Genomic DNA, 114,799 nt, shown 5'->3' with positions numbered 1-114,799 from the left:
GCACCTGCAGTAATCTTTTAGCTTCGGAGTTCGAAATATCAGGCAAAGTGACCGGCATAAAGAGTAGTGAGCCTTCATCTAAGGGCGGCATAAACTCACGGCCGAGGTTCATAATTAAAGGGATGCTGATGAGAAGGGCAAGAATATTAATGCCAAGCGTTGTTTTTTTCCATTTCATGCACCAGCGGATGACAGGTTCGTATATCCGCTCAAGCCCTCTGTTTACCGGGTTTTTATTGTCATCCTTAAACTTTCCTTTCATGAAAAAAGAGATAAGCACCGGCGCAAGGGTAAGTACCAGGATCGCATCAACGATCAGGATAAAAGTTTTGGTGTACGCTAACGGGTGAAAAAGTTTACCTTCCTGACCTGTCAACATAAATACGGGGAGAAAGGAAACCACGATAATCACCGTAGAGAAAAAGACCCCTCTGGATACCTGTAAGGATGATTTTTCGATAATCTTCATCCGAATATCTTCGGGAATTTTAACGTAACTGTCTTTCTCCTTATCTTTCTTTCTGAATATATTTTTTAACCAGTTGGTTTTCATTGTTAGGGGGTTTTATTTTGTTGATGGTTCTGCCAATCGGAGAGATTTTTATACGCATTTTCAGACATGATAATTCCGTTATCTACAATCACCCCGATTGCCAGTGCAATTCCGGTAAGCGACATGATATTGGATGAAAGTCCAAACGCATTTAGCAGAATAAAGCTGATGGCAATGGTGACCGGAATCTGAATAATGATACTGAATGCACTTCGCCAGTGAAAGAGGAACAGAATAACAATGATGGCGACCACGATAATCTCTTCGATCAGCTTGGTTTTGATATTGTCTATTGCCCCTTCAATAAGAGTACTGCGGTCGTACGATGTCTTGAAGGTGACGCCTTCAGGGAGACCTTTTTCCACGTCCTTCATTTTCTCTTTCACATCGTTGATGACCTTATCTGCATTTTCGCCATACCGTGCCACTACGATACCGCCCACAACTTCGCCTTCACCGTCTGCATCAAAAATACCCAGACGCAGATCGCCACCCATCTGCACAGAGCCAATATCTTTGACCCGCACGGGAATACCGTTGTAATTTCCCAAAGCAATTTCTTCGATATCGGCTACGTTCTTGATGTAACCCAGACCGCGAATGATATAGGCCATATCAGCCATCTCAAATTTACGTCCGCCCACATCATTATTGTTGGCTTTCACTTTGTTCATGACATCCATCAGAGGGACGTTATAGTACTGGAGTTTTACAGGATCTACAATGAGTTGGTACTGTTTTTCGAAGCCGCCAAAGGAGGCTACTTCCGCCACACCGGGAACCGTCTGAAGCGCAAACTTTACATACCAGTCCTGAAGGGCACGCTGGTCTCCCAAATCCATTTTGGGTGCATCGAAATGATACCAGAAGACGTGACCTACACCGGTGCCATCCGGTCCGAGAGTAGGGGTAACATCCTGCGGGAGTAAGCGCTGCGCATAATTGAGCCGTTCCATTACCCTGGTTCTGGCCCAATATATGTCCACATTATCTTCGAAAATAACATACACGAAGCTCATCCCAAACATGGAAGAGGCGCGGATGTTCTTAATTTTCGGAATTCCCTGAAGGTTGCTGACCAGAGGGAAAGTCACCTGATCTTCAATAATCTGGGGACTTCTGCCCATCCACTCCGTAAAAACGATGACCTGGTTCTCACTCAGATCCGGAATGGCATCGATGGGATTGTCCCTTACCGCAAAAATACCCCAGATAAAAAGGCCGATTGCTATCAGCAAAACGAAATACCTGTTGCGGAGGGACAGTTTGATTAAATTTTGAATCATGGTTCTGTACGGTTTTACTTAATTTCTTCCTGAACCTCGCCACATGAAAGCATTTCTTTGCCGTAATAAGGATTCTTCACCTCACGTGAATCGCTAAGCCAAAAAGCGCCTTTGTTATCGTTATACATTGGACAAAATACTTTGTATACCGGTTTTGGAGTTCCGAAATCTTTCAGCAGGTCGTAAAAATCGGCGCTCATTAAATCCAGATGTTCGCGCTGATGATCAATCTTTCCGGCGTTATCTGCAATGTGCTCGGCGTGTTCACTGATGCTTGATTCGAGGTCAGCAAATTCTTTTTTCTGTTCAGCAGAAAAACCGTTTATGTCTATTTTAGGAAAGGACGCCAGGATTCCTTTTGCTGCACTTACCGCTTCCTTATCATCATCACCGGACAACGCGAATGTAAGGTGGGTGTAATGAGAATAGAGCTCCGTAAGGTCAGCGGTAGTTTTTTTTGCTTCGGTAACGGTCACCTTTGCATCCATTGCCATATCGCCCATCGCTGCACTGTCGGACATTGTGCTCATGTCATGCTGCATGGATGTTTCAGTGGTGCTTTTCTGTTCTTTATTTTCTTTACAAGAAGTGAATGCAAATGTGCCGATGGCCAAAAGGCTGAATATTACTGTTTTCATTTTTTTATAAGTTTAAAGGTGATTTATTTTTTATTGAAAAAGGCTTCGTAGTTTGCTTTATTTTCGAAGTACACGACGTTATCATTCTTATCGGAGATTGCAATAATAGCGGTTGCTTTATCGATGAGTTGATGAGATATAGGATCGTAGGACATGCGTGCGTTTTCTTCCTGCGGGATTCTGAGCTTGCAGTTTTCGCAGCAGCCGTAATACGTCTTACCATTATGTTTTACTTCGAGCTGTTTTTTGCCCATGTAGGCATTGTTTACCATACAAACCTGGTCGTGGGGAACAATGTCGCCCGTCTTAAACTGTGCATTGGTAATTTGGGTATTTTCTGCTTTTGTATTTGTGCAGGAAACGAGGAATACTGCTATAAAAGCGAGTATTCCCAAAAGAATATTCTTCATTGAATTTTAGATTATAGGTTAATTTTTGAGCCTCGGTGGTTAGAAACTGCTTACGAACATCCTAATCTTCAAGGTGTCCTTGCTCAAAAAAGAAAATTCTTTTGTGAAATTTACTTTTAAAGGAGAAGTGGAAGTTCGAAGGGAAATACAGCGCCGTTAAATAATCACGGATAAAGTGCCAAAGCACTTCACGACCGGACATAATACGGGATGTAAAAGAAGGTATTACCCTATTTTGGGCGGTTCCCAAATGGTATGGAATCCACCTGAGTACAGGGGATTCTGATAATAGAAATTAGAATTTTTCTCATAGTAACCGGACATCCCATTTTTAGAATCCTCTAAAAATTTATTGTCCGCAAAAACAGTGTACTGAGCAGAACTGCAAAGGTTGCCGCTGCAGTTTCCTGAGCATCCTTCCGTTTGACAATTGTGAGATTGGGGGTGACAGCACTCATCTTTGCAATCGCCGCTGTCGCAAGACGGATGAAATTTCGCGAATGACTGTTTAATGAAAGTTTCGGCATGAGCCTCTGATTTCAAAATCTGCTTGTTCTTTTTACTGCAGGCTAAGGAAATCCCCGGCGCCAGAAATAACGCGAGTGTGAGGGAAAGCAATAAAGTTTTTAAAGTTCCTTGCATTATAAAGTAAAACAGTACAAATATAGGAAATTATTTTTAACTTAATTGAAGATTGTGATGAAAAAGCGGACCGCAGCCCGCTAAATTTAATTTCATCTTCTGAATCCTTACTGCATTGCAAAAATTTTCGCGGTGATAAGTTAGAAAAAGTATTTTGGTAAGCCATTATTTATTATTAATCATGTGCTTCGCGAAAGACGTTCTTGTAGTGTTATTCCACAGAGAGACCTCACAGATCACATAATTAGCTACCGGAAACAAAATCAGATTAAATCAGATTACAGCATATTAAACTTTGCCATCGCATTTATTTTAGTTTGATCTGCAATATCAATATAGGGCTTCATTGCAGAATAATTACTGTGACCTGTCCACTTCATCACGACCTGCGGTGGAATTCCTAAAGCCAAAGCGTTGCAGATAAAAGTTCGTCTCCCGGCGTGAGAGCTCATAAGCGCGTATTTTGGGGAAACTTCATCGAATTTCTGATTACCTTTATAGTAGGTTTCGCGAATCGGTTCATCAATTTCTGCCAATTCCGTTAGTTCCCGTAAATATTCATTCATTTTTTGATTGCTAATCACTGGCAAAGCTTTAGATTTTTCATATACTTCATCTTTATATTTTTCAAGTATTGCTCTGCTGTGATCATTAAGTTCAATAATTAAACTATCAGAAGTTTTAACTGTTATTATTTCGATGGAATTATCTTTAATGTCACTTCGTTTAAAATTTCTACATCCGAATATCTCAAACCGGTAAAACATTGGAACATAAAAACATCTCTCGAGGAACTCAATAAATTATTTAATTATAAAATCAGCACACTCACCAATCTTCATTTCATCTATATTTTAAGAAAATGTCAACAGTACAGAAAAAAATCTATATTAGGAGCGTTCTGGAGATTGGTTTTGCGTCATCATCAGATTAAATATGGTTTCCAGATTTATCCTGAAACGCAGATTGGTGAAGGTTTTTATCTGGGACATTGGGGCGCCTTGGTCATTAATCCAAAAACCAAAATCGGCAGAAACTGCAACATTGCGCAGGGCGTAACGATCGCTCAGACGAACCGTGGAAAAACTGAGGGTGTTCCGGAAATTGGTGATGAAGTTTGGATCGGACCGAACGCTGTAATCGTAGGAAATATCACAATCGGTAATAATGTACTGATTGCTCCCAACGCTTATGTAAACTGCGATGTTCCTGAAAATTCAGTCGTAATCGGAAATCCCGCCCAAATCACCCCCAACGGAAATGCCACTCATGGCTATATTAATCACAAAATTTAATATTAAATTTTTGTTAAATACTGGTTTTTTTAAATCTGAACATCTATTTTTGCATTATTGATTTAGTCTATTGAATTAGAAAACAACTTATGCGAAATAATATAATTAAACCCTGAAACAGTTATTTATGAAAAGATCGTACGAGGTTATTTTCGAGAACAATAAAAAATGGGTTGAGTCAAAACTCACTGAGGACAAAGACTTTTTCACGACCCTCTCTGCATCACAAACTCCTGATTACCTTTATATTGGATATTCAGACAGCCGTGTTTCGGCAGAGGAAATGATGGGTTTAAAACCTGGAGAAGTTTTTGTAACCCGAAACGTTGCAAACGTTGTGAACACATTGGACATGAGCGCTACAGCTGTGATTCAGTACGCAGTAGAGCACCTAAAAGTAAAACACATCATCGTTTGCGGACACTACGGATGTGGCGGTGTAAAAGCTGCAATGACGCCTCAGGATCTTGGTCTTATGAATCCGTGGCTCAGGAATATACGCGATGTTTACAGGCTGCATCAGGCTGAATTGGATGCAATTGAAGACGGTCAGAAACGTTACGACCGCCTTGTAGAACTCAATGTTCAGGAACAGTGCATCAACGTTATTAAAATGGCTGTAGTTCAGGAACAGTATCTGGTCGATGAATATCCAATTGTTCACGGCTGGGTTTTCGATCTGAAAACAGGAAAGATCATCGATCTGGAAATTGATTTCGAGAGTATTCTGAAAGATATTCAGAAAATTTACAATCTAACCAACTCAGAATGGGTAATGAGCAGGAAAAAAAATAAAAACCTCATCTGATTAATATGAAACTTTGGAGCATCATAACATTGACGGTCTTTTTGAATTTCATGGCATTACCAACTATTGCCACGTTTTTCAATTGGGATTTGCCGGCGACTAATATGATTATTTCCGAAGAAGAAACCCAACACTCACCGCTGGTAATCAACGAAAAAACGGTCCCTGAAACACTTAGTGTTCATGACTTTCTGAAGTTTTTCGAAAGAGATTTCTCAGCAAATTCATTTATCTGTGCAGATGATTCTGTACACCTTTCCCCTTTTCTTACCATATTTTCCCCGCCTCCCGAAGTTTAATTTTTATTGCTTTTAATGAACATTCCACACTTTTTTAAGTGCTGGCAAACAGTTCTGTATCAAAAATTACATTTCAACCGCTGTAGTCACAAACTGTGTCCGGATATTTCCTGTACGAAATTCCAAACGGCCAGCTGTGGCTAAAGGCAGCACAATTTTTCAAAAAAAATGAAAAAAACACTTTCTATATACGGAGGGATTAAAGAAAATTTCCCTTCAGGACTCGTCGTATTTTTAGTAGCACTCCCACTGTGTCTTGGGATTGCATTAGCCTCCGGCGCACCACCACTTTCCGGTATTATTGCAGGAATTATCGGCGGTTTGGTTGTCGGTTACCTCAGCAATTCGAATATCTCGGTCAGCGGACCCGCAGCGGGATTAACCGCTATTGTACTTACTGCTATTACCGATTTAGGCGCATTCGAACTTTTCCTTTGCGCAGGAATTATTGCCGGGATTCTTCAGCTGATTTTAGGATTTATCAGAGCTGGAAGTATTTCAAATTATTTCCCCACCAACGTTATTGAAGGAATGCTGGCCGGAATTGGGATCATCATCATCTTAACGCAGATCCCTCATGCATTGGGTTTTGATAAGGATTTTGAAGGGAACCGGACGCTTTTCGCCAATGGTTTTAACCCCAATTATTTTACCGAATTAGCTGCGGGAATTCATCCCGGTGCAGTAATCGTTACCTTAGTCTCCATCACGATTCTTTTGGCCTGGGATAAATTTCCAGCGCTGAAAAAACTCAAAATGATTCCCGGAGCTTTGGTAGCAGTAGGTGCAGGGATTCTGCTGAATTATATCTTCATCCTTTCCGGTAGTTCACTTGCGATTGGTTCAGACCATTTGGTTTCCCTTCCTGTTCCGCAAAGTGCGGCAGATTTTAAAAACATGCTTGTTTTCCCTGATCTGCAGGGATTCCTTAATCCAAAAGTTTGGATTGTGGGCGCAACCATCGCTATTGTAGCGTCCATTGAAACGTTGCTTTGTATTGAAGCTTCTGACCGATTGGATACGCGTAGAAGAATTACAGATACCAATCTGGAACTCCGCGCGCAGGGAATCGGAAATCTGCTTTCTTCGGCGATTGGCGGTTTGCCCATGACATCAGTGGTGGTAAGAAGTTCTGCCAATGCGAATGCGGGAGCAACTTCTAAACTATCTACCGTTATTCATGGTGGGCTATTGCTGATTTGTGTTCTTACCATTCCGTTTATTCTGAATATGATTCCACTCGCTACTTTGGCCGCAGTTTTACTCCTTGTAGGTTACAAACTGGCAAAACCGGCAACGGTGATGCATTTCTGGCACAAAGGAAAATACCAGTTTATCCCTTTCATCGCGACAGTAGTCGCAGTAGTTTCGCTTGATTTACTGAAGGGTGTGGGAATTGGATTATTGATTTCGGTTTTCTATATCCTTCAGGGAAACATGAAACGGGCATACTATCTGAGTCGCGAAGAGCTTGACGATGCTGATGAAATCAACATAAAACTTGCGGAAGAGGTTTCTTTTCTAAACAAAGCGCCCATTAAAAAAACGCTGAAAAATATCAAACCAAACTCACAGGTTTGTATTGATGCGAGATCAACATCCTACATCGCGACCGACATTCTTGACATGATTCAGGAATTTGCCAATATCCGTGCAAAAGAAGAGGATATTGAAGTGAGGCTAGTTGGTTTCAAAACCTCTTATCAGGAATACGCTGACGACGAAGATTCACACATCATCATTGCCCACAGAAGAGCCATGTAACTTAAAAAAATCAACATCAACTTTAAAATAAATAAATGAAAGCACATACCTTAGAAACACAATCTACAACAACACCAGAAAAAGCGCTTAATTTTCTAAAAGAAGGAAACCAACGCTTTGTACAGAACCTAAAAATGAACCGCAATCTGCTCGAGCAGGTAAACGATACGCGCGCCGGGCAGTGGCCTTTTGCAGTAATACTTAGCTGTATCGACAGCCGTACGTCGGCAGAACTAATTTTTGATCAGGGCTTAGGCGATATTTTCAGTGTAAGAATTGCCGGAAACTTTGTGAATAAAGATATTCTTGGTTCCATGGAATTTGGCTGTAATGTCGCCGGTTCCAAATTGGTAGTTGTCCTCGGGCATACGAAATGTGGCGCATTGAAAGGCGGTTTGGACGCACAAAGCATTGAAGGAATGGGCATGGAAAACCTTAACCATCTTGTTGGTCATTTTCAGGGCTGTATTGACGGTTTGATTAAAGAAGGCGAAGAACGTTCGTCGTCAAACAGCGATCTTCTGGAAAGACTTAACGTTTGCAATATCCGGAAAACCATGGAGGATATCCGTCAGCAGAGTACTACGCTGAATCAACTGGAGAAAGACGGAAAAATTAAAATTGTGGGTGCCAACTATTGCGTCGAAAGCGGTATTGTAACATGGCTAGACGAAAATATGGACGCGGAATTGGAAACGCAGACCGTCGAAATGGCTATTTCCCGTTAAAAGCAGTCATCGTATTCTGAATTCCCGCGAAAACGAATGACAGACATGCTTTGGAAAACTTCTCGATTCTTTCGGGAAGTTTTTCTTTTTCCTCACCTTCCCATTTTCCAAGAACATAATCTACCTGCTTCCCTTCGGAGAAATCTGCAGAAATCCCAAAACGTAATCGTGGATAATTCTGAGTCTGAAGCTGTTCCTGAATGCTTTTCAAACCGTTGTGTCCGGCGTCGGAACCTTTCATTTTCATTCTTAAAGTTCCGAAAGGCAAAGCAAGATCATCCGTGACAATCATTAAATTCTCCAAAGGAATATTCTCTTTCTGAAGCCAGAATTTCACCGCATTTCCTGAAAGATTTATGTAAATATCAGGCTTAAGAATAAAGACTTTTCTGCCTTTATATTTTCCTTCAGCCAAAAGTCCAAAATTGGAAGATTTAAACGGAGCTTCAATAGTTTCGGCGATTTTTTCAGCAACTTTAAACCCGACATTATGCCGGGTTTCAGTATATTCATCTCCTTTGTTGCCGAGACCGACGATAAGGTATTTCATTGATTTTTATTGATATTCGAAGGTAAATGTACCCGCTGTGGAGACGGCTTTGGTCGGGTAACCAGCACTGTCGTACGTATATGCATACGTTCCGCCATCGTTGCCCGCTGAAGATGTAACCGATACGGTTTTGTAATTATTCATTGATAATCCTGTGAACGCGTTGGTGCCTGTCATAAAATGACAGCCTGCAATGGTAAATTCAACAGGAAGCGTCGCCCAAGGGTTTTTATTGCTGTCGTAATTACTTAATTTAATGTCAAAAACAATCGGCGGAATCACAATTGGCGGTGGGGCAATCGTGGTCATCGTCATATTCCATTGAGACAGGTTGTTTCCGGTAAACAACAGGTCGCTCACCATTTTGGTTGCAGGCTTGTATGTTCCCGGATTATCCAGATCTTCCATAAGCATTACGGTGTCCACTTTTATTAGTTTACCGGTTGAATGATAAAGAAAATTGGTCTCATTTCTCATGAGTTCCTGTCCGTCACCCGTCATATTTCCGGAGGCCATTGCAACCTTACCGCCATTGTACGTTAAATTGAGTGTCGTAGTAAGTTCAGTACTGCCGTCGTCTTGAAGAATAGTTAATTTAGAAAGTAAATTATTCTCGTAGGATAAGGTGTAATCTGTCTTTTCACCGTCACCTTCAAAATGTGCAGTAGTAAGTTTACCGGCCGTATAATTATACGTAAATACAGATGAAATCCCCTCGCTGTCTACAATGGTCACTTTCTTTAAAACTTTGTCTGTGCTTGATAAAAGGAGCAATTCTGACTCATATTCTTAACGCTAGATTAATCGCCTTTTCGCCTTATCTATCAATTTATTATGAAAGAGAAGAACCAACCTTGAATGAGTTTATAGAAAATTCTCCAAAATTAAAAGAAACAATGAATCTGATTCGACAAAATAAAAAGGATCTTCCAGATTCTGGACAGATTATTTATTCCGAATTGGCAGTAGCGCAATTTCCAAAATTGAAAGAATACCTCATTAAGGAGGTGAATTATAAACCAGAAGAAATAGGAATTATAACTGGAGCAACAAGCAAGAAGCAACGAATTTCCATTCAAGATGATTTTAACGCTGGAAAAATTAAAATTGTTATCGGTAGCGAAGCCATTCAAGAAGGAATGAATCTCCAAGAAAATACAACCGACGTCTATTTACTTACTTTACCATACAACTTCACTTCACTTCGACAGATTGAAGGTCGCGCCTGGAGACAAGGAAACAGAAATGAAAACGTCCGTATCAACTTTATGTTAACCAACGACAGCATCGATGTTTTTATGTTGCAAAAATTGCAGGCAAAACAGGCGAGATATTTAGAAGCAATGAAAAAAGGAGCAGATGTTTTAGACATTTCGGATATCAGTACACAGGAACTTAAAACTTCAATCATCACCAATCCCGAAACAAGAGCGAAAATTGAAATAGAAATGCTGAAAAAAAAATTAGAAAGTGAAAAGAATAAATTTCTTGCAGATAGTGCTTTTGTTTTAAGAAAATATGAAGATTTTACAAAGGTACAGTCCGAAGTTCATAAGGCGGAAAATGCTTATTACAGAATTTTAGAGTATTCCGAAAGTAGTGAAGATGTAAACGCAAATTACTGGAAAACCCAATTGGTGTCCTACCAGAAAAGCATAGATTTAGCCAAAGCGGAAGTGCATAATACGATTTTAAAGTTATCTGAGAAAGGCGTGAACGTAACGGAGATCGAAATGCAATCTCACGCAACCGCAAAGAATATATCCAAGATAGATGAGAAATTAGACGCATTGCCACTTACGGAAACTGCTTTAATTGAGCAATATGAAGAAGAACAAAAAGTGCGACTGAGTTTGAATGAGGATATAGATTATATGAAAGAAAGAGAAATTGAAAATAACAGACTTTTTAAAAGTGACATTTCTGATAAATCAAATTCTATTATAAGTGTTAATACGAATGATGGAATAAACAACAATTTCATCCATATTGAAAATCATTCGCGAAATTCGGTTAAAAGGTAAAAAATCAGGAACGTTAGTCCCTGATTTAGTCCCTAATAATCGTAAAGTACTGATTAACAGTAGTTGTTTGTAGACCCACAGGGATTCGAACCCCAGATGACTGAACCAAAATCAGTAGTGTTACCGCTACACCATGGGTCTGTATATTTAAGTGGTGCAAATTTAAAGAATTTTTACACATTTGCAAAAGTTTTGTTTAAAAAAGTATAATTTTAAGACGTGTAAAACAGGGAGTTCATGAAAATAGATTTTAAGTCATTCGATATTAATCAGTTATTGCCAAAAACAAAATTTGAGCAAATGACAATTTCATTTGTGAAAGAGTGGTTTTCCAGGTCAAATGAAGTAGAAGTTCAGACTTCCGGATCCACTGGGGTTCCTAAAGTTCTAAAAGTGAACAAAGAAAAGATGCTAAATTCTGCAAAAATGACTTGTGACTTTTTAGATCTGGAGCGTGGGGATACGGCTCTTTTGTGCCTTCCGCTTGAGTACATTTCAGGAAAGATGATGGTGGTGCGAAGTCTAGAAAGAGGACTTACTCTTTCTATAGCTGATCCTTCCCTTCGTCCCTTGGAGAGCCTTAAGGAAAGAATTGGCTTTTGTGCGATGACTCCTTTGCAGGTAGAAAACAGTTTGCATGCTATTTGTAAGGTACAAAAGTTGATTATTGGAGGAGCTGGCGTATCCGAATCCCTTAAGAAGAAGCTACATGAGGTTTTAGCCTCTGAATCAAATACGGCGGAAGAAGGCTCTACGGTTATATACGAAACGTACGGCATGTCAGAGACGCTTTCCCATATTGCTCTTAAGCAGCTATATCCTGTGGAGCAGGACTATTTCACTCTCTTTGAAGGAATCGAAGTGAAGCTTGATTCTAAAGGAGCTCTTCTTATTAAAGCCCCAAAGGTAAGTGATGAGCTCATTCAGACGAATGATTTAGTTGAATTGATTGGAAAGGATAAGTTTCGTTTTTTGGGACGAACCGACAATGTGATCAATTCAGGAGGTGCGAAAATTAGGCCGGAGGAGTTGGAGTCTTTGGTCAAAAGACAGATTCCGAGAGAGGCTGTTTTTGTAGGATTAAAAGATGAAGTCCTTGGGGAAAAGTTAATCCTAGTGATTGAAGGAGAGGAATCGAGCGAGATTCTCTCAATGGTGGAGCAAATCTCCTTTGAGAAGAATTTTTTTCGTCCCAAAGCAGTTTTGTTTGTAAAGGAAATTCCACGCACGCCAAATGGGAAGATTAGTCGTCCTTTGTTAAAAAAATGGCTCGAAGAGCAAACTAAGTAAAATGGATTTAAAGTCAGAATTATCCTATCGAACCCAGAGAAGCAGCGGGGCGGGAGGACAAAATGTAAATAAGGTAGAAACCAGTGTGACGGTCCTTTGGTCGGTCAAAGATACCCTGCTTCTAAATGAAGAGCAGATTGAGAGGGTGAGTGATAAACTTCGCACACGCATTAATTCATTAGGTGTACTCTCTGTGACTGTAAGTGAAGAGAGGTCTCAACTAAGGAATAAGGAAATTGCGACTCGTCGCATCACTGAGCTCGTGGAGCAAGCCCTAATCGTCCCTAAAAAGAGACTAAAGAGTAAGCCGTCAAAATCCCAAATTGCGAAAAGACTCGACCAAAAATCCAAATTGTCACAGAAGAAACAAGATCGGCGATATCGGTTCTAATTGCATTTTAGCTGATTTGCCTGAGCGTTATATTATTCGTATCTTTGTGTATTGTTCAAATAACTGTAAATAAGATGGTTGCGATTTCTAAGATTGCTGGTTTTACATATTGTGTAGGGATTCTCTTTGCATTGTCTTATCTTTTTACAGATGCATTTCTAAAAAGTTCTAAAGACTTCATGGGCTAATCCCTGTCAGATCTGGGACAGGGCTCTATTCAAACAAATTAGTTTTAGCACCGTCGATCCGTACAAGGATTGCACGCGCCGGATTGGTGCGAAATATTCTATTCAAGTTTAAATTAAAAGTACAAGACATGGACAATCCAATCGTATTAACCACAGGAATTTACGACGCAATTAAGGAGCATTTAAGAAGAAGACGAGTGACGCAAGAAGAGGAAAATAGACTGACTTCTGAGCTAAGACATGCAAAGCAAGTTCTAAGACGTGAACTTCCTGAAGATGTTGTGACCGTAAATAAAAAAGTAACCATTAAGGACCACACAGAAAATAGAGAAAATGACTACATTCTAGTGTCTTCTGATAAGGCCAAACCTAAAAAAAACAAGCATTCCATTCTCTCGGATATTGCTCTTGCAGCCGTAGGGTATAAAGTAGGCGATGTAATTGAGTGGCCTTTTAGAGAGGGAAATCGAAAGATTGAAATTCTAAAAGTAGAAGACTGGGTGGAAACCTTTCACTAAAAAATTAGACTAAAAAAATGGCGCAAAGATTTGCGTCATTTTTTTATTCAAAAAATCCTTAGGGTTTTGTTTTCACCCGGTCTGCAGTTTTATGTTAACGAACGGCATAGGGTTATATTAGGCAAAATCTTATCTTTGCCAAAACATTACAATAATGAGTAAACCCATTACAGAATTTCTTGAGAAATACTACCTCCATTTTAACTCTGCAGCCCTTGTGGATGCCTCTAAAGGTTATGTAGCTCACCTTAAAGACGGCGGTAAAATGATGATTACCCTTGCAGGTGCGATGTCTACTGCAGAAATTGGTAAAATCTTGGCCGATATGATTCGTCAGGACAAAGTTCAGATTATTTCTTGTACAGGTGCTAACCTAGAGGAGGATTTAATGAACCTAGTTGCCCACTCGCATTATAAAAGAGTACCTAACTACAGAGACCTTACACCTCAAGAGGAATGGGATTTACTTGAAAAAGGACTTAACCGTGTTACAGACACTTGCATTCCAGAAGAAGAAGCGTTCCGCAGACTTCAACAGCATATCGTTGAGATTTGGAAAGATGCAGAAAGCAAAGGCGAGAGATATTTCCCACACGAATACATGTACAAAATGCTTCTTTCTGGAGTGTTAGAACAGTATTATGAGATTCCGAAAGAAAATTCTTGGATGCTTGCCGCAGCAGAGAAAAATTTACCTATCGTCGTACCCGGATGGGAAGATTCCACCATGGGAAATATTTTCAGTAGCTATTGTATCAAAGGAGAGCTTAAGCCTTCAACCATGAAGTCAGGGATTGAGTATATGATGTTCCTTGCGGATTGGTATCCTAAGAATTCAGGAGGAAAAGGAATTGGGTTCTTCCAAGTTGGAGGAGGAATCGCCGGAGATTTTCCTATATGTGTAGTTCCGATGCTTTACCAAGATTTAGAAATGACCGACACTCCATTCTGGTCTTATTTCTGTCAAATCTCAGATTCAACCACTTCTTACGGTTCTTACTCAGGAGCGGTTCCGAACGAGAAGATTACATGGGGGAAACTAGACATTCATACGCCTAAATACATTGTGGAAAGTGATGCGACCATCTGTGCGCCTCTTATGTTCCAATACATTCTAGAAAACTCCTAGAGTTAAACAAATTTGAAAACAGAAAACCAGTGGGGTTTGATTCCACTGGTTTTTTTATGCCTTGTAAGCTTCTTTCTGTCACTCTTTTGCTAACTTTGGAAGATGGATCCCCTTTTTAACACTCAAGTGTACGAGATAATTGAACTCATCCCGAAGGGACGAGTTACTTCCTACGGTGCTATTGCTCGCGCAGTGGGCTATCCAAACCATGCGCGCCATGTGGGGAATGCTCTACGGGATTACCCCTCTAGTTTTCCAGCACATAGGGTATGTAACAGCACCGGTCACATAGCTGCGAGCTGTCTCGATCGTTTTACGAAAGCTTTAGAAAAAGAAGGCGTGAAAGTCCATGGAACCAAGATCGTGGAGTTTAAAACTCGCTTCTGGGATCCACTCAACAATCTATAACGAAAGGGGATTGTTTAGAAGGGACTTTTTTTGCTTTCTGCTTATTTTTTAGGATAGTGAATGGCTTTGTCTAATTCGATCGGGTTGTTTTCCCTTCGAATATTTTCCTGTGCGTCCCTTTCGTGCTTCTTTAATTGGTCTTTTGCGGTGATCTGCGTTCCACGATAGAAGAATTTCGTGTTGGGCTGTTCATCGAATTGCAGTCTAAAATCCTTTAGGGGATCTTCGTAGTACTCTAGTTTCTTCTGCTTAAGGGTCTTCTCGCTGATTTCAATAGGTTTGCCACCCGCGTAATTTTCGATAATGCCGCTTGTATCAAAGGTCTCCTTTAGATTCAAAGATTCAATCATCGAATAGGCAAATGAGTTCTTGGTATCGTGAATTTCAAAGATGAGTCCCGGAAGGCCTCTGAATTTGTAAGGTCCTTCATTGTAAGGAATTTCTTGAGCAAACCAAGCAATCCAAGACCGACCTCCAAAGTCTGTAGTTGCTTTCTGTAAGGTATAGGTTCCTGCTTTCCTAGTGTCCTTGCTTAGTTTCCATTGGAGGGGATCGCTTGTGGTATACACAAAAACATTGTCCGTATTCTCATAGTTTTTATTTTCGAAAGAGTTCCGTTTTCTAGTCACAAGGTTCTGGTAGCCCCAGACCTGGTACCCGCTGTTTTGGTTGGCCTTGTTTATGGAATCCATTTCCAAAAAATCGTGTTCGTAAAATTTCACGGAATCTGGGTTGATGTCTAATACCATTTGAGTGGACATAAGCTCCGTGCTTGTAGAATCCAATTTGAATTTTAGTTCGTAAATAAAACGATGCGTTTGTGCAGAGATAACGGCCGTTACAAACAGAAGGCTTAGGAGCAGTGATTTTTTCATAGTCTTAAGGAAAACAAAATGGGTGGGTATAAAGGTAGAAAAATTATCGACTTGTAAGGATGTGCTACAATCAAAAAAGCCCTCTAATCCTTGGTAGAATAGAGGGCTTATTGTATTTAGTCTAAAAAAAGTTATTTTTTAGAGAATAGCATTTCTTTTACTTGTGCTTCTAAATCTTCTGCTAGTTCAGGATTGTCTTTAAGAACTTCCTTGACAGAGTCTCGTCCCTGACCTAGTTTGGTTTCCTCATAGCTAAACCATGAACCGCTTTTTTTCACAATGCCTAAATCCACAGCTGCATCTAAGATTTCTCCTGTTTTCGAAATCCCTTCTCCGTACATGATGTCAAATTCTGCTTGTTTAAAAGGAGGTGCTACTTTGTTTTTTACAATTTTCACTTTCGCGCGACTTCCTACTGCGTCGTCCCCTTGTTTGATTGGAGCACCTGCTTTACGAATGTCAATTCGAACGGAAGAGTAAAATTTAAGAGCATTTCCACCGGTCGTGGTTTCTGGATTTCCGAACATGACCCCGATTTTTTCTCTTAACTGGTTAATGAAAATCACAGTACATTTTGTTCTTGAAATCGAAGCTGTTAGTTTTCTTAAGGCTTGAGACATCAAACGGGCATGAAGACCCATTTTGGATTCTCCCATTTCTCCTTCAATCTCTGCTTTAGGCGTAAGGGCTGCTACCGAGTCAATCACTACGATGTCAACCGCACCGGAACGAATCAAATTGTCAGCAATTTCAAGGGCTTGTTCTCCGTTGTCCGGTTGAGATATAATTAAGTCGTCTAATTTAATTCCTAGTTTGGAAGCGTAATGGCGGTCGAATGCATGCTCTGCATCAATGAAGGCTGCGATGCCTCCTAATTTTTGAGCCTCTGCAATGGCATGAAGAGTCAGAGTGGTTTTCCCTGAGGACTCAGGTCCGTAGATCTCGATCACTCTTCCTTTTGGATATCCACCCACCCCAAGGGCAATGTCAAGTCCAAGAGATCCGGTGGGGATCACCTCGATGGAAGTGTCTACCGAATTGTCTCCAAGGGTCATCACAGTCCCTTTTCCATAGGTTTTATCTAGTTTTTCTAGCACTAGGGCTAGCGCTTTCTTTTTATCGTCTGCTGCGCTCATAAGTCAAATTATTTCGTCAAAAATACGCAATTAATCGCGCAATTCACTTAGAGCGTTGCTAATTTTTGTAGCAATTTTCAGATCTCTGAAACAGCCAGTGAAAAGGCAATGGAAATTCCTCAGCTATGGGTTCGGTAGTCCGTAAGAACTTGACGCTGCGCGCGGTCCCCTAGCTTTACAAGTCTTGTTGCGCTATTGGCGCTGGACGAGTGAAGGAGCTTTTGTGCCACTTGGTTTAATCCCCAATTTAATTTTGGAAAGAGTCCAAGAGAATCGGTTTTTGGGATGGCTAGTCGCTGCAAGATTGCAGGATCTAGAAAAAACGTAGACATGCTTTGGTGAAGTTTCAATAGCAGTTTTCGTTGAAACTGATAAGGCTGAATGGTGCTCTCTAGGTTCTCTCGCAAAAGTGCTTGTGCAAGTTCTTTTGAGTCCGCATCCGCTTTGTCTTGAAGAGTAGACCACTGATAAAAGAGCTCGACGGCCTGTTTTTTCGTGTCGGGTAAATGCTCCGTGGGAATCCCTAATAGAGTTCCGACGTATTTCCAGAGATGAAAAACGCCTAGTTCTTCGCGAGTTGAGATTTTCACGCCTAGTTGAGAGAGTCCGTGCAGAAAGACAAGGGAGAATCCTAGATAGGTAGCAATCATGTCAAAATGATTGATAGGCTCCCCCCAGAGCTCTGTGTTCCAATCCTCCGCATTTTCCAAAATGGAAAGTCTCGCGTAGGAATGCATTAAGCGCGTTTTTAGAATAAGTTCAAAGGCTTCTGAGCCGGGTGTAATTGCGTTTTCGCGCGTGACGAGCACCCAAAATTCTAACGTATCCTTAAGTCTTTTGACTGCTCCTTTCTTTAATTGGCCCGTATAGATAAGAGGTTTGGCTAGGTAGGCAAATTCATACCCGCCCATTAGGCTGTAGTCTCGTAAGACCATTAGGGAGTTAACTCCGCCTCGCATGCAAAGTCTTGCCCCTACATTGGCTAGCTCGGGGTTATACCAATCGGGACGCGCCCTCATCTGTGTTAAAAGCTTCTCTAAACTTTCCACCTTTGGCTCGCTGGCAGTATCCTCTTTTCTCATATACTTGGAAATAAGGCTACTTGCCTTTAGGTAAGGCATCGCTTTGTACGTATCGCTAACCACCTGGTCGGCCAAAGAGTCAATTTGATAGTAAAGGGGGGAGAGTTTCTCAAACCCTTCAAGCGAAGGGTGGGCTCCCGACCAATCTAAGAGCCTTTTGCCCATGCCCTTAGTCCAGAATTCGTTAAAGTGAGGACTTTCGTGGAACCGAGGCTCCGCTATTTTGGTCATTTTTCTAATCTTTAAATGGAGCCTAGAGTACTGCAAATTCTTTGCCGCCCTATAGCAAAAAAGCCAAACCGCTCGAAGGGGAGGGGTTTGGCTTTTGATGATTTATAGTGTACTTCCTATAGAGAAGCAGAATGAACTAATAGATCTGTTAATTTGTTAGAGTAACCGGTTTCGTTATCGTACCAAGATACCACTTTCACAAAGGTAGGAGAAAGCATAATTCCCGCTCCTTTGTCGAAGATAGAAGTTCTTTTGTCTCCAATAAAGTCTTGAGAAACGACAGGATCTTCGGTGTACCCTAGGATGCCTTTAAGTTCGCCTTCAGAAGCACTTTTCATCACAGCAGAAATTTCATCGTAAGAAGTAGGTTTTTCTAGTCTTACCGTTAAATCTACTGCAGAAACGTCTGCTGTAGGTACACGGAATGACATTCCCGTTAGTTTTCCATTCAATTCTGGAATTACTTTTCCTACGGCTTTCGCAGCTCCTGTGGAAGAAGGGATAATGTTTAGAAGAGCGGAACGTCCTCCTCTCCAGTCTTTCATGGAAGGTCCATCCACGGTTCTTTGAGTCGCCGTAGTCGCATGGACTGTGGTCATAAGTCCTTCAAGGATACCGTAGTTGTCGTGAAGTACTTTTGCAAGGGGAGCTAAACAGTTTGTTGTACAAGAAGCGTTTGAAAAAATCGCAACGTCATTTGTTAGTTCTTTATGGTTTACTCCCATAACGAACATCGGGGTGTCGTCTTTTGAAGGAGCGGAAAGGATTACTTTTTTTGCTCCTGCATTTAAATGGGCTCCTGCTAGGTCTTTAGAAAGGAAAAGTCCAGTCGATTCCACGATGTAATCTGCACCCACTTCGTTCCATTTCAAATTGTTTGGATCTCTTTCTGCCGTCACACGGATTCTTTTTCCATTGACTACAAGGTCATTTCCTTCCACTGTGATTTCGCCATCGAAACGTCCGTGCACGGAATCGTATTTCATCATGTACGCCATGTATTCTGCGTTGATCAGGTCATTGATACCTACGATTTCGATGTTGTCGCGCTCTAGCATAGCACTGAATACCAAACCACCAATTCTTCCGAATCCGTTGATACCTACTTTAATTGTTGACATAATAAATTGATTTTGATTGATTAATTATAGGGCCAGAATTTCTGAGATTTGCAGAAGGTCCTGGTTGATTTCATTGTGTTTTCTAATGGCATCCTCTATTGGAGTATAAACCAGTTGGTTCGCTTGAAGTCCGGCCATCACGTTGGATTCTCCGTTCATCAGTCCAAGGACCGCGCCGTAGCCTAAACGAGAAGCGAGTACTCGATCGGCGCAGCTCGGGGAGCCGCCTCGTTGAATATGGCCTAAGATGGTCACTCGAATGTCCGCATCCGGAAACTCTTCGCCTGTTTTTTGTGCAAGTTCGTAAGTGGAACCTAGGGTTTCTCCTTCTGCAACGACCACGATACTTGAGGTTTTTCCTCTTTTGTGCGCTTTTTTAAACGTCGTAAGAAGCTCCTCCATGCTGTCGTTTTGCTCTGGAATTAAAATGTCCAAAGCTCCGGTTGCAATTCCACTATTTAAAGCGATAAAGCCTGCATCTCTTCCCATTACTTCAATAAAGAAGATTCGAGAGTGAGAGGTGGCCGTGTCTCTAATTTTATCGATAGCTTCCATCGCCGTATTTAAGGCAGTGTCGTATCCAATGGTATTGTCGGTTCCAAAGATATCGTTGTCAATGGTCCCCGGAACTCCGATGACCTTGATTCCGGTTTCTTCGCTAAACACCTGGGCGCCGGTAAACGTACCGTCTCCGCCGATGCAAACTAAGGCTTCAATGCCTTCTGCCTTGCAGTTCTCAAAGGCCTTTTGTCTTCCCTCTGCGGTTCGGAATTCTTTGGATCGGGCCGATTTTAAAATGGTCCCTCCCAAATTAATGATGTTGCTCACGGAGCGAGGCCCCATTTTGGTGTAATTCCCTTCGATCAGACCGTTGTATCCACCTCGGATTCCAACGACTTGCAAATCATGATAGATGGCCGTTCTTACTACGGCTCTAATTGCCGCATTCATTCCGGGTGCATCGCCTCCAGAAGTTAAGACTCCAATCTTTTTCACCATGGATTTCTTTGTCATTTGCTATAGGGTTTCTAATGAGACACAAATTTACTAAATTCTAGTCAATTTTTCAGACTTGCTTAGGGGCATTGTTAAGAAAGAATTTATTAATTTAGCAGAATGCGGAAAACTCAAAAATTACAACCGGTTTTATCCACTGCGCTCTGCGCGGTGTATGTACTGGTCATGGTGTTTTCCACACTTTTTCACCACCACTCACACTCCCGTACGAGTACCGAGTTTTTGGTCACGAGTGGAGATTCGTTACAGAAAGTTACGACTCTTCACGGGGCAAGCGACTGTCAAGCTTGTCATTTTTTATCGCACCAAATTAGCTTTGAGTCTCCCAAAATTTGGAGTCCGGAGGTGAAACACGAAAAGAAAACCCCTCTTTTGTTTTCTTTTGAAGTCCGCAATTTAAGCACAGAGATTTTTCATATCTCGAGTAGGGGACCTCCCATGGGGAGAATTTAACTCTCTATTCTATTCAAAAGCAGCTCCAAAAAGGAGTTATGCTCTCTATTTAAGTGCTTAAATCAATCTATGAAGCCATTATTAAAGCTCATGGCATTCTTTTTAGGAATGCTCATGGTGAGCGCACAAACTTCCTTTGTACTCAAAGGAAATGTGGAGGATTTCCACAACAAAACCAAATTAGAAAATGCAACGATTCAATTGGGCAATCGCACGACAAAAAGCGATGCGAGTGGACGTTTCGAATTTAAGGACCTTCCCAAAGGTCACTATCATATCAAAGTAACACATCCAGAATGTGAGCCCTATGAAATGGGGCTGAATTTGGAGAGTTCCACTCGAATTACCATTCGAATGGAGCACCATCTTCACGACATTCAGGCCGTCGTTGTGCAGGGAGCAGGAGCCAAACAAAAATCGGGTCATTCCGTGCAAACTCTTTCCTCAACGGATTTGCAAAGACTTAGTTCTGAAACCCTAGGAAGTGCCCTAAGCACTCTAAGTGGAGTAGGTACTTTAAGTACAGGGAGTCGGATTTCCAAACCCATCATTCATGGACTTTACGGAACTCGAGTGGCGATCTTAAACGACGGCGTTCGATTAAATGAACAGGAATGGGGCGTAGAGCATGCCCCAAGCGTAGATCCCTCGATGTTTCAACGGGTTCGCGTAGTGAAAGGAGCCGGCGTCCTCAAATACGGAGGGGATACGGCAGGAGGACTTGTGCTTTTAGAACCCAAAACTCTGCCTCGCAAAGACACCCTCATGGGAAAGTTTACAGCTTCTGGAATTTCGAGTGGCCGTGGCCTTAAGCTAGGAGTCGATCTAGGGAAAGCCTGGGAGAACGACTGGTTTGTCACGACAGGCGGATCCTACCAAAAACTAGGAGACGTGCAGATTCCTCACCATACCCTTCAAAACACAGGCGCAGAGCAAAGCTCCTTTCGCTTTGCGGTAGGAAAACGTAGCTTTAAAAATGGTTTTGAAGCTTCCTATTCTGGAGTGAATCAGATGTTTGGAATCTACAGAGGCTCGCATTTGGGAGGTCCAGAAGATTTCTACGATGCCATTGCAAGCAGCCGTCCGCTTTATCTCGATGACTTTAGTTACCAAATTTCAAATCCGAGACAGGAAGTAGCTCACCATGTAGTGAAATTAGAGGCCTATCATCGATTTGCCAATTTCGGAAAGCTAAGTGCGCAGTACGATTTTCAAAGCAACCAACGAAAGGAGTTCGATTTGAGAAGGGGCGAATTAAGCTCTCTTCCTTCGATGGATTTAGAGCTTCTTACCCACCGCCTGCAAGTGGATCATTTGATTGAACGGGAAAGTTGGGATTTGGAAACGGGTGTTTTTGGAGCGATTGAGGATAATTATCCCGATCCCTCCACCAAAGCCAGAAGACTTATCCCAGACTATTATCGCTATAATTTAGGACTCTATTCGACTTTAAATTATCGCCTGAGCCCCCAAATTCATTTGGGAGCGGGAGCTCGCTATGAATTTAATCGCTACGATGCGTACAAATACTACGATCAAAGCGATTGGGAATCCCGATTTGAATCTAGGTTTTCTCAGTTTGAAGTCTCTCGCGAAGGGAGTCGTGTGCTCACTCGCCCAATTTTAGATTACCACAATCTCTCGCTCAGTGCTTTTGCAAACTACCATGTAGGAAGCAATTTTAGTTTAGACTTTGGGTATTCCAGGTCTTCGAGAACGCCGAGTGCGGCGGAGCTATTTGCAGACGGACTGCATCATTCTGCCTCCACGATTGAACTAGGAACCCTAGAGATTGAGTCGGAACAGATTGACCATTTTAGTTTGACGGCGAAGGTAAAGAGACCGTGGTTAGAGGGGTTCTCTCTAGAGGTTTCCCCTTACTTTATGCACTCTTCAAATTACATTAGCCAGATTCCAACGGGGGTTCAGAATTCCAATCGCGGCGTGTTTTTGATTTGGTCTTTTCAACAGACTAAGGCAAGACTCTACGGCGTGGACGTGGATTTAAATTGGAACCTTACCAAGGCTTTAAAATGGACTTCTCAGGCCAGCGGCCTAAGAGGTCAGGATTTAAGTCATGACGAGCCTCTCATTTTAATGCAACCTACTCAGTTTCGAAACGGCATTGAGTTCTCGGGCTTTAAATCCAACGCGTATTACGCAAAACTAGAAAACCTACTAGTTCTGAAACAAAAGAGATTTCCTCTACGTAATGTAGAGCTAAGTCTAATTGAAGATGGACAAATCGTAGAGAAGGTTTTGGACGTAAGCTCCACTCCGAAAGGATACGACCTCTGGTCGCTGTCCCTTGGAGGACCGATTGCAAAAAGCCTTAATTTCGATCTTCGGATCACCAATTTATTAAATACGGAGTACCGCGATTCCATGAATCGCCTACGGTATTTCTCGCCTGAACAAGGCCGTAATTTTATTTTCACACTTACTTATTCATTATAAAAATTTGACTCTTATGAAATCTATATATTCTTTAATTACAATCCTACTCATCGCTGTTTTGTTTACTTCTTGCCGTAGAGACGGAGTTCCTGAGGACATTCATGAACACGAAGAAATTGAACAGATTACCCTAAGTTTTAAAGAGGAGGGAAGCGCGAGCTCTCCTCAAGTAATCACCTACCTAGGAGGCAAGGCTTCCTCAGATTTGATCTTGGAGCCTGGAAAGAGCTACGAGCTTAGTCTTGATTTTTTCCACAGACATGACGATCATTTGGAAAGTATGCTAGAGGAAATCATCGAGGAGAAAGACGAGCACTTTATCACCTTTGAATTTGCAGGGGTTGATCTTGAACTCTCGAGGCTTCCAAACGACGTGATTCGTTCTGACGGACAGAAACTTGGCCTAAAGACCCTTTGGAAAGTGAGCCAGGTGCAGTCTCCAGCTAGAGTGAGTATCAAACTTCACCACGGTTCCCAAAGCGTGAAAGATCAAATGCCTTCTGCGCAGAGACAATTTGGAGAGGCGATTGGCGGTGAAGCGGATGTAAACGCTCAAATCGAGATCAAAAACTAGTTTTTCCACTTCCGAAAGGATCCCAGCAGGCCTACTGCTGGGATTTTTGGTATAATCGCCTCGCTTTATGGGCATTGTTTGCAAAATTTTCGTATTTTTGCGAACCTTAATTTTAATCAAATAATAGATCATATAATGAACGTTACAGCACAAAATCATGATGAGGTAAGCGCATTACTTACAGTGACCGTAGACAAAGCGGATTATAAGGGGAATGTGGACAAACAACTTCACAACTACGCTAAGAATGCCCAAGTACCTGGATTCAGAAAAGGAAAAGTGCCAATGGGCATGGTAAAAAAGCAGTACGAAGCTCCTATTTCTTACGAAGAAATTAATAAAGTAGTTTCTGAGGCTTTAAACAACTACATCAAAGACAACGATCTTAAGATGGTAGGTCAGCCCGTACCGGTCCCTGTTGACGATTTAGATCTTAACGCAGAACAATTGACTGTGTCGTTTGAAGTAGGGTACGAGCCCGATTTCAAAATTGACCTGGCTTCTTACTCGGCTCCTCACTACGAAGTAGAGGCGTCTGACAAAGAAATTGGACAGAGCATTGAAAACATGCAAAAGCGTTTTGCTACGCGTGTAGAGCAAGATAAAATTGGAGCGGATTCTCAAATTGCTCTTGAAGTATCTCAAGTAGTAGAAGAAGATGCAGAGGGTGAGCACCACCACCATCCAAAAACGGTTACGGCAACCAAGGAAACAAAAGCAGCCTTCGAACTTGTGAAAAAGTTGAAAAAAGAAGGAAGCGTGAAAGTTTCTAAAAAAGAGTTGGAAGAAAATGAAGACTTAGCGACTGAGCTAGGATTCTCAAAAGAAGAAGTGGAACACCTTCACCACGACGAGGTGGAAGTGAAAGTAATGGACATCTATTCTTTAGATCTTCACGAACTTAACCAGGAGCTTTTCGACAAAGTATACGGAGAAGGAACCATTAGTTCAGAAGACGAATTAAAGGAGAAAGTAAAAACGGAACTTGACGAGTACTTCCAACAAAATGCAGACATTCACTTCGTGAACAAAATTTTGGAACAAGTAAACGAAAAGCAAGAAGTTAATCTTCCCGAAGCATTCCTTGTAAAGTGGTTACAATTCTCAAACGAGAATATTCAGTCTGCAGAGCAAGCGAAAGAGATTTTTGAAAACGAAAAAGAAATCGTAAAATCTCAAATTATTGAAGGGAAATTAATGACTGACAATAACATCGAGCTGGATTACGCAGACCTATTAGCACAAAGCGAGCAAATGGTAAGAAACCAACTTGCGGTTTACGGTATTCACCACCTTCCAGACGAAGAAATTCAAAAGTACGCTGTAGAAATGCTTAAGCAAGAAGAACAAGTAAGACAAATTTCTTCTGAAGTAGGAATGGCGAAACTGAAAGACGTAATTTTGGAGACTTCTGAAAAGAAATCGACCAAAGTATCTCACGACGAGTTTTTAGAAATTCTAAAGAAGTAAAATATAGGCTCACCTAGCCTTTTACAATACAATAAAAAATCGACCTTAAAAAAGGTCGATTTTTTTGTTTTCATATCGTTATAAGTCCTGTTAGCTCCTAATGCTAGGACTCGATTTTACTCCTTATCAGAGTTGAATTCTTTTTCCCACTCTGTGGCCGCATCGCTAAGCACATTGTAAAAATCCTCTCCGTATTTACGGATTAAAGGCGTTTTTAGGAATTTGTATACCGGAACTTCAAGGGATTTTCCTAAGTCGCAGGCGGGGGCACAAATCGGCCACTCATGGTAATTTAAGGCGGTGAAAGTAGAGTACTCTGTCGTTCGAATCGGGTAGAGGTGGCAAGAGATTGGTTTGTGAAACTCTACAGCTCCTTCTTCATACGCCTTTTCGATTCCGCATTTGGTTACCCCTTTCTCATCGAAAATGACATAGGCACATTCGTTTCCATTTACAAGCGGGGTTACAAGACCTCCGTCGTAGGGGTCAAAAGTCCAAGCTCCTTGTTCTTCAATCGCTTGAAGTCCTTCTTTTCGAAGGTAAGGTCTTAGTTTTTCTACAAGGGTATCTAAGAGTTCGGCTTCTTCCTTCTCCAAAGGAGCGCCCGCATCTCCTTCTACGCAGCAAGCTCCTTTGCAGCGTGTGAGGTCGCATACAAACTGTTTGGAAAAGATATCCTCGGAGATTAATTTATTGTCTATTTGAATCATAATGGAAAATTAGAAAAATTGAAAGAAAGTTCCGCCTTTATAAAGCAGTAAGCAAATTAAAATGACCCATAGTCCAATTTCTCGGTAGGCATACTTAGGCAAATAGCGTAGCATGCGCGATAGGATTAGACTTACGGGAAAAGCAAGAACCAAAAGGTATTCGTAATGAGGCCCCATATAGAGCACAATGCTTATGGCTTGTGCGAGGGTAAAAACCAGTAAGAACGTATATTTAAATCGAGAGTCAGGGCTCTTCTCATTGTAATGTTGAAAATGGTCAAAGATTGCATAGATACTCATAAGGAGTATCGGAAGTAAGAAGTAAAGCGGGTAATAATCCTGCATTAGAGATCCCACCGTTAGGGGCAAGTAATTAGGATCGAGCGTTGTATACCCAATAAAAAACATCACACTCAAGTAGGTCACTAGGCAAAGGCATATCCCGAAAAAGAAACGGAATAAGTTGAGGGCAATGTGCTGAGCCGTGGCAATGATATGGAGTATCACAAACAGTAGCATTGGCCAGACAGGAGGGAGAAAAAAATAGTTCACCGCACATAAAAATCCAACCAAGAGGTAGGACTGCTTGCGGAAATGTTCCTGCGTAGAGGTTAAAAGAAAAAGCAAAACCGAGTTGACAAAAAGCGTCACCGAAATACCAATATCGATGGTCCCGTCATAGAACGCAAAGATAAGCGCCGTGTATAAAACCAAGGGCAGATGCGTATTGTAAGTCAAGTTTATTTGATTAAAAACGAAATACCCCAAAGCGACCCCACAAAAGGCGATTGCGACCGAAATAAAATCCAGATAACTAAAATTTAAAACGTTGAAAAGCACTACTACAACGAGAAGAAAGAAAATATAGACCGGTATCGAAAAAATATTGCTTTCTTTTGAAAGTAGTTTGAACATTTTTTAATAAATTTGTGCAAAGTTAATTTAAAAAAGGAAAATAATGACATCTTTCTGGTTATTCTTAAGTGACGTGTTCAAGTGGGCATTTGGTTTTTACGATTTGTTCGGTAACGTGTTAAATTGGGTTCTGTTTTTCGTGGCTAGTGCCATCTTCATTTATTGGTGCTGGGAGCTAATGGTTCCGCTTGGGAATAACAAGGACAAAGATTACAAATCTCCTTCGAAAGTAAAGAGACCGTATTACGATCCTGCTATTTACAAAAAAGATTAATTAATTGATTGTTAGAAATACCGCTCCCTATAAAAGAGCGGTATTTTTTTTGCCTCAAACGGGAATTACATTTTTTTTCTCTGATGAGAAATGAAAATAAGTATACTTATCAGTGCAAGGGGAACGAGAGAGACATTCAAAGTGCCTAGATCGAGTCCTCCTTTCGCAAGAGGTTTGGTTATGAAGTCTCCGAACGTAGCCCCAAAAGGGCGAGTGAAAGCGAAGGCAATCCAAAAGAGGGCAATCTTACTTAAGGTTAAAACGATTGAACCCAGCTAAGTCCTAAGGCCTTTTCCTGATAAAAAGGCATAATCATACTCGCTCCTGACTTTTCTTTTTTGCTTTTCATCATCCTACTTATTTTTGGATAAAGCCAGTAGGCGAGTTCCGTAGATAAGATTCCAAATCCTGCACCAGCCACGATGTCGTTTACCCAATGTTTGTCATTTATACCTCGGTAAACCCCCGTGAAGATCGCAAACGAGTATCCAGTCATACTAAGTAAAAAGTGGGTGTCTTTATATTCTTTGAACATGAAATGCGCCGAGGAAAAAGCGGTTGAGGTATGTCCTGAAGGAAAAGAAAAGTGGTTGGAACCGTCTGGTCTTTCCTCTTGTACAATGTGTTTTAAGGGAATCACAAATGCGGCCGAAATTAATTGCGAGGTCACATAAAGAAGGGTCCTATCCTTTAGATTGTGTTTTCCTTCAATTCCTAGAGCGTTTAATCCATACACTAAAGCGACAGGCGCATATTGGGTAAAGTTGTCTAGCGAGGTGTGTTTAAGGTTGTGCTCAATGATTTCTTCTCTCGTGGAGTAATTGAGCTGTTTGACTCCGTCGTTTTCAATTCCAAGCGCTCCAAGGCCGATGAGAATGCCCGGTGCAATAAGATGTTTGTAGTTCAGCGTAGGGGTCGTATCCAAAGTGTCTAACGCTTTTGGAGTACTTAGTTCCATTTGCGGACTTTGAAAACTGACTTGGGCTCTGAGGATTCCTAAGTAAAGAAACATCAGAAGGGAAAGCAGAGTTTTCTTACTTAGTGCATGCATTTAGCGAATACTAATTTTTTCAAATGGATTTCGATGCGTTTTAGAATGGTGGTTTTTGCCTATTCAATTGAAAAGACAGCTCTTGTTCTATTTGAAACAAGGAGCTGCCTTTTGAGACTCTATTTCTTAGTCGTTGTTTATTTTAAGAAAATCGCCTTTTGAATTGAATAGGATATCTTTTCCATCCACTTCGGCTTCGTAGGTAACGATGCCATGGGCATCCATTATTTTCGCGGCTTCTTTAATTTTTTTGTTTGCGTAATTTTTTGAAATGTAAGCATTCACAGAACTTGGAAGTGCTTCTGTTTCCATTTCTACTTCGGTTTCTAAAAGGGAACCTGACGCTGAAAATAGGGCGGAATGCTCTGTTTTCCCCATAAGGAATCCCGCTTCATACTCTCCATTTTCTTTTTCCCATTTCACGGATGTGGCTTTAGGGAACTGCTTTTGTAGTTCTGCTTTTACCTGCTGAGGAACTTGTTTTTCTTGCATTTTTTGAGCCTGTACCAAGCTAGTAGTAGATACAAGGGCTAGCGAAAGAATAAATAACTTTTTCATTGCTTTTAATTTTAAATTAATAAAGCAAAGTTGGAAGATGATTTTGTAGAAACTTTGAATATTTATACTAATTCCACTTTTTCTCTCTCTGATGAGAAATGAAAATCAGTATACTTATTAGTGCAAGTGAAACAAGTGAAGCATTCAAAGTACCTAGGTCGAGTCCTCCTTTTGCAAGAGGTTTGGTTAAGAAGTCTCCGAACGTAGCCCCAAAAGGCCGAGTGAAAACAAACGCGATCCAAAAAAGGGCAATCTCATTGATTTTCGTGAATCGATGAAGTAGTACGACTCCAAGAATGATTAGGCCAGTCACAAGGGCTCCCGTTAAATAGCTTAGTCCTAAGTTGTCACTTAAAAAATCACCAAATGCAGTACCTAAACTGTTGGAGAACAAAACGGCTATCCAAAAGAATATTTCTTTTTTAGTTTCGTTAATGGGATAGACCTCAAGAGATTTGTAGGTTTTGAACCATAATAACAGGGTGAGCCCCAGACAGGAAAAAAGAGTAAGGCTTCCTACCAAGTACCCAAAGTACAAGCTTCGGTCAAGAAAATCTGAAATCTCAGTCCCTAAGGTGGTAGTGGCAATGATCACCAGCCAGAAGAGAGCGGGAACATACCGCTTGGCTCTTAATTGCACAGATAAACAGAGGACGAAAAAACTAAGGGTGATCAAAATTCCAACGGCATATCCATAATTGAGGGTCATGGATAGAAAATCCCCTAAAGTCTCGCCCAGAGTGGTCGCGATGATTTTCATGAGCCAAAACAAAAGTGTGATGGCCGCAACTTTGCTAATGGGTTTCATTGTTTTTTGGCAGTAAAGCTAAAACTCAATTTGGTAGGAATTTAGAAGCAGCCCTATTTGAGCTTTTCCTTTACTCTATTTCAATGGAGTTGTTGTGGTTTTGATAATAACGGAGCAGCGATTTTTCTTGTTCTTTTAATTGCTTTATTACGTCTCCATCTACCTCGCCAATATGAAGTAAAAGATCCCCTAACGGATTTTTTTCGTATTGCTTTTTTAGTTTCAAAAAATTTTCTTTAGTGGATTGGGTCATTGGAAACCTTTGATAATCCATAATGTTATCTTCGTAAAGGTTTTCCGATTTGATTTTTTTATTTCCGATTAGTTTCCAAGAATATTCTTTCTTTTGATCTTCAATTTTCACGATTAGCCCGGGAAGTCCCCAGAATTTATAAGGCCCATCCTGGATGGGTAGATCCGCAGTAAACCAGGCTTCCCATATCCGGCCCCCAAATTCAGCGGTTGCTTTTTGGCTTAAATAGTTACTGACTGTATCTTTTACTGGGGATAATTTCCAATTGATTTTTTCTTTCTCTTCGTATTGAACAGAGGATTGATCCCCTAGAATGTCCTTGTAAAAAATCTCTTTGCTTTGATAGTTTTTAATAATAATAAAAGAGTGATTTATCCTCTTTGCCATGACCTTATCAATGTCAATTTGCGCTCCGTATTTTTTTTGATTTTCTTCCGCGACTATAAAAATGGAATCCTTCTGTAGTTGATCATACGATTGAAAAATAGATTTATTTTGACCCACGGACAAAACGTTAAGTTCTTCACTTGTTTCCTCGCAAGTATCGCATGCTTTGTAAGACAATTGATAGTAAAAACGAACTTGTTGACTGAAAAATGAATTTGAGAATCCAATTGCAGTTATTAGAATTGTTTTGAGTAAAAAAGATTTCATATTTAAACTTCTCGGAGTATCAAACTTAAAAGCTACTTGACGTGGTAGACAATCCAAATATGCGAAAAAACTAAATAAGATTATTTCGTGTTTTTAGGCTTTACTTTTTCATTTTTCCATTCTTAAATCTCTCACTTGCAGTTTGGTAATACGAAATGGTTTGTTCCACCAAAGAGGGATCTATAATTTTTAGTTCCTGCATAGCCTCATCCTTTTGAGAAACCTGAAATTGTTTTACTCGTTTTCGATCGTCAATCTGTGTGAATATATTATTTTTCAGGATGCCCAAGGTTCTGTAATTTCCAATGAAGGCGCGCTCTTCTCCTTTCTTTGTCTGCCAAATATCCTTTCCATAGAGACTCGTTTTGTAGCTCCAGTTTAGATAACCAAAAAGTGTCGGCATTAAATCAATTTGTGAAGTCAAGCGATCGATTTTTTGAGGGGACTGAGGTAAATTGTAAATGAGGGCTGGAATGTGATGTTTGTCAATGTTGATTTCCCATTTCCCAGCACTGCTTGCGCAGTGGTCAGCCACAATGACAAAGACTGTATTTTTAAACCAAGGTTTGGTTTTAGCTTTTTCGATAAACTTGCCAAGGGCATAGTCTGTGTATTTAACTGCGGCATCTCGGTCGCCTTGTGGTAGATCAATTTTCCCTTCAGGAAAGGTATAAGGTCTATGGTTTGAAGTGGTCATTACAAATTGAAAGAATGGCTCTTTGGAAGCTGCGCTTTTGTCCGCATACTGAAGTGCTTGGGTGTAAAGATCCTCATCGCATATACCCCATGCATTTTCAAAAGTGACTTCACTATCTGGAATTGCGTAGCGTTTGGTTTTGATTTTATCGGAAAGAGGATTTCCTCTATCCCTATCTACGATGTCAAAGCCTTGACCCCCGAAAAAAGTGTTCATGTTATCAAAGTATCCATCTCCTCCATAGATGAAGTAGGGATGGTACTTCTTCTCTTCTAAAATGCTTGCAACCGAAAATAGATTTTCATTTGCAGGTCTTCTAACGATGCTGTTCCCTGGTGTAGGAGGAACACTGAGCGTAAGGGCTTCCATCCCACGGACGGTCCTTGTTCCCGTGGCGTAGAGGTTTGTGAAAAATTGACTTTCACTCGCTAGTCTTTCGTAATTGGGGGTTAGGTTTTTCTCATTTCCAAATTCTGAAAGAAAGTCGGCGCTAAAGCTTTCGATGGCAATGAGAACAATGTTGGGGCGGATTTCATTTTCTCCTTTTGTAATTCGTTCTATGTCATCATACCCCGTTGAAGAATAGGTTTGATTGGTTTGCAAAAGGGACTCTTTCAAGATAGAATAAGCTTTCATATCGTCTAGCGTTGGGTAAAAGGTGCTATAGTCCAGTTCGTTAGATCGAAAGGCTGCAAAGAAAGAAAAGACTCCGTTTTTTCCTAGCTCGTTCACGACAAGATTGCTGGAAGAGTCTGCTTGTTTGTTTTTAAGTGAGAGTAAAAGAACGACTCCCAAGAGCAGAATAGGAATGGCAACAAGTGCTCTTTTTGAAATGGGTCGTTTGTCAGAGAAGGTGGCGCTAAGAATATGCTTTTTATAGAAGAAGGTTAATGTGCCTACAATGAGAGCTAGGAGTACAAGTACAATCAGAGCAATAGGGTAGGATTCGTTAATGTTCGAAACGACTTCGTATGTGTAGATTAGATAATCTACTGCTATAAAATTAAATCGGACTCCAAATTCCTCCCAAAAAGGATACTCAGCCATGACACTAAAGAAGATCACAATCAAAAGAAGAACGAGATAGAAATAAGTAAAAATTCGATCGGCTAAAGAACCAATCCACCTTTTTGGGAATAGGAGCAAATAAACCGCGTAGAGGAATAAAAAGGCAATCGCAATGCACAAATCAAATGCAAAGCCAGTCAAAAAAGCCCGAGCTAGCCCACCTATATTCGCTTCCACATCTTGGAACGACCAAATTAGGAGAACGACTCTCGTAAGTAGCGAGAAGACTAAGTAAAGTATCCCAATCGAAAAAAGAAGGGAAAAACGGCTGTTAATTAATTTTTTCATAAAGGTAAGGGGAGTATATAATCACAAGAGTAAAAAAGGCGGTGAGGGCTGCAAAGGTCACTGCCCCTGCAGATATGTCTTTAATAAACCCTATTCTAGGGTGAAATTCAGGATGAAGGAAATCGCATACTTTTTCTACGGCCGTATTGAGCCCCTCGATGCTTAAGAGTAGGCCAAATGCGAACACTTGAAAAAGCCACTCGATGGTGGAAATACGAAAGTAGAATCCGATACAAACGAAGCTCACAGCAATTAGCGCTTGAGTGATTACGGAATGTTCCGTTTTAAGGAGTAAGAAGGCGCCTTTAAACGCATACCGGATACTCTTTAATCGACCGATGGCAAAGCCATCGTTTGGGTTTTTCATATTCAATTTCTTAAACCCACAAAGGTGAAATTGAATTTAGAATTAATTTAGAATTTTAGAACGTGATTAAAAACTCGTGGGATCCGTTCTCAAACCGGTAATCGATTTTCCAATGATGAAATTTGCAGATTTCAGAGACGATGGAAAGTCCCAGCCCGCTCCCATCTCTTTCTGAAGATAACTTTGAGAAGCGTTTGAAAAGAAACTCTTTACGGAGCGCTTTTTCGCCGGAGTTTCTTATCCCAAGTTCTAGAGTAGATAATTCCACTTCAATCGTCCCTTCTGGGTCTGTATGGCGAATTGCGTTGATTAAAAGGTTGTTTAGTAAAACTTCCGTTAAGCTAAGATTTCCGGTAATGTCTAAGACGGAATGGATAGAAGAGACCAGATGAATATTTTTCCCTTCAAAGTGAGGTTCAAGATTATCCAAAACTTGCGTAAGCAAAGTCCCCATGGGGATTTTGTCAGAGTTTACGAATTGATTGTTTTCGATTTTCGCGAGAAGAAGTAGGTTCTTGTTGGTTTTGGAACTGCGAAGTAGTGCTGCATTCATTTCTTCAGCAATAAGGTACTGCTCCTTGCTTAGGTCTTTAGTCTGCAGCAAGAGATCCACTTTCGATTTTAGAATAGCGAGTGGGGTTTGAAGTTCGTGCGATGCATTTTCGGTGAATTCTTTTTGGCTTTGGAACACGGCCAAATTCTTGTCCATTAAATCGTTAAGAGCCAAATTGAGCTGCATAAATTCAAGTGTATCTGTTGAGTCAAACGCTATTTTTGAATTTTGGTTTAGGTTAAAGGTCTGGAGTTTCTCTAGCGTTTGATGAAAAGGACCCCAAAGAGTCTTGGATAATTTTCGGTTTAAAAGATAGAGACCCACCACGATAAGCAAAAAGAAAAAGGCGGTAATAAGTCCGATCACAAGAACCGTATCCTCTGTTTCTTCAATGTTGGTTTCAATGGAAAATTGGTAGGGCTCGTCCTGTATATAAATTACTTTTTGAAGATTTCGGTATCTTTCAAGGTTGGGGTCTGCGGAGAAAGGTTTGTACTTTTCTGTGGTAAAGATCGTATCTTTTTTAATTTGCTGGATTGAGATTCTCTCAATATTGGTTCCGGGTTGAATACGATTCCAAATCGCGATGTTCTGAGCTAGTTCCTGAGGCGAGATCGCATATTTGTTGAGTTCATAGGCGGTTTTTTCCGCCACGATTTCGTTGTGTTCATCCAGTTCTTCTTTCCATATAGAATCAATCACATAGTAATACACAGGTATGCTGACCCCTAAGATAAGTAGGATGTAAAGAAGAAAAGGTGTAGTGGTTTTGCTTAGTAAGGGTTTCACCGTCGTATTGTTTTAGTTGCTTTCCCAGCGATATCCTGTTCCGTAGACTGTTTTGATCGAATGCTCGTAGCCGGCCTCAGAAAGTTTCTTCTTTAGATTTTTCACGTGTGCATACACGAAATCATGGTTGTCAAACATGTCTGCAAAATCGCCAGAAAGATGCTCTGCTAAAGTACTTTTGGACAGAACCCGGTTTTTGTTCCCTAGAAAATAAACGAGCAAATCAAATTCTTTTTTGGTTAGGGGAAGCTTTTTCTTATTTACGAAAGCCGTTTTTGCTAAAAGGTCCACTTGCAACTCATCTTCATTTACAATCGTGTGGTTTTGGAATTTCTTGCGGCGAATGATAGAAAAAATCCGGGCGCTTAATTCGGACAGGTGAAAGGGTTTGGTTAAATAATCGTCCGCGCCCATTTCAAGTCCTGTAATTTTATCGTCTAATGAGTTTTTAGCAGAGATGATAATAACGCCATCTTCTGCATCCGATTTTTTTAATTCTTCTAAAAGCTTAAGTCCACTCCCTCCCGGTAGCGTGATATCAAGTAAAATGCAATCGTATTGAAATCCATTGATTTTTGAAAGGGCCTCCGAATAACTATAAGCAACCTCGCAACGATAGCTTTCTTTCGAAAGATACTCTACGATGCTACTCGCTAATTCCATTTCGTCCTCTACAAGCAGAATTTTCATGTAGTAAATTTATGAATAGATTTGGAATAACAACGAAAGCATTGCTAGGCTGTCTTAGATTGCCGATTTTATGGGAGTTCAGCACTTTCTCTTTTTCGGAAAATACCTAAGTCTAGGTATTCTTGATAGGCTATTTCTTTCTATATTTGACTCCACTTCTAGAAGCATCCCTTATCCCTTAAAAACCACTACTATGAAAACAATTGCAAGCTTATTCTCAAGGTCTTCAGGCTCAAATGTACTTATTTAACGCCTTTCGTTTCGCAGGGGCACCCGATTCTGCAGGTAAGCATACTTTTGAATTGGGAAATTTTAAAGTCCTTCTCAATAGCGACAAGAATGAAGTCTTTCACATTAATGGCGATAACGATGTCGTCTTAAAAGAGGACGTACTTGCTAAGGGTGTAGAAATAAAAAAGAATCCGAATTCGACGGAATATTTATTTAAATATGCGAATGGCTCTTTTTCCTCCATCGTGGTGACTGACTATGAAGGGGCAGGTATTGAGGATGATTTGAAGGTGTATGACGGCTCGGATGAAAAACTCCATCTAAAAGGGATATTCCAAGCGATCTATGTAAGAAAAGAGTAAGTGAATGAAAGAAGTTCCAAGCTCAAAACCCTCTGCTTTTTTTAAATAAATTATTTTTTTACTATATCTAGGGTTCTCACTTAGGAATATCTCTTTTAATTTAAATACTACTATGAAAACAATTGGAAGTTTACTACTAATGATCCTTTTATGTTCTTCGCACGGTCTTCAGGCTCAAATGTACTTTTTTGATGCGAATGAGTCGTATGTGGACGTTGATTCAGAAGGAAACGATCTGTTCGAAAAGAAAAATTTTAAATTAGTAATTGACGGTAAGAAAAATGAAGGCTTTCTTACTAGTGAGGACACAAATGCCGTTAATTGGAAGAAAGCGTTTCAAGGAGATCCCTATGTTAAGAAAACCCCAGAGTCTACTGAATATGTTTTTGGATTTGGTGCCATGTCCTCCCTTGTGCTATTGGATTATAAAGATCCCGCAAAACAAGACGTGTTGAATATTTACGATCTTGCTGCCGAAATGCACCATTATCAAGGCAAATTCAATCTCCTTGTCCTTGATAAATAGTAGCTGGGGAGTAAGATGTTGAGCTCCAAAAATACCTACCTCTAGGTATTTTTGGAACCTTGGTTTGTTGTAGCTTTGTTCGTGTGATAGAAACGTTTTTAAGAAGAGTCCTTCCTTAATTCAAATCCACAACAATGAAAACTACACTTAGCCTACTGCTTCTGATTCTGCTTTGTTCTGCAAACGGTCTTCAAGCTCAAATCTATTTTTTTGACGGAACAAGTTATGCTGGAGCTCCGGATTCTTCCGGGGGACACAACTTCGTTAAGGGAAAAATGAAGGTTCTTTTAACGATTGAGAAGGAGGAGCTCCTTTTAATCAATGGGGAAAATGATGAGGTGATCTCCAAGGGGCTACTTGAGAAGGACGTTGAAATTACAAGAAAGTCTGAATACAACAATTATTTGTTCACCTACGACCTCTTATCTTTTTTGCAGGTGATAGACTACGTAGATCCAAACAAAGAGGACGATTTAAAGTTTTTCGAAATTGGGGAGGAAGTACTTCATTTAAAAGGCCAATTCCATGTGGTCTACCTTACGGTGAAGCAGTAAATCGTCCTCACTAAAGCCAACCTGTAGAGCCCAACGTCCTTTGGGATTACCGAACAAAAAATACGTTCCTTAATTGTCGTGGCAAGGGATTACGAGTACAGGGATAGAAGAACTTTTTGTCAGATCTTTGGTTAGACTTCCTACAAATACATCGTAGATTCCACTTCTTCCGTGAGATCCCATAACAATGTAATCGGCATTTTTGTCCTTTGCGTATTCTAAAATCACATCTTTCGCGATTCCTTGTCTTAGCAGGTGCTCACACTCAACGCCCATGGCTTTGATTTTTTCTTGGAGTCCATTTAAAAGATGAAGCTCTTCTTTGATCTCATTTTGTTCCACTTCAGGAAAGTATTGAAAGCCCATGTCCCCAATGGCAAATCCGATGTCGGAAGGAGCCACGTGAATAAGGAAGATTTTACCCTCTGTGGTCTTGGCAAATTTAACAGCTCCTTCTATCAATAAATCGGTAGAATCGGAGAAATCAACTGGAAATACAATATTCGTCATGATGGTATGGTTTTACTAGACTAAAGTTAAGCATTTTTTTAACTTCGAATAGAGTCTTATCCCGATTTAACATGAAATTAAAGCTTCCCCTCTAAGAAAGTCCTATTTTTGTAAGACTTTAAGAAAATTTGCCATGAAAAAGTACCTTATTCTTTGCTATAGTTTCGTCTTGTTTTTTGGATTCGCACAGGTGGATACTGCGCAAGTGGTCGTTCCAGGCCGCAGCAATAGTGCGGAAGCAATGAAAAAACCGTACGTGATTCTAATCTCTGCAGATGGGTTTCGGTATGATTATGCAAAGAAATATGGCGCGAAAAACCTTTTAGCTCTAGCCCATGCAGGGGTGCAAGCGAAAGCCATGGTTCCTTCTTATCCTTCCGTTACCGGACCGAACCACTATACGCTCGTGACTGGAATGTATCCGTCTCATACGGGATTTGTGGACAATTACTTCTACGATACGAAAAGGCAGGATGATTTTTCAATGAGTCGTGCGGGAAAAACAACAGACAGCTCCTGGTTAAAGGGACTTCCGCTTTGGGGTCTAGCAGAAAACCACCATACGATGGCCGCGAGTTTGTTCTGGGTAGCATCGAACGGCACCGCAGGAGGAACAAGACCTAGTTATTATTATCCCTACCATGAGAAGTTTGATGCAAAGCAGCGTATTTCCATTGTAGAGAATTGGCTAAAGCTTCCCGAAGAAAAAAGGCCCCATTTAATTACGATGTATTTTTACGAGGTCGACAAGATGGGCCATTTGCACGGTCCTGAATCCAGTGAAACGAAAGAGGCCGTACTCATGGTGGATCAAGCGGTAGGAGAGCTAAAAGAAAAGGTGAAGAAATTAGGCTTGCCAAATGTCAATTTTATCTTTGTTTCCGATCACGGAATGCTTGGAGTGGATTTAGAAAATCCCCTTTCGATTCCCGAAATTTTAAACGATAGCGAACGCTTTCGTTTTGTGAATGCTCAAACCTTACTGCGCGTCCAAGTAAAAGATCCAAAAGAGATTCTTTCTACTTACAAAGAGCTGAAGAGATCTCGTACAAAAGACTACAAAGTATATCTCGCTACTCGTTTTCCTAAAAGACTTCATTATCGAAGTGGACCCGATACGTTTACTTCCCGAATGGGAGAAATTTATCTAGTTCCTAGAAAGGGAAAGGTCTTTTTAAGCAAAAACGATTACAAAACCCCGGGAAAGCATGGGTACGATCCCAAAAAAGTTCCAGAAATGAAATCTGTGTTTTATGCTACTGGTCCAGAATTTAAACAGGGAAAAACGATCGGAGAGTTTAAAAATGTGGAGGTCTATGGAATTGTCGCAGAGCTATTAGATCTGCCGTACAATCATTCGATTGACGGAACCAAAAAGACAGCTAAGAAAGTTTTGGTTTCTGAGGAGAAGTAATTTAGTTTTCTTTCTTGCTATACACGGCGAGGCTACCTGCAGGGCAGAGAAACTCTCCCCAGCCAGATTCGTTAATTTCAACTACGTGCTCTAAGTGGCCAAGTAAATCAGAAAAGTGAGTGCCCGCATACCGCGTACCCACTTCCATAGAGACTGAATTCTCGCCTGCGTTACTTAAAACGATGGCAATCCCTTCATGCTCCTCATCTCCTTCTCTTGTCCATCCGATGCAAGTGGGCTCTGAGAAGTAATCTCGCTGCAATCCATAAGCATGGTTCTTTCTTGCTTTTAAAAGGAGTTCAAGGCTATCCACTTTGGGTAGGAAAATCTCATACTGCTTGCCATCTTCTCCATGGTCTTTGTAGCTTGCTCCGAACAGGTCCGGATAAAACAGACAAGGGTACCCGTCCTCTCTTAGTAAGATGAGGGCGTAGGCTAGAGGTTTAAACCAAGGTTCTACGGGCGCCTCTAATTGTTGAAGAGGTTGGGTATCATGGTTTGCGACCACAGTGACCGAAAGATCTGGTCTTTCCTTCGTAAGTGTGCCTTCAAAGATTTGGGTTAAGTCAAACCCTTCTCCTTGTTTCGACGCCAAATGAAATTGGTGTTGTAATGAAGGGTCAAATAAACTCATGCATTCCTCGGTGGCTGCAATGTAATCCAAAAGGAGAAGAAGTTGACCAGGAGCCCAATATTCTCCTACAGCAAATAGATTCTTTCCCGTATTCGAGCGAAGGTTATTAAGCCATTCTTTGTAAAAGTTTGGAGATTGATGCTTCACCGCATCCAGTCTCACTCCATCAAAGAAAATTTGGTCGTGGTACCATTTGCCCCAATTGCCGAGTTCTTCTCTTACGAAAGGATTTCGATGCTCAATGTCATTGTACATCAAATAATCGTAATTTCCTTTTTCATCTCCAATCACTTCTTCCCAGCCTTCACCAAACTCGTTTATAATTTGAAAGATTCCAGCTTCTTGTCCTTCTGCATAATCTACGCCTGAAAAGCATGTGAAATTCCATTCAAAGGAGGAGTATTTCTGTTGTCGACCTGGAAATGTAAACTTGGTATAGCTTTCAATCTCAAAGGGCTCGGAAAGGTTCTCTTGTCGATTTTCCGGGTTGACGCGGACAACATGAAATCGTTCTTTTTCATCGCCTCCGGCTTTATGGTTGATCACGATGTCAGCAAGGATTGAGATTCCCGATTCTTGCAGTTCTTTGCAAGCCGAGATCAGCTCCTGTTTCGTTCCATACTTGGTTGGAACAGTCCCTTTTTGATCAAATTCTCCAAGGTCGTATAAGTCGTAAGGATCATACCCAACTGAATACCCACCGCCAGAAGCCTTGTAGGCAGGGGGAATCCATACGGAACTGATACCAAGTTCGTTAAGATACGAAGCCTTTTCTTTAAGATCATTGTAAAGTACACCGTTCCCTTCACTGTACCAGTGAAACCCTTGAAGCATGACCTGATTCATTTGTTAGATATTTACACGAATTTACGCAAACTTAAGCAGCTTACTGAATTTATAATGGAATAGTGCGAGTACTTAAAAAAAGATTATTCTCCGAAACGTTTGATTTCCACTCGGCGCTCTTTGACCTTAAGGATTGTCGTGGGTAGGGTGGTGACTTCGTTTTCCTTGGCTGAGGTTGCTATAGGATTTTGATCAACATACACGTTCTCTTGCAAACTTTCTGCATCCACAGTCATGTGGTATTGACCCAGCGGTAAATATGCTCGGTATTCTCCATTTTCATTTGTATAAAAAGTGAATTCTTTACCATGCTCATTTTTGAATAAGACTTGAATTCCCGAGAGATTGGAACTTACTTCGTACTGGTTTTTATTGTAATTAGTATATTGCAGGGCTCCATAGATTTGACCTGTTTTTTCTAAGGGGATGGTTAGCTCTACAGAGCGACTATCAAGACTTGTCCTAATGACTTCCGCATACCAATCGCGTTCAAGTGATTTTACCGTGTAATCCCCATAAGGAACTTGTCTGTATTTGACTTTTCCGTCTTTTCCAGTAATAAAAATCGTTTTATTGATTTGAACTTGTTTTCCAACCGCAGGATAGTCTGTTTCTGGATCGAAGCTACCATCGTTATTGATGTCATGATAGACAAATACGGCAATCGTTCCATTTTTGTATTTCACGCCTGGCTCTCCAATGGTAGGAATTTTTTGTGTAATACCTACTTGAAAATAGGTGTTGTTGAAGTCGTAAACGCTTTCAATGAATTTTGTGTATCCGTAGTAAGCGAAAATGGAGGTCGATCTACCTACCTTAAATTCAGCATTTGTTGAAAGCGATACGCTAGTTCCAACAAATGAATCTTTATTCGCCATACCACTAAAATTAAGATTTAGTTTTTTACTGAAGAAGTCTTTTCTGTAACTAAGCAGCGCAGTGTATTTCTCCGTGTCGTTGGTGAGCTGCTGGTTTCGAGTTCCCTCATAAAGAAGGAAATTTCCTTTTTGAGCACTTACGTTGAAAAGAAGATTTTTGAAATAGTAGTTAAATTGAGTTTTGATTACAAACTGGGTCTCTGTATACCCTTTATACCTTGCAATTCCTTCAACTAGGGATATGTTAAAGCGGTGAAGATTGTTATTTGTCTGAAATCCTATCGTTTTGTTGAGTAGCGCTGACTGGAACTCCACAGGTGTACTCGATAAATAGTCGGCGAGGTAAATTCCTGCATTCTCACTCTGAAATTGAGGAGCAATCGTCATTGAAACATTCGATCCTAATCGGAATTGAGTTCCGATTTCCGCTTGATGTCGAGTCGTGGTTGTGGAAAAATGATAAAGTGGATTAATGTTTTTGGGCTCGTACCGATTGAAATTGTACTGGGCCCAAACGCTTGTATTTTTAAATCGTCTGCCGATTCTTTGATTGAAGGTAGTGCTACCTTTCCTAATGCCTGGATAATATCCAGTGCTAAAGTAGTTGTCAGAATTAAGAGTATACGCTTTCCACTGAGTTCTCAAATTAAAGCCAGCGGCCATGGAATTTTCCTGTTGATTGGACTCATCTGTAGATTTGGATTTCCCATACCCGAGAACGATGCCGTATTGCGTCTTTTCTGTATTGTAAAAGTACCTAGTATTGAATAAGATATTGTTTGAAAGGGGATCCTGATCGAAAACAAAATCATTTTCGATTCGGGTATTTTGGGTAAGAGCAGTGGTGGAGGTGGCAAACGCAGTGTACCCCCGAGGAGAATTTTTAAGGTCTAAAGGGTCGAATAAGTTGTAACTTTTTTCAACTGCTCCAATTTTAAACGTACTCTTCCTGTCTTCCTTTGGAATCAAATAAAATTCAGCTCCTCGTCCGGTTAAGCTAACATCAAGGTCCGTAGTACTTAGATTTCCGACTTTTAAACCCAGCCCTTGGCGTTCCAGTTTAAGGTAAGTGTTTTGAAAGAGGGTGGGAAGAGATTGATTATGGTAAAATGTACTGTTGAGATTAAATTCAGCTTGCAGATCTCCAGAATTCACCGTCGTATTTAGATCAAGCGATTGTGCCGCATCTAATTTATTAAAGGGGTTTCTAAGGCTCCAGCTTACTTGGTTGCCTCTTCCTACATTCGTAAGTAGGCGCTGTTGATTTGGGTCCACGTACCTACGGTTTCCAAGGGCATTTTGGACGAGTACGATCGCGTTCCCGATGAATTCATTTTGATCGTTCAGCATCGCGACATTGACGTTGAATAATTCCTGTTGCAATAGGTCGCGATCAATAATCTTAGAGAAGGTCACATTTTGATTTGAAAAGGGCTCGAGTTTAATGTTTTTTTCAATACTGATGGGGCTGCCAGATAGGGATGGGAATGAGGCGACTAGCTTTACTTGTTCACTTTGATTTCCCCCGTTGTGTACTTGAGTGTGGATTCGAAGAGAATCCCCAATTTGATAAATGATTTCCTGAGGATCGTTTGTCGATATTTTCAAAACTCTTTTAGGAGCAATCGTGAGCGTGGTAGAAGATTCGGCGAGGATGTTTTTGGATTGATCTCGCAGCTTGAAGGAAATGAAAGCTTTCCCTGCTGGTTGGCTCTTGGTGACTAAGAATTTAATAGGGATGAAGGTCTTTTCTTTAGCTCCAAGACTGATTGCACTGCTGTTCTTCAGGATCCTTAAATATTGATTCCCACTGGTCTCAAGCTGAAAATCGCCTTCTAAATCACTTTTATTTTCGATTTTAAGGATTAAAGTGACTAACTCCTCGTTTGTGACGCTAATGTTTTTGTCACTAGTCATCAAGAAATCGCCTGCCTGCCCTTTAAGCCCTAAATAGCCAAGCAGTGAAAGGAAAAGGATGGTATTTCTTAAGAAGGAAGTCAACTTGTTTATTGGGGGGTAATGCTGAAGAGAAGAGTTCCGCTATAGAGTTGATAAGGTTTATTAAAAAATCCGTAGTTATCAGCAGGTGGTTTAATAAAGTAGGTCAAATCATACCATTTGACGGCTGTGTGAGCTTGTGAGCTATGGAGTGTCTGGTTTGTAGTGGATAGCATGACGGAACCCGTAGTGGAACCGCTCTGGCTATCTTTCATAGTTAATTGAACACTATTGAAAGGAAGAGTGCTTGTCGTGCTTGAAAGCTCACTGCTAAGGGTTTTTACTTGCAGAAAATAGGGAGTTTTTGAAATAATCGAGAGCGCCTGGGGTTGCACCTGGGATACTCCATTCGCATAATCGTTGGGTGCCTTGAATTCAAGTAGGACATTCGAAGCATTTGGATTGAGCGAAACAACGTAGTTCTGTTCGATAGGTGGTGAGTCTGCTGGATGAATTCTCATATCAAAGGAAACCGAGGCCGGTTGACCATAGGGCATAATCTGTCCTTTTCGATTTCGCAGTTCGAAAACTAAATTAACTGTGTAATTGTCCCAGGATGAGTATTGCTCTAAGTAGGCTCCTCCTTCCATCTCCACGTCAAGGCCTAAGGTGACTTTAATATATCGGTTAACAACTTGCAGATTGAAGTTCGAATGAGGCACTATAGCCGTGCTTCCTGTACTAAATGGGATGAGTGAAGGATTAATACCAATATTGTTCATGTTGGCAAAAAGACCATCATCATTAGGTAGGTCTCTTTGAGTGACTGTACTTACCTGGAATTTAATTTTTTGTAAATCCGCTGCGCTTAGGGTTTTAGTTCCGTTCGTAATAGGGCCCACCACTCTAAAATGAAGAGACCACTCATTCATTTGGTACCCTTGTGAGGAATCCAAGTGAATAGGTACTTGAATTAAATTGGAGACTCTTGCGCCTTGGTAGCTGTCCACTGGAAACCAGCCTGTATTATGGGGTAGAATTTTAACCGCTTGTCCAAAGTGAAAGAGTGGAATTGATAATACAAAAAGTATCAATAATCTATTCATAAGTAAAGGAAAGTTCAGCCATTTTGATGACATCATTCTCGATGTGAGAGAATGTAGCTGTAGCCAAATACTTGCCCGGTTTTAAGTTTTCGGGTAGTTTAATGGTCACTTGTCTATGATCCTTAGGCATCGTATAGATAACCTGATCTGCGAGTGTTACGACGGATCCGTCTGTCTGCGAGACGAGTTCCGAGAGGATCGCCCCATCGGTCCAAGTGTTTCCGTCGTTTGTGAAGTTAAGTAGCAATTGCTTCTTCTCCTTTTCAAATTTAAAGTCGGTAAATGTGATATCCGGTTTAGCCGTATCCGATGTATACTGATGGTAAATTTTGACCCCAGTTCTAACAGCCACTTTTACTAATGCTCCTTTTTCATTAAACGAGTCCGAAGGATTGGTTTGCGTAATGAAAAGCATGGTCGTGTGAACTGGTTCGAAGGGTGCCGATGGGGTAGGCGCAGTTAATGTAATCTCAAGTTCTCTACTTTCGCCTGGAGCTAAAGTAAAGAAAGTTTGAGGCATTAGGGTTAGCCAACCCGATAAGGAAGTGGGTAGCGTGCCAGAATCTAGCATGACATTACTTCCGTGAAGGTCATAAGACCAATCGTTAAAGGATACTGTTAAATTCATGGTACCGGTTTTACTTGGGTTGCTCACCAGAATCTTTTTTGTTTGAGATTCTCCAGGAGCGGAAATGAAGTAAGTTCTCGGTGGCCCTACCGTAATACCAGTCTGTGCTTGTGTTATAAAGGGAACGAATAAAAACACAAGGCCTATAATGTAGAATAGTCGTCTCATAGGATTGCAAAAAGGCAATTTAAGGAATTATCCCTAAACTGCCTTATTATGTTTTTAGTCAATTAGCGATTATTGAGCTGCAATCGTATAAGTTACTGTAGTCGTATAAACGGTTGGGTTTTCTACGTTGAAATATTTATTTACGTATGCATCCAAGTCTCCTTTGGCAGCATAGTTCACATTGACATTTTTGTTTACCCCTCCAGTTGTACTAGAGAATAATTTTGCTGCAGTTTGAGAAAGAGATACAGCGGGTTCATATGTAACTCCTGCTGTTGCTAGAGCATTTGAAGTTCCAGCACTTGCGGTTACATAGATATCACTTGCATCAATGTCTGCAGTTACGCCTGTGGCAGTACTTTCTAATTTGTCGGTATCAGATTTTACAGTTACTGCAAAGGCTCCAGTTGAATAAACGGTAAGGTGATCCGCTTGCGTTGCGTCTACTCCATTTAAGTAGTCTGCTTCAGTAACGTAATCTAAATTTACATTTTGATTAGCGGCATTTACGATAATCGTTTGGATTGGATGAAGTCTAACGTTTACGGTTGCTTGTGCCGTTTGTGCATTCGCTGTAATCGATACTAGACCTAAAAGTGCTCCAAATAAAATTGCTGATTTTTTCATGTTTTTTTTCTTGTTTTTTATAATAAATTGTGTTAGATTTGAAAACTGAGTGGTGAATCCCTTTGTTTTCGAGTGCAAAGATACATCAGCGAATTCCTAAGAATATTATCAAAAAATACAAAAAAGTTATGCAAACGTTTTGCATAACTTTTTTGTATTTTTTGATAACTACGCGCTTGTAACATGCATAAACACGGAGTTTTAAGTCGTATTTTAAATTTTCACATGAACAAGCGTTCGTACTTTAATTGTGTTTTTGTCGTGATTGAATTGATAATCAAACCCATTTTCTATTGCGTTTTTTTGTCCTTGGTGAGCTTGGGTGACATGAAATTTAGAGCCGGTTGGTCGCTTGTGAGGGTCATTCTGAACTGTCCAGGCGTAAGACCTGTGTTCTTTTTGAAGAAATTGACAAAGTTTGACTCCTGAGAAAAGCCCACTTCTGCGCTAATTTGTTTAATCGGCATGTCTGAAGTAGTGAGTAAAGTCTTAGATCTTTCGGTGGCTTTGCCAATTAAATACTTTTTCGCCGTACAACCATAAGTCTCTTTAATGGCGTTGTCCAAGGTTCGTTTAGTGATATTGAGTTGTTCGGAATAATAGGTCGCATTGAGGTTTATGGTTTCCTCATGGGCTAGTATAAATAGGAACCGATCCGTAATCTCCTTTTCATAGGTTTGTTGAGAATGGATTTTCATTTCGCTATCGCTACTTAATAGGATACGAATAAGGATGAACTCTAAAAAGTTTAAGAGACTGTTTTTACGAATTAATTGGTTTGCGCCTGGGCGGCGAACCGGTAAGTAATAATGTTCTAAAATAAGTTCATATGGGAAGAAATCGTTTTTGACAAGAGTCCCATTCAAATCACTAAATAAATTTCCGTTCTTAATCTGATACAGAAGTTCTAGGCGCGTGATAAATAAGTCTTGGTCAAATCCGAACACAAAAGCGGTTCTGTATTTCTTTTCGAAATAGAAGTTGACATTAGGCGGCAGAAAGAAAAAGTTTTCGCTTGCTATTTTAATTTTGGAATCGCCAATGTACAAAGTGATTTCATCCTTTGCACTATAGATAATTGTGAATTTACTTGTGTCAAATTGAATTTTATCACGGTGGTAATTTCGCAAGTGGACGAGTGTCCAACTCTTTGGAGACTTAGTCATAAATTTAGGTTTTTTTTCAAGTGTGTTACTTGTCAAACAAGCACTGTAAGTTACTGTTAATTCTTGAATTAGACAATAATCTAGAATTGTTCTAAATATGAAGAGTAAAATGTTGTGAGAACTGATTGAAAGGGGGTTACGGGTATAAGTCGTACGGGATTTTAAGTTGAACGGAAGTCGATTTTTGCTCCCGATTTTCGAAGTTAGAAAGGCTTAAACCCAAAAGTCGAATGGGTTTGTCAAAAGGTCGCAATTGCCAGAGATGCAATGCGGTGGAAAGGATTTCTTCTGTATCTAGGTAGAAGTTTTGGGAAGTGCGGCTCCGTGTGAATTGGGAGAAGTCGTTGTATTTGATTTTAAGCGTCAGAGTTTTTCCTCGAAGTTCCCGTTTTGAGGTTCTTTCAAATAGTTTTTGGGCAATCGTTTGGAGTTCTTTCTTCAAACTGTCTTCTTCGGATAGGTAGGCATAAAATGTGTCCTCAACTCCAATGCTTTTCGTAATTCTATTTGGATTTACTTGAGCATGATGGATGCCTCGAGCTGCATTGTAAAAATACATTCCAGATTTTCCGAAATAGTGGGTGAGTTCTTGCAGAGTCTTGCTTTTTAAATCTCCACCCGTATAGATATGCAGTTCGTGCATTCGATTTGCAGTCACTTTTCCAATGCCATGGAATCGTTCAATGGGTAGGTTTTCAAGGAAAGCAAGAACCTTATCAGGATGAATGGTTTTCTGCCCATTAGGCTTATGGTAATCAGAGGCTACTTTCGCTAAAAATTTGTTGATAGAAATCCCGGCGGAAGCTGTGAGACCAGTTTTTTCTTGTATCTGAGCTCTTATTTCTCGTGCTATTTGGTTAGCGGAATCAATACCTTTTTTATTTTGTGTGACATCGAGGTACGCCTCGTCTAAAGAAAGGGGTTCTATAAGATCCGTGTATTCTTTGAAAATACTGCGAATTTGCATCGAAATTTCTTTGTAGCGCTCAAAGCGAGGGGGAACAAACAGAAGATCGTGGCATTTTTCTAAAGCTCGTTTGGAAGGCATGGCAGAATGAATACCAAATTTTCTGGCCTCATAGCTCGCGGCGACTACTACACCACGCTCTTTTGAGCCGACGCAAAGGGCTAGATTCCTAAGCTCTGGAAAATCGTGCTGCTCGACGGATGCATAAAAAGCATCCATGTCGATATGAATTATTTTTCTCGTTGCCTCAGGTTCCACAGATCAAATTTAAGAATTATATCCTCTTTATAAAAAGAAATAGAACTCTTAGGGACTGTGTTCTTACTCTAAGGGTCAAAAAAAGCACCTCGAAAGGTGCTTGTATTCTTGATTGTTGAAAAAGTTAGATCGCGTAGTCTTTTATTAATTTGCGAACTACTTTTATGACATTCGGCATGGCTGTATCTGCTGCAGCTAATACCTCCTCATGGGAAACGCTAAAAGCAATGTCAGGTCCGCCTACATCGGTGATAATTGAGATTCCAAAGACGTTCATTCCCATATGGCGAGCGACAATAACTTCAGGTACAGTACTCATTCCTACGGCATCGCCGCCTAAGAGTCGAACCATACCGTATTCGGCAGGAGTTTCAAAAGTAGGTCCTTGGAGACCTAAATAGATGCCCGTATGAACTTTAATGCCGAGCTCTTCTGCTGCCGCTTTCGCAGTGGAAAGCATATCTGAATTGTAAGCCTCACTCATGTCCACAAAGCGAGGTCCAAATTCTTCTAGATTGGCTCCACGAAGTGGATGCTCCGGCATAAAGTTAATGTGGTCCTTGATCAGCATGATATCGCCGACTCTGAAATCCGGGTTTACTCCACCCGAAGCATTCGATACCACCATGTTTTTAATTCCAAGGAGATGGAAAACACGCATGGGAAAGGTTACAGTTTTCATGTCATACCCTTCGTAATAATGAAAGCGTCCACTCATCATAAGGACTTTCTTCCCTTCAAGCAATCCGTAGATTAGTTGACCGTTATGTCCCACGACGGTCGTTTGTGGAAAGTTTGGAATTTCTGAATAGCTAATGGTTTTTATCACCTCGACTTCGTCTTTTAAGGCGCCTAGACCTGAGCCAAGGACGATTGCGTAATCAGGTGTGTCTTTAATTACCTCTTTAATAAAGGCTGCAGAGGATTTAATGAGATCTAACATAAGATAATACCGTTTGGTTGAACGTTTCTGGATCGTCAAGCGTTACATTGATAGGCCAGTAATAGACTAAGTCCCGAAGGTAATCAAAAGTTTTTAGTCTCACGTAATCTTTCTCCGTGGTCAAAAGAAGTTTGTATTCTCCGAGTTTGTTGTACTCAGCAAGGATGGTCTTTATATCCTGATCTGAGAAATTATGATGGTCTTTAAATCGAAGATGTTTTACTTTCTTCGTGTAATTCGAAAGATGGTCCACTAAGGGGGAAGGGTTTGCAATGCCGGTCACGAGTAAAATGTCGTAGTAGGCGAGATTGTTATCAGGAAGGATCTTATCCTTGCTGTAAACATGTTCGTCGTAAACGACGGAAGAGAAAAATACTTTTTGGTTTCCTTGGGGTTTGATTCGCGAGCGATAGTACTTCTTCTTTTCTTCAGATAAATTCACTGGGCATTTAGAAACCATAATAATGTCTGCTCGTTTCTTTCCTGATCGGCTTTCTCTTAGGTCTCCAGCAGGCAAAACGTAATCTTTAAAATAAGGATCGTTGTAGTCCGTCATTAAAATAGTGAATCCAGCTCGGATGGCTCGGTGCTGCATAGCATCGTCCAGCACTAGAGCCTGAAGATCCATGTCTGCAATGACTTTTTTCGCCCCAGGCACTCTTTGTTCACTCACCGCAATGACAAATCGGTTTTTAAACCGTTCAAATAATTGCATGGCTTCGTCCCCTACGGTTTTGTAAGAGCTTTCGTAATTGGTGATTCCGTATCCTTTGGTAACACGACCATAGCCTCGAGATAAAACACCCGTCTTGTAATGCTCGGAAAGAAGCTGCGCCAAGTACATAACCATTGGGGATTTTCCACTTCCGCCCACGGATAAATTTCCCACACAGATAATTGGGGTTCTAAAGCGTGTAGATTTAAGTAATCCTACATCGTATAGCGCATTTCGAACGCTCGTTATAAAAGCGTACAGAAGGGAAAAAGGGTAGAGGTACCAGCGTTTCATCGTTTGCAAAAATACGTGTTTTTACGCGTACAATAAAATGGATTTCAGATAAAGTAACCTAAACATGTACTTGAAATTGGAAGAGCGGAAAAGCAGATAGATTAAAAATCGTATCCGACTTTGAAACTTAAGTTTGCCATGGCACCGGAAGTGGAAGAAAAGCCAGAATTGAGTAAGAATCCATACCCCAGTCCCACTTTAAATTCATAGTTAAAATTCGTTCCGATTTCTCGACGGATTCCATAAGAAGGTATAATCCCAAAGGAAGAGATTACGTTCAAATCTTTTTCACTTGAAATCACAAACCAATCCGGAACGTATTTGAAATCAAGACTAATGTAGTTTCCTGAATTGCGACTTGTGCTTTTTCCTTGTTGAGCTCTACGCTCTAAATTATAGTAGTATTTTGGTTCTACACTTAACTCAGGCGCTAAAACGAAACCGGAACCGCTTAAATCTCCAAACCAAAAGGCAGCATTGAGATTGGCAGAGCTTCGAAGGGCAATTTCGCTTGCAAGTCTACTCTCATTGTAAACACTTAGTCCTAAAAATCCTGCTTGGACGCCTGTGATGGATTTCTCTACACTGGTAGAAGAAGGGGTAGTTTGGGCCCAGGCAAAGCTGGTGCATAAGAGGGCGCCTAGAAGGAGTTTATTCATCGGAGGTTATTTGTTTCGTGTGATTTTTAAAGTCCGGAAAGATAAAAAATAATTTCTAGTGAAATTCAATTTTTTCTGCCTCTAATAGGGGGTCGTAAGTAGGATAAGCAAATTCTTGGGGCTGCTCTTCACTAAGCCAACGCTCTGCAGCCTCAAAATCAAGGACTAAGGGCATGCGCTTTTTTGTATTGTGAATTTGAGCCATTAGAGGGTTAGCCCCAGTGGTCACAATAGAAAAGGTAGTGGTCGTTTCTTGCGTATGGGGATCTTTCCAATCGCTATAAAGTGCTCCCAAAGCAAAGAGAGGAGCATTTTCTAATTGGATGGAATAGGGCTGCTTTTGTTTTCCACTTGAATCTAGCCACTGCCATTCAAAGAAGGAATTCACAAGGACGAGTGCCCTTTTGTTCACGGAGTCTCGGTAACTCCGAACCGTCTCCAGGGTTTCAATTCTAGCGTTTAGTGTGCGTTTTTGAAAGTCTCGGTTTTTGCCCCACTCGGGAATGAGTCCCCACTGGGCGGCGGTTATCACCTTCGGATCTTTGTCTGAAATAATGGGAAGCATAGGGTTTGCAAAGCCATTAATGCGGTAGCCCAAATGATAGGGTAGACCTTGGTAGCTTGCTTCGAAATATTCTTCTAATTCCTGGCTCGTGGAGAGTAAGGATACATAATTGCACATGAGAGTATGAGTTGAAAGTAAAGATAAGAATTTTTACCCGTTTGTTTTGTGTTTTATTTATGAAAATTTCATCCGCGCAAAAGCTGCCGTTTCCTTATCTTTGAAGCATTAAGCTGTTAAAAGCGGCCTTGAATTACTCTATGGAATTACTTATAATTGTCTTATTAATCCTTTTAAACGGAGTGTTTGCCATGTCAGAGATGGCCCTTGTTTCGTCAAGGACGTTCAAATTAGAATCCCAAGCGAAGAGAGGGAATATTGGAGCAAAGAAAGCGCTTGAACTTTCCCAGCATCCTACTAGGTTTCTCTCAACGGTCCAAATCGGGATTACCCTGATTGGAATTTTATTGGGGATTTACAGTGGGGATAAATTGACAGGCCAAGTTCAGGCTCTTTTGAATCAAGTGGATTTTTTGGCGCCTTACTCGCAACCCCTCTCTACGGTTCTTATTTTGATTGCCATTACATACCTCTCCATTGTGTTAGGTGAACTTTTTCCAAAACGAATTGGAATGCATTTTCCCGAGAAAATCATTTCCGTGTTAGCGACTCCGATGGATATTCTTTCAAAAGTAACGCGTCCCTTTGTCTGGCTATTAACCACCTCTAACAATGCACTTGCTAAACTTGTAGGGATTGATCAGACGACAGAAGAGAACGTGAGTGAAGAAGAGCTTAAAGCATTAGTGAAAGAAAGTGCAGAAAGTGGAGAAATTGATGAGATTGAACGCCATATTGTAGAGCGAGTGTTTGAACTTGGAGACCGAAAAGTGGTTTCGTTAATTACCCATAGAACTTCCCTTGTCTTTTTTGAAGTAGAGGACACTTGGGAAACTATTTTTGAAAAGATAAAAGACCAACAGCATGCAGCGTATCCCGTTGTGAGTGATACCAATCCTGATGAAATCTTAGGACTGGTCCATGTAAAAGAATTGATCACGCATATCGGTGAAGATTTGGATTTGCAGGCTCTACTGAGACAGCCTCTTTATTTTAGTGAAAACACTTCAAGTTATAAAGTGCTAGAAGCGTTTAAAACCCATCGCAATTACCACGCAATCATAATTGATGAGTTTGGAACGGCGAAAGGACTCGTCACACTCAATGATATCGTAGATGAATTGATCGGCGAAACGCAAGAAACAGAGGACGGAGATAGTTCGATCGAAGAAACCTCCCCAGGTGTTTGGCAAATCAGTGGGCAGTATCCACTCGCAGACTTCTCAAAAGCGTTTGATCTGGATTTTGATCCTGAAATCTATAAAAATTACACGACGGTGGCAGGGCTGTTTTATCATTATTTCGATGGAGTTCCAGAGGAGAAAGATTCGGTTGAAATTGAAGGGTATCGTTTTGAAGTATTAGAAAAGGATCACCAACGTCTCGTGCAGTTTGTAGTAAGCGAATCGTAACACGGTATAGTTCCATCTCGAATTTGTCCTTAGTTTTTGGCTTCGAGATAGGAAGCAAGAGCACTGATTGCATACAAAGGGAAATTGGTTAAATTGCTTTCCTCTCTAAAGTCTGACATGGACGTACGTATCGCGACGGGTGACTGATTCTTTTGTACAAATGCTTTTAAGCTTTTTGATTGAAGGTTTTCGGCTGCTTTGACTTCAATAGGAATGATTTCATTTTCAAATTGAATAATGAAATCAATTTCTGAATTTGAGTTATCTGAAGACCAATAAAAGATCGCGATTTCAGATTCGCTTATTATCTGTTGTAATACAAACTGTTCACTAAGAGCTCCTTTAAACTCTGTGAATATTAGGTTGCCTTCCAAGATTGTTTTTACGTTTAAATTGGCCATGGCGCCCATTACCCCACATCAAGGAGATATAGCTTAAATGCGCACGTATCCTCGTAGGCCTTAAGAGGGAGACCTGGCTTTGAAACTCGATTGATTTTAAATTGCCGCTCTTTGTTTGTGTGCTTTTCTGAGCTTTTTCTGTTCATATTGCGTTTGCCTTTTGTTATTAAATGGTTTGGGACACTAGTGATTCCCGGTATTAGAAAACCTGGAGAGAATATTTGCAGTTGAACAATTCAGAAGTTTAAAGCTTCGGGGTAAAATCCGTTTGGGTGATGTAGATCTGGACAGAATGGGAGAAGAAATCAAATTGCCTTACATACTGCATTTTCATTTGAGCCGACACACTTTTGCTACCAATACGTTAAACAATGGCATGCGTATCGAATATGTTTCAAAATTACTTGACCATTCCTCCATCCGACAAACTCAGGTACATGCCAAGATTGTAAGTGAGGAATTGGATAATTCAGTACATAAATATGTGAATTGATTATTAAAACTTGCTTTTTGTGTTAGGTTTAATAACTATGCCTTCAACCTTATTCATTCCCTTAAAGATTAAAATCATTAAAACTTGTAAATATTTCAAGTTTTAATGATTTATTGAATATCTTTGCTCAATGAGAGATTATACAAACCGCAAAGAATACCTATCTAAATTATTAGCTTACAAAGATAAAGACCTTGTCAAAGTGGTAAGCGGATTACGTAGAAGCGGTAAAAGTACCTTATTTGAACTTTATCGTCAAACTTTGTTGCAGATGGGGGTACCTGCAAATCAAATTGTATTTTTAAATTTTGAAGACTTTGAACTGCGTAAATTTCTGAACGATTTAGATGCTTTGTATGCATATATTATTGGAGCTTTAGATTTATCAAAACCGAGTTATATTTTTTTAGACGAAATTCAAAACGTCCACGAGTTTGAACGTCTAGTAGATGGATTGTTTGTAAAACCAAATATGGACGTTTACATCACAGGATCAAATGCTTTTCTATTGTCGGGCGAACTGGCAACTTTATTGAGTGGACGATACATAGAAATTTCTATTTTACCCTTTTCGTTCAAAGAATATTTATCCGCTCGAAATATTGATACTTCTAATAAGTATCTCAATTACGAAGCTTTGTTTTTTGATTACATCAACGAAACTTCTTTGCCCAAAGGAGTTGAGCTGCGTGATGCCGGTTACGATATAATTTACGAGTATCTGGAAGCTATTTACACGACCATTGTTGAAAAAGATATTACACAACGTCATCAGGTTAATGACAAACGGGCTTTCGGGAACATTGTTAAATTCGTAGCTTGCAATATTGGAAATCCGCTTTCACCTGGTAATATTGCTAAAACTCTAAAGCAGGATGGACAAAGCACACACAACACAACCGTGGAAAAGTACCTGGAGTATTTAACGGCAAGTTTTGTATTCTACAAAGTAAATCGTTTTGACCTGAAAGGGAAAAGACAATTGGCTACACAGGAAAAATATTATTTGGTCGATGCCGGCTTGCTAAACGTTCTCACCGGTAAGGAACGTACTACCGACAGAGGTCATATTTTAGAGAACATTGTTTATCTGGAGTTGTTACGCAGAGGTAATAAAATTTGGACAGGTACTGCCCGAAATGCTGAGGTAGATTTTGTGTGCAAAACTCCGTCAGGCGAAATAGAATATTATCAAGTAGCTTGGGAAATGTCCAATGAAAAAACCATAGAGCGTGAATTCCGCTCCTTGGAAATAATTAATGACAACTACCCGAAGTATTTACTAACCACAGACTCGTTTACACAAGACCGCAACGGAGTAAAACACCTAAATGTTTTTAATTGGTTACTTGAACTGTTATAAATCTATCCAATAAACACAGGTGTTTGCTAAAACATTGATTGAGGAATTGTATAAGAAGATGAATAAATACTTCAATTAAGGTTTTGTAATTTTGAATTTTCGGATCATTTAGGATCACTTCTGTCCGATTAAAATCCAAAATAGTTCTTTGAAATATAGTTAGTTACCGAGGTAGGGTCCTACTTTGTGATTAGGGGAAAGAAGAACTTGCTGTATGAAACCATCAAGTGGAAACGCAGGTTGCCCGAGAATGTGTTCTGAGATCTGACGATCGAATTGACAGGTTTTTACCCCAAACAGTACTATCCTGGACCGCATCGCTTGGTCAGATAAAGGGATGAAGTACAAGAGAGAAAATTTGCTTTTTTGACCAATGCCATTCATATTTCGGCACTACAGGTGGCGGAATTTTATAAGAACCGCTGATAATTCATAATCCGATATGCAGATATACACTTTTACCCCATGACTTTCTGTAATTGGATACACTTTTACCCTATGACTTTGTGTTTGAGTTTTTTTTGGCGAGTAGATTATTGAATTTGAAAATGGAAAAATAGGGCCGTGAAATTGAAATCACGGCCCTAAATAAAATTAAGTGGACAGTCCTTTAGTAAGTTAGGGTGAGTCCTGCTCCCCAATGAAGGTGAGAATCATAATTCGTGGAAATTCCAATGTGCCTAGTGACAATGTATTTGAGACCCGCTCTATATTCTTTGTCTGTATTCACCATGAAGTTTGCACGAAGTCGTGGACTAAGAGGGATGTCTTCTCTGCTTAACTGGACTCGAAACATTCCATCGCTGAATACTTCAGTTTGCAATTGGAGCAAAAGAGGAAGTGTGTAAACAAATCCGGCACTCACAGTGGAGGTTTTCGCCTCAGATAGTTTCTGTCCAAATAGGGTTTTCTTTCCAGGACTCACTGAGTGGTTTCTCTTATGGTAATTGTACGCAATAAAGGGCATGAACCATTGGTTGTTGTCCACATAGCGTCCCAATTTGGTTTCGACTTCTTGTCCGTCTTTAGCTTCGTACCCTAGTTTCCATTCTGAAGAAAGTTCCCAACGGGTATTGGAAAGCATAGCCGATCCATTAATTCCATTGGTTGCAAAATCGTTTTCAGCCGTTAAGTGCGTCATGTTGCTCTCTGCTTGCAGAACTTTGTAGGCACTTTCCCGATCGGGCAAGTTTGGATTTTCATAGTCTCCGACTTGGAAAATCTGATTCATCCCCGCCATCATATGGTAAAGGATATGGCAGTGGAAAAACCAATCGCCCTCCTCTTTAGCTTCAAACTCGATTACATTCGTTTCCATTGGCATAATGTCAAGGACATTCTTTAATGGAGATTGAATGCCCTGGTTGTTTAGAACCCGGAAATCAAATCCATGCAAGTGCATGGGGTGACGCATCATGGAATTGTTAACAAGTGTAATGCGTAAGATCTCTCCTTTTTTTACGAGAATTTTATCTAGTTCGGACAGCACTTTATGATCCATGGACCACACGTATCGGTTCATGTTTCCTGTAAGAGTGAATTTTAATTCACGCACTGGACTTGAACTAGGTAAGGAGGTATCGTAGGGAGATTTCATCATTCCATAGTTTAGAGTCTTAATGTCGCTTGTAGATTGGGCATGGCTTTCATGGCCTGCATGTTCTCCATGCTCCGCATGCTCTGGATTTACTTTTGGTTCTGCAGGCATTGCATGATTTGAATGCGCAGAAGAATCCATGTGCTCACCGTGAGTAGAATGCATGGTATGCTCTTTTTGATGCTTTCCTTTTTGAAGACCTGTGATTTCAGGATACATCACTTCGTTCATGTCCATGGTCTGATAACTCATCTTCATTCCCATATCCTTCATCTCACCGTTTAGTTTCATCATGTCATTCATCATTTTCATCCCTTCAAAATACTTGAGTTTCTCTAGCGGTGGATGGTTCTTTTTAGTTCCTTGTCCTAAAAAGATTGAAGTGGAATTAGAACGGTCTTCCGGGGTGACTAACAGTTCGTAGGAATGTTTATCCTCGGGAATTTCTACCACAATGTCAACGGTCTCAGAGACGGCAAGTAAAAGTCGGTCTACTTCAATGGGAACAATGTCAAGTCCATCGCTAGCCACAACTTTGATTTTTCCACCTGCATAATTGATCCAGAAATAGGACGAAGCTCCTGCATTGGCGATACGTAATCGTACTTTATCTCCTTTTTTGTAGTTAGGAAGTGTACTTTGGTTTTGTCCATTGATTAGAAAGGTCTCGTAGTATACATCGCTCACGTCCATCGCATGCATTCGTTTCCACTCATTGGTGAGCTTCGTTTTAAAATGACCTGCTTGGATCGCTTCAAGATAGCTCTGAGAAGATCCTTTTTTAAGGGCAAACCAGTCATTACCATGGTGCAACATTCGCTGAATTTGATGAGGCTTTAAATTAGACCATTCGCTTAAAATCAGATTTTCGACTGGAAGATCGTCAATCCCACTACGAAAGGTAGGATCGTTTTCACGTTTCTTTAAAACCATCATCCCGTACATCCCAATTTGTTCCTGAAAACCACTGTGTGAATGGTACCAGTGGGTACCGTTTTGAATGATAGGGAAACGATACGTGTAAGTAGAATGGGGTGGAATCGGCTTTTGTGTGAGCCACGGAACTCCATCTTCTTTGTTTTCTAAATGCAGACCGTGCCAGTGAAGGGAGGTAGATTTGTCCATCAAATTATGCACAATAATTTCTGCTGTGTCACCTTCGTAGAATTCTAACGTTGGCATCGGAATTTGGCCGTTCACTGCGATTGCCATCTTCTGCTTTCCTGCAAAGTTGACAAGCGTATCTTTGACATACAAATGATAAGTTACGGTACGACCTTCAATCTTTCCAAGAGTAGGCTTAGGTTCTACCTTTTTCATGCTAGAATGGTCGGCATGCTGTGCATGCTCACCATGAGCTCCCATCTCGGGTTTGCTCCCTTCCTTCTTCTCGACAAGCTTCATTCCGCAAATTGGGCAGTTGCCCTCTTTGCTCGAAACGATCTCGGGATGCATTGGGCAGGTGTATTCTAGCGCTTTTTTACTCTCGCTGTGCACGTGCTTATGCGCTTTGGTTGCTGTGTCTTGAGCGCTTGCCAAGGCAAAGCTCCCAAATAGAAACAGCAAGGATATTATTGATTTCATGAGTCTATTCTTAATTTAGATTTTGGAAGTAAGTCTTGTAGTTTTCTTCGTTTTCAAAATAAAGTACATTGTCATAAGAGTCGGCGATTGCAATCACAGCTTCTGATTTGTCTACTTCATTCCCAGAAACAGGATCAAGTGCTACTCTTGCATTTTCTTGCTGTGGAATTTTTGTTTTGCAATCTTCGCAGCATCCGTAGTAGGTTTTTCCTTCAAAATCCACTTCAAGTTGTTTTTTACCCATGTAAGCGTTGTTCACCATGCAGACATAATCGTTTGGTACAATTTCTCCTGTCGTTGGAGTGGCAGAGGCAGTGAAAGTAGTTCCCACTTCTGCAGTTTTGGATTCGTTGCAAGAATAAAGGGTAAGGGATGCTAGGGCAATAAAAGAATATAAGATTGTTTTCATTTTATAAATAGAATTAGGGGATGACTCATTTGTTTAGGAGCCAATCGTTTATAGTTAAAAAAGTTTGAATTCTAAGTAGGCCTATAAATAGACTTGGTATTGAATTTCACAAGTGGCGTAAGCAATTCTTAGTTGGAATATAAGAATTGTAAAGCCTATTTACCGAAAAAAAGGTAGAGGCAAAATTGCGCGTGAAATTCTTAGAGAAAAAGTTTGGGCGGTTGCCATATGGACTTAAGTCCTTCTAAATACGTAGGATTTAGATAATAGAATTGAGATTTTTTAGAAGAGGAATCGACAAGAGCAGTCTTAGAACCAAGTGCTGATTTTGAAATTACAGCACCATGCAAAAGCAAAGTTCCACAGACGGCAGCATTGCAATGATTCGTACAGCCACTAGAATTGCAATCATGTGATTTTGTGTTGCAGTCTCCACAATTTTCCATTCCATGAGAGTGCTTTGTAGTTGTGTCCTTATTGGGAAGACCATTACCAGACATCGAACAAGTATTCGCAGTAGGTGCTTGCATTTCCAAGTTGGCCCATGCCCACTGAGGCACGAGGAAAAGTCCAAGTGCAATAAAGCAAAACCATATGGAGATTCTTGAATTCAATGGGTTGTTCTAACGAACTACAAATGTACTATTTTCTAATCTATTGTACTAATTCCACCCTGGTGTGTGATTTTGGATTCTGTGTCTTGAACGGTTCTTTTAAAGAAGAAGACCATGAACTTTTGCATAAGTCTTTTCCAAAATCTTTAAATAAGCGTATCCGCCCTACGAACTAATAAACCGAATTGGGTGGCACAATTTGATCCGTAATGTCCACAAAGGGCAGCTGTGATAGACTCCTTATTTTTCACCTGCAAAAAAAACACACGTGCTTTTGCCTAAATAAGAAATGACAATATACAAAGCAATATCAAGATTTAAGTAAGCACACAATGAGTGAAATTTGATGCGTAATTGCATTTTTTTCTAGTTATGCGTTATATTTCGTACATTAGATATAAATCCACAATGAATGAAATAGGATTCATTATGGGTTAAAAAGATAATTTATGAGTAATATTTCAGACATTAGTTTGTTTTCGGATAAGGCAATTTTAAATACAATAGGTTTGTTTGTTCAACAAAGCCGTATTAAGCATAATCTAAATCAACAAGAATTAGCCGATAAGGCAGCGGTTAATAGATCCACGGTGAGTTTGTTGGAACGTGGTGAAAATATCTCTTTAATTACTTACTAAAAATGTTGCGAATTTTGGATGATAACGGCATATTTATTATCAAGCTATAGTCCCACAATCGTTCAAGATAAAAAAATAACTGCCTGAAAAATCAGACAGTTAGAATCTAAAATGTGGAGCTGGAGAGATTCGAACTCTCGTCCAAACAAGTAGTACATAAGATTTCTACATGCTTATTCTACCATTAATTTTCGATTAAACGCAGAGGGCAAACACCCAACGCTTAACTTATCTTCTAAAATTTTTGTTCTCGAGCCGAAGATTCACGAGACTTAGTTCTGCATTTCCTATGCCCCAGAATCAGACGCCGCAAAACGGAGGCTTCTGTGGGACATCTTGTTTCCTTACTATACTTCGGGAAAAGCGCTAAATCCTACTGTGATTCGGATTAAGCAGCAAGAGCAAACTCTTGGTCGCCAGTTAAAAGTTTTCAGCAAGGGATTAAAGAGATCGCGCTGAGGTTCTCTGCATGCTTACTTACCCACTAGGCTTGCTGTCGATACCGGTCAGCCCCTTAATTGTAGTAAGTCTGCAAAGGTAATGAAAATTTCGTTCCAATATTTGATTTGTGCAATAGTGTTCGTTCGATTTGCGGAGAACCTATTTGAGATATAATGCCATTTGCAATGATTTTTTGAATAATTTTTAACGAAAACAAGATTGTCAAAGTGTTAAGTTGTCTTAAAACGCGTTAACTACGGTTAAACTTGGGCATGAGCTATCGATTATTTAGTTCATTATAGAGGAATAGGAAGTATTTTTACGACCTGAATATATGAACCCACTAACGCGTCATTTTGTCATACTGTTTACTTTGGGTACTTTGAGCGTGCTCTACGCTCAAAGCGCAAAAGGCTTTGTTAGCACGGAAGGTGTGAAGCTTCCTGGAGTTCTCGTAATGAATATGAAAACCCAAGCGAAAGTCCTTACGGATTCAGAAGGTGCTTATGAAATTCCTGCAAGTGTGGGAGAGGAGCTAAGATTTGTTAAGCGTGGGTATGAACGAAGTGCTCTCGTGGTTACAGGACAAGATACTCCTTACTTTACCTTCCTTAGCAAGGTGGCAACTTTAATTGAAGAGGTGCAAGTACCGAGTGTACGTTTAAGTGGAGACCTTGCAAAGGATTCCAGGCTTCTTGCAAAAAGAAGTGCAGCCGATCAAGTGCAAGCAGCCGTAGGTCTTCCTCAGGCCCCAGAAAAGCCGCGTGAGAAAGCTTACACCTCTGCAGCAGAAACGCTTTTACCCATGCTTTTGGGTAACCTAAACGTGCATGCGCTGTATGAAGTGATAAGTGGGGATGGACGTAGAAAGAAGAGTCTTTATGAATTTGAAGACCGACAAGGGGAAATCAATTGGGTAAAGCAGCGCTTGCCTGAGTCCTATTTTCTAGAGAATGGCATTCCTTCAAATAGGATTGGAGAATTTTTAGGGTTTGCCTTTTCTTCCAATCCAAAAGTGAGAACCTATGCACGTGCTAGAAACCTCTCGGGGGTGACAGCCGAGTTAGAAACACCTATCCAGGTTTATGTGAGTAGACTTAAAGATTCGAATCAGCCTTAATTTGATTCCACTAAAAAAAACAATTTCCTATGAGAACACCTTTTCTTTTCCTATTTCTTTTTCTGAGCGCTTATGTGAGCGCGCAACAGGTTTTAATTGGCCGCGTGAGTGTAGAAGGAGATCGAAGTGTAGCGGGCGTAAGTGTGTACAATGTCGCGACAGAGAATTTAACGCAATCGGACAACGATGGGCATTTTCTTATCTATGGAAGTGTAGGAGATGAAATCCGTTTTATTAAGCCGGGTTTTCAAAGAGTTAGTTACTATGTGAAAGCAGAAAGTTTTACTTCCTCCATTTCAATCGATTTAGTTCTCTTAGAACATGAAATTGAAGAAGTAGTGATCGGATTTCGTCCTTCTGGAATCCTAAGCAAAGACTCGAGAGCCTTAGATCGACCGCTGCGAGAAAGAAAATTGAACGATGAGATGGCTGCTTATATGATGAAACCTCCTGCAGAAGGGGCGTATCCAAGTAATAAAATGCCTTCTTCGATGGCAATGGGACCCGACTTTTCCCAAGGTCAAATGGATTTATTGAAATTAGCTTCCGGGTTAGGAGAACTATTTAATAAGGCTACAAATCCAACTCCTCCAGCAAACTACGCACAAAGAGAAGCTTTCTATAAGCGCGTGAAAGAAGCGACCGATTTAGAGTATTACAAATCCCGTGGACTTGACGAATATGATTTTGATATCTACTTAGCCTATGCAGATGAAAGACTGGATCTAGCTAAGAAATTCAGACTTCGATTCGACATGAAAGCCATTGAGCTAGAGTTAAAAGGTCTTCTAACTAACTATTTGGACACCCGAGTAACGGTTCAAAAAGAGAAGGAGCTTCCTTTGTAACAACCTACCTTTGATTCAATAGTTTTCAAAGCGGAACAAGATTTGTTTGTTCTTTGTACGAATACAAAAAACCAAATCCAATTTTCACAATGAATAAATCTATAATTGCTGTTACGATTGCAGCCCTAGGCTTTATTATTGGCGTGGCCCTTTTTGGCTCAGCCATAAAAAACCGTAACAAAGCCGATAATACAATCTCGGTGACAGGCCTTGGAACTAAAACATTTACATCTGATTTAATTACTTGGGATGGAAGTTTTTCCAGAACCAGTTTTGAGCTGCAAAGTGCCTACGCGGAACTTGCCGCGGATCGAAGTGTCATATCAGAGTATTTGAAATCCAAAGGAATTAAACCGGCAGAAATGGTATTTTCAGCGGTGGACATCCAAAAACTCTATAACTATTCAAACGATGCGAACGGAAATAGTTCCCGAAATTTCGGTGGGTACCAATTAATGCAAAAGGTATCAATAGAAAGTAAGGAAGTTGGGAAGATAGAAGATCTATCCAGAAATATCACCGAGATTATTAATCGAGGGATTGAATTTACGTCCACAACACCAAATTATTTTTACACCAAACTCTCTGAGGTGAAGCAGCAGATGATTGCAGATGCAACCAAAGATGCGAAAGAAAGAGCAGAGAAAATTGCAGACAATGCAGGAGCAAAATTAGGGAAACTTAAAAAAGGCTCCACTGGGGTCATTCAAATTACAGCGCCCAACTCAACCGAGGAATATTCCTGGGGTGGAACCTATAATACTTCATCAAAAGAGAAGGAATCTAGCATTACAGTGAAGCTCGAATACGAAGTTCGATAGTCGGTAGGCTAAATTTGCAATCAAAAGTGGAATGTGTTAATTAATTCACTAAATTTACCTTCTACTTTATTTGATTACAATGAAATTTAGACCTCTACTTATACTTGGGATGACCCTAAGTGTGCTGCTTAGCTGCGGCTCTGATGGCGGACGCGATCCCGATCCAACACCGAACCCAGACCCCACTCCCAATCCTCCACCAGGCGAAGTTGTGGTGAAACCTGACTTTAAAGTCATTAACGTCACCACGCACGAAGGAAAGCCCTTTGCGGTGGGAGCCCTGCCACCAAGCGGTAAAGCGGTAGGCGGAGAAGGGGGAGCCGTTATGATGCAGGCTTTTTACTGGGATGTTCCTATGGGGGGAACCTGGTGGGATAAAATGAGTGAAAAGGTAAGTGCCTGGTCTAGTGCAGGAATTGGAGCTATTTGGCTTCCCCCTGTAACTAAAGGTCAAAGTGGAGGGTATTCTATGGGATACGATCCTTACGATTATTTTGACTTTGGGCAGTACAATCAGCACGGCACGACAGAGACTCGTTTTGGGTCCAAGGACGAGCTAGTGAACCTTATTAGCAAAGCCCATCAAAGCAATGTGATGGTGTATGCGGACATTGTTTTAAACCACAATAGTGGAGGAGGCTCGCAGTACAATCCTTATACGAAAACCGATACTTGGACCGATTTCACCACCGTAGCTTCAGGACTTTTTAAAAGAGATTATGAATCTTTTTATCCTAACAGCACGGGAACGCATGATGAAGGAAGTTTTGGCGACATGCCAGATTTAAGTCATGCAAATCCGTATGTGCAGGACTGGTTCTGGAAAAAACCAGAATCCGTAGGGAAGTACTATAAGAATACTCTTAAGTTTGACGGATGGCGTTTTGATTATGTAAAAGGATTTGGTTCTTGGGTCGTCAAAGATTGGAATGCTGCGGTAGGAGGGTTCTCCGTTGGAGAACTTTGGGATACCAACCTACAGCTAATCGACGATTGGGTGAAATCCTCAGGAAGTAATGTCTTCGATTTCTCTACCTATTACAAAATGGAAGAGGCGTTTGATCAGGACAATTTAATGAAGCTTACAGAGGCGATGTACTGGAAACAAAATCCACACAAATCGGTAACCTTTGTCACCAACCACGACACCGATGATATTTGGAATAAAAAATATGCCTATGCGTATATTCTAACCCACGAGGGATATCCAACAATTTTCTATCGAGATTATGAAGAGTGGCTTGACAAAACTTCGTTAAACACCCTTATCAAAATCCATAACGAGAAAGCAACAGGGACGACCTCTATTCTTTACGCGGACAAGGATGAATACATTGCAAGACGAAATGGATACAATGGAAATCCAGGTCTTATTGTGTATTTTAATACATCTTCTACGTACCAAGAAAAATGGGTGGAAAGCAATTGGGTGTCCAAAGAGATCTCCGATTTAACCGGAAACGAAACCGCCTATAAGACAACGACCCGTAGTGACCGTTGGGTCAAAATTAAATGTCCACCCGGAACCTATACAATTTGGTCTGTCAACTAAGCACAGATTAAACGTGAAATACAAAAGCGGCCTATAGTGCCGCTTTTTTTGATTTTAAAGGGGATGTTTTAATGATAAACAACATCGTAAATTTCTTCTTTTAAGGCTTTGATGTCGTGGTGTAGATAGTTGCTTAATAGCCATAAATCGAGTGGGTTTTTGTCTAGTCCATAGGCCGGTTGCTGATAGTTTTTGTCCAGAACCTCCAATCCTAGTTTTTGATAAAAGGAAAGTCGACGTTTTGCATCTAGACCTAAGTCTTCAGGCTCGCATTCGAGTACAATTCTTGAATAGTCTTTAAAAAGATCTGCAAGTACTTTTGATCCATAACTTTGATTTCGGAACTCATCAAAGATTTCAAAGTGTTCCACGAATACAGAACTTGACAAGGGCCAAAGAATGAGATACCCTAAGTCTTTCGAATCTACTAGAAGGGAGCGTACTTGTACATTTGGATTTTTGAAAAGCGTAAAGAACTGCTCTTTGCTTCGTCTTTCGTCCCGTGGAAAGTACGATTTGTATGAGTCGTAAATGGGCCTAGCTCGGTAGTGATCGGCCGAATCCACATGTAGGTAATCTATTTTCATGAATCTAAATTGAATTTGAGTAAAAGTACGGTCTTTTGCAAGGCGAGTTCTTACACTTAAAACGATGCGTATTACAAAATGTAAAATGAAGGTGTTTTAAAAACTAAGCCCCTAAGATGATTCCAATTGCGAAGGTTAGAGATCGAAGACGCTCGGTCGACGAGTGACAAAGATATCCTTTACCCAAAGAAAGAATGCAAGGACAAGATAGAGCAGGAAAACAAAGCCAACCGTCGCAAAAGTGGAGTAGATGAAAAATACACGAAGTTTTGAAACTGGGATTCCCAGTTTCGCACCTAGGCGGGTAAGTACACCAAACCATTCTCGCTCGAGTTTGTGTCTTAGATTGGATATGAATCTCGGTTCGCTCATAAAATGCTTACATCTGTATGTGTAAATTTAAGGTTTTTTTGAATTCAAAAATTCCTCGGTGGTTCTTCTGTACATCTCCTCATAAAGGGGAACGATCTTATGCAAATCAAAACTCTCCGCTTGGTTCTTAGCATTCACTTTCATTTGGCAGAGTAATTCTGGATCGCTCAGAAGTTTAATGGTATAGTTGCTCATTACTTCTACATTGCCGATTTCGGCTAGATAGCCTGTAACCCCTTGGATATTTACCTCAGGAATTCCTCCGGCATTTGAACTGATCACGGGGGTTGCGGCTGCCATTGCCTCAAGGGCGGCCAGTCCAAAGCTTTCCTGTTCGGATGGAAGAAGGAAAACATCGGAAAGTTCTAAGATTCGGTAGAGGTCGTTTACTTTTCCTAGAATCCGGATTTTATCAATTAGATCCGGGTTTTGTTCTAGAAATTGATTGACAAGTTCCATATCCGGTCCCTCCCCAATAATGACAAGTTTAGATTTTATTTTGGCCTGTACGTTTTTGAAGATTTGAAGAACGTCTTGTATTCTTTTTACGGGACGTAAGTTCGAGACGTGAATGAGTATTTTTTCATCCTGTTTTGCGAATTGGTCCCTTTGGCAAGGGATCTCAGGAGTGAATACTTTGTTGTCAATGAAATTCGTGATGACCTCAATAGGTCTTGTAATGTTGAAGAATTTCAAAGTATCTTTCTTTAAACTCTCAGAAACGGACGTTACCGCATTGCTTTGGTTGATAGAGAATTCTACTGCATGCTTGTAACTTGGAAACTGACCTACAAGTGTGATGTCTGTGCCGTGTAAGGTAGTGACTAGAGGCACGTCTTTCCCTTCTTCTTTAAGCATTTGCTTGGCTGTAAACGCGGCATACGCGTACGGGATTGCATAATGCGCATGAAGAAGATCTAATTTGTAGAGGTTCACTACGCGGTAGATCATAGAGCTAAGCGCGATGTCATAAGGTTGGTATTGAAACAGAGGGTAGGTCTGCAAGTTTACCTTATGAAAGAAGATATTGGGGTTTGTAATGTCAAGTCGAGCCGGTAAATTGTTGGAAATAAAATGCACTTCGTAGCCTTTGTCTGCGAGTGCCATTCCAAGTTCAGTGGCTACAATGCCGCTACCTCCATACGTAGGGTAGCAAAGGATTCCTATTTTCATTATTCAATGAGGATTTGAGAGGTTGGTTTTGGATTTGTAGAAGTCTCTTGCGTGGGAAGAATAAGCCCATCGCCTGCCTTTAATTCGGCGCTTATACTCACGGGAAGTTTTCCCTCCATAGGACTTTGTCCTAAAAATGCTTTTGCGCTCGCCATTTGCGAGTCTATATTGTTTTCGTAGGCGACCACAACCCCTGAAATTCCCTGTAGATCCATGTCTAAAAGGGCATAAGGCGAAGCGAATACGCTTAGTATTACTTCGTGGTCTTTCGTTAAGTTCTTAAGAATGTCTTTGGATTCTTTTGAGATTTTATACGGTTTGTAAGCCGTAGAATTGTCCTTGTGTAGGCCCACAATTACTTTTGCACCCTTAGGAATGGAGCTAATTTTTGATTTGGAGACAGTTTTTACAGTCGTACCTATTTGGAGTGCTTTTACAAACTCATGGAAAGGGTCTTCTTCTAATCCTACATAATAGTAAGTCTCCTTGCAAGAAAGAGGAAGAATCACATTTTCATTTCGTAAAAGAGTGAGGGCCTTAGAATAAACCTTTTGCGCCATTTGTTTGTGCGTCTGATTGTTTAAGTCGTAGTCTAGATTCTGCGTCGAAATAGGCTCAAAAGAATCAAGGCCTAAATAGTATTTTGTCTTTAGAATCTTCTTTACACTTTCTTCTAGGCGAGACTCCGGAATCGTTCCGTTTTCAAGTCCTTGTCTTATTCGCTTTTTCCCCTCGTTTACCCCTTGAGAGAAAAGCATGATGTCATTTCCTGCCTGGAAGGCAAGGAAATCCAATTCACCTGGTTTGTAGCGTTTTGCGACGGCGCCCATGTTTAAGGCATCCGTGATGATCAGTCCTTTATAGCCATAGGATTCCTTTAGAAGGCCTGTAATGACGTCGAAAGAGATAGAAGCGGGTACTCCTTTTTTGGGTTCTAAGGCAGGCACATACAAGTGGGCGACCATGACGCCTCCTACGCCTAAATCCATCATCGCTTTAAAGGGTGCTAGTTCGATCTTTTCTAATCGCTCTTTGGAGTGAGCGACGACCGGAAGATCCAAGTGCGAGTCCATGCTCGTATCGCCGTGCCCTGGGAAATGCTTGATTGCCGCGAGAACCGCGTGGTCTTGAAGTCCTTTCGTGTATGCATTCGCGGAGAGTACTACATTATCCACTTCGGATCCGAAGCTTCGGTTACCAATGATAGGATTGCTAGGGTTGGTGTTAACGTCTACAACCGGAGCAAAAACCCAATTGACGCCCATTCGTTTTGCATCCGCCGCAATTTGCGAAGCCATTTCGGTGACGACGGTTTTGTCTGTGATAGCGCCTAAGGCCATGGCCCATGGCAGCTTATAGGCTTTTTCAATTCTTTGGAAAATTCCCCATTCTGCGTCCATTCCCACGAGCATAGGAACTTTGCTCTGCGATTGCAGCTCATTTAGGATCTCAATTTCTCGTTTTGCATCGTCTTGCATTAAAATGAGTCCTCCTAGCTTTTCTGTTTTCACAAGGGTTTTTACCTGCTCAATCTCCTGTTCACCCTTGTTTGTGTAAAGTGCAACAATAAATAATTGACCTAATTTTTCGTCTTGTGATAAGCTTTCGTAGGTTTTGTTTACCCACTGCTCAGCCTCTTTCTTTTTCGCTTCTGTAAGGTCTAAGGGTTTGTACTGCGCTGATAGAAAGCTGCTTAGAAAGATACTTAGCAATAGAGTAGAATACAAACGGGTTAGCTTCATAAGGCAGGGTTTTCGTGAGAAACAAAAATACAACTTTATAATTTTACGCCCCCCATGCAAAGAATAAAGTTTTTGGCATTTGTTTTGGATAGTTAAGGGTAATTATCATTTAATACCAAAGTAAATCTATGAAAAAGTTACTACCCCTATTGATGCTCGCCTTTGTTGGTCTTTTTGCACTTAGTTGCGATAATACAGACGATAGAGGTTCCGGGCAAGATTACGATACCTATCCTGTGATGAAAGATGTGAGTGGAACCTTTAGTGCTTCCAACGATTATTCACTTCAGCAATCCATTCAACTTCCACAATCGGACGTGGTTTTGGTTTACAGAAATGTAGGTACTAGCGGACCTGTTTGGCAGTTAATTCCGAAAACAGAATACCTAACCGACGGACGTGAGTTAGATTACAACTTCCTTTTCTCTAAAGATTTAGTAGAGATCTATACAGAAGCGAATTTTGATCAAGCTACGATGTCGAGTGCAGAGAAAGCGCAGTATCTAAACAACCAACAATTTAGAATTGTACTGGTTCCTGCTTCTGCAGCAGCTGATTTAAAAAGCAAAGAGTACAATTCCGTACTGAATGCTCTTAAAGTTTCTGCACCACAGAAATAGAAGATAGTAAAAAACACAAATTCTATATAAAAAGCCGTTTCCTTCATGAGAGGAAACGGCTTTTGTATTTTCGCCTTAAGACCTACCTAAGGTCTGAAAGGACTTAAGGTTCATTTTCTATAGTTGAATCTTACTTTTCCAGTCACGTAACATATAGGGGAGCTTCGATTCACCCTTTGGTACTCTTGAGGCCATGCTCGGTGATTTTATTGGGATTAGATTTTACAGTTTATTTGCCTCTGCTTTTCGCTCTTTTTAATTGGACCCTGTTCCGCTTCCATTGGCTTTTTCGAACCTCGAGAGTTACGATTCTGAATCGTCTTTCAATAGATGTTTGAAATACGTCCGTTTTACGCGTAAATAGTCCCGGCTCTCATCGGTAGCTTCAATTTGAAGCGGAATGCGAGAGTGTAGTTTAATGCCGCTTTGTTCGACGTATTTAATTTTGTCTGGGTTGTTGGTCAAAAGGTTCACCTCTTTTACCTCTAGGAATTTGAGGATTTCAATGGCGACCGAAAAATCACGATCGTCCGCAGGAAGTCCTAACTGTAAGTTCGCTTGTACCGTATCGAGTCCACCTTCTTGCAAAGAGTACGCTCTTAGTTTGTTGATGATTCCAATGTTGCGTCCTTCTTGGCGTAAGTAGATGAGGATACCTCCGTTTTCTTGTAGGTATTTCATCGCGTAGTCAAGCTGTTGCCCGCATTCGCATTTTTTGGAGTGGAAGATTTCTCCTGTCATGCATTCGGAATGAAACCGAACGTTTACAGGTTTTGAAAAATCAGTCCCCTCGGCCACTAGAGCCAAATGCGGCATCCAATCGGTTTCGACTTCTGAAAAAGCAATAATATTAAAATAGCCAAACTCGGTAGGAACTCTAGATTCAGCTTGTTTTTTGACCATGGTATGGGGGTTCGTTTAAAAAGGTTATTTACCTCCTGGGGGCCTACTTAGAAGTTCTAGTTGGGCAATGTTACTTTTGATTCTCACCAGATAGCGATTAATGACTTCATCGTCAGAAGGAGAGAGATAGCGTCTTAATTTTTGAATTTTCTTGTAAGAGGATTCGACTTTTTCAAGTGCGCGTTCCTGCCCTACCAGATTGTATGCATGCACAGCATAAACGTATTCTTTAACATGGAATTTTAAATCCCTCACTTCGTCATTTAAGGCAGAATTCCGGAATTTCGGAAAGGTAGACATGTGAGAGGAAAGCTCAGAGGCATAAAATATTTTCCCTGATTTTTCAGTGAATTTACCGCCTACGCCCGTCCCTGCGGCCACTGCAGAAGCAGCATCAATGCTCGATTGAATCGGAGAAAGTGTCACTTTTTCCGAAGAACAGGAGACTAAAAAGGTAAGTAAGGTGATAACTAAAGTTAAAAATTTCATTTTTGCGCATCCTTTCTATATAGGATCGGGTTAAGACTCTCATCGTTATACATCTTCATTTGTTTGTATACCTTCATCTTAACGAAACCGTTCTCTATATCCATCAGGAGCTGATCGATGGCACTCATCAGGTCAATCTGTTGTTCCAAAAGAACAAGCAGTTTCGCCCTGCACTTCGCCTTATGCTCCTCGCTTGCAGATTCTCTGCTTGCTTCCTGGTCCATATGGTAGATTTTAAGTGCTAAAATCGAAAGCCTATCCACGGCCCAAGCGGGAGTTTCGGTGTTTAAAACCGAGTCCTTCGCTGGGACAATGTCTTTGTATTTTTCCAAAAACCAACTGTCAATATACTCAACAAGGTCGGTTCGATTCTGATTCGATTTATCAATTCTCCTTTTCAGGGCCAGCGCTTCAATAGGGTCAATTTGCTCGTCTCGGATTAGATCTTCTAAATGCCATTGAACGGTGTCAATCCAGTTCTTTGCATACAAAAGTCGTTCCAAACTACCCTCCTCGTATGGGTTGCAGTCGGATGCATCTACCTGATCTGTGATATGATAATGGATGATGGAAAGGTTAAAAACCTCCCATGCTAGTTCGGAAAAGGCCATGGGGCGCAAGTGTTTTCTTAAGGGTTAGTAGGCTCGTCGGATTTTGGATCCTGGCCTTTTTTATCTTCGTCTTTTACCGCATCTTTAAATTCTTTGATGCCAGATCCCACTCCTTTCATTAGTTCTGGGATTTTTTTTGCACCAAATAAAACTACGATAATAAGGGCAATGATTAGTATTTCTTTAAAACCTATCATGAGTATTATTTATTAAGATTATTACAGTGCAAATGTAAACTATTTTTTAATTATTTTAACCATCCCATAGGATCCACTGGCGTGGTTCCGTTCCAGATTTGGAAGTCTAAGGTGTACGATCCGTCGAAATCAGCTCCTACAACTCCAATGGCTGCTCCAGCCACAATCGATTGATTTGCGGAAACAGAAACCGATTCTAAATTGGAGTAAATGGTGAAGTAAGTTCCGTGGCGTACCACCACCGTTTTGGTTCCTCCGTCCACAAAGACTCTTGAAACAATACCTGGGTACACGCTCTTAGCTACAGTTCCTCTAGGGACCGCAATTTTAATTCCAGAGTTTTCCTCTACAATGTTTTTGAAAACAGGGTGAGGTTGGCGTCCGAATCGATGGGTGATGGTTCCATAGACGGGCATGGCGAGAGATCCTCGGTTGGCCGCGAAGTTTCCGGCTGAAGTTTTCCCAACTCCGTACGCGGTCATCGTTTTGGCTTCGACCGCCTCTTTCGCATCTTCATTTGCTTTGGAGAGTTTCGCCTCGTTCGCTTTTGCTGCAGCGAGTTTGTCTGCGGCAGCTTTCGCTTTCGAAGCCGCTTCTGCGGACTCTTTTGCAGCTGCAATTCTTCTTGCTTCTGCTTTGTCCGCCTCGTCTGATTTTCGGGCATCTTGCGCTTTCTTCGCATCCGCAGCTTCCGCTAGACGGGTTTTCTCAGCTTCTTCTTTCGCTTTTTTGTCGGCGATGTCTTGAAGGCGTTTAGCCTCTTCTTCTGCTTTTTTCTTAGCGGCTTCTGCCTGTGCAATTTTCGCGCGGTTCGCCTCTTCAATTCTTGCCTTCTCGCGATCGGCAATGATTTTCGCTTGACGTGCCGCTTCGGCTCTTGCTGCTTTTTCCGCTTCTTCTTTTACTTTAGCCAGACGAATTTCTTCTTGGATAATGCTTCTTAATTTTCCTTCAAGTGCTCTGGATTCTGCCTGCTTTTGTTTTAGTTCTTTGGATAGCTCTACTTCATTTACTTTGAATTGAGCTAAGAGTCCCTCTTTTTGTTTTCTTTCTACTTCAATGGTAGAAAGCTCCGTTTGTTGAGAACGAAGTAGAGTTTCCTTGTCTTGTACGGATCTCTGACGAGATTCAATGTTCATTTCAATTTTCTGAGCTACGCCCATAATCTCGGCGGCTTTTTGATCTTGAAAATTGCTATACGTCTTTAGGTACTGGGCGCGACGAATGGCTTCCCCTAGATTGCGGGAAGAAAGAATGAAGGTCACTTTGTTTTGAACGCCTTTGTTTTTGTAAGCTTTGACTAATACTTCTGCGTAGTTTTTGCGAAGAACGGCAAGTTCTCGACGCTGGCGGTTAATTTCCAGTTGCTTTAGATAGATGTCGTCCTCAATGAGACGTTTTTCTTTTTGGGTGTTTTGGTAGACCTTTTCTCGAAGTTTGATTTTCTTGTTCACTTCCTCTAAGTAAGCCACCGACAATTTCGCCTCGCTTTTGGCTTTGGCTAAATTGCTATTGATCTTTGCGATCTGTTTTTTTAATTCGTTGTTTTGCGCTTGAAGCTGAGTTTTACTCTGGGAAAAACCAAGCACGAAGCACAGTAGGGCAGCCCCTAAAAAAAGTTTCTTTGCTGTCATTTAATCGTCACTTTTTTGTAACCTGAAGGCACGCTATAGGGCGTAGACATTTTTGTAAGTTCAAATTTCGTGTTTTCTATCTCCACTTGACTTTCCTTTTTGCCTTTTATAATTAGTTTAACATTTTTCGCGTAGCGCTCTGTACCCACCGTCTCAAAGTTAGAATAATAGACCTCGAGCTGATTGGGCGAGTTTATTTGTTGCAATAATACTTTTTTTAAATCAAAATTGGAAGCATATTCCAAACTTATTTGATACTCTTCACTGCTCTCGCTCGAGCCAAAGCGCTGGTTTTCTTTAGAAACGAGGGTATAGGAAGAGGTCCCTTTGGTCAATTTAAAGTCCTTAGGATCGATAGGGAGGAAGGTTTTTCCCACAAGCAATTTCTGTAGGGATTGTAGATCTATGAAATCCACACCCAAAAGAGAATTCAAATACTCGTAAGAAGAGTCAATATACGTTTTGTTCCATTTTTCGTACCCTTTAAATCCCTGTGGAGTGGCCACTCCACGAGCAACGCTTAAAAACAGAGCGGAGAAATTCATCCAGACTTTCTCATCTTTCTCTAGGTAAATTGTGGCATCAATCGTAGGCAAAAACTTTCCGGTCTGTGCATTGATTTTACTTGAGATTTTAAGGGTTTCAAACTCGGGCGCTCGATTGATGTCCGTCCATAAAGCTTTCGCATCCACTTCTTTATTGATGTCCGTGGGATTTGCGACCTTGGATTGGCTCGTGCAACCGAGTGCAAGAAAAAGGGTAACAAAAGAAAGAATAAATATATTTGATTTCATAAGTGTAGGATTTTAAAGGCAAGTGCAAGATTAAAGCCAAAACACACAACCCTCAAAGGTTGTGTGTTGGCTTATAGGTTGCTTTAGAGCGGGAGCACCGCCTTATTTGGATAAGAAATCTAAAACGGAAAAATCTCCTAGAGAAATTTCTCTTGATACGCCGTAATATTCTGCTGAATTTCCAATCATGGAATTGCTTAAATTCCCGTGGTTGATCGTGGTTTTCTCTTGTATAAGGGAGGTATCAATATTTGAATTTTCAATGATTGTATGGTTTCCTATGGAAACGTTAGGTCCCACTTTTGAGTTCGTAATTTTCACATTTTCTCCAATAAAACATGGAGGAATGATTAAACTGTTTTCAATAAGGGCCGAAGCTGGAAAGTTTGCAAACCCTTCTTTTTCGTAGCCTAGGATTTTGCTGTTCGTTTCCACGGTCGCATTTTTGTTTCCACAGTCCATCCAGTCATCGACTTTGCCTAGAGAGAACTTAGCTCCTTTGCTACGAAGGTTTTCTAAAGCGGTGGTTAATTGAAATTCCCCTCCTTCTTTAATGTTCTTTTCCATGATGTCGTTAATCTCATTCATCAAGGTCTCCGCAGACTTAAAGTAATAGATTCCAATAATGGCTAAATCGGAAACAAATTCTTTTGGTTTTTCAACGAAATCAGTTATGAAACCATAGTCGTCTAATTTCACAACGCCAAATGCGCTTGGATCCTCTACTTTTTTCACCCAAATCACGCCGTCAGAAGTTTTGTCCAAATGGAAATCGGCTCTAAATAGCGTATCTGCAAATGCCACAACGACATCTCCCTGCATGGAGGCTTCAGCACATTTGATGGCATGAGCGGTTCCTAAAGGTTCGTCCTGCGTATAGACCGTTCCTTTGGCTCCTAGTTTTTCCGCGACCGCAATGAGGTGAGCTTCCACTTCCGCTCCGAAATCTCCAATAATAAAGGCGATTTCTTCAATGGGTTCGCCTGCAACCTTCGCAATGTCCTCTACGAGGCGCTGAACGATGGGTTTTCCACCAATTGGAATTAATGGTTTTGGAACCGTAAGGGTATGGGGTCTTAGTCGAGAGCCTCTTCCGGCCATGGGAACGATTATTTTCATAAAAGAGTGTGTTTTAAATTTTAGTCAAGTGTTCGTTTTTCGAAGTTTACTTAAGGGATGAAATGGAGGCAAAACGCCTCGTATGGAATTCTATTTTTGGGTACTTCCAAAGCCCCCGCTTCCTCTACTGGAATCGCTTAGGGTTTCTACAACTTCCCATTCGGCGCATTCGTGCTGCGCAATCACCATCTGGGCAATTCGTTCGCCGTCTTGAATCGTGAAGTTTTCTTTAGATAGGTTAATGAGGATGACACCCACTTCCCCTCGATAATCCGCATCAATGGTGCCCGGAGAATTTAGAACTGTAATTCCGTTTTTAATCGCAAGTCCACTTCGGGGCCTTACCTGCGCTTCGTATCCTTTGGGAAGCTCGATGGAGAGTCCTGTGGGAATAATCTTGCGCTCAAGGGGCTCGAGCGTGATCGGGGATTCTAAAAAAGCGTAAAGATCCATACCGGCCGCGCACGGCGTTTGGTATTTTGGAAGTTCGTGTGAGGAGCGGTTGATTACTTTTATCTTCATTGTTTTCAATTCTTTTTTAATAGGCCTCTTTGACTGTAGAGGATGGAGAGGGTAAATATCAAGAAAATTCCGTTCCCAATCCACAAATTCGCATTAAATAATTGGTACGAAACAAAAGAGAGGCCAATTAAACCGGCTAAAGTTAAACAAATTCTTCGAGTAGGATAGGGTATCGGGTAGTATTTTTGGCCTAAGAAGTAGGAAAGTACCATCATTAGGAAGTAGGCTCCTAAGGTGACATAGGCCGAGACCATAAACCCGTACTCTTTTAAAAATAAGAAGTTTAACCCAAGGGTGACTAGGGCGCCAATCCAAGAAATATAGGTGCCAAAGATCGTACGGTCCGTGACTTTATACCATGTGGAGAGGTTGTAATAGATGCCGAAAAATAAATTCGCAACAATGATAATAGGAATGATATCAACCGCTTTCCAATAGGCTGAATTCGGGATAAAGAGAGTTTTAAGCCAAGAAAGGTTCGCAATTAATCCCAGAGCCATGATGGAAGCAAAGTAAGTGAAGTACTCGGTAATCTTCGCATAGGTCTGTTTTGCGTTCACTTCGTTCATTTGTTTAAAGAAGTAAGGCTCGATTCCCATTCGGTACGCGGTCACAAAGAGTGTCATAAGAACTGCGAGTTTGTAGGCGCCTCCATAAGCCCCCGCGTCCTCGGCAGGAATCATATAGAGTTGCATTGCTTTGTCTAGATTCTCATTGATCATAAAGGCAAGTCCTGCAATCATCACGGGCCATGCATACTTTATCATCCTGTGAAAAAGGGATTTGACAAATTGAAATCGGACCTTTAAAACAATGGGAAGGAGCATGAGAATGCCAAACAAAGAGCCAATCAAATTACTGTAAAAAGTAAACGATACGTTATGGGTAAGTCCCATGTTCCTAGAGAGTTCGCGCGGAATCCAAAGGAAAAGCGCTATCACAAACACGGTGTGGATGACGCTTTGCGCCACTCGAATGGCGGAATAAACCATGGGTTTGTTATGAAAACGCAAATAAGCAAAAGGAATAATACAAACGGCATCAAAGAAAGCGATCCAAGCCATCCAACGAATGTACTCAGGAGAAGCTCCATAGCCCATAAACCCAGCAATGGATTGCGTAAAGAGAAGACAAACTATTAGAAACACCGCCGCATTGATTGCTACAAACCAAAACGAAGTATTGAAGGTCTTTCTCTCCATGTCTTTTTCTGCTGCAAATCGGAAGTAGGCCGTTTCAAATCCAAAGGTTAGAAAAATATTAACAAAAGAAATGATTGCATAGAGATTCGTGAACTGCGCAAATTCACCGGGATTGATGAAGTTAATGTACAGGGGATTGAGTAAAAACACGATGACTCGTGGAAGGATGGCTCCTAGCCCGTAGATCAGTGTTTCGCTTAATAATTTTTTCAAATCCAATGAATTTTGGACAAAGGTAAAAAATAGGATGGATTTCCTCGTTTTAAATTCCGCTTGTCAGCTAGACTTCCATTTGTCCTTTGTACGAATATACTGCTTTTGTGTCTCATATGTGGAGAGCCATGTCAAATCTTGTATCCTCAAAAGGAATACAGTTTTATTCCTATTTTACACTTATACATTATCATTATGAGAACGACCTTCTTTTTTTTAGATCTTCGAATAGATCCTTTACTTCTTTTCCGTACTGTTGACTTAATAACTTTTCGAATTCTGCGAGGGTAGATATTTTGTTTTTTAAGGTCAATTGTAGAAGTTGTTTAAAATGGTTTCGTCCAATTTTTCTTTCAATTTCATAGCAAATTAATGCACCTTTTGTATATAATATTTTCCCTCGAATTTCCCCTTCCATATCCTTGTTTACCTCCACTAGTGAAAAAGCAATCCTATTAGCTTCTGTCTTTTTTCTTTGCATCAGTTTAGTAAATTGGCTTTCGCCATAAACGCTTCTGTAATAAATATAGCTCATATATTCAGCCAAACTTTCATTCATGAAGGCATCACTACTGTAATTGTAAATTTCTGCTTTGCGGAACCAACTGTGTGCAATCTCATGGGAAAGTAGATAGGAGGTTCCCTTTTTGTAGGGAATGTTTTGTAAGCTTATAAAGTTGTCTGTAGAATAGAAGGAATAGGGATAGTAGTCGTTTAAGAGTATTTTGATATCAATGATTTGGTCTATTTGCAGGTAGTTATTGTATGTATCACGGATGTTTTCAGTTTCATTGGCGATGAACGTAATCTTATCATCAGAGGACTTATTATGAAGTATCGAAATATTATTCCCTTCATATTTAGAATACTCATCGAAGGATAGTATTACCAAAGCTCTGTCTGTTGGTGATTTATCTGTTAGTGATTTATTCGTGATATAGAATTTGTAAGGCGAAATGTTTTTAAAGATCATATGATATGAGAAATACTGAATTCGCTTTTCGTCGACTAGTTGCGGAACAAGATCATCGTCCAACAATAATAATCCCGACGAAGATTTATGTTCAAGCTGGTCTAATGAAATTTTATAAGTAAAATTTAGATTTTTCAGATTATACTTAGTTGCATCTATTTTTATTTCTCTAGATTTTGAATCAAAAGCATATTGGAAGTCAGATTTGCCATCGATTTTCAAGTCAGATATATTGTCATTAACAACAAAATGAAGTATGTTCTTTACAGGTTTATTAAATTTAAAAATAGTTTCAAATTCAATAACTTGATTGTCTTTAATGTTAATGGTAATTGTGCATTCGTTGTTTTCGTGGCTTTTCTCAGGACGACAAGAAATTAGCAAGGTTGATAAGCAAATGAAGCTAAGCAATACTTTATACATTTTGCAGGATATATTATTAGACAAACTTAGATAAAATCACCAAATAAGTTTCCGTTCATTATTTAATTTTTATGCGTGCTAAGATATTCATTGAATTAATATTGGGGTGTTGTTTGCGGACTATAAGTGGATTTCGGATGTAATAAACAATGTAAATTGAAGGGTTGGCTTACACTTTTGGTTTAATCAAGTTTCAATCCCTTTACTAGGAGGGCTAAATCGCATTCTTTTTTTGTAATTTTGAGGCTCTTCCAAAATAATCCTTTTGAGGAAAGAGGACTTCTAATCTTTTTCAAAGGAATTGGAGCCTAAAAGGAAGAGCAAAAACAGCCCTAGGGATTAAATTTCAATAGAATACTTATGAAAACGCTAATACGAAACGCTCAAATTATAAACGAAGGAAAAATTTTCAAAGGCGATGTTTTGCTCGAAGCGGACCGAATTTTGAAAGTAGGCACAGAGCTGTCCCTAGAGAAGGTCGATCGAATAATTGAGGCCGAGGGACTTTATTTGCTGCCCGGAGTTATTGACGATCAAGTGCATTTTAGAGAACCTGGACTCACCCACAAAGGCACTATTGAATCAGAAAGTAGAGCGGCAGTCGCAGGAGGCGTGACCAGTTTTATTGAACAGCCCAATACAGTACCGAATGCGGTCACCCAAGAACTTTTGGAAGACAAATACGAGATCGCTAGCAAAAGCGCTTACGCCAATTATTCTTTTATGATGGGAGGCACTAACGATAATTTAGAGGAGGTACTTAAAACCAATCCTAAGAATGTAGCGGGCATTAAGCTTTTCCTTGGATCTTCTACAGGAAATATGCTTGTAGACAATCCCGAAACCTTGGAGAAAATTTTCTCTAGTACGAAGATGCTCATTGCGGTGCATTGCGAGGATGAGCAAACCATTAGAGAGAATACGGAAAAATTCAAACAACTCTATGGAGAAGATATCCCTGTGGAATTCCATTCAGAAATTCGGAGTGCAGAGGCGTGCTTTATCTCATCATCAAAAGCCATAGAGCTTGCAAAGAAAACCGGCGCAAAACTCCATGTGTTTCATGTCTCTACGGCGATTGAAACGGAACTTTTCCGAAATGACATTCCTTTAAAGGATAAGAAAATAACAGCGGAGGTTTGTGTGCACCACCTCTGGTTTAGTCAGGAAGATTACACGACAAAAGGAACCTTGATCAAATGGAATCCTGCAGTGAAAAGCGCCAAAGATCGAGACGCCCTTTGGGAAGCCTTGTTAGACGACCGAATTGATGTGATTGCGACCGATCATGCTCCTCATACCTGGGAGGAAAAGCAGCAAGTTTATACCAAAGCTCCTTCGGGAGGTCCTTTAGTTCATCATTCCCTGGTGGCACTACTTCAATTCTACCATCAAGGAAAAATTACTCTTGAGAAAATCGTGGAAAAGATGTGTCACAATCCAGCCATCCTTTTTGAAATTCAGGACCGAGGCTATGTAAAAGAGGGCTACAAGGCAGATTTGGTTTTAGTTGATCTCAATTCCCCTTGGGAAGTCACGAAAGAATCTTTACTTTATAAATGCCACTGGTCCCCTTTTGAAAATCAGAAGTTTGAAGCCAAAGTGACCCATACTTTTGTCAATGGCCACTTAGCCTACGAGAAGGGTCAAGTTAGTGACCAGAAAGCAGGAGAAAGACTTTTGTTTGATCGGTAGAGAATTGTCTTAGAATAAAATTGGAGGGCCTGTAAAGAAGTGAGTTTAGGAGCGAGGTTCAGCTATAGATAGCATTTTTTGACTTTCTATTCTAATCGCTTAAAAGGGAAAGGGTGAAATAAAAGGAATTCTCTACATTTGGAATGTGCTAACAGGAAACTATAATAAAGCAGAGCTTCGAGAATTCGTGAAGCAAACCCTCTCCGGAAAAGTGAAAACTCTGGAGTACTACCGCGAATTTACCCGCGAAGCTAGCCAAGATATTAAGAAGACCACCAAATACGATAGCATTCGAGAAGAGTTGCAGCAGGAACTGTATCATTTGGATCGCCAAATGGCGAGTCTGAAAAAGATGCAAAAAGAACTTGAGAAAGTAATCTCTGCCCCCACGGAGAGAATTCAATTAGGTTCCCTTGTCATCACCAACAAAGCCCGATTTTATATTTCCGTTTCCTTAGGAGAGATTTTCTTCGACGGGGATCGATACTACGCAATTTCCCTTGAAAGCCCAATGGCTCAAATTCTACTTGGAAAAAAGAAAGGAGAAGAATTTAAGTTGAATAACATCACCCAAAGAATAGAAGAAATCTACTAAGAATACTTTTCTTAATTGAGAATATCGAATTATCTTTGGCTCATGAATTCACAAGAAGTACTTAGTCAAATTATAAAAGGCCGAAAGAGCCGATTCCCAAGAGATTATAACGGTCAGCCCATTGATCCAGAGGTCCTAAAAGAAATTTTAGACTCCGCAAATTATGCCCCTAACCACAAGAGAACACGCCCTTGGCGTTTTCAGGTTTTTCAAGGGGAACAGAAAAATAGGATGGGAGAAAGACTGGCAGAGGTCTACAAAGAAATCACGAATCCAGAAGTGTTTCTTGAAAAGAAATACAAGGATATTTCCCATAAGTGGGTACAGTCTGATGCCGTCGTATCCATTGTCGTGAACTATTCAGGACTGGTTCCTCAGTGGGAAGAAATTGCAGCCGTTTCCATGGCCGTTCAAAACATGTATTTAACGGCAAGCGCCGCAGGAGTGGGAGCATATTGGTCTTCTCCAGGGTTAAAAGATCACATGGGCCCAGAGCTCAAAATGGAAGAGAACCAATATTGTTTAGGCTTTTTCTTCATCGGGTCTCTAGATCAACAATAGACGCTCTGAGACTCAAAAGTTTACCGCTAAGTTTCTGTCCAAGAAAGTCTTTTTCAAAAAACTTCGATATTTTTTTGAAAATAGAAGGGTAACAGAGGGTTACTTGAGAAAAATAACTTAAATTTGCAGACTCAAAATGTTAACCGGGACGAGTTTCCCAAAATTTTAAATTTATGTCAGTAAAAATTAGATTACAAAGACACGGTAAGAAAGGTAAACCTTTCTTTCACATTGTGGTAGCAGACGCGAAAGCTAGAAGAGATGGACGTTACATCGAAAGACTAGGTATCTACAACCCTATCACCAATCCAGCGACTATTGAATTGGACGTGGATAAAGCAGTACTTTGGTTAAACCAAGGAGCTCAGCCTACCGATACGGCAAGAGCGATTCTTTCTCACAAAGGAGCTCTTCTTAAAAAACACCTTCAAGGGGGTGTAGCAAAAGGAGCTTTTGATCAAGCAGAAGCAGACAAAAGATTTGCAGCTTGGGCAGAAGACAAAGACAAAGCGGTAGAAGGACAGAAACAATCATTAAGCTCAGCGAAAGAAGATGCGAAAAAAGCAGCTCTTGAAGCAGAAGCGAAAGTAAACGCAGACAGAGTAGCAGCTCAAGAAGCTGTAGTTGCAGAAGCAAAAGCAGCAGAAGATGCAGCGAAAGCAGAAGCAGAGGCTCAAGCAAAAGCGGAGGCAGATGCGAAAGCAGCAGCGGAAGCGGAAGCAGCAGCTCCAGTAGCAGAGGTTGCTCCAGAAACTGAGGCTCCGGCAGCAGAAGAGGCAGCTCCAGCAGCTGAAGAAGCAGCTCCAGAAGCGGAGGGTGAAGCGAAAGCATAAGCTCTTACAAAGATTCTTATACAAAAGGTGTTACTTCGGTAGCACCTTTTTTTTGTTTGAATGAGTACTGATATAAATCAGAATGCCTTCTAATATCCAAGCGAATGGGTACCTTAGTAGAATAAACCCAAAAGTAGAAGATATGAATAATTCTGTCAACCCTACCGTAAAGCTTCTCTCTGCGGGAGAGTCGCTTACGCTAAAGCAAATGAGTGGAAATGAGGGAGAAATGCTCCCGAGGCATTCTGCTAGTTTAGAATCCGTCGTTTATATGAAGACTGGGGAAATCCTATTCCATATGAATGACAAGGCCACTCTACTTCGAGAAGGAGATTCCCTTATCGTACCGCCAAAAACTTCCCATCAAATTGAGGTCATTAAGGATTTTGAGGCGCTGCATTTTATGCCTAAAGAAATTCGATTTATTTTTGAATAATGTCTCCGGAATTCTTTGAGCTACGTGCATAAAAGGATATCCTCAAAACAAAAATCAATCTATACCCTGACAAAAATTTTGTGTTTGTCAGGGATTAGCCTGACAAATTTTCCAAACCATCCTTGTCAATAATCCAGAGACTGAATTTTATTATTGCTTCGGAAATGCAGTACCTTATAACAAATATAAATTCACTCAATTTAATTAGAACAATTCTCTTAAATTTGCACACAAGAAACTTTTTGGACCTAAGGCATGCTAATGAAGAGGTCTTGAACATTCTTAGAACTAAATTATAATTTGAAAATACAACTGTTTTGAATAAAGAAGATTGCTACTTGCTAGGAAAACTTACTCGCCGTCATGGACTTGCGGGCAATGTGGTTTTAAAGTTAGATACAGACCAGCCTGAGCTCTATAGTAAGCTAGAGGGGATCTTTGTCGAGATTAACGGAATGCTTGTGCCTTTCTTTATTGAGAAGCAGCAGTGGTTAAAAGGGGATTCAAAATTGGTTTTTTTCAAAAATGCCTCCGAATCACAAATTGATCAAGTTCTAGGGAGAGAGGTTTATTTGCCTTTGTCTACACTTCCTAAACTTTCTGGTAAGAAGTTCTATTACCACGAAGTCGTAGGTTTTGAACTTTTGGATCAGCACGGAGCTAACTTCGGCGTCATTCAATCGATCAACGACCAAACCGCGCAGCATTACTTTTTAACGAATCTTGAGGGTAAACAAGTAGTGGTCCCGATTATCAAGGATTGGATCTTAGACGTTAATCGAGAAGTAAAGACCATTACAATGGAACTTCCAGAAGGTCTTATGGAAGTCTTTACTCAACCTGCAATTAAGGACGAGTAGAATTCTAAGGTCTCAAATCCCTCCTGTTTTCAAGTAAATAGTGAGCCGTAACTCTTGTTACGGCGGATACTACTCATTTGATTTTAAAGAATTGAAGCGAGATTTCCTATGGAGACCGCTGCACTCCGATGCGTAAAAAAAGCTCAAAATAAAGTATCTTTGCCATCCATAAGAAATTCGGCTTGTTGATTCTTCCTTTGGAAGGGTAGGAAAGTCCGGACACCGTAGGGCAGTATAGCGGATAACATCCGTCCGCAGTGATGCGAGGACAAGTGCAACAGAAAGTATGTACAGTTCGGCTGTAGTGAAACCAGGTAAACTCTATACGGTGCAATGGTAAGTATATCGGCAATTAAGGGCGGCCCGTCCAATGCCGAGGGGTAATCAGCTCAAGTAAGGCAGCAATGCCTTGCGTAGATAAATAACAAGCATCGCCCTTTAGGGCGATACAGAATCCGGCTTATAGAATTTCTTATGGGTTTTTATTTTTCGCTCTCTAACGCCTTTTTTGCCTCAAGGAGCTCCTTCTTTCTCTCTTTCGGGAAATCTGGAAACGAAAGGTCCATTTCTTCAAGCGCATCAATAATAATTTGAACCGCGGCTACTCTAGCAAACCACTTTTGATCGGCAGGAACGATAAACCAAGGAGCATGGTCTTTGGAGGTTTTCGATATCGCAGTCTCATAAGCGTCTTGGTATTCATTCCAAAGCGCCCTTTCTTTTAGATCGCCATGAGCAAACTTCCAGTTTTTTTCTTCTTCATTCAATCGATCCAAAAAGCGCTCTTTTTGTTCGTCTTTTGAAACATGCAAAAATAACTTCACGATTTTCGTTCCGTTGCCTGCCAAATGCTTCTCAAAATGCTCAATGCTTTCAAAGCGATCTTCCCAGAATTGGGTGTCAAATTCTTTTATGTCGTCCCATACTTTTTCGCTCAAATTGTACTCAGGATGCACTTTGCAGACCAAAACGCTTTCGTAGTGGGAGCGGTTAAAGATTCCGATTTTTCCTTTTGCAGGAAGGGCGATTGTATGTCGCCATAGGAAATCGTGAGAATATTCCTTCGTGCTTGGCGTTTTAAAGGAGGTGACCTCACAGCCCTGTGGATTTACCCCACCAAAGACATGTTCAATTAAACTGTCTTTGCCGGCGGCATCCATAGCTTGGAGGATAATAAGGAGCGACTTTGAACCGTCCGCATAAAGTTTTTCTTGGAGTTCGTAGAGTTTTTCCTTCTCTAATTTGAGTAGGGCCTTTCCTTGGGCTTTGGTAAGCTCACCCTCGTAGCGGGTGCTATGCTTTTCGAGTTTTACCTTGCCTTTTGCGCGAAAGTTATCGCTGAAATCTAAATCCATCCTTAGCTGTGTTTAATTAAAAATCATTTTGTGTCTTAAAGGTCTTCAGACCTCGTTTCTATGAAAGCAGAAGGAAAACCTTAAATGGTTCCTTGCTTACTTTAAGGTTAAAATTAGTAAATAATTTAGAATCGAGAGGCTTCCTTCCCTAAAATAAAAAAAGCGCAGAGACGCTAAAGTCTCTACGCTATTCGTTTCCTTTCCTTTAGGGGAAATGGGCCAAAATTAAAATTTCAATTCTCTTTTCTTATTTTCCAGCTTTCTTCCCTTTTGGGGCTGCATTAGCAGGTACTTCTCCTTTCGGTTGAACGTTTCCTTTGATGTAAAGTGTGGCTCTACCTTGTTTCGGGTCGTTCGAATACACCTCAATTAGTTTGGTGAACTCTCCTTTTATTTTGGTGTCGTAGCCTACTTTGATTTTCGAGCTTTTTCCCGGTAGTACAGGGGCCTGGCTCCATTCTGGAGTCGTACATCCGCAAGCGGCTTGTACTTTATTAATGATTAAAGGTTTGTCTCCTGTGTTTCTCACATTAAAATAACGATGTCCGTCCGATCCCATTTCAATAACTCCGTACTCAATGGTGGTTTTATCAAATGCAATTTTCTGTGCGTATGTAGTGGCAATAGCGCATGCCACAAGGGCGATTGAAAGTAGTTTTCTCATAATTTGTATGTATTTATACTTTGGAAAATCCGTCGGTTGGATAAATTCCAAGGGACAAAGTTAAAAATATTTTGATTAAATGTTTTTAAATTTTTGTTTTGCCTATTTTTGCACTTAGGAAATCAAAAATTAGAGTTTATGCCACTTAATGACAAATACAACCCTTCCGAAACAGAAGAGAAATGGTACCGCTATTGGAGTGAGAACGGGTATTTTAAAAGTACCCCTGACGATCGTCCCCCGTACACGGTGGTGATCCCTCCACCCAATGTGACCGGAATTTTGCATATGGGGCATATGCTAAACAATACCATTCAGGATGTTCTTGTGCGTCGCGCAAGAATGAGAGGCTACAATGCTTGCTGGGTACCGGGCACGGATCACGCATCGATTGCTACAGAAGCAAAGGTAGTGGCAAAGCTAAAGAGCGAAGGAATTGACAAGAAAGACCTTACGAGAGAGCTGTTTCTTAAGCATGCTTGGGATTGGACAAACGAGTATGGCGGCACTATTTTAGAGCAACTTAAGAAAATTGGAGCTTCTTGCGACTGGGACCGTACCCGCTTTACCTTAGAACCCAAACTTTCTGAGCAGGTAATTAAATCGTTTGTGGCTTTGTATCGCAAAGGACTTATTTACCGTGGACACCGAATGGTGAACTGGGATCCCGAAGCGCAAACTAATATCTCGGACGAAGAAGTTATTTACAAAGAGCAAAACGGAAAGCTTTATTTCCTTAAATATAAAGTGGAAGGAAGCGAAGAGTTTCTTACGGTTGCTACTACGAGACCCGAAACCATTTTTGGAGATACCGCGATTTGCGTGAATCCTGCAGATGAGCGTTACGCTCATCTAATGGGGAAAAACGTAATTGTGCCTATCGTAGGAAGAGTCATTCCTGTCATTAGTGATGACTACGTAGATTTAGAATTTGGAACCGGGGCTTTGAAAATCACCCCTGCTCATGACATCAATGACTACGAAATTGGTCAAAAGCATGGCCTTGAACTAATCGATTCTTTAGACTCGGAAGGAAAATTAAATGACCATGGACTGCATTATGCAGGCAAAGATCGTTTTGTGGTTCGTAAAGAGATCGCGAAAGAACTTGCTGAAAAGGATTTGCTTTTAAAAGCGGAGGACTACGTGAATAAAGTAGGTACTTCTGAGAGAACTGGCGCTGTGATTGAGCCTAAAATCTCCGTGCAGTGGTTTTTGAAAATGGACGGACTCGCAAAACCCGCATTAGACGTGGTGATGAACGATGAGGTTAAATTCCATCCTGAGAAATTTAAAAATACCTATCGACACTGGATGGAGAACATCCGGGACTGGAACATATCTCGTCAATTGTGGTGGGGACAAAGAATTCCTGCCTTTTATTACGGATCCGGCGAATCGGATTTTGTCGTTGCGGAAACCATCGAAGAGGCGCTTACTATTGCCAAAGAAAAAACAGGGAATTCTTCCCTTACCCTTTCTTCTTTGTCGCAAGATGAAGACGCGCTTGATACCTGGTTCTCTTCGTGGCTTTGGCCTATGTCCGTATTTGATGGACTGCTTGACCCTGAAAACAAAGACATATCGTATTACTACCCAACCTCAGACCTAGTTACAGGTCCGGACATTATCTTTTTCTGGGTGGCTCGTATGATTATGGCGGGACAAGAGTTCAGAGGAGAAGTGCCGTTTAAAAATGTTTACTTCACAGGAATCGTTAGAGACAAGCAAAGACGCAAAATGTCGAAATCCCTTGGGAATTCACCCGATGCGCTTAAATTAATAGAGCAGCACGGTGCGGACGGCGTTCGCGTGGGAATTCTACTGAGTTCAGCGGCAGGGAATGACCTTCTGTTTGATGAAGATTTAATGCTTCAAGGACGAAATTTTGCAACCAAAATATGGAATGCCTACCGACTCATGGAAGGCTGGGAAAAGTCGGATGAGATTAAAGCGAGTAAGGGAGATCTTCAAACTATGGATTGGTTTGAAAACAAACTGGACAAAACCATCGTAGAGATCAATCAGCAGTTCGAGAAATTTAGAATTTCAGATGCTCTTCATTTATTATACAAACTGATTTGGGATGATTTCTGCTCTTGGTATTTAGAGGCTATTAAACCTAGCTACGGAGAAAAGGCTTCAAAAGAAGTTTACGAGCGTAGCATCGGATACTTTGAGGAGCTATTAAAACTGCTTCATCCGTTTATGCCGTTCTTAACAGAAGAACTTTGGCAGAATGCGAGCGAAAGAAGTACTGAGGAGGCGCTTATTATTGCGCAACAATCCGCAGGGAAAGCGTTTGATGAAAAGATCTTAACTGACTTTGAACTAACTAAAGAAATAATTTCTGGAGTTCGAAACTACCGCCAAAGCAAAGGGCTTTCTCCAAGAGAAGCGGTAGAACTTTACACCAGTAGCAAGGACCTTGCGAACCTTCCGGTTCTCGAGAAACTTGCAAACTTGGAAAGTGTTCATTTTGAAAGCAAAACGTCTCTTCCGAGCTATACGTTCCTTGTAGGGAACCAGGAGTTTTCGATTCCTTTAAGCGAGACCCTCGATTTAGAGGCAGAAAAGGAGAAAACACAGGAAGAAATCACTTACCTAAAAGGATTTTTAAAATCCGTCGAGAAAAAACTCTCGAATGAAAAATTCATGAGCGGAGCTCCTGAGAAGGTAGTGGAAATGGAAAGAAAAAAACATAAGGACGCGGAAGATAAAATCGCGTTATTGGAGCAAAAGCTCCTTACCCTTTAATTACGAGAAGGTGCACAAGTGTGCAAAGCATAAAGCCCCAAGGAAATCTTGGGGTTTATGTATCTAAAGTCAACAGAAAGCAGAAGGGAATGATTTCTATTTTCAAGGGGATTTTACTTTGGCACTGTTTTGCTTTGTCTATACTTAAGAATTGAATGATATGGAACCCATCGAGAATATAAAGAAACTTTTTAGCCGCAATTTCGTAGAAAGTCCACTTCTAGAGACCTTTGAGGCAGGGGTGCTTCATCTTCCTACAGGGGAGCTTGTAGCCTGTGATCCTATAATCACAAGCGACATGAAGCCTTTTACGCGCCGACTTAAGTCTGGCGATTATCCTGTGCTGATTCATAAGGAGAGGGAAAGTAGCTGCGTAGCTTACATAGAGCTCATATGTGCGGACACTCCCGTTGTAGATTGGGAGTTAGGACTTACGCAGGGACAAGATCCAAAAGAGCTTGCCTCCGGTGAAATCTTTGGCTTTCCTGTAGAATCAGGAATGGCCGCTTACATGGATAGCGATACGCAAAACGAACTTTCTCTATTAGAGCAAACGCTCTACGAAAGAAAAGGAGTGGATTTCATGGGACTTTATGAAGAGTTTTTCCACGAAGAATTTTTTGATGAAAACGGTGCAATCGATCAATTTGCACTTTTAGCTCCAAATGGAGAGAAGAAAGGACAAGTGTTTGCCTTTGAGGCAGGCTACGGCGAAGGCTTTTATGCGAGCTATTTTGGACTCGATTCAAGCGGTGAAATTGTCAAGGTCGTAAGTGAGTTTATCGAAGTCGGCAGTTAATTTTGTCCTAAAAGTTTGAGTCTTACTCTTGAATGCCCTAAATTTGTTATTTAACCTCTATCGCAATGCATAATACCTCTAAGCAACCTAAAATTATCGTGGTGGGCAGTAGCTCCGTGGATTTGGTGTTAAACACCAAAACCCATCCGGAACCTGGCGAAACCGTTTTAGCTTACAACAGCGAATATTTTTTTGGCGGAAAAGGAGCCAATCAGGCCGTCGGTACGGCAAGATTGGGTGCGAATGTATCCTTTATTGGATGCGTAGGAAAAGATTCCAAAGGCCAGCAAATTTTAGATAATCTGAAAAAGGAGGGTGTTGATGTATCTCATGTGGTACAAACAAGCGAGGCCGCAACCGGTTCCGCCTATGTTTCTGCTTCGGAAGGTAAGAATGCCATTGTCGTGGTTCCGGCTGCAAACCACCTTTTAAAACCTGCCGATATTGAGGCTGCTGAAAAAGAATTTGAATCCGCAGATCTTGTGCTCATTCAATTGGAGGTTCCTATGGAAGTGGTTGAGGCCACCGCAAAACTAGCTCAAAAGCACAATTTAAAACTTGGGATCTATGCAGCACCTGGACTGACTCTATCCCTAGAGACCCTACGATACGCCTCCTTCATCGTGGCAAAGAGTGTAGATCTTCCCATTGTCTTTGCCAATTGCAGTGAAAAGAATCTAATCAAATCCTTTGCAAACGTACTGTTTGTACGGGACGATAGCAATTCCACTACCTTTTACAACGGATCCGAAATGCGCTATTTAAGAAATGACCACGACGAGATTCTTCACAAAATGGGAATGGGTGATGCGTTCACTTCGGGATTTGCAATGGCCTTCTGCCAAGGAAAATCCACAGAAGATTGCGTGAAGTTTGGAAATAATGTTTCTCTAAAAGTAGCGATTAATCGCGGGTCACAAGCAGGTCTCCCTTTCTTAAAGGATCTTGATTCTCACTAAAACACTATTTAGAGCATACCGTCTACGTACTCTTTATATAAGAAATTATTAAAAATACTTTCATTTTTAAAGAGGCTTTTGTAGGAGGCGCTAAATGAGGGGTACTTCTAAAACCTGAAAGTCCCGATTATATATGAAAACAAGTTTGACACTTACCGCAGAATATGGCTATTCTTTAGCCGCCACCCTTTTTACCCCCGAAAATCCAAGGTCAAGACTGGTGGTTATTAACTGCGCAACCGGTGTAAGGCAACAGGTCTACTATTCCTTTGCTACTTACCTATGTGAAGAAGGATTTCATGTCTTATGTTACGATTATAGAGGAATTGGACTATCTAAGAATGGAGATATACGTAACCTAAAAGCCACGATGCGAGTTTGGGGCGCACTCGATTACAAAGCAGTCACAGACTACATTGAGCAGAACTATAAAGGGTTTGAAACGTATTTGGTAGGCCATTCTGTGGGAGCTCTTATCCTGGGAATGAACGAGGATTCAAAGAATTTTGAGAAATTTGTATTTGTCTCTACGCAAAATGCGTATGTCGGGCATTTAGACTTAAAAACAAAGCTCTTAGGACTCGCAGGGTTCGGACTGCTTGAGCCGCTTACGACAAGTGTACTTGGGTATTTTCCAGCTCCGTTTTTTGCCTTAGGAGAGCCTCTCCCCAAGGGAGTAAGCAAGGATTGGAGAACCCTAATCCTTCACAAAAAATCCACTGGACGACTGCTCGATAAGAGCGAAGTGGATGTGTCCAAAAGCTTAAATCAGAAAACTTTGGTCCTTTGGGCGAGTGACGACGCATGGCTCACCAAGTCCGGAGTCGAAGATTTACTAGACCGAACCTATCCTAACTTAAAACCCACTTATGACTTGGTATCTCCGAAGGACAGTCCACAAGAAGACATCGGACATGTGAATTTTTTCCGGTCCTACAACAAAGTGTTTTGGAAACGAGTTGTTACTTTTTTAAACGATACAAAATGAACGAAACCATAGAGAAAACCATAGACTTTGTAAAAAAGCAGCTTGAGGGAGCGGAAGCAGGCCATGACTGGTTCCATATCGAGCGTGTATGGAAAAACGCGAAGTTGATTGCAGAGGATACGAGCTGTGAATTGGAAGTGGTTGAACTTGCCGCACTTTTGCACGACATTGCAGATCCTAAATTCCATGACGGCGATGAAACTTTGGCCCTAAGCATTTCTAAAAAGTTTTTAGACTCAATTGGAGTGAAGGAGACTATCACAAATCAGGTGCTCTATATTATTGAACATATATCGTTTAAAAATAGGGAGAATGCTCCAAAATCGAGACCGATTGAACTCGATATTGTCCAAGATGCAGATCGATTGGATGCCATCGGAGCCATTGGAATCGCTAGGACCTTCAATTTTGGTGGATTTAAAAATAATCCCATGTACGATCCGAATCAAAAGCCCAGTTTAGCCATGTCCAAAGAAGAGTATAAGAAGTCTAATGGGACTACCGTTAACCACTTCTACGAAAAACTCCTTCTTTTAAAGGATTTTATGAACACCCCAAAAGCAAAAGCGTTGGCCGAGCAGCGTCATGCGTTTATGGAGCAGTTTTTAGACCAGTTCTATAACGAGTGGGAAGGGAAAGTGTAGGACGAGAAATCAAGGGTATTAAGGATAGGGAATAGCGTCCTTTAATTCTACCGGATTGTTGTCTGCCCGAAGATCTTTTTGAATCTTCTCTTTTCTCTCTTTCAAATTGGAAAGGGAGCTTTCATCACCAGTGTCGCGAATTGGGTTTTTATAATAATCGATTAGTAGCTTAGATCGCTGCGCTTTACTTATTTGTAGCGGTTCTTTAAATTGATAATCGACATTCAAATTCTCTTCTTTTTTGATTCCCGTCAAGTTGAACTCATAATCCCCTTTCGAGTCTTTCATCGATAGGATGAGACCAGGCAGTCCATAGAAAACGGACGGGCCTTCTGCAATCGAAATGTCGGGGGTGAACCAAGCTTCCCACTCCCTACCTGAATGGCTTAAAAGGGCTTTTTGAACTTTGTATTCGCCTATGGTATTGGTTTCGGATGTGATCTTCCAATCAAGTATAGGTAGGGGACTTTTCGTTTTATAAATTTCTCGTGCAAGACGAAGATATTCAGAATAGGTTTTTGCCTCATGGTCTTTTTTCACCATCTGTTTGAAATTCAAAGAACGCGGAGGCAAAAGACCATTGGACAGGGTCTGCGTTTGTGCAAGAGAATCTCCTTCATAGTGCTTGCGGTTGAGGAATATAGATTTTGATTGATCGACCAGCAGGATCATATCCGTTTTGCTCAGCGTAGTGGCCGCTGGATCGCTTTTAAAGTTCATCTCATAGGAAATTTTGTACTTCTGTGCCGATACAAGTCCAAAGAACAAGAGTAGGAAGAAGCCAAGCGCGAGCGAAAGATTATTTTTCATACTGGATATAGTTTACAAGTTTGTTAGTACCTAGGTCCATACTATCTAAGGATCCAAGGCTAAATAAAAATACACTTTATTTTTCAACGCATAGGTATACTAGATAAATGCATAGATCCTTCCTTTTAAGGCTGAGCGGGTTAAATAATCAATGTTGAGTGGGTTTTACACGCATTTTTTTACTAGATCAAAGGATTTACGAAGGATCGGGACTCACCTAGAAAGAAGATTTACTATCTTTGCCCCCGATGGAGAATTTCGTTTTTATCGTCTTTTTGCTACTGTGCTTTGCCATTCTGCTTTCAACCGTGAAAAGGAGAAAGCATAGCGTAAAGGTGCGTTTGGTGAGAGTCGTAATTGTCTTAGGGGCGAGTGCTTTTTTTGCGTACTGGTTCGTACAGAAGAGTTACGATCAGCTTGTTCCCAATTCCATGGCGGTACAAATCATAAACAAGCTACCACAGCCTGTTGATTTTTACGCAATTAAACTAGATTCCACAAAACTAGATTCCGAAAAATTCGACCTGCGTCATGCGGGTAAGATTCGCTCTGAGCATTACCGACTTGAATACTTGCAAATGGACAACTCAGATGAATACTGGCTTGCCGGATACATTGGAAAGAAGAACCTAGTGTATTTTTCGCAGCACGCGGTTCCCAATAAAAACATGGACCAAATTATTGAAATCAATAATTACATTAACCAGAGTTTAAAACTCTCACAAAAGGCGATGACCTTGGTGGAAGCCAAAAGAGTAAGCGATATGAGTACTTCCGTATGGGTTACACTTTCTTTACTTCTGCTATTTCTAAATACCGCACTTCTTTTCAAGAAGTAATCTTATTTTTTCGAAAGGTTGGCTGTTTAATTTATTTAAACTCGTATCCTTTTTAAAATTCTCTAAGCAGTTAAATTTCTAAAAATTATCCTATTTCGTATGAAGCTCTAATGTTTATCTAACAAAGTGCTCATAAAAGCTCTCTTAGATTTTAGTTTATTTAAGACACTAAATCTAATTTGAAAACTGATAATTGGAACAGGTGTTTTAGCAGGAAATAATTTTTTATTTTATTGAGCGAACCTGCGCTTCAAAAGACTTTAAATTTTTGCTGTACTTGTAAATGCTTGCTGCAAACGAAAGGAGGTATGCGGCTAAAATGACGAAATGGACAGTGAAATTTCCCATTGGGCTTTTTAATTCAAAATACACTATGGCAAATGTGATGATAGCGAGAAAAGGAAGGTTTAGAAGAATCGCACTTGAAAGACTCATTTGGAAAAATCCCGAGAGAAAATTCCATCCCGTGAATCGATTGGAGAAGTTCAAACTTCCCTCAGGAGATTTTGATATCATAACTTCTTGTACGGAATTAAGCCTTACAGTTAGCTTCTCTTGATTTTCCTTATACTCGTAGTGGTTAGAATTGAGATAATTGATTAGAGTATTCATGCGTGCGGAATTAATAATGGTTTTACCTATTGTCGGTGTGTAGATTACTACAGACTCTAATTTAAGGAAAAAAGAAATAATATGCAATTTTCTGAATTGAAACCTAAAATAAATTTGCTCAGAGGAGCAATTCTCCATTATATCAGTTGGTTATGCAGTTACTAGACAAATTATAAAAGAGCTGCAAATACCTGCCCTAATTCTATAACTGAATAAATTCAGCTTCAATTTTATCAATCACTTTTTGTGGAATGTCTTGTTTCTCTGCAAGCGGTCTAAATAATTCAGTCGCCGCAAGAACACGATCCATAATAGCATTCGGATTTTTAACAGTAAACTGATCGGCTATCTTTAATAAGTCCTCTCTGGTAATAGCACTTCTTTTTCCATTGATTGACATCGCTCGTGAAACCCTTATATAATTCTTTAAAGCATCTAGCGGATACGTCAGATCATAGGCTGGCGCTAGATTCCAACGGTCTTTATCTGTGTTATAAATGAAGGCGAAGTTCTTCAAATGATCATCAATATTGGCAAAAACCAAATTAAAAACCATTCGCTTGAAAAGTTGTTCTATATCTTTATGAGGAAGCCTAAGATCGACTGATAATCGGAAAAGATTTTCATAAGTAGAATTTTCTGGATTTTTAAAGTCCCAACCCGTCATTCCAGAAGCGGTCAAAACATGTTGTTTCTCTCCTTCTTGTCGATCAAACCGTAGGGTCGCAAAATGCTTATCATCAATTATTTTGGAGTCCATCATTTCAATTCCTAAAGATTTGGCAATTTGGTAGTAAATAAACTCTACTTTTTCCTTAGAATATCCTTCGTTTTCAGCAATCGACAATTTGATAAGATAGTGATTGTACTCTATAGAAGTTTCTAAATCACCCGCTTTTAACTGGCCTGTTTTTTTATGTTCTGAAACCAAAATTTTGGGTCCTGCACCGCCAGCGGATGTTCCGATTTTGAAAATATTTAGTAGCGCCACGTCGCTCAAGCCTTTTTCTTTAACAGCTGTTTTAACGTCAAGTACTTTTTTAACCCCCTGCGCAATTTCTGCGACATTTATCGTTGTGCTAGAGGTAATATCTTTGGCTGGACTAAATTCTAACGCTCCCATTCCCCTTTGACCTACATAGGTGAGTTGCTCTAAGGGAGAAATGTTCTTAATATCTTTATGGCTTGCTTCTAACCATTCTTTAAAAACGATGTTTCCAAAATAGTCAGGCAAAGAATCTGCAATCATAGGAGGCATACCCCTAAAAGTTTCGCTTTCAAATTCTGAAAAAACCTGAACATTTGGACTTCTCCTAATGACATAGGGAAAAAGCCTTTTATACAAATCCATCTCTAAATACGCTGGATTATACTGGAAAGATGATTTACGCTTATCTTCATCATAGCTAATTTTCCCAATCTCTACCCCTTGAAAATGAACAGAAATAATTTGATTTTTAGCCATACTTAATACATGGATTGGTTATTGGAAAGATTTTCCATTTTATTTTCAACAAATTGATTTAAGCCTTTCATTTCATCGAAATATTGTAAAATTTTCAATAATGTTTCGAGCGTAGGATTTTCTCCGTTTTCGAGATTTGCTATGGTGAATCTCGATAGCTCCAGCTCCTGAGCTAATTCCTGTTTGGTGAGACGTTCTGCTTTGCGCATCATTCGACACCAAGACCCAATATTGGTTTTCATTTCTTTTATCGTAATCGAATCGAGCATACTATTGTTTATTATAATAAACAAATATACTAAAAAACAGATACTTTGATAGATTTAATAAACAAAAATCAAAATAATTATTCCAATAGTTTTATCCCTAAAGCAAATTATCGCAGTTTATAAACTTATGAAAACAATAGAACAACTGCTATTTTGACAATAGCAATCGAGGAGCAAAATGTTGTTTGAAATAATGGAAGTGTTGTGGGTTGTATGCACAAAAATTTATTGTGGGTTCTGTAAAACGGGTCGTAAAAAAAAATTCTGAAACCCGCATTTGCCAGCTCCAGAATTTCACAATTATAATTAGGTTTTTTTTACTTGCTTTGTTGCTCTTTTAGAGCTTCTTTATCCTTATCGCTTGGATTCCATACTTTGACTTCAGAGTCTTTTGTAATACCGGATAGGATCTGAACATTGATTCCATCACTGGCTCCTAATTTTACAGTGCGTTTTTTAAAGGAACCGTCCGGTTGTTTTACTTCGACGAAAGGAGTGTCCTTTCCTTTGACTTTTTCATATTGAATAAGTGCTTCTTCCAAAAGTAGTGCATTTTTTTGAGAACTCAGCACAATTTCCCCATTTGCAGAAAATCCAGCACGAATGTATTCATTGTCAGGATTAAAGACGTCCCCTTCGACAGGGAATTTAATCGTCCCGTTCTCATCCTTCCCTTTGGGTGCAATCATGGTAAGTTTGCCCGGGAATTTTTTGTTTTGAAGGGCGCCGATTACGATGTTTAAATCCATGCCTTCTTTTAGTTTTCCAGCCTGAGCTTCATCGATTTGTCCTTCAAAGATAAGAGAATTTAAATTAGCGACCGAAGCAATGGTTGTACCTGCGTTAAAAGAGTTGGCTTCAATCACCTGGCTACCCACTTTTACAGGTACGTCTAATACCGTTCCTGTAGCTTTCGAACGAATCTGTGTAGTGGCCATTCCTTGAAGTTCAGGAGTGACTCCTGTTCTTGCAATTTGAAGGCTTTTTCTCGCCGTAGAAAGTTGTTGGTTCGCATTGTTTAATTGAATCTGTGCACTTTGCAATTGCTGCTGAGCCGTAAGGAATTCTTGTTTTGAAATGACTCCTTGCGTATACAGCTTTTGCTGCATATCAAACTGCTGTCTCTGGTTCGCAAGATTTGCTTTTGCATTGCTAATCTGAAGATTTGCATTGTTAACTTCTTGCATGGAAGCATTTACGTTCTGCACACTTGGCACGATTTGAATCGTGGCAATTAGTTGTCCCGCGCTCACATGGTCCCCTTCTTTCACTAGAATTTTATTAATAATTCCAGGCATGTTTGGTTTGATTTCAATTTCTTCTCTAGGAACAATCTTTCCTGTGGCCATCACCTTATCGTCCATGTCTTTGATGACTGGTTTTTTGGTTAGAAACACTTCGCTCTTGCTTGAGTTAGAGCTGATGAGGTAAGAGATTCCTGAAATGAGGCCTAAAGCCAGTAAAAGACCTAGGAAAATGTAAAGGGCTTTTTTCAGGGTGAACTTCTTTTTCATATTGTACAGTTTTTTCTTATTACTTATTATTCGGATCTAAGGGCCTCAATGGGTCTGATTTTCACGGCTCTTTGCGCAGGAATCATTCCAATGACAAGGCCTAGGGATAGCATGACAGCCATGGCAATGGCGACGTTCGAATAATCCACTGTGGGATTATAGAACGGGAAGGCATCTTGGTTTTGCGTTGCCATATTTAAAATCATGAGTAGGAAAATCCCAAACATGAATCCTAAAATTCCAGAGCTTAAGGTAATCACAACACTTTCTAAAAGGATCTGATTTCGGACTTCACTTGGTTTTGCCCCTAGGGCACGCCGGATTCCAATCTCTTTTGTACGTTCTTTTACCGTAATTAGAAGAATGTTTGAAATGGCAATGACCCCTGCAAGAATGGTAAGGGTTCCTACCACAATGGTAAGGAGCTGCATTCCGGTTAAAAAGCCTGTAAGCTTTTTAAATTCCTTCCCTAGGTTAAAACTTCCGTAGGCATTGCTATCGTCTGGAGAAACGTCGTAGCGTTCCTTTAATTGGTCTTTTACTTCGGTTTCCACGGCCGTTAAATCGGCATCCGGTTTACTCACGATGGCAAAGAATCCTACTTTATCTCCATCGTTATACATTTTTGTAAAGGTGGATAAGGGAATGTAGGAAGCTCGATCGCTTTCCATACCGCCTTGGGATTTTACTTTAAATACGCCAATCACGTTGAAAAAGATTCCTTTTACATTAATGGATTTGCCTAATGGGTTCTCATGCTTCTTATGGTCGAAGAAATTCTTATAGATTTCTTCTCCTATGACAATCACGTTTTTACTTTCGTTCACATCGGAATCGTTCAAATATCGACCGTACAAAAGTTTCTTCTCCGAGATCTTATTTCCAATAGGAAGGTCTCCCGTAAGCGTATAGACTTCCGTTGTTCCATTTCTTGACATCTGCTCTCCCGGGGTACCGAAGTTCCCTCGGCTGTTCTGAGGGGAGATGTAATCGATTTGCGGAACTTTGCTTTGCAAATACTCAATATCGCCCAAATGAAGATTCATTTGTCTTCCCTTTGGAAATCCTGCGTAAGGAATATTGGTGTTCTGCGCCCACATGAAAATAGAGTTCGTTGCAAACCCTGAGAATACTTTGTCAAAACCATTCTCCATTCCTTTCGCGGCCCCTAAAAGAGCCACGTATAAAAACATACCCCAAGCCACACCAATCATAGTAAGAAACGTACGAAGCTTGTTGTTTCTTAATGAGTGGTAGATCTCCTGCCAAGTGTCGCGTTTGAATAGGATGTTCATGCCGGTTTATTTTCTCTTTATTAGGTTCAAGTTGTTTATTCAGTTCTAAGGGCTTCGATCGGTCGGATTTTACTGGCTCTATACGCCGGTACAAATCCTGCAATTAACCCGGAGATGATTAAGGCAATAAAGGCCATGGCCATCGTGCCCCAGCCCACGGACGGGTCTTTAATGAAATACTTTTCTAAATTGTCGCCAATTAACTCAAGGGTTAACACTCCTAAGAGAACGCCTACAATACCTGAAATAATCGTAATGACTAAACTTTCTTGTACGATAAGCCCCACGATGCTTTTGGGTTTGGCCCCAATCGCTTTTCGAACTCCAATCTCTCTAGTTCTTTCTTTTACGATGTACACCATGATATTCGAGATCCCAATGATCCCCGCCATCAAGGTTCCTAGACCAATGAATCCTACGATTAAGGTTAAGACGAACATGAATTTAATGGTGTCTTCCATGTTGCTTGCATTGTTTCGAACTACGATCGCATTGTCATCGTCTGGAGAGACTTTATGCTTGCTTTTAAGTTTCGTTTGCAAATCTTCCCCGTACTTAATTGCCTCCGAAGGAGAAAGGTTAGGATTGTAAGTAATATAAATATTACTAAGCGTATCTGAACCTTTTTTCATTTGTTGTAGGGTGGTCACGGGAACTGTAATCATTCTCTCGTCCCAGTCTCCACCGTCGTCTGAAAAGACGCCTACCACTGTAAACATCGTTCCATTGATATTTAGTTCTTTTCCGACAGGACTTCCGTTTTTAATTAAGTCCCTTTGGACCATTCGACCGATGACGGCCACGTAATTGTTTCGGTTGATATCGCCTGCGTTGAGATAGCGTCCTTCGAGAAGGTCTCTGTTTTCAATGTTTTTTTCTTCCGGCTCGCTTCCAGAAATCTGGTACGTCCCGCTTTCGTTTCCGTATTTAACGAGAAGGGAAGCGGAGTATCGAGGAGTGGAATATTCTACTTTCTCAGGGTCGTACTTAAGAACCTTATCGTAGTCGTCGTTTTTAAGTACAATGGTGCGGTCTTCCTGAAGACCTCCGTAGGCAATGGTGGTTTTTCCTGTGAAAATGGAAATCAGGTTTTGTGCGTCTCTAGCGAAGCCTTGCGTAAATGCGTTTTGAAGACCGGTTCCTATTCCGAACAGAACCACAAAAATATAAAGGCCAAGGGCAACCGTAAAACCAGAAAGGACGGTTCTAAGGACATTGCTCCGTATGGAGGCGAAAATTTCTTGCCAGCGGTCTAAATCAAACATGAGGTCTTGTAAGGATTTATGGTACTCTTTTTTATTTAATTCTTTTTCTTTTTCAAAGGCTTAGGAAAGGACTCTTTGCTTGATGAACTCGTCGCTTTCAATGCGTCCATCCTTTAAAAGGACATTTCGTTTGGTTTGCGCCGCCACGTCCGGTTCGTGGGTCACCACGATAATGGTTTTGCCGCCTTCGTTAATTTCTTGAAGAAGCATCATGATTTCGTGGGTGGTTTTACTATCCAGGGCTCCTGTCGGTTCATCCGCAAGGATAACCTTTGGGTCTGTGATGAGTGCGCGAGCAATCGCGACTCTTTGTTTTTGCCCTCCAGAGAGTTCGTTAGGCAAGTGATTTGCCCAAGGACCCAGGCCTACCTTTTCTAAATATTCTAAAGCTTTTGCATTTCTTTCTTTTCGCCCTACGTTTTGGTAGTAGAGAGGGAGTGCCACATTTTCTAAAGCCGTTTTGTACCCAATGAGATTAAAGGATTGAAAGACAAACCCTAGAAAACGACTTCTGTATTCAGCCGCTTTGGTTTCATTTAACTGCTCAATCGGAATTCCATCCAGTTCGTAGACTCCTGAATCTTTTTCGTCTAAGATTCCAATGATATTTAAAAGAGTTGATTTTCCAGATCCCGAACTTCCCATAATGGAGACAAACTCACCCGCATCAATAGAAAGGTCTATGCCTTTAAGCACGTGAAGTTTGCTTTTGCCGGTATCGTACGATTTATGAAGATCCTTAATAAGTAACATGGGCCCTTAGATTGATTTCTCAATAAGTGTAAAAAATAAATAATTTGTTACAGACTCTTTTGAAAATCCAAAAAAAGAAAGCGAATTAAAAGGGATATAATTCTTTGTTGTTCTCATTTTGATTTCTGGTAGAAGAATAAGAGTAGGTATTCGTAACAATAAGATTGGAGTTCGTGGAAATTAGATCCTTTTTAAGTGGATTAGCAGATCATAGAGGAGGCCTAAGGAATGTTTTGTTCTATTTAAACAAGAGGTTTCAAAGTGTGTGTTTAATAGTATTCACCTGTACATCATGTAGATACAAATCTTTGTTTAACGCCAAATCCGTGTTTTACGTGGTTTTGTAAAGAAAGAAGGCTGTAACCTACTAACAATGCGCACTCTGTGTCATTGTGGAAAACTTTTGGCCCTCATTTGATGAGATTTAATACTCTTCATTTTTTATCTATCAATTCATTCTCTATTTTTGCTACTGTTCGTAAAAGGCAAAATCCATGAAATTTAATGGAATCTACAAAGCGGATAACTTTTCGTTATCTCCTTTTTTATGCCCCGAACGATAAAATCATTTTAGTAACCGTTTAACTTGCACCTTTCATTATGGGAATCTTTGATAAAAGAATTAGCTACAAGCCGTTTGAGTACCCAGAAGTACTTCAATATACAGAAGCCATTAACAAAGCCTTTTGGGTTCATTCGGAAGTCGATTTCACGGCGGACGTACAGGACTTTCATTCGCAGTTAGAGCCTCATGAGAAACTAGCGGTCAAGCATGCTCTTTTAGCCATTGCTCAAATTGAAGTGTCAGTTAAAACGTTTTGGGGGAACTTGTACCACCATATGCCTAAGCCAGAACTCAATGGACTGGGAGCTACGTTTGCAGAATGTGAGTTTCGTCACTCAGAGGCTTATTCACGCCTGTTAGAAGTTCTTGGATATAACGAGGACTTTTTAAAAGTAGTGGAGATCCCTGTAATCAAGAAAAGAATTGAATTCTTATCTAATGTACTTCGCCATGCGAATTCCACGACGCCAAAAGAGTACGTATCCTCTCTTTTGTTATTCTCGATCTTAATTGAGAACGTTTCTCTTTTCTCACAGTTCGCAATTATCTTGTCTTTTACCCGTTTTAAAGGATACATGAAAAACGTGAGTAACATTATTGCTTGGACTTCTGTGGATGAGCAGATTCATGCGAATGCAGGAATCTATCTAATCAATAAAATTAGAGAGGAGCAGCCAGATCTACTAACAGATTCTGATATAGAAGACATTTATACCCTTGTGGATCATTCTATCGAAGTGGAAGGCGAGATTCTAGACTGGATCTTCCAAGGAGGAGAACTCGATAACTTCTCAAAAACGGATCTCTTAAACTTTATGAAATATAGAGTAGATGATTCGTTAAAGAAAATCGGGATGCAGACCCGTTACAACGTTTCACCAGAGGAGTATCGTCCGATGGTATGGTTTGAAGAAGAAGTATTTGCGAATTCGCTAGATGACTTCTTTGCAAAAAGACCGGTGGATTACACCAAGCACGACAAGAGTATTACCGAAAACGATCTTTTCTAAGTTTTCGTAATTCTCAAACAATCAGTATACACTGCCTTTTCTAGAGGAAAAGGCCTAACTCAAAAAAAACTATGGAAGAAAATACCGATATCTGGTGGCTTAATGAAGAGTCCGAACAAATGCTAAACCGTGGGTATCTGCTGAAAGGAGAAACCGTAAAAGGAGCAATCGAGCGTATTACCACCGCGGCGGCAAAACGTCTATACAAACCAGAGCTTCAACCCGCGTTTGAAGAAATGATTACCAAAGGTTGGATTAGTTTTTCGTCTCCGGTATGGGCGAATATGGGGACTCAAAGGGGTCTTCCTATTTCTTGTTTCAACGTACACGTACCCGATCATATTGAAGGCATTACCCATAAATTGGGAGAGGTTATCATGCAAACCAAAATTGGAGGAGGAACTTCTGGCTATTTTGGAGAACTCAGAAACCGCGGAACCGCGGTGACCGACAATGGAAAGTCTTCAGGAGCCGTTTCCTTCATGAAGCTGTTTGATACAGCAATGGATGTGGTATCTCAAGGAGGGGTTCGTAGAGGAGCCTTTGCTGCCTACTTAGACATTGACCATGGAGATATTGAAGAGTTCTTATCCATCAAAGATATTGGATCTCCGATCCAGAATCTATTTACGGGAGTTTGCGTTCCGGATTACTGGATGCAAGACATGATTGATGGAGATACGGAGAAGAGAAAGATCTGGGCAAGAGTCCTAGAGAGTAGACAACAAAAAGGACTTCCTTATATCTTCTTTACAGACAATGTGAATAGAAATAAACCTCAGGTTTATAAAGATTTAGGTCTAACGGTGAATGCAAGTAACCTTTGCTCTGAAATCATGCTTCCGTCAACGAAGGATGAGTCGTTCATCTGCTGTCTTTCATCAATGAACTTAGAGTTATACGACGAATGGAAAGACACCAATGCCGTGAAACTTGCAATCTATTTCTTAGATGCAGTTCTTTCTGAGTTTATTGAAAAGACCGAAGGAAATTACTACCTAACAGGAGCAAGAAACTTCGCAATGAGACACAGAGCCTTAGGACTAGGAGTTCTAGGATACCATTCTTACTTACAGAAGAACCTAATTCCATTTGAAAGTTTTGAAGCGACACAGTTTAATGCAAGAGCCTTTAGACACATTCGTGAGCAGGCTGAGATAGCATCGGCTGAACTAGCGAATATTTACGGAGAACCGGAACTTTTAAAAGGATACGGAAAAAGAAATACAACTTTAATGGCAATTGCGCCAACGACTTCTAGCTCCGCGATTTTAGGGCAGTCGTCTCCAGGTATTGAGCCTTTCTCTTCCAATTACTACAAAGCTGGACTTGCCAAAGGGAATTTCATGCGTAAGAACAAGTATTTAACCAAATTACTTGCTGAGAAAGGAATTGAAAACGAAGAAACGTGGAGAAGCATCATGTTAAATCATGGATCTGTCCAGCACTTAAGCGAACTTACAGACGAAGAAAAAGCAGTATTCAAAACCTTCAAGGAGATTTCTCCGATGGAGATCGTTTCTCAAGCTGCACAAAGACAGCAGTATATTGATCAGGCTCAGTCCTTAAATATGCAGATTCCGTCTACGATGCCAGTGAAGGATGTGAACTTTGTGATGATTGAAGCCTGGAAAAAAGGTGTAAAAACACTTTATTACCAAAGAAGCTCCTCTGTTTCGAAAGAGCTTATGGTGAACTTCGTAACATGCAGTGCGTGTGAAGCGTAAGTAGTAATTAAATTACGCCAATCAATCGTTGAATAAGTAAGGGGCATTCGCATAGCGAAGGCCCTTTTTTAGTGATGTTACCTGTTGTGCATTTAGAAATTGAAAGGAAAAAAGATTGTCCATTTGATTAAAAAATCGTATATTTAATTGATTACCAAGTCATTAAATAGATGAGCGATCTCATTCAAAACTACGAAATTATTTTAAAAGAATTGACAGCAACCTGTAAACATAGTAAGTCAAATAAGCAGATCAGACTACCGAAAATGTCTGACTTGGAACTTGTGGTGATGGGTGTTCTCTTTTTTTACCATGATTAATTTCGATTGTAATTTGACAATTTGTAATGTGAAGAGTGGATTCCAATGAGGGAAATGGATGAAATTTGAGATTTTCCATTTGAAATAAAATGTCCCCTTGCAGGATTTCAGTTTATAAGGCTTATTCAAAACTGATAAACATTAGGTATAGATTGTGGAAAAAGGTCGCTTTATAATCTTTATTTTCCGTAAATTTGGAACGCTTTGAATAAAGGGCGTTAGATTTAATAATTTCAAATTTTATATAATATGAGCAGCAGTGTGATTTTCGATTTGATTGAGAAGGAGAGAGCGCGTCAAACCCATGGGATTGAACTAATCGCTTCCGAGAACTTTGTTTCGGACGATGTAATGAAAGCAATGGGAAGTGTTTTAACCAACAAGTATGCGGAAGGATATCCGGGAAGACGTTACTATGGTGGATGTGAAGTCGTCGATGAGATTGAGACTTTAGCAATCGAAAGAGCAAAACAGCTTTTTGGAGTGGAATATGCCAACGTGCAACCGCATTCTGGATCGCAGGCTAACGCAGCGATCTACCTTTCTATTCTAAAGCCAGGGGATAAGATTCTAGGATTAGATCTCTCTATGGGAGGGCACTTAACTCACGGGTCCCTCGTAAACTTCTCAGGTATTCAGTACGAAGCTCATTTTTACGGTGTAGAAAGAGAAACTGGAAGGATCGATTACAACAACGTAAGAGAGAAAGCCTTAGAAGTAAGACCGAAAATGATCATTGCAGGGTATTCTGCTTATTCAAGAGATATTGATTTTGCTAAATTCAGAGAGATTGCAGACGAAGTAGGAGCTACCCTTTGGGCGGACATTGCTCACCCTGCAGGACTGATTGCAAAAGGACATCTTTCTTCTCCTTTCCCTCATTGCCACGTAGTAACTACTACAACGCATAAAACGTTAAGAGGACCAAGAGGAGGTCTTATTATGCTAGGAAAAGACTACGAAAACACTTACGGACACAAAACACCAAAAGGAGTTACGAAAATGATGTCTGCCGTGTTAGACTCTGCTGTATTCCCAGGAATTCAAGGAGGTCCATTAGAGCACGTAATTGCTGGAAAAGCAGTTGCTTTTGGAGAAGCTCTAGATGATAAATTTACCACCTATACAAGCCAAGTGATTAAGAACGCGCAAGCGATGGCAAAATCCTTAGTGGATAGAGGCTTTGATATTGTAAGTGGAGGTACAGACAACCATTTAATGCTAGTGGATCTGCGTAATAAAAACGTAAACGGGAAAGAAACCGAAAATGCCCTTGTAAAAGCAGACATCACATGTAACAAGAACATGGTTCCTTACGATGACAAGAGCGCCTTTACGACTTCAGGAATTCGTTTAGGAACTGCGGCGATTACCACTCGTGGAATGAAAGAAAACGATATGGATACCATTGCAGAATTAATTCTAAATGTGGTTGAAAATATAGAGAACGAAGCGGTTTTAGAAGACGTTCGTAAAAAAGTAAATAGTATGATGGATGGCCTTCCGCTATTCTCTTACTAACTTCATGATTTGTTATTAATTAATTTCTTTTTAGCGCGCCTTTTAGGCGCGCTAGAGGGTTAAAGACGCATCCTACTTTCACTATCTTTACTCTAGAAAATTCTATGGAGAAAAAGCTATTCACTTTTGAGGAGATTAAACAGAAACTGGTAAACTACTGTGTATACCAGGATCGCTGCCATTACGAAGTGGAGCAGAAAATGAGAGACTACGTTCTTATTCCTGAGGCGAAAGACGAGATCCTTTTATATTTGATGAAGGAAGATTTTCTGAACGAGGAGCGCTTCGTGAGAAGTTATATTAGAGGTAAGTTCTACATGAAAAGCTGGGGAAAAAATAAGATTCGTCAACATTTGAAACAAAAGCAGATTTCCGAGAAACTAATCTCAAGCTGCCTGGATGAAATCGATCCAGAGGATTATATAAAGACTCTTGAGAAAATTTACGCTCAGTATTACGAGAAACAGAAAGGCTTGAAAGAGTACGCAAAGAGAGTCAAAACGATTCGTTATCTTCTTACTCGAGGATTCGAGTATGAACTGATTTCTGAAATCAGTTCTGCTGAGTAATGCTATCGATTGCGATTATCCCTCGCTACTGACTTTGGTTATTCTGCAATAAGAATAGCAAAAGATGATCTTCATATCGTCAAAAGTGAGTACGAAATCAAATTAGTTGTAGTTGCAAATATGTTTAGACACACCGGTAACAAAAGAACCTTTTCCCATAATCTGCAATTAGCCTCCCTACTTTCAGGGGTGGCTGGAATTGTGAACATTACGGGGATATTAGCTTTAGGAGTATTGACCACCAATGTGACGGGGCATTTTGCGTTCTTTTCGGAAGATTTGGTGGGGGGACGGATTGTAGCGGCATTCGCATTTCTAGTTTACATTGTGATGTTTCTTTTAGGAGCTTTTGTTTCCAGTCTCTTACTTGAAATAGGCGCGGCAAAAGGAGATAAGGGTTCCTATCTAATTCCAATCTCCATTGAAATTATTCTTCTTGTTCTAGTGAGTTTTGCGCCCCAATTTTTAGACCGAACAGACTTTGTGCTCACAATTTTCACTCCTTCTGTGCTGTTATTTGTAATGGGACTTCAAAATGCATTAGTCACGCGTGTTTCTCAGTCTGTTGTTAGAACCACCCACTTAACCGGTCTTTTTACAGATTTAGGAATTGAGCTGTCTCAGATTCTGTTTTACCGAAAAGAGAGACAACAGAAACAACTTAGGAAGAATATCTACTTAAAGCTAGCCATTATTGCCTTCTTCTTTTTAGGCGGAATTGGGGGAGGACTTTTATATCCTTATTTTGGACTAAGAACTCTTTTAGTATCTGCTGCTTTACTCCTCTTTGCGCTTTATTATGACCGAATTTTGCAGAGATACCACGATGTCCGTCGTCATTTTCAAAGACCTGAATAAAGAGAATTTGAAAGTATCTTTTGTCGATCATTATTTCGACAACTAATTCCTTAGCCTAAAAAAGCCGTACCTTATCCCACTATCCATTCAAATAGTTGATATAGAATAATGCTTGATGGGAGTGGGTCTTACTAGGCTAAGAGAATATTTAATGGATAGAAAATCAAATATTTATCAAAACTCAAAGTAATTAATTATTTTGTAAATTTGCACCCTTAAATTCTAGGTCGGAAGTGTAAACCTAATTAATCTGCAGAAGTCATATGAGAACTAAATCTATCGGGAAAAAGAAAATTAACATCGTCACTTTAGGGTGCTCGAAGAACGTAGTAGACTCCGAAGTACTGATGGGACAGCTTCAAGCGAGCGGAAAAGAGGTGGTTCATGAAGATCGAGGGGATATTGTTGTTATCAACACCTGTGGATTTATTGACAATGCAAAACAAGAAAGTATTGATACAATTCTTGATTTTGTAGAGGCTAAGAATCGAGGGGAGGTGGAAAAAGTATTTGTGACAGGATGTTTGTCTGAACGTTACAAGCCGGATTTGGAAAGAGAAATACCAGATGTAGATCAGTACTTTGGTACAAGAGAACTTCCACAACTATTAAAACAGTTAGGCGCAGACTACAAGCATGAACTTGTAGGAGAGCGTTTAACCACAACGCCTAAGCATTTTGCCTATTTGAAGATTTCAGAAGGGTGTGATCGTCCTTGTTCTTTCTGTGCAATCCCCTTAATGAGAGGTGGACATCAATCCAAGACGATTGAAGATCTAGTGAAAGAAGCACAAGGCCTAGCCAAAAAAGGCACGAAAGAACTTATCTTGATTGCGCAAGATTTGACTTACTATGGTCTTGATATCTATAAACGAAGAGCGCTAGCGGATCTATTAAAAGAATTGGTAAAAGTTGAGGGAATCGAGTGGATTCGATTGCATTATGCATTTCCAAGTGGATTCCCAGAAGATGTACTTGAGGTGATTAAAAACGAGCCGAAAGTATGTAACTATATTGACATTCCTCTTCAACATATAAATTCCGAATTATTAAAATCCATGAAGCGTGGAACCACGCATGAAAAGACGGATGCTCTATTAGCCAAGTTTAGAGAACTTGTTCCGGATATGGCAATTCGTACGACTTTAATCGTGGGTTATCCAGGAGAAACGCAGGAGCGTTTTGAAGAGATGAAAGAGTGGGTTAAATACCAACGATTTGATCGTCTAGGATGCTTTACTTATTCTCACGAAGAAAATACATCCGCTTACCAATTAGAGGACGATGTGCCTCAAGAAGTAAAAGACCAAAGAGTAGAAGAAATCATGGTACTGCAAAGCCAAATCTCTTGGGAGAAGAACCAAGAAAAGATTGGACAGACCTTCAAAGTCTTATTTGACCGAAAAGAAGGAGAGTACTTTGTGGGACGTACCGAGTTTGATTCCCCAGATGTAGATAATACGGTTCTTGTTTCTGCAAAAGATACTTATGTATCCGTAGGAGATTTTGCAAACGTGAAAATTACTTCTGCTGAAGAATTTGATCTTTACGGAGAACTGGTATAAGCGTCTAGTTTATAAAAGATGGAAATGACGGCGCCCAGCGCCGTCATTTTAGTTTTATTTAAATTACTATGGAACGTTTTATTGGATGTTTGTAAGATATAAGGGAGCGATTTTTATGTTCTTGTACCTCGTTTTTTTACCGACTTTTGCTTTTATTTTAATACGTCATCAATAGATTTAAAATTTTGCGACTTCGGTTTCAACGCATCTACCATTTCTTCTAATCCGCCCACAACAGAAAGCAATTTTAAAAATGATTCCAAAGAGATTAAGCCTCTTTGCTCAAATTTCCTTAATGTGGGTAGAGGAACACCTGACCTTTGTGCGAGACCTTCCTGTGTAAGGTCCATTTGCAAACGTTTTGCACGGACATTATCAGCTAGGTTTCTTTGTGTTTTTGCTAGAGAAATAAATAACATTTTGGTATCACTTATTATGGTTTAATTGCTTTAATTGATATTATAGTATTACAGATGTACGGAATTTGTCATTAGTATCGGCGTGTGATTCAAGCTAATTTTGATACCAGCTCAATTGTTTTGTTGATCTTAGGTTTGAGAAAAATATGCATCTTAACTGAATGCGAAAGTATATCGAGTGACGGACGATGCTGAGAAAAACGCAGTAAGACGACCAACAGCGTCATCTTATTGTCTTGTGCTTTTTACCCCAAAAAATTCTATCGTGTGCGAAGGTTAAAATCAAATTGTTGATACAAGCCAAGACCCGGAGGTTTTCATTGGTTTGTAAGCAGATGAGACGATATTGTCCTAATACATGAAACCAAAAAGCCAAACCGGAATAATTGTATCAAATCCGATTTCAATTCCGTCTTTCGCTACATAAGCATTTTCGATATTTGCGATTTGCTTTTTGGATTTATTTTTTCCGCCGATTTCAAAAGTATAAGTTTTGTCTATCTTAAAATCGGCAGTTTCTGAGCGGTTTATTTCGTGTAAATGTTTAAATTGATTTAAGAAAAATGTTTCACGAACGTTCCCTATATTCGTTTTTTCCTTTGCCAACGCATACATTAAGTTACTGTTGTTCAGATATAGTTTTTCAGGCTTGGTCAATACACCAATGCCGGAGGCATCTTGGTATAGTTCACTGACCAACCCGGCACGTTCCAAAATTTTAAGGCTTTGCACTAGTGTATTTCGAGAAATGCCTACTTTTTCGCTCAATTTCGTAATATTGGGTGTGAATGGCGCGCTTGAAGCAACCGTAATGAGTAATTTTTTCAGTTTTACCAGAGTGTCATATTGTAAATCTTCGGTCGCATTGATGTCTATTTCTATAATGAGGTTAATCGTATTTTGCAATTTCTGTATATAAAGAACTTCATTCTCTTTGTAGTACGGATACACCCCTATCTTTAGATATTTTTCAAACAAGGGCAAAGGTTTTATTTCATGTATGAGTTCAGTCGCAATGGTGTTGTGGTTTTTCAAAATTTCTGTAAACGAATAGACAGGAAGTATTTTTTTAGTTTCAAACATGATAAATTCTCTAAAAGATAATTCTTTAAGATAATATGCGACTGCTCTTCGGCTTAAATCGGATTCAGATTTGTATATTTCGAGCGCCGAAGAGGATGTAAAGATTACATTGAGTTCAGGGAAGTTGTCGTAAATCAGTTTTATTTCTCTTGACCAATTGGGATATTTGTGAACTTCATCAAGCAAAAGGTATGTTCCACCGAATTGAACAAATTGTTTCGCTAATTCATACAGCTTGCGATCAAAGAAAAAGATATGGTCTAAACTTACATACAACGTGGATTGCAAAGGAAGATGCAACTTTGCAATTTGTAAAAGGAGTGTGGTTTTACCTGCACCTCTTGCCCCTTTTACCGCAATCAAACGGTTGTTCAAATCTATTTGATAAACAAGATATCGCTGTATATCTAGTGATATACGTGCTAGTTTTGATTGAAATTCTAATAATAAATCTTCCATAATTGCTCTTCATAAAAAGCAAATATAGTTATTTTTTGTTAAATGTAATAAGCAAATAATCAGTTATTTTGCTTTTAGCAGGAAGCATTATTGCGAAATAGGATGCGAGATCTACTGCTGTTAACCGCTTATGATAGGTTACGTGAAATTTTGACGCGCTAGTTTAACAATACATAAAAAGCTATCGATTGTAGTGGTAGATTTAGATTATCAGTTGACAGAGATGGTCGATGGATTGAGCGCAGAATTTTTTATAAAAATCCAAATCCTTCATGTGATCAGCATGGGTGAAAAATTGTGAATTTGTTCAATCTTGACGTAATCCAATATTCAAGAGCTCTTTTTATATGTTAAAAACGTTTAATCTTTCACGCTCGATTTGTCTTTAGAGAGATATAGCCGTAGTTTTGCCCTCATGATTTACAAAACGGTGATTTCAAATTATCCGAATAAGCCTTTACTAGCGCTTTTCGCAGTACTGCTTCTTCTATTTTCCCCTTGCCCGATGAAAGCAAGCGTGAAAATGTGGACAGGAGAAACACCGCCTGTACAGTCTACTTTTTCTAAAAATCCGTCAGCAGCTCCGTACTCTAATTTCCAAGCGTGCAACCAAAGTACTCAATTAAGTGTTGAGAATAGCTCTAAAGTAAGCCTTGAACAAGTAAAGATTCTACCTGTCACAGGTTCCACCTTTTGTGGAAATACAGCATTTTCATTTTTGAAAGATGGGTCTGTACAGACCAAATACCGAAGTACAAATGGGTTTAATGACCAAGTTCCGTTATTTCTTAAGTACCAAAAGCTGCTGTTAGCCTTTGGTTAAGAGGCATTTCTAGGGAGTATAGGTAGCGCTATTTCACTGCGGATAGACTCTGTGCTCTGTCCCTCTTTTCACACTAACTTTTCAAAATATTCACCCTATATGCAAAGGGTGCAATACTCATTTAATTGGCCTTTAAAATCGGCTCTACAATTCAAACAAAAAAATGAACAATATTATACGAAATTTCACAAGTGTACTTTTTTTACTTTTTTCTATTTTCACTTTAGCTCAAACAACGAATTCAAGTTCTGCCGTGGATTCTACTAATTCCGAATCATCGACAAACGGGACGTCGGATTCGGCAGAAGCAGATTCCGTCGCTTACGTGACACCAGACTTAAAGTTTGTGGATTCAAAGCAGACTATAAGTTCCCTTCGGGGTCTTAAGGGAAAAGTAGTCTTTATTAACTTATGGGCAACCTGGTGCGGACCTTGTCTCGTTGAAATGCCTACCATTTATAAACTAAGACAAACCTTCAAAGATCGAGAGGATTTAGTATTTTTAATGGTGGATGTAGATGGAAAGCTTGATAAAGCAAAACAGTGGATGGAGAAGAAAGAAATTGATCTTCCGGTCTACGGAATGGCAAGTCAAATTCCCCTTGAACTGTTTTCAGGTTCGATTCCGACTACCTTTATTGTTGACAAACAAGGGCGTTTTGTAGGAAGACAGGTAGGCGCTGCAAATTATATGGATCCAGTGCTTATTAAGCTTTTAGATGAACTCTTAGAAGAAGAGTAATTTTAGCAATTTCTACCAAAATATGACACTATCCCAAAAAGTGTGTAAGTTGAAAAGTATTGGCTTGAGATTTATAATTTAAGCCTATCTTCAAATATAAGCATAAATTGATTGAGTACGATACCCCAATCTCTAATAGGCATTGTCCATTTTTTTGTTGCTTCTCTTAAGGCGAGGAAAACTGACTTTAAAACTGCATCATCCGTAGGAAAGGACATTTTATTTTTGGTGTATTTTCTTATTTTTCCATTGAGATTTTCGATTAAATTTGTGGTGTAAATGATTTTTCGGATTTCAACAGGGAATTCAAAAAACACGGTTAATTCATCCCAATTATCTCTCCAGGACTTAATTGCATAGGAATATTTAGATTCCCATTTTTCTGCAAAATCATTTAAAGCGGCTTCTGCGGCTTGTTTTGTGGGTGCGTTGTAGATATGTTTCATATCGGAAGTAAAGGCTTTCCTGTCCTTCCAAACCACATATTTGCAAGCATTTCTAATTTGATGAACTACGCAAATTTGAGTTTGCGATTGGGGGAACACACTGCGAATAGTCTGGGTGAATCCATTAAGGTTATCCGTTGCAGTGATAAGTATGTCTTCCACGCCACGTGCTTTCATATCGGTTAACACGCTCATCCAAAAACTGGAGCTTTCACTCTTCCCTAGCCACATTCCTAGAACTTCTTTCTTTCCGTCACGTCGCAGACCCACAGCAAGATAGATGGTTTTATTGATGACTTTAGAGTTCTCACGAACTTTAAAAACGATTCCATCCATCCAAACAATAAGGTATAAATCCTCTAAAGGTCGATTTTGCCAAGCGACAATTTCACTGGAAACAGCATTGGTGATCCTGGAGATTGTTGAGGTTGAGACATCAAAATCATACATGTCCTTGATTTGTTCTTCAATATCACTCACACTCATTCCTTTGGCGTAAAATGATATTATAATATTTTCTAAACCATCAATAATATTGTGCCTTTTGGGAACTATCATCGGCTCAAAAGTACTTTGTCGATCACGCGGAACTTTAATTTCATCTTCGCCAAAAGAGGTTTTTATCTTCTTACTCTGATGACCATTGCGATAGTTGCCGTCTTTCGTTTTCTGATGTTTATTAGTATCTAGATGGTCATCTAGTTCTGCTTCGAGCATATGTTCTACGGCTCGTTTGTGCATTGTTTTGAAGAACGAGGTAAGATCTTCGCTGTTCTTGAAGGATTTGTAAAAATCCTTGTTGTTTAATAATTCTTCTTTGTCAATCATAACTGTATAAAGTTTAAAAATAGTAAAAAGTTATTTCCGAAAAAGTTTTGAGTTTTTAAGGACTCAAAATTTTTCAGAATAACTTTTCAACTTACACAGTTAGTGAAACACTACCCAAAATATGTTGGAAACCTTTATTTAGACTGCGTTCCCGCCTTATTTTATAGTTGAAATTAAGTAACTTTCTTTCGGGGAAAGTTGGGAGGTTCCCTCTTTCTCCGCAATAAACACTGGTAATTAATCAGTTAAAAGATAAACACCCAATTTTACACCCAAAAATGTAAAGTTGGGTTTTTTATTTTAGGTTATAAAAAATCTAATGGACTTGGTGTCGATTTCTTATCTACATCTGTAATATGAGTGTAAATCATGGTTGTTCTAATATCACTATGTCCTAATAATTCTTGTACAACCCGAATGTCAATTCCGCTTTTTATTAAATGTGTGGCGTATGAATGACGCAAAGTATGCACACTGCCTTTTGTTGCAATATTGGCTTTTTTCATTGACTTTTTCAAAACTAACTGAACACTTCTTTCGCTGTATTGCTCATCATTAGTTCCTTCAAATAAAAATATTTTGGGTTTATATTCAATATAATATTCTCGCAACAAACTTAATAACTTATCAGGTAAAGCTACTAACCTATCTTTATTCCCTTTGCTTTGCTGTATTAACAGTAAATTACTGTCGGATTTTACATCGGTTAGTCTAAGATTTATTAACTCACTTAAGCGCAATCCACAACTGTAAATAGTGGTGAGAATTGCTTTATGCTTTAAATTATCTGTAGCATTTAATATTTTTCTCACTTCTTCTTGAGAAAAGAAAGTAGGCAGTTGGGTTGATTTTCGTTTAGGATATAAATAATTTAACTCTATCGATTGATTATTGACCAACTCATAAATTTTCTTAATTGCCCCAACTAAAGAGCGTTGATAAGATGCACTAATATTGTCTTGAAATACTTTTTCATTAATAAAACCCTCTATTTCAGCAATAGGTATTTCGTTGAGCGTACGATATTTATTCATATACTCTAAGAATATTTGTGCATAACCACAATACGATTTTATGGTATTATTGGCATAGCGTTGCACTTGCAATCGGTCGTGTAAGGTTTTTAATATTGTTTCGCTATCCATACTTAAATAATTCTAATTTAACCTATTTTGTTTCGCTATCCACAAAAAATAACTTACTAAGTATCTAATTTACAAAAAATTAATTATATTAGCAATAGATTTTACGAAATGCGCATATAGGTGTTATTTTACGAAACTACACCGTGTTTTGTTTCGTAAAAAAACAATGTTACCCACAAGCTGAAAAAAACGACCAGCATCTATTAAACCTTATCGACTACAACTTTGTAATTCGGGTCTTCTATGACATTGACATCAATGATTTTATCGGCATTTTGAAGTAACTTTTGACAGTCAGCACTCAAATGGCGTAAATGGACTTTCTTGCCGACTTTTAAATAGCGTTCTGTAATTTTATTAAGAGCTTCTATTGCCGACATATCGACTACCCGACTTTCTTTAAAATCAATAATAACTTCATCAGGGTCGTTTAGAATATCAAACTTTTCATTAAAAGCAGTTACAGAACCAAAAAATAATGGACCATAGATTTCATAATGTTTAACTCCTTGCTCGTCAATGGACTTTCTTGCTCGAATACGCTTCGCATTATCCCAAGCAAAAACTAAAGCTGCAATTATAACACCCACAATAACTGCTAAAGCCAAATTATGCAGGAATACAGTAACAAGTGTTACAACCACCATAACGAAAATATCAGATTTAGGCATTTTATTAAAAGTCTTCAAACTTGCCCACTCAAAAGTTCCGATTGCGACCATAATCATCAAACCTGTAAGAGCTGCCATTGGTAATTGCTCAATTA

The 114,799-nt window shown here is 40.2% G+C and carries 112 protein-coding genes, 1 tRNA gene, 2 other RNA genes and 5 pseudogenes (2 of these 120 cut by a window edge); 51 read left to right on the top strand and 69 right to left on the bottom strand.

Features of this window, described 5'->3' with window-relative positions; genetic code table 11:
* The 5 genes and pseudogenes from AC3IRX_RS05420 to AC3IRX_RS05400 form a co-directional block, all read right to left on the bottom strand.
* Positions 1-553 carry the 5' portion of an efflux RND transporter permease subunit gene (locus AC3IRX_RS05420; protein WP_489211445.1) on the bottom strand. The gene continues 1,406 nt to the left of window position 1, outside the view, so the window shows 553 of its 1,959 coding nt (coding positions 1-553); the start codon lies at positions 551-553; its stop codon lies beyond the left edge, outside the window.
* Positions 554-555: 2 nt separating this feature from the next.
* Complete coding sequence (locus tag AC3IRX_RS05415) at positions 556-1,839, bottom strand: efflux RND transporter permease subunit (RefSeq protein ID WP_489211444.1); 1,284 nt, start codon at positions 1,837-1,839, stop codon at positions 556-558.
* 14 nt (positions 1,840-1,853) lie between these two features.
* Positions 1,854-2,477: a DUF3347 domain-containing protein gene (locus AC3IRX_RS05410; protein ID WP_489211443.1), complete on the bottom strand. Its 624-nt coding sequence runs from the start codon at positions 2,475-2,477 to the stop codon at positions 1,854-1,856.
* Positions 2,478-2,500: 23 nt separating this feature from the next.
* On the bottom strand, positions 2,501-2,887 hold the full coding sequence (locus tag AC3IRX_RS05405; RefSeq protein WP_489211442.1) for a hypothetical protein: 387 nt from the start codon (positions 2,885-2,887) through the stop codon (positions 2,501-2,503).
* A 920-nt stretch (positions 2,888-3,807) separates the two neighbouring features.
* Positions 3,808-4,328, bottom strand: a pseudogene (locus AC3IRX_RS05400) (site-specific integrase); the annotation flags it as partial.
* 34 nt (positions 4,329-4,362) lie between these two features.
* Here AC3IRX_RS05400 and AC3IRX_RS05395 point away from each other — a divergent pair.
* The 5 genes and pseudogenes from AC3IRX_RS05395 to AC3IRX_RS05375 all read left to right on the top strand — a co-directional run.
* Positions 4,363-4,824: pseudogene (locus AC3IRX_RS05395) on the top strand (serine acetyltransferase); the annotation flags it as partial.
* Between the two features lie 127 nt (positions 4,825-4,951).
* Positions 4,952-5,632, top strand: coding sequence for a carbonic anhydrase (locus AC3IRX_RS05390; protein WP_489211441.1), 681 nt, complete (start codon positions 4,952-4,954; stop codon positions 5,630-5,632).
* Between the two features lie 50 nt (positions 5,633-5,682).
* Complete coding sequence (locus AC3IRX_RS05385) at positions 5,683-5,931, top strand: hypothetical protein (RefSeq protein ID WP_489211440.1); 249 nt, start codon at positions 5,683-5,685, stop codon at positions 5,929-5,931.
* A 168-nt stretch (positions 5,932-6,099) separates the two neighbouring features.
* Positions 6,100-7,695, top strand: coding sequence for a SulP family inorganic anion transporter (locus AC3IRX_RS05380; RefSeq protein WP_489211439.1), 1,596 nt, complete (start codon positions 6,100-6,102; stop codon positions 7,693-7,695).
* Between the two features lie 35 nt (positions 7,696-7,730).
* Entirely contained in the window at positions 7,731-8,423 is a 693-nt protein-coding gene (locus AC3IRX_RS05375; RefSeq protein ID WP_489211438.1) for a carbonic anhydrase, read from the top strand.
* Here the strand turns inward: AC3IRX_RS05375 and pth are convergent.
* Entirely contained in the window at positions 8,410-8,973 is a 564-nt protein-coding gene (pth, locus tag AC3IRX_RS05370; RefSeq protein WP_489211437.1) for an aminoacyl-tRNA hydrolase, read from the bottom strand. The two genes, AC3IRX_RS05375 and pth, sit on opposite strands and share 14 nt — an antisense overlap.
* Positions 8,974-8,979: 6 nt before the next feature.
* Positions 8,980-9,747: a hypothetical protein gene (locus AC3IRX_RS05365; protein ID WP_489211436.1), complete on the bottom strand. Its 768-nt coding sequence runs from the start codon at positions 9,745-9,747 to the stop codon at positions 8,980-8,982.
* Here AC3IRX_RS05365 and AC3IRX_RS05360 point away from each other — a divergent pair.
* A pseudogene (locus tag AC3IRX_RS05360) lies at positions 9,738-10,997 on the top strand (helicase-related protein); the annotation flags it as partial. The gene AC3IRX_RS05365 and the pseudogene AC3IRX_RS05360 overlap by 10 nt on opposite strands.
* A 70-nt stretch (positions 10,998-11,067) precedes the next feature.
* Here AC3IRX_RS05360 and AC3IRX_RS05355 read toward each other — a convergent pair.
* Positions 11,068-11,138, bottom strand: a tRNA-Gln gene (locus tag AC3IRX_RS05355).
* A gap of 96 nt (positions 11,139-11,234) precedes the next feature.
* Here AC3IRX_RS05355 and AC3IRX_RS05350 point away from each other — a divergent pair.
* The 5 genes from AC3IRX_RS05350 (at position 11,235) to AC3IRX_RS05330 (ending at position 14,921) form a co-directional block, all read left to right on the top strand.
* The gene (locus tag AC3IRX_RS05350; protein ID WP_489211435.1) at positions 11,235-12,287 is read left to right on the top strand and encodes an AMP-binding protein; all 1,053 of its coding nucleotides are present in this window, start codon (positions 11,235-11,237) and stop codon (positions 12,285-12,287) included.
* 1 nt (position 12,288) lies between these two features.
* A complete protein-coding gene (arfB, locus tag AC3IRX_RS05345; RefSeq protein ID WP_489211434.1) occupies positions 12,289-12,678 on the top strand; it encodes an alternative ribosome rescue aminoacyl-tRNA hydrolase ArfB in 390 nt (129 codons plus the stop codon).
* 316 nt (positions 12,679-12,994) lie between these two features.
* Positions 12,995-13,384, top strand: a complete 390-nt coding sequence (locus AC3IRX_RS05340; RefSeq protein WP_489211433.1) for a GreA/GreB family elongation factor — start codon at positions 12,995-12,997, stop codon at positions 13,382-13,384.
* Between the two features lie 154 nt (positions 13,385-13,538).
* Positions 13,539-14,513: a deoxyhypusine synthase family protein gene (locus AC3IRX_RS05335; RefSeq protein ID WP_489211431.1), complete on the top strand. Its 975-nt coding sequence runs from the start codon at positions 13,539-13,541 to the stop codon at positions 14,511-14,513.
* A 102-nt stretch (positions 14,514-14,615) separates the two neighbouring features.
* On the top strand, positions 14,616-14,921 hold the full coding sequence (locus AC3IRX_RS05330; protein ID WP_489211430.1) for an MGMT family protein: 306 nt from the start codon (positions 14,616-14,618) through the stop codon (positions 14,919-14,921).
* A gap of 41 nt (positions 14,922-14,962) precedes the next feature.
* On the opposite strand, the gene AC3IRX_RS05325 is transcribed toward AC3IRX_RS05330, so the two are convergent.
* The 5 genes from AC3IRX_RS05325 to pfkA all read right to left on the bottom strand — a co-directional run bounded on the left by AC3IRX_RS05325 (position 14,963) and on the right by pfkA (position 20,380).
* Positions 14,963-15,796: a GLPGLI family protein gene (locus AC3IRX_RS05325; RefSeq protein WP_489211429.1), complete on the bottom strand. Its 834-nt coding sequence runs from the start codon at positions 15,794-15,796 to the stop codon at positions 14,963-14,965.
* Between the two features lie 131 nt (positions 15,797-15,927).
* The gene (gene recA / locus AC3IRX_RS05320) at positions 15,928-16,932 is read right to left on the bottom strand and encodes a recombinase RecA (RefSeq protein ID WP_489211428.1); all 1,005 of its coding nucleotides are present in this window, start codon (positions 16,930-16,932) and stop codon (positions 15,928-15,930) included.
* 119 nt (positions 16,933-17,051) lie between these two features.
* A complete protein-coding gene (locus AC3IRX_RS05315) occupies positions 17,052-18,245 on the bottom strand; it encodes an oxygenase MpaB family protein (RefSeq protein ID WP_489211427.1) in 1,194 nt (397 codons plus the stop codon).
* Between the two features lie 116 nt (positions 18,246-18,361).
* Positions 18,362-19,366 carry a type I glyceraldehyde-3-phosphate dehydrogenase gene (gene gap / locus AC3IRX_RS05310; protein WP_459112017.1) on the bottom strand — a complete coding sequence of 335 codons (1,005 nt, stop codon included), beginning with the start codon at positions 19,364-19,366 and terminating at the stop codon, positions 18,362-18,364.
* Positions 19,367-19,390: 24 nt separating this feature from the next.
* Entirely contained in the window at positions 19,391-20,380 is a 990-nt protein-coding gene (gene pfkA, locus AC3IRX_RS05305) for a 6-phosphofructokinase (RefSeq protein WP_489211426.1), read from the bottom strand.
* 102 nt (positions 20,381-20,482) lie between these two features.
* Between pfkA and AC3IRX_RS05300 the strand changes: the two genes are divergently transcribed.
* From AC3IRX_RS05300 to AC3IRX_RS05285, 4 genes are all read left to right on the top strand, one after another.
* The gene (locus AC3IRX_RS05300) at positions 20,483-20,836 is read left to right on the top strand and encodes a hypothetical protein (RefSeq protein ID WP_489211425.1); all 354 of its coding nucleotides are present in this window, start codon (positions 20,483-20,485) and stop codon (positions 20,834-20,836) included.
* 69 nt (positions 20,837-20,905) lie between these two features.
* The gene (locus AC3IRX_RS05295; protein ID WP_489211424.1) at positions 20,906-23,293 is read left to right on the top strand and encodes a TonB-dependent receptor; all 2,388 of its coding nucleotides are present in this window, start codon (positions 20,906-20,908) and stop codon (positions 23,291-23,293) included.
* Positions 23,294-23,306: 13 nt separating this feature from the next.
* Entirely contained in the window at positions 23,307-23,867 is a 561-nt protein-coding gene (locus AC3IRX_RS05290) for a hypothetical protein (RefSeq protein ID WP_489211423.1), read from the top strand.
* 135 nt (positions 23,868-24,002) lie between these two features.
* Positions 24,003-25,337 carry a trigger factor gene (locus AC3IRX_RS05285; protein ID WP_489211422.1) on the top strand — a complete coding sequence of 445 codons (1,335 nt, stop codon included), beginning with the start codon at positions 24,003-24,005 and terminating at the stop codon, positions 25,335-25,337.
* A gap of 116 nt (positions 25,338-25,453) precedes the next feature.
* Here AC3IRX_RS05285 and AC3IRX_RS05280 read toward each other — a convergent pair whose 3' ends face one another.
* Both AC3IRX_RS05280 and AC3IRX_RS05275 read right to left on the bottom strand, forming a co-directional pair.
* A complete protein-coding gene (locus AC3IRX_RS05280; protein WP_459083398.1) occupies positions 25,454-26,047 on the bottom strand; it encodes a DUF3109 family protein in 594 nt (197 codons plus the stop codon).
* A 9-nt stretch (positions 26,048-26,056) separates the two neighbouring features.
* Positions 26,057-26,962 (bottom strand): DUF6427 family protein, encoded by a 906-nt coding sequence (locus AC3IRX_RS05275; protein ID WP_489211421.1) that lies wholly within the window; start codon positions 26,960-26,962, stop codon positions 26,057-26,059.
* Positions 26,963-27,005: 43 nt separating this feature from the next.
* Between AC3IRX_RS05275 and AC3IRX_RS05270 the strand changes: the two genes are divergently transcribed.
* Complete coding sequence (locus AC3IRX_RS05270; protein WP_459112023.1) at positions 27,006-27,236, top strand: hypothetical protein; 231 nt, start codon at positions 27,006-27,008, stop codon at positions 27,234-27,236.
* 65 nt (positions 27,237-27,301) lie between these two features.
* Here the strand turns inward: AC3IRX_RS05270 and AC3IRX_RS05265 are convergent, their stop codons facing one another.
* The 9 genes from AC3IRX_RS05265 to AC3IRX_RS05225 all read right to left on the bottom strand — a co-directional run bounded on the left by AC3IRX_RS05265 (position 27,302) and on the right by AC3IRX_RS05225 (position 35,012).
* Complete coding sequence (locus AC3IRX_RS05265; RefSeq protein WP_489211471.1) at positions 27,302-27,466, bottom strand: hypothetical protein; 165 nt, start codon at positions 27,464-27,466, stop codon at positions 27,302-27,304.
* A gap of 26 nt (positions 27,467-27,492) precedes the next feature.
* The gene (locus tag AC3IRX_RS05260) at positions 27,493-28,287 is read right to left on the bottom strand and encodes a phosphatase PAP2 family protein (RefSeq protein WP_489211419.1); all 795 of its coding nucleotides are present in this window, start codon (positions 28,285-28,287) and stop codon (positions 27,493-27,495) included.
* A gap of 126 nt (positions 28,288-28,413) precedes the next feature.
* The gene (locus AC3IRX_RS05255) at positions 28,414-28,845 is read right to left on the bottom strand and encodes a PepSY-like domain-containing protein (RefSeq protein ID WP_489211417.1); all 432 of its coding nucleotides are present in this window, start codon (positions 28,843-28,845) and stop codon (positions 28,414-28,416) included.
* Positions 28,846-28,912: 67 nt separating this feature from the next.
* Positions 28,913-29,653 (bottom strand): COG4705 family protein, encoded by a 741-nt coding sequence (locus AC3IRX_RS05250; RefSeq protein WP_489211416.1) that lies wholly within the window; start codon positions 29,651-29,653, stop codon positions 28,913-28,915.
* Between the two features lie 70 nt (positions 29,654-29,723).
* Complete coding sequence (locus AC3IRX_RS05245; protein ID WP_489211415.1) at positions 29,724-30,560, bottom strand: GLPGLI family protein; 837 nt, start codon at positions 30,558-30,560, stop codon at positions 29,724-29,726.
* A 100-nt stretch (positions 30,561-30,660) separates the two neighbouring features.
* Positions 30,661-32,613, bottom strand: coding sequence for an LTA synthase family protein (locus AC3IRX_RS05240; protein WP_489211414.1), 1,953 nt, complete (start codon positions 32,611-32,613; stop codon positions 30,661-30,663).
* Positions 32,597-32,980, bottom strand: coding sequence for a diacylglycerol kinase family protein (locus AC3IRX_RS05235; protein WP_489211413.1), 384 nt, complete (start codon positions 32,978-32,980; stop codon positions 32,597-32,599). The genes AC3IRX_RS05240 and AC3IRX_RS05235 overlap by 17 nt, the downstream gene beginning before the upstream one ends.
* A gap of 55 nt (positions 32,981-33,035) precedes the next feature.
* Positions 33,036-34,322, bottom strand: coding sequence for a sensor histidine kinase (locus AC3IRX_RS05230; RefSeq protein WP_489211412.1), 1,287 nt, complete (start codon positions 34,320-34,322; stop codon positions 33,036-33,038).
* 12 nt (positions 34,323-34,334) lie between these two features.
* Entirely contained in the window at positions 34,335-35,012 is a 678-nt protein-coding gene (locus tag AC3IRX_RS05225; RefSeq protein ID WP_489211411.1) for a response regulator transcription factor, read from the bottom strand.
* Between the two features lie 236 nt (positions 35,013-35,248).
* On the opposite strand from AC3IRX_RS05225, the gene AC3IRX_RS05220 reads away from it, so the two are divergent.
* The 3 genes from AC3IRX_RS05220 (at position 35,249) to AC3IRX_RS05210 (ending at position 36,685) form a co-directional block, all read left to right on the top strand.
* Positions 35,249-35,605 carry a hypothetical protein gene (locus tag AC3IRX_RS05220; protein ID WP_489211410.1) on the top strand — a complete coding sequence of 119 codons (357 nt, stop codon included), beginning with the start codon at positions 35,249-35,251 and terminating at the stop codon, positions 35,603-35,605.
* Positions 35,606-35,717: 112 nt separating this feature from the next.
* Positions 35,718-36,131: a hypothetical protein gene (locus tag AC3IRX_RS05215; protein WP_489211409.1), complete on the top strand. Its 414-nt coding sequence runs from the start codon at positions 35,718-35,720 to the stop codon at positions 36,129-36,131.
* Between the two features lie 134 nt (positions 36,132-36,265).
* The gene (locus AC3IRX_RS05210) at positions 36,266-36,685 is read left to right on the top strand and encodes a hypothetical protein (RefSeq protein ID WP_489211408.1); all 420 of its coding nucleotides are present in this window, start codon (positions 36,266-36,268) and stop codon (positions 36,683-36,685) included.
* Between the two features lie 69 nt (positions 36,686-36,754).
* Here AC3IRX_RS05210 and AC3IRX_RS05205 read toward each other — a convergent pair whose 3' ends face one another.
* Positions 36,755-37,195: a universal stress protein gene (locus AC3IRX_RS05205; RefSeq protein WP_489211407.1), complete on the bottom strand. Its 441-nt coding sequence runs from the start codon at positions 37,193-37,195 to the stop codon at positions 36,755-36,757.
* Positions 37,196-37,328: 133 nt separating this feature from the next.
* Here AC3IRX_RS05205 and AC3IRX_RS05200 point away from each other — a divergent pair, with 133 nt between their 5' ends.
* Positions 37,329-38,609, top strand: a complete 1,281-nt coding sequence (locus AC3IRX_RS05200) for an alkaline phosphatase family protein (RefSeq protein ID WP_489211406.1) — start codon at positions 37,329-37,331, stop codon at positions 38,607-38,609.
* 1 nt (position 38,610) lies between these two features.
* On the opposite strand, the gene AC3IRX_RS05195 is transcribed toward AC3IRX_RS05200, so the two are convergent.
* The 11 genes from AC3IRX_RS05195 to AC3IRX_RS05145 all read right to left on the bottom strand — a co-directional run bounded on the left by AC3IRX_RS05195 (position 38,611) and on the right by AC3IRX_RS05145 (position 51,118).
* Positions 38,611-40,089 (bottom strand): alpha-amylase, encoded by a 1,479-nt coding sequence (locus AC3IRX_RS05195; protein WP_489211405.1) that lies wholly within the window; start codon positions 40,087-40,089, stop codon positions 38,611-38,613.
* Positions 40,090-40,172: 83 nt separating this feature from the next.
* Positions 40,173-42,968 carry a COG1470 family protein gene (locus AC3IRX_RS05190; protein ID WP_489211404.1) on the bottom strand — a complete coding sequence of 932 codons (2,796 nt, stop codon included), beginning with the start codon at positions 42,966-42,968 and terminating at the stop codon, positions 40,173-40,175.
* 5 nt (positions 42,969-42,973) lie between these two features.
* Positions 42,974-44,011, bottom strand: coding sequence for a hypothetical protein (locus AC3IRX_RS05185; protein WP_489211403.1), 1,038 nt, complete (start codon positions 44,009-44,011; stop codon positions 42,974-42,976).
* On the bottom strand, positions 44,004-44,807 hold the full coding sequence (locus AC3IRX_RS05180) for a fimbrial biogenesis chaperone (RefSeq protein ID WP_489211401.1): 804 nt from the start codon (positions 44,805-44,807) through the stop codon (positions 44,004-44,006). The genes AC3IRX_RS05185 and AC3IRX_RS05180 overlap by 8 nt, the downstream gene beginning before the upstream one ends.
* Positions 44,808-44,876: 69 nt before the next feature.
* The gene (locus AC3IRX_RS05175) at positions 44,877-45,434 is read right to left on the bottom strand and encodes a hypothetical protein (RefSeq protein WP_489211400.1); all 558 of its coding nucleotides are present in this window, start codon (positions 45,432-45,434) and stop codon (positions 44,877-44,879) included.
* Between the two features lie 290 nt (positions 45,435-45,724).
* Complete coding sequence (locus AC3IRX_RS05170) at positions 45,725-46,600, bottom strand: helix-turn-helix domain-containing protein (protein WP_489211399.1); 876 nt, start codon at positions 46,598-46,600, stop codon at positions 45,725-45,727.
* A 136-nt stretch (positions 46,601-46,736) separates the two neighbouring features.
* Positions 46,737-47,786 carry a DNA polymerase IV gene (dinB, locus tag AC3IRX_RS05165; protein WP_489211470.1) on the bottom strand — a complete coding sequence of 350 codons (1,050 nt, stop codon included), beginning with the start codon at positions 47,784-47,786 and terminating at the stop codon, positions 46,737-46,739.
* Positions 47,787-47,949: 163 nt separating this feature from the next.
* Positions 47,950-48,768 carry a purine-nucleoside phosphorylase gene (locus AC3IRX_RS05160; RefSeq protein WP_489211398.1) on the bottom strand — a complete coding sequence of 273 codons (819 nt, stop codon included), beginning with the start codon at positions 48,766-48,768 and terminating at the stop codon, positions 47,950-47,952.
* Positions 48,752-49,777, bottom strand: coding sequence for a tetraacyldisaccharide 4'-kinase (gene lpxK / locus AC3IRX_RS05155; protein WP_489211397.1), 1,026 nt, complete (start codon positions 49,775-49,777; stop codon positions 48,752-48,754). The genes AC3IRX_RS05160 and lpxK overlap by 17 nt, the downstream gene beginning before the upstream one ends.
* Positions 49,778-49,878: 101 nt before the next feature.
* Positions 49,879-50,436 carry a hypothetical protein gene (locus AC3IRX_RS05150; RefSeq protein ID WP_489211396.1) on the bottom strand — a complete coding sequence of 186 codons (558 nt, stop codon included), beginning with the start codon at positions 50,434-50,436 and terminating at the stop codon, positions 49,879-49,881.
* Positions 50,437-50,491: 55 nt separating this feature from the next.
* A complete protein-coding gene (locus tag AC3IRX_RS05145) occupies positions 50,492-51,118 on the bottom strand; it encodes an SOS response-associated peptidase (RefSeq protein ID WP_489211395.1) in 627 nt (208 codons plus the stop codon).
* Between the two features lie 140 nt (positions 51,119-51,258).
* Between AC3IRX_RS05145 and AC3IRX_RS05140 the strand changes: the two genes are divergently transcribed.
* The gene (locus AC3IRX_RS05140; RefSeq protein WP_459112039.1) at positions 51,259-52,530 is read left to right on the top strand and encodes a hemolysin family protein; all 1,272 of its coding nucleotides are present in this window, start codon (positions 51,259-51,261) and stop codon (positions 52,528-52,530) included.
* A gap of 29 nt (positions 52,531-52,559) precedes the next feature.
* Here the strand turns inward: AC3IRX_RS05140 and AC3IRX_RS05135 are convergent, their stop codons facing one another.
* Positions 52,560-52,931, bottom strand: a complete 372-nt coding sequence (locus AC3IRX_RS05135; RefSeq protein ID WP_489211394.1) for a DUF4143 domain-containing protein — start codon at positions 52,929-52,931, stop codon at positions 52,560-52,562.
* Positions 52,932-53,223: 292 nt separating this feature from the next.
* On the opposite strand from AC3IRX_RS05135, the gene AC3IRX_RS05130 reads away from it, so the two are divergent.
* Together AC3IRX_RS05130 and AC3IRX_RS05125 are read left to right on the top strand one after the other, a co-directional pair.
* Entirely contained in the window at positions 53,224-53,424 is a 201-nt protein-coding gene (locus tag AC3IRX_RS05130; protein WP_489211469.1) for a tyrosine-type recombinase/integrase, read from the top strand.
* Between the two features lie 130 nt (positions 53,425-53,554).
* Positions 53,555-54,787 (top strand): ATP-binding protein, encoded by a 1,233-nt coding sequence (locus tag AC3IRX_RS05125; RefSeq protein ID WP_489211392.1) that lies wholly within the window; start codon positions 53,555-53,557, stop codon positions 54,785-54,787.
* Between the two features lie 610 nt (positions 54,788-55,397).
* On the opposite strand, the gene AC3IRX_RS05120 is transcribed toward AC3IRX_RS05125, so the two are convergent.
* Positions 55,398-57,968 (bottom strand): multicopper oxidase domain-containing protein, encoded by a 2,571-nt coding sequence (locus AC3IRX_RS05120; RefSeq protein ID WP_489211391.1) that lies wholly within the window; start codon positions 57,966-57,968, stop codon positions 55,398-55,400.
* Between the two features lie 10 nt (positions 57,969-57,978).
* Positions 57,979-58,377, bottom strand: coding sequence for a hypothetical protein (locus AC3IRX_RS05115; protein WP_489211390.1), 399 nt, complete (start codon positions 58,375-58,377; stop codon positions 57,979-57,981).
* Between the two features lie 1,063 nt (positions 58,378-59,440).
* On the opposite strand from AC3IRX_RS05115, the gene AC3IRX_RS05110 reads away from it, so the two are divergent.
* Positions 59,441-59,629 carry a helix-turn-helix transcriptional regulator gene (locus tag AC3IRX_RS05110; RefSeq protein WP_489211389.1) on the top strand — a complete coding sequence of 63 codons (189 nt, stop codon included), beginning with the start codon at positions 59,441-59,443 and terminating at the stop codon, positions 59,627-59,629.
* Between the two features lie 111 nt (positions 59,630-59,740).
* Here the strand turns inward: AC3IRX_RS05110 and ssrA are convergent.
* Positions 59,741-60,143, bottom strand: a transfer-messenger RNA (tmRNA) gene (ssrA, locus tag AC3IRX_RS05105).
* A gap of 261 nt (positions 60,144-60,404) precedes the next feature.
* Here ssrA and AC3IRX_RS05100 point away from each other — a divergent pair.
* The 4 genes from AC3IRX_RS05100 (at position 60,405) to AC3IRX_RS05085 (ending at position 64,411) form a co-directional block, all read left to right on the top strand.
* Positions 60,405-61,190 (top strand): carboxypeptidase regulatory-like domain-containing protein, encoded by a 786-nt coding sequence (locus tag AC3IRX_RS05100; protein WP_489211387.1) that lies wholly within the window; start codon positions 60,405-60,407, stop codon positions 61,188-61,190.
* A 29-nt stretch (positions 61,191-61,219) separates the two neighbouring features.
* Positions 61,220-62,038, top strand: a complete 819-nt coding sequence (locus tag AC3IRX_RS05095) for a peptidase associated/transthyretin-like domain-containing protein (RefSeq protein WP_489211386.1) — start codon at positions 61,220-61,222, stop codon at positions 62,036-62,038.
* 89 nt (positions 62,039-62,127) lie between these two features.
* Positions 62,128-62,859 (top strand): SIMPL domain-containing protein, encoded by a 732-nt coding sequence (locus AC3IRX_RS05090; protein WP_489211385.1) that lies wholly within the window; start codon positions 62,128-62,130, stop codon positions 62,857-62,859.
* 79 nt (positions 62,860-62,938) lie between these two features.
* Positions 62,939-64,411 carry an alpha-amylase gene (locus tag AC3IRX_RS05085; protein ID WP_489211384.1) on the top strand — a complete coding sequence of 491 codons (1,473 nt, stop codon included), beginning with the start codon at positions 62,939-62,941 and terminating at the stop codon, positions 64,409-64,411.
* 68 nt (positions 64,412-64,479) lie between these two features.
* Here AC3IRX_RS05085 and AC3IRX_RS05080 read toward each other — a convergent pair whose 3' ends face one another.
* The 4 genes from AC3IRX_RS05080 to AC3IRX_RS05065 form a co-directional block, all read right to left on the bottom strand.
* Positions 64,480-64,998: a GNAT family N-acetyltransferase gene (locus AC3IRX_RS05080; protein WP_489211383.1), complete on the bottom strand. Its 519-nt coding sequence runs from the start codon at positions 64,996-64,998 to the stop codon at positions 64,480-64,482.
* 135 nt (positions 64,999-65,133) lie between these two features.
* Positions 65,134-65,370: a PspC domain-containing protein gene (locus AC3IRX_RS05075; protein ID WP_459083427.1), complete on the bottom strand. Its 237-nt coding sequence runs from the start codon at positions 65,368-65,370 to the stop codon at positions 65,134-65,136.
* Between the two features lie 27 nt (positions 65,371-65,397).
* Positions 65,398-66,543, bottom strand: coding sequence for an N-acetyl-alpha-D-glucosaminyl L-malate synthase BshA (gene bshA, locus AC3IRX_RS05070; RefSeq protein WP_489211381.1), 1,146 nt, complete (start codon positions 66,541-66,543; stop codon positions 65,398-65,400).
* Positions 66,543-68,285 (bottom strand): glycoside hydrolase family 3 protein, encoded by a 1,743-nt coding sequence (locus tag AC3IRX_RS05065; RefSeq protein ID WP_489211380.1) that lies wholly within the window; start codon positions 68,283-68,285, stop codon positions 66,543-66,545. The genes bshA and AC3IRX_RS05065 overlap by 1 nt, the downstream gene beginning before the upstream one ends.
* 128 nt (positions 68,286-68,413) lie before the next feature.
* Here AC3IRX_RS05065 and AC3IRX_RS05060 point away from each other — a divergent pair, with 128 nt between their 5' ends.
* Positions 68,414-68,905, top strand: coding sequence for a hypothetical protein (locus tag AC3IRX_RS05060; RefSeq protein WP_489211379.1), 492 nt, complete (start codon positions 68,414-68,416; stop codon positions 68,903-68,905).
* A 303-nt stretch (positions 68,906-69,208) separates the two neighbouring features.
* Here the strand turns inward: AC3IRX_RS05060 and ribA are convergent, their stop codons facing one another.
* The 10 genes from ribA to AC3IRX_RS05010 form a co-directional block, all read right to left on the bottom strand.
* Positions 69,209-69,808, bottom strand: a complete 600-nt coding sequence (gene ribA / locus AC3IRX_RS05055) for a GTP cyclohydrolase II (protein WP_489211378.1) — start codon at positions 69,806-69,808, stop codon at positions 69,209-69,211.
* Between the two features lie 24 nt (positions 69,809-69,832).
* Positions 69,833-70,297: a hypothetical protein gene (locus tag AC3IRX_RS05050; RefSeq protein WP_489211377.1), complete on the bottom strand. Its 465-nt coding sequence runs from the start codon at positions 70,295-70,297 to the stop codon at positions 69,833-69,835.
* A complete protein-coding gene (locus AC3IRX_RS05045) occupies positions 70,294-70,908 on the bottom strand; it encodes a DUF4254 domain-containing protein (protein WP_489211376.1) in 615 nt (204 codons plus the stop codon). The genes AC3IRX_RS05050 and AC3IRX_RS05045 overlap by 4 nt, the downstream gene beginning before the upstream one ends.
* Before the next feature lie 17 nt (positions 70,909-70,925).
* Positions 70,926-71,105, bottom strand: a complete 180-nt coding sequence (locus AC3IRX_RS05040) for a twin-arginine translocase TatA/TatE family subunit (RefSeq protein ID WP_489211375.1) — start codon at positions 71,103-71,105, stop codon at positions 70,926-70,928.
* A gap of 50 nt (positions 71,106-71,155) precedes the next feature.
* Entirely contained in the window at positions 71,156-72,739 is a 1,584-nt protein-coding gene (locus tag AC3IRX_RS05035) for a murein hydrolase activator EnvC family protein (protein WP_489211374.1), read from the bottom strand.
* Complete coding sequence (gene lolB1 / locus AC3IRX_RS05030) at positions 72,736-73,533, bottom strand: lipoprotein insertase outer membrane protein LolB1 (RefSeq protein WP_489211373.1); 798 nt, start codon at positions 73,531-73,533, stop codon at positions 72,736-72,738. The genes AC3IRX_RS05035 and lolB1 overlap by 4 nt, the downstream gene beginning before the upstream one ends.
* A gap of 102 nt (positions 73,534-73,635) precedes the next feature.
* Positions 73,636-74,652: a sugar phosphate nucleotidyltransferase gene (locus tag AC3IRX_RS05025; RefSeq protein WP_489211372.1), complete on the bottom strand. Its 1,017-nt coding sequence runs from the start codon at positions 74,650-74,652 to the stop codon at positions 73,636-73,638.
* Between the two features lie 90 nt (positions 74,653-74,742).
* Positions 74,743-75,174 carry a dUTP diphosphatase gene (gene dut, locus AC3IRX_RS05020; protein WP_459083438.1) on the bottom strand — a complete coding sequence of 144 codons (432 nt, stop codon included), beginning with the start codon at positions 75,172-75,174 and terminating at the stop codon, positions 74,743-74,745.
* A 5-nt stretch (positions 75,175-75,179) separates the two neighbouring features.
* Positions 75,180-76,589 (bottom strand): lipopolysaccharide biosynthesis protein, encoded by a 1,410-nt coding sequence (locus AC3IRX_RS05015; protein WP_489211371.1) that lies wholly within the window; start codon positions 76,587-76,589, stop codon positions 75,180-75,182.
* Between the two features lie 193 nt (positions 76,590-76,782).
* Positions 76,783-77,985: a M1 family aminopeptidase gene (locus AC3IRX_RS05010; protein ID WP_489211370.1), complete on the bottom strand. Its 1,203-nt coding sequence runs from the start codon at positions 77,983-77,985 to the stop codon at positions 76,783-76,785.
* Between the two features lie 360 nt (positions 77,986-78,345).
* On the opposite strand from AC3IRX_RS05010, the gene AC3IRX_RS05005 reads away from it, so the two are divergent.
* From AC3IRX_RS05005 to rnpB, 7 genes are all read left to right on the top strand, one after another.
* Positions 78,346-79,680: a dihydroorotase gene (locus tag AC3IRX_RS05005; protein ID WP_489211369.1), complete on the top strand. Its 1,335-nt coding sequence runs from the start codon at positions 78,346-78,348 to the stop codon at positions 79,678-79,680.
* 145 nt (positions 79,681-79,825) lie between these two features.
* Positions 79,826-80,275: a hypothetical protein gene (locus AC3IRX_RS05000; RefSeq protein ID WP_489211368.1), complete on the top strand. Its 450-nt coding sequence runs from the start codon at positions 79,826-79,828 to the stop codon at positions 80,273-80,275.
* Positions 80,276-80,317: 42 nt separating this feature from the next.
* On the top strand, positions 80,318-80,836 hold the full coding sequence (locus AC3IRX_RS04995) for a nitroreductase family protein (protein WP_489211367.1): 519 nt from the start codon (positions 80,318-80,320) through the stop codon (positions 80,834-80,836).
* Between the two features lie 173 nt (positions 80,837-81,009).
* The gene (locus AC3IRX_RS04990) at positions 81,010-81,669 is read left to right on the top strand and encodes a 30S ribosomal protein S16 (protein ID WP_489211366.1); all 660 of its coding nucleotides are present in this window, start codon (positions 81,010-81,012) and stop codon (positions 81,667-81,669) included.
* A 142-nt stretch (positions 81,670-81,811) separates the two neighbouring features.
* Positions 81,812-82,105: a cupin domain-containing protein gene (locus tag AC3IRX_RS04985; RefSeq protein ID WP_459112055.1), complete on the top strand. Its 294-nt coding sequence runs from the start codon at positions 81,812-81,814 to the stop codon at positions 82,103-82,105.
* A 317-nt stretch (positions 82,106-82,422) separates the two neighbouring features.
* The gene (gene rimM, locus AC3IRX_RS04980) at positions 82,423-82,965 is read left to right on the top strand and encodes a ribosome maturation factor RimM (RefSeq protein WP_459112056.1); all 543 of its coding nucleotides are present in this window, start codon (positions 82,423-82,425) and stop codon (positions 82,963-82,965) included.
* Positions 82,966-83,134: 169 nt separating this feature from the next.
* Positions 83,135-83,444, top strand: an RNA gene (gene rnpB, locus AC3IRX_RS04975) — RNase P RNA component class A.
* Positions 83,445-83,447: 3 nt separating this feature from the next.
* On the opposite strand, the gene AC3IRX_RS04970 is transcribed toward rnpB, so the two are convergent.
* A complete protein-coding gene (locus AC3IRX_RS04970) occupies positions 83,448-84,320 on the bottom strand; it encodes a PPK2 family polyphosphate kinase (RefSeq protein WP_489211364.1) in 873 nt (290 codons plus the stop codon).
* Between the two features lie 247 nt (positions 84,321-84,567).
* Entirely contained in the window at positions 84,568-84,984 is a 417-nt protein-coding gene (locus AC3IRX_RS04965) for a DUF1573 domain-containing protein (RefSeq protein ID WP_489211363.1), read from the bottom strand.
* 138 nt (positions 84,985-85,122) lie between these two features.
* On the opposite strand from AC3IRX_RS04965, the gene AC3IRX_RS04960 reads away from it, so the two are divergent.
* The 5 genes from AC3IRX_RS04960 (at position 85,123) to AC3IRX_RS04940 (ending at position 91,131) form a co-directional block, all read left to right on the top strand.
* The gene (locus AC3IRX_RS04960; protein WP_489211362.1) at positions 85,123-87,741 is read left to right on the top strand and encodes a valine--tRNA ligase; all 2,619 of its coding nucleotides are present in this window, start codon (positions 85,123-85,125) and stop codon (positions 87,739-87,741) included.
* Between the two features lie 160 nt (positions 87,742-87,901).
* Complete coding sequence (locus AC3IRX_RS04955) at positions 87,902-88,540, top strand: DUF4241 domain-containing protein (RefSeq protein WP_489211361.1); 639 nt, start codon at positions 87,902-87,904, stop codon at positions 88,538-88,540.
* A 65-nt stretch (positions 88,541-88,605) separates the two neighbouring features.
* A complete protein-coding gene (locus AC3IRX_RS04950; protein ID WP_489211360.1) occupies positions 88,606-89,499 on the top strand; it encodes a ribokinase in 894 nt (297 codons plus the stop codon).
* A 133-nt stretch (positions 89,500-89,632) separates the two neighbouring features.
* Positions 89,633-90,487, top strand: a complete 855-nt coding sequence (locus AC3IRX_RS04945; protein ID WP_489211359.1) for an alpha/beta hydrolase family protein — start codon at positions 89,633-89,635, stop codon at positions 90,485-90,487.
* Positions 90,484-91,131, top strand: a complete 648-nt coding sequence (locus AC3IRX_RS04940; RefSeq protein WP_489211358.1) for an HD domain-containing protein — start codon at positions 90,484-90,486, stop codon at positions 91,129-91,131. Before AC3IRX_RS04945 ends, AC3IRX_RS04940 begins: the two co-directional genes overlap by 4 nt.
* 18 nt (positions 91,132-91,149) lie before the next feature.
* Here AC3IRX_RS04940 and AC3IRX_RS04935 read toward each other — a convergent pair whose 3' ends face one another.
* The gene (locus AC3IRX_RS04935) at positions 91,150-91,941 is read right to left on the bottom strand and encodes a GLPGLI family protein (protein ID WP_489211357.1); all 792 of its coding nucleotides are present in this window, start codon (positions 91,939-91,941) and stop codon (positions 91,150-91,152) included.
* A gap of 248 nt (positions 91,942-92,189) precedes the next feature.
* Between AC3IRX_RS04935 and AC3IRX_RS04930 the strand changes: the two genes are divergently transcribed.
* A complete protein-coding gene (locus tag AC3IRX_RS04930; RefSeq protein WP_459083455.1) occupies positions 92,190-92,780 on the top strand; it encodes a hypothetical protein in 591 nt (196 codons plus the stop codon).
* Between the two features lie 225 nt (positions 92,781-93,005).
* Here the strand turns inward: AC3IRX_RS04930 and AC3IRX_RS04925 are convergent, their stop codons facing one another.
* From AC3IRX_RS04925 to AC3IRX_RS04895, 7 genes are all read right to left on the bottom strand, one after another.
* On the bottom strand, positions 93,006-93,392 hold the full coding sequence (locus AC3IRX_RS04925) for a hypothetical protein (protein ID WP_489211356.1): 387 nt from the start codon (positions 93,390-93,392) through the stop codon (positions 93,006-93,008).
* 202 nt (positions 93,393-93,594) lie between these two features.
* Complete coding sequence (locus tag AC3IRX_RS04920; protein ID WP_489211355.1) at positions 93,595-94,857, bottom strand: type II toxin-antitoxin system HipA family toxin; 1,263 nt, start codon at positions 94,855-94,857, stop codon at positions 93,595-93,597.
* Positions 94,858-94,859: 2 nt separating this feature from the next.
* A complete protein-coding gene (locus AC3IRX_RS04915; protein ID WP_459083458.1) occupies positions 94,860-95,126 on the bottom strand; it encodes a helix-turn-helix transcriptional regulator in 267 nt (88 codons plus the stop codon).
* A gap of 317 nt (positions 95,127-95,443) precedes the next feature.
* Positions 95,444-96,640, bottom strand: a complete 1,197-nt coding sequence (locus tag AC3IRX_RS04910) for an efflux RND transporter periplasmic adaptor subunit (RefSeq protein ID WP_459083459.1) — start codon at positions 96,638-96,640, stop codon at positions 95,444-95,446.
* A 26-nt stretch (positions 96,641-96,666) separates the two neighbouring features.
* Positions 96,667-97,935, bottom strand: a complete 1,269-nt coding sequence (locus AC3IRX_RS04905; RefSeq protein ID WP_459083460.1) for an ABC transporter permease — start codon at positions 97,933-97,935, stop codon at positions 96,667-96,669.
* A 35-nt stretch (positions 97,936-97,970) separates the two neighbouring features.
* The gene (locus tag AC3IRX_RS04900; RefSeq protein ID WP_489211353.1) at positions 97,971-99,200 is read right to left on the bottom strand and encodes an ABC transporter permease; all 1,230 of its coding nucleotides are present in this window, start codon (positions 99,198-99,200) and stop codon (positions 97,971-97,973) included.
* Positions 99,201-99,260: 60 nt separating this feature from the next.
* Positions 99,261-99,953 (bottom strand): ABC transporter ATP-binding protein, encoded by a 693-nt coding sequence (locus AC3IRX_RS04895; protein WP_489211352.1) that lies wholly within the window; start codon positions 99,951-99,953, stop codon positions 99,261-99,263.
* A 600-nt stretch (positions 99,954-100,553) separates the two neighbouring features.
* Between AC3IRX_RS04895 and AC3IRX_RS04890 the strand changes: the two genes are divergently transcribed.
* The 7 genes and pseudogenes from AC3IRX_RS04890 to rimO all read left to right on the top strand — a co-directional run bounded on the left by AC3IRX_RS04890 (position 100,554) and on the right by rimO (position 108,088).
* The gene (locus AC3IRX_RS04890) at positions 100,554-101,528 is read left to right on the top strand and encodes a ribonucleotide-diphosphate reductase subunit beta (RefSeq protein WP_489211351.1); all 975 of its coding nucleotides are present in this window, start codon (positions 100,554-100,556) and stop codon (positions 101,526-101,528) included.
* Between the two features lie 68 nt (positions 101,529-101,596).
* A pseudogene (locus tag AC3IRX_RS04885) lies at positions 101,597-103,255 on the top strand (ribonucleoside-diphosphate reductase subunit alpha); the annotation flags it as partial.
* Positions 103,256-103,425: 170 nt separating this feature from the next.
* Positions 103,426-103,566, top strand: a pseudogene (locus AC3IRX_RS04880) (IS982 family transposase); the annotation flags it as partial.
* A 258-nt stretch (positions 103,567-103,824) separates the two neighbouring features.
* Positions 103,825-105,096, top strand: a complete 1,272-nt coding sequence (gene glyA, locus AC3IRX_RS04875; RefSeq protein WP_489211350.1) for a serine hydroxymethyltransferase — start codon at positions 103,825-103,827, stop codon at positions 105,094-105,096.
* A 104-nt stretch (positions 105,097-105,200) separates the two neighbouring features.
* Positions 105,201-105,665, top strand: coding sequence for a regulatory protein RecX (locus AC3IRX_RS04870; RefSeq protein ID WP_489211349.1), 465 nt, complete (start codon positions 105,201-105,203; stop codon positions 105,663-105,665).
* A 120-nt stretch (positions 105,666-105,785) separates the two neighbouring features.
* On the top strand, positions 105,786-106,523 hold the full coding sequence (locus AC3IRX_RS04865) for a YoaK family protein (RefSeq protein WP_489211347.1): 738 nt from the start codon (positions 105,786-105,788) through the stop codon (positions 106,521-106,523).
* Between the two features lie 263 nt (positions 106,524-106,786).
* A complete protein-coding gene (gene rimO, locus AC3IRX_RS04860; protein ID WP_489211346.1) occupies positions 106,787-108,088 on the top strand; it encodes a 30S ribosomal protein S12 methylthiotransferase RimO in 1,302 nt (433 codons plus the stop codon).
* 152 nt (positions 108,089-108,240) lie between these two features.
* Here the strand turns inward: rimO and AC3IRX_RS04855 are convergent, their stop codons facing one another.
* A complete protein-coding gene (locus AC3IRX_RS04855) occupies positions 108,241-108,507 on the bottom strand; it encodes a helix-turn-helix domain-containing protein (RefSeq protein ID WP_489211345.1) in 267 nt (88 codons plus the stop codon).
* A gap of 351 nt (positions 108,508-108,858) precedes the next feature.
* On the bottom strand, positions 108,859-110,049 hold the full coding sequence (locus AC3IRX_RS04850) for an ATP-binding protein (protein WP_489211344.1): 1,191 nt from the start codon (positions 110,047-110,049) through the stop codon (positions 108,859-108,861).
* Between the two features lie 415 nt (positions 110,050-110,464).
* Between AC3IRX_RS04850 and AC3IRX_RS04845 the strand changes: the two genes are divergently transcribed.
* Complete coding sequence (locus tag AC3IRX_RS04845) at positions 110,465-110,872, top strand: hypothetical protein (RefSeq protein ID WP_489211342.1); 408 nt, start codon at positions 110,465-110,467, stop codon at positions 110,870-110,872.
* A gap of 163 nt (positions 110,873-111,035) precedes the next feature.
* A complete protein-coding gene (locus AC3IRX_RS04840) occupies positions 111,036-111,614 on the top strand; it encodes a TlpA family protein disulfide reductase (protein WP_489211341.1) in 579 nt (192 codons plus the stop codon).
* Positions 111,615-111,685: 71 nt separating this feature from the next.
* On the opposite strand, the gene AC3IRX_RS04835 is transcribed toward AC3IRX_RS04840, so the two are convergent.
* The 3 genes from AC3IRX_RS04835 to AC3IRX_RS04825 form a co-directional block, all read right to left on the bottom strand.
* Positions 111,686-112,888, bottom strand: a complete 1,203-nt coding sequence (locus AC3IRX_RS04835) for an IS256 family transposase (RefSeq protein WP_489208805.1) — start codon at positions 112,886-112,888, stop codon at positions 111,686-111,688.
* A gap of 305 nt (positions 112,889-113,193) precedes the next feature.
* Positions 113,194-114,033: a tyrosine-type recombinase/integrase gene (locus AC3IRX_RS04830; protein ID WP_489211340.1), complete on the bottom strand. Its 840-nt coding sequence runs from the start codon at positions 114,031-114,033 to the stop codon at positions 113,194-113,196.
* A gap of 203 nt (positions 114,034-114,236) precedes the next feature.
* Positions 114,237-114,799, bottom strand: the 3' end of a protein-coding gene (locus AC3IRX_RS04825; RefSeq protein ID WP_489211339.1) for a SulP family inorganic anion transporter. It continues 1,012 nt past the right edge of the window; 563 of the gene's 1,575 nt are visible here — the last part of the coding sequence; its start codon lies beyond the right edge, outside the window — the gene reads right to left on this strand; its stop codon occupies positions 114,237-114,239.

It is taken from the genome of Epilithonimonas sp. KH_059, assembly GCF_057838485.1.
The sequence above is the reverse complement of the archived record's forward strand: the minus strand, read 5'-3'. Positions and strand labels throughout refer to the sequence as shown.

Coding starts and splice junctions, on each gene's coding strand:
- AC3IRX_RS05210 (WP_489211408.1), top strand. CDS start 36,266: ATGAAAACTACACTTAGCCTACTGCTTCTGATTCTGCTTTGTTCTGCA.
- AC3IRX_RS04895 (WP_489211352.1), bottom strand. CDS start 99,953: ATGTTACTTATTAAGGATCTTCATAAATCGTACGATACCGGCAAAAGC.
- AC3IRX_RS05375 (WP_489211438.1), top strand. CDS start 7,731: ATGAAAGCACATACCTTAGAAACACAATCTACAACAACACCAGAAAAA.
- AC3IRX_RS05005 (WP_489211369.1), top strand. CDS start 78,346: ATGAAAACGCTAATACGAAACGCTCAAATTATAAACGAAGGAAAAATT.
- AC3IRX_RS05225 (WP_489211411.1), bottom strand. CDS start 35,012: ATGAAAATTCTGCTTGTAGAGGACGAAATGGAATTAGCGAGTAGCATC.
- AC3IRX_RS05095 (WP_489211386.1), top strand. CDS start 61,220: ATGAGAACACCTTTTCTTTTCCTATTTCTTTTTCTGAGCGCTTATGTG.
- bshA (WP_489211381.1), bottom strand. CDS start 66,543: ATGAAAATAGGAATCCTTTGCTACCCTACGTATGGAGGTAGCGGCATT.
- AC3IRX_RS05180 (WP_489211401.1), bottom strand. CDS start 44,807: ATGAGACGACTATTCTACATTATAGGCCTTGTGTTTTTATTCGTTCCC.
- AC3IRX_RS04870 (WP_489211349.1), top strand. CDS start 105,201: ATGGAGAAAAAGCTATTCACTTTTGAGGAGATTAAACAGAAACTGGTA.
- AC3IRX_RS05125 (WP_489211392.1), top strand. CDS start 53,555: ATGAGAGATTATACAAACCGCAAAGAATACCTATCTAAATTATTAGCT.
- AC3IRX_RS05045 (WP_489211376.1), bottom strand. CDS start 70,908: ATGGCCTTTTCCGAACTAGCATGGGAGGTTTTTAACCTTTCCATCATC.
- AC3IRX_RS05010 (WP_489211370.1), bottom strand. CDS start 77,985: ATGTATAAAGTATTGCTTAGCTTCATTTGCTTATCAACCTTGCTAATT.
- AC3IRX_RS05130 (WP_489211469.1), top strand. CDS start 53,224: ATGGGAGAAGAAATCAAATTGCCTTACATACTGCATTTTCATTTGAGC.
- AC3IRX_RS05135 (WP_489211394.1), bottom strand. CDS start 52,931: ATGGCCAATTTAAACGTAAAAACAATCTTGGAAGGCAACCTAATATTC.
- AC3IRX_RS05100 (WP_489211387.1), top strand. CDS start 60,405: ATGAACCCACTAACGCGTCATTTTGTCATACTGTTTACTTTGGGTACT.
- AC3IRX_RS04910 (WP_459083459.1), bottom strand. CDS start 96,640: ATGAAAAAGAAGTTCACCCTGAAAAAAGCCCTTTACATTTTCCTAGGT.
- AC3IRX_RS04890 (WP_489211351.1), top strand. CDS start 100,554: ATGGGAATCTTTGATAAAAGAATTAGCTACAAGCCGTTTGAGTACCCA.
- AC3IRX_RS05300 (WP_489211425.1), top strand. CDS start 20,483: ATGCGGAAAACTCAAAAATTACAACCGGTTTTATCCACTGCGCTCTGC.
- AC3IRX_RS04950 (WP_489211360.1), top strand. CDS start 88,606: ATGCATAATACCTCTAAGCAACCTAAAATTATCGTGGTGGGCAGTAGC.
- AC3IRX_RS05295 (WP_489211424.1), top strand. CDS start 20,906: ATGAAGCCATTATTAAAGCTCATGGCATTCTTTTTAGGAATGCTCATG.
- AC3IRX_RS05150 (WP_489211396.1), bottom strand. CDS start 50,436: ATGAATAAACTCCTTCTAGGCGCCCTCTTATGCACCAGCTTTGCCTGG.
- ribA (WP_489211378.1), bottom strand. CDS start 69,808: ATGGTCAAAAAACAAGCTGAATCTAGAGTTCCTACCGAGTTTGGCTAT.
- AC3IRX_RS05110 (WP_489211389.1), top strand. CDS start 59,441: ATGAGTAATATTTCAGACATTAGTTTGTTTTCGGATAAGGCAATTTTA.
- arfB (WP_489211434.1), top strand. CDS start 12,289: ATGGATTTAAAGTCAGAATTATCCTATCGAACCCAGAGAAGCAGCGGG.
- AC3IRX_RS05200 (WP_489211406.1), top strand. CDS start 37,329: ATGAAAAAGTACCTTATTCTTTGCTATAGTTTCGTCTTGTTTTTTGGA.
- AC3IRX_RS04995 (WP_489211367.1), top strand. CDS start 80,318: ATGAATTCACAAGAAGTACTTAGTCAAATTATAAAAGGCCGAAAGAGC.
- AC3IRX_RS04845 (WP_489211342.1), top strand. CDS start 110,465: ATGATTTACAAAACGGTGATTTCAAATTATCCGAATAAGCCTTTACTA.
- AC3IRX_RS04835 (WP_489208805.1), bottom strand. CDS start 112,888: ATGATTGACAAAGAAGAATTATTAAACAACAAGGATTTTTACAAATCC.
- AC3IRX_RS05385 (WP_489211440.1), top strand. CDS start 5,683: ATGGCATTACCAACTATTGCCACGTTTTTCAATTGGGATTTGCCGGCG.
- AC3IRX_RS05120 (WP_489211391.1), bottom strand. CDS start 57,968: ATGAAATCAATAATATCCTTGCTGTTTCTATTTGGGAGCTTTGCCTTG.
- AC3IRX_RS05250 (WP_489211416.1), bottom strand. CDS start 29,653: ATGAAACCCATTAGCAAAGTTGCGGCCATCACACTTTTGTTTTGGCTC.
- AC3IRX_RS05405 (WP_489211442.1), bottom strand. CDS start 2,887: ATGAAGAATATTCTTTTGGGAATACTCGCTTTTATAGCAGTATTCCTC.
- pth (WP_489211437.1), bottom strand. CDS start 8,973: ATGAAATACCTTATCGTCGGTCTCGGCAACAAAGGAGATGAATATACT.
- AC3IRX_RS05260 (WP_489211419.1), bottom strand. CDS start 28,287: ATGCATGCACTAAGTAAGAAAACTCTGCTTTCCCTTCTGATGTTTCTT.
- AC3IRX_RS05240 (WP_489211414.1), bottom strand. CDS start 32,613: ATGAAAAAATTAATTAACAGCCGTTTTTCCCTTCTTTTTTCGATTGGG.
- AC3IRX_RS04850 (WP_489211344.1), bottom strand. CDS start 110,049: ATGGAAGATTTATTATTAGAATTTCAATCAAAACTAGCACGTATATCA.
- AC3IRX_RS04830 (WP_489211340.1), bottom strand. CDS start 114,033: ATGGATAGCGAAACAATATTAAAAACCTTACACGACCGATTGCAAGTG.
- AC3IRX_RS05215 (WP_489211409.1), top strand. CDS start 35,718: ATGAAAACAATTGGAAGTTTACTACTAATGATCCTTTTATGTTCTTCG.
- AC3IRX_RS05040 (WP_489211375.1), bottom strand. CDS start 71,105: ATGATAGGTTTTAAAGAAATACTAATCATTGCCCTTATTATCGTAGTT.
- AC3IRX_RS05140 (WP_459112039.1), top strand. CDS start 51,259: ATGGAATTACTTATAATTGTCTTATTAATCCTTTTAAACGGAGTGTTT.
- AC3IRX_RS05035 (WP_489211374.1), bottom strand. CDS start 72,739: ATGACAGCAAAGAAACTTTTTTTAGGGGCTGCCCTACTGTGCTTCGTG.
- AC3IRX_RS04960 (WP_489211362.1), top strand. CDS start 85,123: ATGCCACTTAATGACAAATACAACCCTTCCGAAACAGAAGAGAAATGG.
- dut (WP_459083438.1), bottom strand. CDS start 75,174: ATGAAGATAAAAGTAATCAACCGCTCCTCACACGAACTTCCAAAATAC.
- AC3IRX_RS05060 (WP_489211379.1), top strand. CDS start 68,414: ATGAAAAAGTTACTACCCCTATTGATGCTCGCCTTTGTTGGTCTTTTT.
- dinB (WP_489211470.1), bottom strand. CDS start 47,786: ATGGATGCTTTTTATGCATCCGTCGAGCAGCACGATTTTCCAGAGCTT.
- AC3IRX_RS05235 (WP_489211413.1), bottom strand. CDS start 32,980: ATGAAAAACCCAAACGATGGCTTTGCCATCGGTCGATTAAAGAGTATC.
- AC3IRX_RS04925 (WP_489211356.1), bottom strand. CDS start 93,392: ATGAATACTCTAATCAATTATCTCAATTCTAACCACTACGAGTATAAG.
- AC3IRX_RS05160 (WP_489211398.1), bottom strand. CDS start 48,768: ATGTTAGATCTCATTAAATCCTCTGCAGCCTTTATTAAAGAGGTAATT.
- AC3IRX_RS05245 (WP_489211415.1), bottom strand. CDS start 30,560: ATGAAATCTTTTTTACTCAAAACAATTCTAATAACTGCAATTGGATTC.
- AC3IRX_RS05350 (WP_489211435.1), top strand. CDS start 11,235: ATGAAAATAGATTTTAAGTCATTCGATATTAATCAGTTATTGCCAAAA.
- AC3IRX_RS05025 (WP_489211372.1), bottom strand. CDS start 74,652: ATGAAAATAATCGTTCCCATGGCCGGAAGAGGCTCTCGACTAAGACCC.
- AC3IRX_RS04865 (WP_489211347.1), top strand. CDS start 105,786: ATGTTTAGACACACCGGTAACAAAAGAACCTTTTCCCATAATCTGCAA.
- AC3IRX_RS05315 (WP_489211427.1), bottom strand. CDS start 18,245: ATGACCAAAATAGCGGAGCCTCGGTTCCACGAAAGTCCTCACTTTAAC.
- AC3IRX_RS04955 (WP_489211361.1), top strand. CDS start 87,902: ATGGAACCCATCGAGAATATAAAGAAACTTTTTAGCCGCAATTTCGTA.
- AC3IRX_RS05335 (WP_489211431.1), top strand. CDS start 13,539: ATGAGTAAACCCATTACAGAATTTCTTGAGAAATACTACCTCCATTTT.
- AC3IRX_RS05175 (WP_489211400.1), bottom strand. CDS start 45,434: ATGAAAAAATCAGCAATTTTATTTGGAGCACTTTTAGGTCTAGTATCG.
- AC3IRX_RS05080 (WP_489211383.1), bottom strand. CDS start 64,998: ATGAAAATAGATTACCTACATGTGGATTCGGCCGATCACTACCGAGCT.
- AC3IRX_RS05290 (WP_489211423.1), top strand. CDS start 23,307: ATGAAATCTATATATTCTTTAATTACAATCCTACTCATCGCTGTTTTG.
- AC3IRX_RS04840 (WP_489211341.1), top strand. CDS start 111,036: ATGAACAATATTATACGAAATTTCACAAGTGTACTTTTTTTACTTTTT.
- AC3IRX_RS05145 (WP_489211395.1), bottom strand. CDS start 51,118: ATGTGCAATTATGTATCCTTACTCTCCACGAGCCAGGAATTAGAAGAA.
- lolB1 (WP_489211373.1), bottom strand. CDS start 73,533: ATGAAATCAAATATATTTATTCTTTCTTTTGTTACCCTTTTTCTTGCA.
- AC3IRX_RS04920 (WP_489211355.1), bottom strand. CDS start 94,857: ATGGCTAAAAATCAAATTATTTCTGTTCATTTTCAAGGGGTAGAGATT.
- AC3IRX_RS04915 (WP_459083458.1), bottom strand. CDS start 95,126: ATGCTCGATTCGATTACGATAAAAGAAATGAAAACCAATATTGGGTCT.
- AC3IRX_RS05325 (WP_489211429.1), bottom strand. CDS start 15,796: ATGAAAAAATCACTGCTCCTAAGCCTTCTGTTTGTAACGGCCGTTATC.
- AC3IRX_RS05115 (WP_489211390.1), bottom strand. CDS start 58,377: ATGAAAACAATCTTATATTCTTTTATTGCCCTAGCATCCCTTACCCTT.
- AC3IRX_RS05270 (WP_459112023.1), top strand. CDS start 27,006: ATGACATCTTTCTGGTTATTCTTAAGTGACGTGTTCAAGTGGGCATTT.
- AC3IRX_RS05340 (WP_489211433.1), top strand. CDS start 12,995: ATGGACAATCCAATCGTATTAACCACAGGAATTTACGACGCAATTAAG.
- AC3IRX_RS04985 (WP_459112055.1), top strand. CDS start 81,812: ATGAATAATTCTGTCAACCCTACCGTAAAGCTTCTCTCTGCGGGAGAG.
- AC3IRX_RS05220 (WP_489211410.1), top strand. CDS start 35,249: ATGTACTTATTTAACGCCTTTCGTTTCGCAGGGGCACCCGATTCTGCA.
- AC3IRX_RS04940 (WP_489211358.1), top strand. CDS start 90,484: ATGAACGAAACCATAGAGAAAACCATAGACTTTGTAAAAAAGCAGCTT.
- lpxK (WP_489211397.1), bottom strand. CDS start 49,777: ATGAAACGCTGGTACCTCTACCCTTTTTCCCTTCTGTACGCTTTTATA.
- AC3IRX_RS05415 (WP_489211444.1), bottom strand. CDS start 1,839: ATGATTCAAAATTTAATCAAACTGTCCCTCCGCAACAGGTATTTCGTT.
- AC3IRX_RS04990 (WP_489211366.1), top strand. CDS start 81,010: ATGTCAGTAAAAATTAGATTACAAAGACACGGTAAGAAAGGTAAACCT.
- AC3IRX_RS04930 (WP_459083455.1), top strand. CDS start 92,190: ATGGAGAATTTCGTTTTTATCGTCTTTTTGCTACTGTGCTTTGCCATT.
- AC3IRX_RS05085 (WP_489211384.1), top strand. CDS start 62,939: ATGAAATTTAGACCTCTACTTATACTTGGGATGACCCTAAGTGTGCTG.
- glyA (WP_489211350.1), top strand. CDS start 103,825: ATGAGCAGCAGTGTGATTTTCGATTTGATTGAGAAGGAGAGAGCGCGT.
- AC3IRX_RS05075 (WP_459083427.1), bottom strand. CDS start 65,370: ATGAGCGAACCGAGATTCATATCCAATCTAAGACACAAACTCGAGCGA.
- AC3IRX_RS04900 (WP_489211353.1), bottom strand. CDS start 99,200: ATGTTTGATTTAGACCGCTGGCAAGAAATTTTCGCCTCCATACGGAGC.
- AC3IRX_RS04935 (WP_489211357.1), bottom strand. CDS start 91,941: ATGAAAAATAATCTTTCGCTCGCGCTTGGCTTCTTCCTACTCTTGTTC.
- AC3IRX_RS04855 (WP_489211345.1), bottom strand. CDS start 108,507: ATGTTATTTATTTCTCTAGCAAAAACACAAAGAAACCTAGCTGATAAT.
- AC3IRX_RS05185 (WP_489211403.1), bottom strand. CDS start 44,011: ATGAATAGATTATTGATACTTTTTGTATTATCAATTCCACTCTTTCAC.
- AC3IRX_RS04905 (WP_459083460.1), bottom strand. CDS start 97,935: ATGAACATCCTATTCAAACGCGACACTTGGCAGGAGATCTACCACTCA.
- AC3IRX_RS04970 (WP_489211364.1), bottom strand. CDS start 84,320: ATGGATTTAGATTTCAGCGATAACTTTCGCGCAAAAGGCAAGGTAAAA.
- AC3IRX_RS05280 (WP_459083398.1), bottom strand. CDS start 26,047: ATGATTCAAATAGACAATAAATTAATCTCCGAGGATATCTTTTCCAAA.
- AC3IRX_RS05330 (WP_489211430.1), top strand. CDS start 14,616: ATGGATCCCCTTTTTAACACTCAAGTGTACGAGATAATTGAACTCATC.
- AC3IRX_RS05195 (WP_489211405.1), bottom strand. CDS start 40,089: ATGAATCAGGTCATGCTTCAAGGGTTTCACTGGTACAGTGAAGGGAAC.
- AC3IRX_RS05255 (WP_489211417.1), bottom strand. CDS start 28,845: ATGAAAAAGTTATTTATTCTTTCGCTAGCCCTTGTATCTACTACTAGC.
- AC3IRX_RS04945 (WP_489211359.1), top strand. CDS start 89,633: ATGAAAACAAGTTTGACACTTACCGCAGAATATGGCTATTCTTTAGCC.
- pfkA (WP_489211426.1), bottom strand. CDS start 20,380: ATGACAAAGAAATCCATGGTGAAAAAGATTGGAGTCTTAACTTCTGGA.
- AC3IRX_RS05285 (WP_489211422.1), top strand. CDS start 24,003: ATGAACGTTACAGCACAAAATCATGATGAGGTAAGCGCATTACTTACA.
- AC3IRX_RS04965 (WP_489211363.1), bottom strand. CDS start 84,984: ATGAGAAAACTACTTTCAATCGCCCTTGTGGCATGCGCTATTGCCACT.
- AC3IRX_RS05205 (WP_489211407.1), bottom strand. CDS start 37,195: ATGACGAATATTGTATTTCCAGTTGATTTCTCCGATTCTACCGATTTA.
- AC3IRX_RS05410 (WP_489211443.1), bottom strand. CDS start 2,477: ATGAAAACAGTAATATTCAGCCTTTTGGCCATCGGCACATTTGCATTC.
- rimO (WP_489211346.1), top strand. CDS start 106,787: ATGAGAACTAAATCTATCGGGAAAAAGAAAATTAACATCGTCACTTTA.
- AC3IRX_RS05390 (WP_489211441.1), top strand. CDS start 4,952: ATGAAAAGATCGTACGAGGTTATTTTCGAGAACAATAAAAAATGGGTT.
- AC3IRX_RS05170 (WP_489211399.1), bottom strand. CDS start 46,600: ATGACTAAGTCTCCAAAGAGTTGGACACTCGTCCACTTGCGAAATTAC.
- gap (WP_459112017.1), bottom strand. CDS start 19,366: ATGTCAACAATTAAAGTAGGTATCAACGGATTCGGAAGAATTGGTGGT.
- AC3IRX_RS05380 (WP_489211439.1), top strand. CDS start 6,100: ATGAAAAAAACACTTTCTATATACGGAGGGATTAAAGAAAATTTCCCT.
- AC3IRX_RS05050 (WP_489211377.1), bottom strand. CDS start 70,297: ATGAAATTTTTAACTTTAGTTATCACCTTACTTACCTTTTTAGTCTCC.
- AC3IRX_RS05090 (WP_489211385.1), top strand. CDS start 62,128: ATGAATAAATCTATAATTGCTGTTACGATTGCAGCCCTAGGCTTTATT.
- AC3IRX_RS05065 (WP_489211380.1), bottom strand. CDS start 68,285: ATGAAGCTAACCCGTTTGTATTCTACTCTATTGCTAAGTATCTTTCTA.
- AC3IRX_RS05275 (WP_489211421.1), bottom strand. CDS start 26,962: ATGTTCAAACTACTTTCAAAAGAAAGCAATATTTTTTCGATACCGGTC.
- recA (WP_489211428.1), bottom strand. CDS start 16,932: ATGAGCGCAGCAGACGATAAAAAGAAAGCGCTAGCCCTAGTGCTAGAA.